This window comes from Herbaspirillum sp. Her3, from assembly GCF_057961275.1.
The window spans coordinates 4,774,232-4,887,311 of the sequence record NZ_CM176328.1 but is presented as its reverse complement, the minus strand read 5'-3'; the positions used below and the strand labels follow the sequence as shown (position 1 = coordinate 4,887,311).

At 63.1% G+C, this 113,080-nt stretch carries 104 protein-coding genes and 1 tRNA gene (2 of these 105 cut by a window edge); 47 read left to right on the top strand and 58 right to left on the bottom strand.

Annotation, left to right across the window (positions count from 1 at the left end; translation table 11 throughout):
* A protein-coding gene (moaC, locus tag ACVC5H_RS22250; RefSeq protein WP_489619892.1) for a cyclic pyranopterin monophosphate synthase MoaC crosses the window boundary here: on the bottom strand, positions 1–80 show its beginning. 427 nt of this gene lie to the left of the window's left edge; 80 of the gene's 507 nt are visible here — the first part of the coding sequence; it begins with the start codon at positions 78–80; its stop codon lies beyond the left edge, outside the window.
* 107 nt (positions 81–187) lie between these two features.
* Between moaC and ACVC5H_RS22245 the strand changes: the two genes are divergently transcribed.
* A complete protein-coding gene (locus tag ACVC5H_RS22245) occupies positions 188–1,735 on the top strand; it encodes a beta-barrel assembly-enhancing protease (protein ID WP_489619891.1) in 1,548 nt (515 codons plus the stop codon).
* Between the two features lie 16 nt (positions 1,736–1,751).
* Here ACVC5H_RS22245 and ACVC5H_RS22240 read toward each other — a convergent pair whose 3' ends face one another.
* The 5 genes from ACVC5H_RS22240 to ACVC5H_RS22220 all read right to left on the bottom strand — a co-directional run bounded on the left by ACVC5H_RS22240 (position 1,752) and on the right by ACVC5H_RS22220 (position 5,102).
* Entirely contained in the window at positions 1,752–2,360 is a 609-nt protein-coding gene (locus ACVC5H_RS22240) for a DUF2946 family protein (protein ID WP_489619890.1), read from the bottom strand.
* Positions 2,353–3,345, bottom strand: a complete 993-nt coding sequence (locus ACVC5H_RS22235) for a YheT family hydrolase (protein WP_489619889.1) — start codon at positions 3,343–3,345, stop codon at positions 2,353–2,355. Before ACVC5H_RS22235 ends, ACVC5H_RS22240 begins: the two co-directional genes overlap by 8 nt.
* Positions 3,346–3,402: 57 nt before the next feature.
* Entirely contained in the window at positions 3,403–3,837 is a 435-nt protein-coding gene (locus ACVC5H_RS22230; protein WP_489619888.1) for a YybH family protein, read from the bottom strand.
* 68 nt (positions 3,838–3,905) lie between these two features.
* Positions 3,906–4,106 (bottom strand): zinc-finger domain-containing protein, encoded by a 201-nt coding sequence (locus ACVC5H_RS22225; RefSeq protein WP_489619887.1) that lies wholly within the window; start codon positions 4,104–4,106, stop codon positions 3,906–3,908.
* A gap of 75 nt (positions 4,107–4,181) precedes the next feature.
* Positions 4,182–5,102 (bottom strand): branched-chain amino acid transaminase, encoded by a 921-nt coding sequence (locus ACVC5H_RS22220; RefSeq protein WP_489619886.1) that lies wholly within the window; start codon positions 5,100–5,102, stop codon positions 4,182–4,184.
* Positions 5,103–5,318: 216 nt separating this feature from the next.
* On the opposite strand from ACVC5H_RS22220, the gene ACVC5H_RS22215 reads away from it, so the two are divergent.
* From ACVC5H_RS22215 to ACVC5H_RS22170, 10 genes are all read left to right on the top strand, one after another.
* Positions 5,319–6,113 (top strand): AzlC family ABC transporter permease, encoded by a 795-nt coding sequence (locus ACVC5H_RS22215; RefSeq protein WP_489619885.1) that lies wholly within the window; start codon positions 5,319–5,321, stop codon positions 6,111–6,113.
* Positions 6,110–6,433 carry an AzlD domain-containing protein gene (locus ACVC5H_RS22210; protein WP_489619884.1) on the top strand — a complete coding sequence of 108 codons (324 nt, stop codon included), beginning with the start codon at positions 6,110–6,112 and terminating at the stop codon, positions 6,431–6,433. Before ACVC5H_RS22215 ends, ACVC5H_RS22210 begins: the two co-directional genes overlap by 4 nt.
* A gap of 122 nt (positions 6,434–6,555) precedes the next feature.
* A complete protein-coding gene (locus ACVC5H_RS22205; protein ID WP_489619883.1) occupies positions 6,556–7,746 on the top strand; it encodes a phosphoglycerate kinase in 1,191 nt (396 codons plus the stop codon).
* A 189-nt stretch (positions 7,747–7,935) separates the two neighbouring features.
* Positions 7,936–9,369, top strand: coding sequence for a pyruvate kinase (pyk, locus tag ACVC5H_RS22200; protein WP_489619882.1), 1,434 nt, complete (start codon positions 7,936–7,938; stop codon positions 9,367–9,369).
* A 26-nt stretch (positions 9,370–9,395) separates the two neighbouring features.
* Positions 9,396–10,460, top strand: a complete 1,065-nt coding sequence (gene fba / locus ACVC5H_RS22195) for a class II fructose-bisphosphate aldolase (RefSeq protein WP_489619881.1) — start codon at positions 9,396–9,398, stop codon at positions 10,458–10,460.
* Positions 10,461–10,562: 102 nt separating this feature from the next.
* The gene (locus ACVC5H_RS22190) at positions 10,563–11,459 is read left to right on the top strand and encodes a phosphoribosylaminoimidazolesuccinocarboxamide synthase (RefSeq protein WP_489619880.1); all 897 of its coding nucleotides are present in this window, start codon (positions 10,563–10,565) and stop codon (positions 11,457–11,459) included.
* A gap of 12 nt (positions 11,460–11,471) precedes the next feature.
* Positions 11,472–11,969: a 5-(carboxyamino)imidazole ribonucleotide mutase gene (purE, locus tag ACVC5H_RS22185; protein WP_489619879.1), complete on the top strand. Its 498-nt coding sequence runs from the start codon at positions 11,472–11,474 to the stop codon at positions 11,967–11,969.
* Complete coding sequence (locus ACVC5H_RS22180) at positions 11,966–13,171, top strand: 5-(carboxyamino)imidazole ribonucleotide synthase (RefSeq protein WP_489619878.1); 1,206 nt, start codon at positions 11,966–11,968, stop codon at positions 13,169–13,171. Before purE ends, ACVC5H_RS22180 begins: the two co-directional genes overlap by 4 nt.
* A gap of 11 nt (positions 13,172–13,182) precedes the next feature.
* Complete coding sequence (locus ACVC5H_RS22175; RefSeq protein ID WP_489619877.1) at positions 13,183–14,232, top strand: L-threonylcarbamoyladenylate synthase; 1,050 nt, start codon at positions 13,183–13,185, stop codon at positions 14,230–14,232.
* Between the two features lie 340 nt (positions 14,233–14,572).
* Positions 14,573–15,322 carry an OmpW/AlkL family protein gene (locus ACVC5H_RS22170; protein WP_489619876.1) on the top strand — a complete coding sequence of 250 codons (750 nt, stop codon included), beginning with the start codon at positions 14,573–14,575 and terminating at the stop codon, positions 15,320–15,322.
* Between the two features lie 90 nt (positions 15,323–15,412).
* Here ACVC5H_RS22170 and ACVC5H_RS22165 read toward each other — a convergent pair whose 3' ends face one another.
* Positions 15,413–15,922 (bottom strand): flavin reductase family protein, encoded by a 510-nt coding sequence (locus tag ACVC5H_RS22165; RefSeq protein WP_489619875.1) that lies wholly within the window; start codon positions 15,920–15,922, stop codon positions 15,413–15,415.
* 205 nt (positions 15,923–16,127) lie between these two features.
* Here ACVC5H_RS22165 and msrA point away from each other — a divergent pair, with 205 nt between their 5' ends.
* On the top strand, positions 16,128–16,661 hold the full coding sequence (gene msrA / locus ACVC5H_RS22160; protein WP_489619874.1) for a peptide-methionine (S)-S-oxide reductase MsrA: 534 nt from the start codon (positions 16,128–16,130) through the stop codon (positions 16,659–16,661).
* 82 nt (positions 16,662–16,743) lie between these two features.
* On the opposite strand, the gene ACVC5H_RS22155 is transcribed toward msrA, so the two are convergent.
* The 5 genes from ACVC5H_RS22155 to ACVC5H_RS22135 form a co-directional block, all read right to left on the bottom strand.
* A complete protein-coding gene (locus ACVC5H_RS22155) occupies positions 16,744–17,946 on the bottom strand; it encodes a class I SAM-dependent methyltransferase (protein ID WP_489619873.1) in 1,203 nt (400 codons plus the stop codon).
* Between the two features lie 55 nt (positions 17,947–18,001).
* Positions 18,002–18,637, bottom strand: coding sequence for a pyridoxamine 5'-phosphate oxidase (gene pdxH, locus ACVC5H_RS22150; RefSeq protein ID WP_489619872.1), 636 nt, complete (start codon positions 18,635–18,637; stop codon positions 18,002–18,004).
* A 221-nt stretch (positions 18,638–18,858) separates the two neighbouring features.
* Positions 18,859–19,431: a YceI family protein gene (locus ACVC5H_RS22145; RefSeq protein ID WP_489619871.1), complete on the bottom strand. Its 573-nt coding sequence runs from the start codon at positions 19,429–19,431 to the stop codon at positions 18,859–18,861.
* A gap of 98 nt (positions 19,432–19,529) precedes the next feature.
* Positions 19,530–20,093 (bottom strand): YceI family protein, encoded by a 564-nt coding sequence (locus ACVC5H_RS22140; protein ID WP_489619870.1) that lies wholly within the window; start codon positions 20,091–20,093, stop codon positions 19,530–19,532.
* A gap of 63 nt (positions 20,094–20,156) precedes the next feature.
* Positions 20,157–20,681, bottom strand: coding sequence for a cytochrome b (locus ACVC5H_RS22135; RefSeq protein WP_338718007.1), 525 nt, complete (start codon positions 20,679–20,681; stop codon positions 20,157–20,159).
* Between the two features lie 88 nt (positions 20,682–20,769).
* Here ACVC5H_RS22135 and ACVC5H_RS22130 point away from each other — a divergent pair, with 88 nt between their 5' ends.
* Entirely contained in the window at positions 20,770–20,940 is a 171-nt protein-coding gene (locus ACVC5H_RS22130; RefSeq protein WP_489619869.1) for a hypothetical protein, read from the top strand.
* Positions 20,941–20,998: 58 nt separating this feature from the next.
* Here ACVC5H_RS22130 and purB read toward each other — a convergent pair whose 3' ends face one another.
* Entirely contained in the window at positions 20,999–22,366 is a 1,368-nt protein-coding gene (purB, locus tag ACVC5H_RS22125; RefSeq protein WP_488927414.1) for an adenylosuccinate lyase, read from the bottom strand.
* 250 nt (positions 22,367–22,616) lie between these two features.
* Between purB and ACVC5H_RS22120 the strand changes: the two genes are divergently transcribed.
* Positions 22,617–23,231, top strand: coding sequence for a glutathione S-transferase family protein (locus tag ACVC5H_RS22120; protein WP_338718009.1), 615 nt, complete (start codon positions 22,617–22,619; stop codon positions 23,229–23,231).
* Positions 23,232–23,324: 93 nt separating this feature from the next.
* Here ACVC5H_RS22120 and bfr read toward each other — a convergent pair whose 3' ends face one another.
* The 9 genes from bfr to ACVC5H_RS22075 form a co-directional block, all read right to left on the bottom strand.
* Positions 23,325–23,804 carry a bacterioferritin gene (gene bfr / locus ACVC5H_RS22115; protein ID WP_489619868.1) on the bottom strand — a complete coding sequence of 160 codons (480 nt, stop codon included), beginning with the start codon at positions 23,802–23,804 and terminating at the stop codon, positions 23,325–23,327.
* Positions 23,805–24,095: 291 nt separating this feature from the next.
* Complete coding sequence (locus ACVC5H_RS22110) at positions 24,096–24,512, bottom strand: ExbD/TolR family protein (protein WP_489619867.1); 417 nt, start codon at positions 24,510–24,512, stop codon at positions 24,096–24,098.
* The gene (locus ACVC5H_RS22105) at positions 24,512–25,243 is read right to left on the bottom strand and encodes a MotA/TolQ/ExbB proton channel family protein (protein WP_489619866.1); all 732 of its coding nucleotides are present in this window, start codon (positions 25,241–25,243) and stop codon (positions 24,512–24,514) included. Before ACVC5H_RS22105 ends, ACVC5H_RS22110 begins: the two co-directional genes overlap by 1 nt.
* Before the next feature lie 104 nt (positions 25,244–25,347).
* Positions 25,348–26,046, bottom strand: a complete 699-nt coding sequence (locus tag ACVC5H_RS22100; protein ID WP_489619865.1) for an energy transducer TonB — start codon at positions 26,044–26,046, stop codon at positions 25,348–25,350.
* A 9-nt stretch (positions 26,047–26,055) separates the two neighbouring features.
* A complete protein-coding gene (locus ACVC5H_RS22095) occupies positions 26,056–26,283 on the bottom strand; it encodes a (2Fe-2S)-binding protein (protein WP_338718014.1) in 228 nt (75 codons plus the stop codon).
* 41 nt (positions 26,284–26,324) lie between these two features.
* Complete coding sequence (locus ACVC5H_RS22090; RefSeq protein ID WP_489619864.1) at positions 26,325–26,645, bottom strand: hypothetical protein; 321 nt, start codon at positions 26,643–26,645, stop codon at positions 26,325–26,327.
* A gap of 96 nt (positions 26,646–26,741) precedes the next feature.
* Positions 26,742–26,930 (bottom strand): hemin uptake protein HemP, encoded by a 189-nt coding sequence (gene hemP / locus ACVC5H_RS22085; protein WP_006461712.1) that lies wholly within the window; start codon positions 26,928–26,930, stop codon positions 26,742–26,744.
* A gap of 219 nt (positions 26,931–27,149) precedes the next feature.
* Complete coding sequence (mnmA, locus tag ACVC5H_RS22080) at positions 27,150–28,256, bottom strand: tRNA 2-thiouridine(34) synthase MnmA (protein WP_489619863.1); 1,107 nt, start codon at positions 28,254–28,256, stop codon at positions 27,150–27,152.
* A 58-nt stretch (positions 28,257–28,314) separates the two neighbouring features.
* A complete protein-coding gene (locus ACVC5H_RS22075) occupies positions 28,315–28,803 on the bottom strand; it encodes an NUDIX hydrolase (RefSeq protein WP_489619862.1) in 489 nt (162 codons plus the stop codon).
* Positions 28,804–28,970: 167 nt separating this feature from the next.
* Here ACVC5H_RS22075 and ACVC5H_RS22070 point away from each other — a divergent pair, with 167 nt between their 5' ends.
* The 4 genes from ACVC5H_RS22070 (at position 28,971) to ACVC5H_RS22055 (ending at position 32,346) form a co-directional block, all read left to right on the top strand.
* On the top strand, positions 28,971–30,086 hold the full coding sequence (locus ACVC5H_RS22070) for a Re/Si-specific NAD(P)(+) transhydrogenase subunit alpha (protein WP_489619861.1): 1,116 nt from the start codon (positions 28,971–28,973) through the stop codon (positions 30,084–30,086).
* An 86-nt stretch (positions 30,087–30,172) separates the two neighbouring features.
* Entirely contained in the window at positions 30,173–30,535 is a 363-nt protein-coding gene (panD, locus tag ACVC5H_RS22065) for an aspartate 1-decarboxylase (protein WP_489619860.1), read from the top strand.
* A gap of 60 nt (positions 30,536–30,595) precedes the next feature.
* A complete protein-coding gene (locus ACVC5H_RS22060; protein ID WP_006461707.1) occupies positions 30,596–30,910 on the top strand; it encodes an NAD(P) transhydrogenase subunit alpha part 2 in 315 nt (104 codons plus the stop codon).
* Complete coding sequence (locus ACVC5H_RS22055; RefSeq protein ID WP_489619859.1) at positions 30,907–32,346, top strand: NAD(P)(+) transhydrogenase (Re/Si-specific) subunit beta; 1,440 nt, start codon at positions 30,907–30,909, stop codon at positions 32,344–32,346. Before ACVC5H_RS22060 ends, ACVC5H_RS22055 begins: the two co-directional genes overlap by 4 nt.
* A gap of 88 nt (positions 32,347–32,434) precedes the next feature.
* Here ACVC5H_RS22055 and upp read toward each other — a convergent pair whose 3' ends face one another.
* The 5 genes from upp to ACVC5H_RS22030 form a co-directional block, all read right to left on the bottom strand.
* On the bottom strand, positions 32,435–33,082 hold the full coding sequence (gene upp, locus ACVC5H_RS22050; protein WP_175342651.1) for a uracil phosphoribosyltransferase: 648 nt from the start codon (positions 33,080–33,082) through the stop codon (positions 32,435–32,437).
* Positions 33,083–33,205: 123 nt separating this feature from the next.
* Positions 33,206–34,354, bottom strand: a complete 1,149-nt coding sequence (locus ACVC5H_RS22045) for an FAD-dependent monooxygenase (protein WP_489619858.1) — start codon at positions 34,352–34,354, stop codon at positions 33,206–33,208.
* Between the two features lie 107 nt (positions 34,355–34,461).
* A complete protein-coding gene (locus tag ACVC5H_RS22040) occupies positions 34,462–35,808 on the bottom strand; it encodes an aminopeptidase P N-terminal domain-containing protein (RefSeq protein ID WP_489619857.1) in 1,347 nt (448 codons plus the stop codon).
* Positions 35,805–36,521, bottom strand: a complete 717-nt coding sequence (murU, locus tag ACVC5H_RS22035; protein ID WP_034349671.1) for an N-acetylmuramate alpha-1-phosphate uridylyltransferase MurU — start codon at positions 36,519–36,521, stop codon at positions 35,805–35,807. Before murU ends, ACVC5H_RS22040 begins: the two co-directional genes overlap by 4 nt.
* A gap of 10 nt (positions 36,522–36,531) precedes the next feature.
* A complete protein-coding gene (locus tag ACVC5H_RS22030) occupies positions 36,532–37,563 on the bottom strand; it encodes an aminoglycoside phosphotransferase family protein (protein WP_489619856.1) in 1,032 nt (343 codons plus the stop codon).
* Positions 37,564–37,660: 97 nt separating this feature from the next.
* Between ACVC5H_RS22030 and ACVC5H_RS22025 the strand changes: the two genes are divergently transcribed.
* The 7 genes from ACVC5H_RS22025 to ACVC5H_RS21995 all read left to right on the top strand — a co-directional run bounded on the left by ACVC5H_RS22025 (position 37,661) and on the right by ACVC5H_RS21995 (position 47,146).
* Complete coding sequence (locus ACVC5H_RS22025) at positions 37,661–39,943, top strand: LPS-assembly protein LptD (RefSeq protein ID WP_489619855.1); 2,283 nt, start codon at positions 37,661–37,663, stop codon at positions 39,941–39,943.
* Between the two features lie 25 nt (positions 39,944–39,968).
* Complete coding sequence (locus ACVC5H_RS22020) at positions 39,969–41,468, top strand: peptidylprolyl isomerase (RefSeq protein ID WP_489619854.1); 1,500 nt, start codon at positions 39,969–39,971, stop codon at positions 41,466–41,468.
* 121 nt (positions 41,469–41,589) lie between these two features.
* Positions 41,590–42,612 (top strand): 4-hydroxythreonine-4-phosphate dehydrogenase PdxA, encoded by a 1,023-nt coding sequence (pdxA, locus tag ACVC5H_RS22015; protein ID WP_489619853.1) that lies wholly within the window; start codon positions 41,590–41,592, stop codon positions 42,610–42,612.
* A 26-nt stretch (positions 42,613–42,638) separates the two neighbouring features.
* On the top strand, positions 42,639–43,421 hold the full coding sequence (gene rsmA, locus ACVC5H_RS22010) for a 16S rRNA (adenine(1518)-N(6)/adenine(1519)-N(6))-dimethyltransferase RsmA (protein ID WP_489619852.1): 783 nt from the start codon (positions 42,639–42,641) through the stop codon (positions 43,419–43,421).
* A gap of 172 nt (positions 43,422–43,593) precedes the next feature.
* Positions 43,594–43,965, top strand: a complete 372-nt coding sequence (locus tag ACVC5H_RS22005) for a hypothetical protein (RefSeq protein WP_489619851.1) — start codon at positions 43,594–43,596, stop codon at positions 43,963–43,965.
* A 238-nt stretch (positions 43,966–44,203) separates the two neighbouring features.
* Positions 44,204–45,799, top strand: a complete 1,596-nt coding sequence (locus ACVC5H_RS22000; RefSeq protein ID WP_489619850.1) for an EAL domain-containing protein — start codon at positions 44,204–44,206, stop codon at positions 45,797–45,799.
* Between the two features lie 120 nt (positions 45,800–45,919).
* Positions 45,920–47,146, top strand: a complete 1,227-nt coding sequence (locus ACVC5H_RS21995) for an IS256 family transposase (protein WP_209585377.1) — start codon at positions 45,920–45,922, stop codon at positions 47,144–47,146.
* 335 nt (positions 47,147–47,481) lie between these two features.
* Here the strand turns inward: ACVC5H_RS21995 and gloA are convergent, their stop codons facing one another.
* Positions 47,482–47,886: a lactoylglutathione lyase gene (gene gloA / locus ACVC5H_RS21990; RefSeq protein ID WP_489619849.1), complete on the bottom strand. Its 405-nt coding sequence runs from the start codon at positions 47,884–47,886 to the stop codon at positions 47,482–47,484.
* Positions 47,887–48,366: 480 nt separating this feature from the next.
* On the opposite strand from gloA, the gene ACVC5H_RS21985 reads away from it, so the two are divergent.
* The gene (locus ACVC5H_RS21985) at positions 48,367–49,650 is read left to right on the top strand and encodes a chloride channel protein (protein WP_489619848.1); all 1,284 of its coding nucleotides are present in this window, start codon (positions 48,367–48,369) and stop codon (positions 49,648–49,650) included.
* Positions 49,651–49,854: 204 nt separating this feature from the next.
* Positions 49,855–51,978, top strand: a complete 2,124-nt coding sequence (locus ACVC5H_RS21980) for a TonB-dependent receptor (protein WP_489619847.1) — start codon at positions 49,855–49,857, stop codon at positions 51,976–51,978.
* A 34-nt stretch (positions 51,979–52,012) separates the two neighbouring features.
* On the opposite strand, the gene ACVC5H_RS21975 is transcribed toward ACVC5H_RS21980, so the two are convergent.
* From ACVC5H_RS21975 to ACVC5H_RS21920, 12 genes are all read right to left on the bottom strand, one after another.
* On the bottom strand, positions 52,013–53,005 hold the full coding sequence (locus ACVC5H_RS21975; RefSeq protein WP_489619846.1) for a M48 family metallopeptidase: 993 nt from the start codon (positions 53,003–53,005) through the stop codon (positions 52,013–52,015).
* Between the two features lie 67 nt (positions 53,006–53,072).
* The gene (locus ACVC5H_RS21970) at positions 53,073–53,855 is read right to left on the bottom strand and encodes a lysophospholipid acyltransferase family protein (protein WP_489619845.1); all 783 of its coding nucleotides are present in this window, start codon (positions 53,853–53,855) and stop codon (positions 53,073–53,075) included.
* 67 nt (positions 53,856–53,922) lie between these two features.
* The gene (gmhB, locus tag ACVC5H_RS21965) at positions 53,923–54,480 is read right to left on the bottom strand and encodes a D-glycero-beta-D-manno-heptose 1,7-bisphosphate 7-phosphatase (RefSeq protein ID WP_088754633.1); all 558 of its coding nucleotides are present in this window, start codon (positions 54,478–54,480) and stop codon (positions 53,923–53,925) included.
* 92 nt (positions 54,481–54,572) lie between these two features.
* On the bottom strand, positions 54,573–56,693 hold the full coding sequence (glyS, locus tag ACVC5H_RS21960; RefSeq protein WP_489619844.1) for a glycine--tRNA ligase subunit beta: 2,121 nt from the start codon (positions 56,691–56,693) through the stop codon (positions 54,573–54,575).
* An 81-nt stretch (positions 56,694–56,774) separates the two neighbouring features.
* Positions 56,775–57,692, bottom strand: coding sequence for a glycine--tRNA ligase subunit alpha (gene glyQ / locus ACVC5H_RS21955; protein WP_489619843.1), 918 nt, complete (start codon positions 57,690–57,692; stop codon positions 56,775–56,777).
* A 132-nt stretch (positions 57,693–57,824) separates the two neighbouring features.
* On the bottom strand, positions 57,825–59,450 hold the full coding sequence (lnt, locus tag ACVC5H_RS21950) for an apolipoprotein N-acyltransferase (RefSeq protein ID WP_489619842.1): 1,626 nt from the start codon (positions 59,448–59,450) through the stop codon (positions 57,825–57,827).
* Between the two features lie 27 nt (positions 59,451–59,477).
* Positions 59,478–60,356, bottom strand: coding sequence for a CorC family transporter (locus ACVC5H_RS21945; RefSeq protein WP_338718041.1), 879 nt, complete (start codon positions 60,354–60,356; stop codon positions 59,478–59,480).
* A 249-nt stretch (positions 60,357–60,605) separates the two neighbouring features.
* Positions 60,606–62,237, bottom strand: coding sequence for a methyl-accepting chemotaxis protein (locus ACVC5H_RS21940; RefSeq protein ID WP_489619841.1), 1,632 nt, complete (start codon positions 62,235–62,237; stop codon positions 60,606–60,608).
* 299 nt (positions 62,238–62,536) lie between these two features.
* Positions 62,537–62,992 (bottom strand): rRNA maturation RNase YbeY, encoded by a 456-nt coding sequence (ybeY, locus tag ACVC5H_RS21935; protein ID WP_489619840.1) that lies wholly within the window; start codon positions 62,990–62,992, stop codon positions 62,537–62,539.
* A complete protein-coding gene (locus ACVC5H_RS21930) occupies positions 62,979–64,097 on the bottom strand; it encodes a PhoH family protein (RefSeq protein ID WP_489619839.1) in 1,119 nt (372 codons plus the stop codon). Before ACVC5H_RS21930 ends, ybeY begins: the two co-directional genes overlap by 14 nt.
* Positions 64,098–64,126: 29 nt before the next feature.
* On the bottom strand, positions 64,127–65,467 hold the full coding sequence (gene miaB, locus ACVC5H_RS21925) for a tRNA (N6-isopentenyl adenosine(37)-C2)-methylthiotransferase MiaB (protein ID WP_489619838.1): 1,341 nt from the start codon (positions 65,465–65,467) through the stop codon (positions 64,127–64,129).
* 192 nt (positions 65,468–65,659) lie between these two features.
* Complete coding sequence (locus ACVC5H_RS21920; protein WP_489622744.1) at positions 65,660–66,511, bottom strand: LysR family transcriptional regulator; 852 nt, start codon at positions 66,509–66,511, stop codon at positions 65,660–65,662.
* A 196-nt stretch (positions 66,512–66,707) separates the two neighbouring features.
* Here ACVC5H_RS21920 and ACVC5H_RS21915 point away from each other — a divergent pair, with 196 nt between their 5' ends.
* The 7 genes from ACVC5H_RS21915 to ACVC5H_RS21885 all read left to right on the top strand — a co-directional run bounded on the left by ACVC5H_RS21915 (position 66,708) and on the right by ACVC5H_RS21885 (position 74,353).
* Positions 66,708–67,316: a cysteine hydrolase family protein gene (locus tag ACVC5H_RS21915; protein ID WP_489619837.1), complete on the top strand. Its 609-nt coding sequence runs from the start codon at positions 66,708–66,710 to the stop codon at positions 67,314–67,316.
* Positions 67,317–67,713: 397 nt separating this feature from the next.
* Positions 67,714–68,343, top strand: coding sequence for a nucleoside/nucleotide kinase family protein (locus tag ACVC5H_RS21910; RefSeq protein ID WP_489619836.1), 630 nt, complete (start codon positions 67,714–67,716; stop codon positions 68,341–68,343).
* Between the two features lie 70 nt (positions 68,344–68,413).
* On the top strand, positions 68,414–69,364 hold the full coding sequence (locus tag ACVC5H_RS21905) for an ABC transporter substrate-binding protein (protein WP_489619835.1): 951 nt from the start codon (positions 68,414–68,416) through the stop codon (positions 69,362–69,364).
* Positions 69,365–69,488: 124 nt separating this feature from the next.
* Entirely contained in the window at positions 69,489–71,081 is a 1,593-nt protein-coding gene (locus ACVC5H_RS21900) for a sugar ABC transporter ATP-binding protein (protein ID WP_489619834.1), read from the top strand.
* A 2-nt stretch (positions 71,082–71,083) separates the two neighbouring features.
* Positions 71,084–72,100 carry an ABC transporter permease subunit gene (locus tag ACVC5H_RS21895; RefSeq protein ID WP_489619833.1) on the top strand — a complete coding sequence of 339 codons (1,017 nt, stop codon included), beginning with the start codon at positions 71,084–71,086 and terminating at the stop codon, positions 72,098–72,100.
* 26 nt (positions 72,101–72,126) lie between these two features.
* On the top strand, positions 72,127–73,317 hold the full coding sequence (locus ACVC5H_RS21890; protein ID WP_489619832.1) for an AGE family epimerase/isomerase: 1,191 nt from the start codon (positions 72,127–72,129) through the stop codon (positions 73,315–73,317).
* 190 nt (positions 73,318–73,507) lie between these two features.
* Positions 73,508–74,353, top strand: coding sequence for a hypothetical protein (locus ACVC5H_RS21885; protein WP_489619831.1), 846 nt, complete (start codon positions 73,508–73,510; stop codon positions 74,351–74,353).
* Between the two features lie 152 nt (positions 74,354–74,505).
* Here the strand turns inward: ACVC5H_RS21885 and ACVC5H_RS21880 are convergent.
* From ACVC5H_RS21880 to ACVC5H_RS21860, 5 genes are all read right to left on the bottom strand, one after another.
* Positions 74,506–74,582: transfer RNA gene (locus tag ACVC5H_RS21880), tRNA-Met, on the bottom strand.
* A 91-nt stretch (positions 74,583–74,673) separates the two neighbouring features.
* Positions 74,674–75,630, bottom strand: coding sequence for a tRNA (adenosine(37)-N6)-dimethylallyltransferase MiaA (gene miaA / locus ACVC5H_RS21875; protein ID WP_489619830.1), 957 nt, complete (start codon positions 75,628–75,630; stop codon positions 74,674–74,676).
* A gap of 11 nt (positions 75,631–75,641) precedes the next feature.
* Entirely contained in the window at positions 75,642–77,594 is a 1,953-nt protein-coding gene (mutL, locus tag ACVC5H_RS21870; protein WP_489619829.1) for a DNA mismatch repair endonuclease MutL, read from the bottom strand.
* A gap of 130 nt (positions 77,595–77,724) precedes the next feature.
* Positions 77,725–79,698: a methyl-accepting chemotaxis protein gene (locus ACVC5H_RS21865; RefSeq protein ID WP_489619828.1), complete on the bottom strand. Its 1,974-nt coding sequence runs from the start codon at positions 79,696–79,698 to the stop codon at positions 77,725–77,727.
* A gap of 445 nt (positions 79,699–80,143) precedes the next feature.
* Positions 80,144–83,164: a sensor domain-containing protein gene (locus ACVC5H_RS21860; RefSeq protein ID WP_489619827.1), complete on the bottom strand. Its 3,021-nt coding sequence runs from the start codon at positions 83,162–83,164 to the stop codon at positions 80,144–80,146.
* 503 nt (positions 83,165–83,667) lie between these two features.
* Here ACVC5H_RS21860 and ACVC5H_RS21855 point away from each other — a divergent pair.
* Positions 83,668–84,330: a VTT domain-containing protein gene (locus ACVC5H_RS21855; RefSeq protein WP_489619826.1), complete on the top strand. Its 663-nt coding sequence runs from the start codon at positions 83,668–83,670 to the stop codon at positions 84,328–84,330.
* 91 nt (positions 84,331–84,421) lie between these two features.
* On the opposite strand, the gene ACVC5H_RS21850 is transcribed toward ACVC5H_RS21855, so the two are convergent.
* Together ACVC5H_RS21850 and tsaE are read right to left on the bottom strand one after the other, a co-directional pair.
* Positions 84,422–85,783 carry an N-acetylmuramoyl-L-alanine amidase gene (locus tag ACVC5H_RS21850; protein ID WP_489619825.1) on the bottom strand — a complete coding sequence of 454 codons (1,362 nt, stop codon included), beginning with the start codon at positions 85,781–85,783 and terminating at the stop codon, positions 84,422–84,424.
* On the bottom strand, positions 85,747–86,253 hold the full coding sequence (gene tsaE, locus ACVC5H_RS21845) for a tRNA (adenosine(37)-N6)-threonylcarbamoyltransferase complex ATPase subunit type 1 TsaE (protein ID WP_489619824.1): 507 nt from the start codon (positions 86,251–86,253) through the stop codon (positions 85,747–85,749). The genes ACVC5H_RS21850 and tsaE overlap by 37 nt, the downstream gene beginning before the upstream one ends.
* 46 nt (positions 86,254–86,299) lie before the next feature.
* Here tsaE and queG point away from each other — a divergent pair, with 46 nt between their 5' ends.
* On the top strand, positions 86,300–87,430 hold the full coding sequence (gene queG / locus ACVC5H_RS21840) for a tRNA epoxyqueuosine(34) reductase QueG (protein WP_489619823.1): 1,131 nt from the start codon (positions 86,300–86,302) through the stop codon (positions 87,428–87,430).
* A gap of 10 nt (positions 87,431–87,440) precedes the next feature.
* Here the strand turns inward: queG and ACVC5H_RS21835 are convergent, their stop codons facing one another.
* The 3 genes from ACVC5H_RS21835 to ACVC5H_RS21825 are packed head-to-tail and all read right to left on the bottom strand — an operon-like array spanning position 87,441 to position 90,991.
* Entirely contained in the window at positions 87,441–88,331 is an 891-nt protein-coding gene (locus ACVC5H_RS21835) for an AEC family transporter (RefSeq protein WP_489619822.1), read from the bottom strand.
* A complete protein-coding gene (locus tag ACVC5H_RS21830) occupies positions 88,332–88,922 on the bottom strand; it encodes a response regulator transcription factor (protein ID WP_489619821.1) in 591 nt (196 codons plus the stop codon).
* A 41-nt stretch (positions 88,923–88,963) separates the two neighbouring features.
* Positions 88,964–90,991: a PAS domain S-box protein gene (locus tag ACVC5H_RS21825; RefSeq protein ID WP_489619820.1), complete on the bottom strand. Its 2,028-nt coding sequence runs from the start codon at positions 90,989–90,991 to the stop codon at positions 88,964–88,966.
* A 211-nt stretch (positions 90,992–91,202) separates the two neighbouring features.
* Between ACVC5H_RS21825 and ACVC5H_RS21820 the strand changes: the two genes are divergently transcribed.
* The 3 genes from ACVC5H_RS21820 (at position 91,203) to ACVC5H_RS21810 (ending at position 94,187) form a co-directional block, all read left to right on the top strand.
* Positions 91,203–92,219 carry a TRAP transporter substrate-binding protein gene (locus ACVC5H_RS21820; protein WP_489619819.1) on the top strand — a complete coding sequence of 339 codons (1,017 nt, stop codon included), beginning with the start codon at positions 91,203–91,205 and terminating at the stop codon, positions 92,217–92,219.
* Between the two features lie 130 nt (positions 92,220–92,349).
* On the top strand, positions 92,350–92,910 hold the full coding sequence (locus ACVC5H_RS21815; RefSeq protein WP_489619818.1) for a TRAP transporter small permease: 561 nt from the start codon (positions 92,350–92,352) through the stop codon (positions 92,908–92,910).
* Positions 92,907–94,187: a TRAP transporter large permease gene (locus tag ACVC5H_RS21810; protein WP_489619817.1), complete on the top strand. Its 1,281-nt coding sequence runs from the start codon at positions 92,907–92,909 to the stop codon at positions 94,185–94,187. The genes ACVC5H_RS21815 and ACVC5H_RS21810 overlap by 4 nt, the downstream gene beginning before the upstream one ends.
* Before the next feature lie 511 nt (positions 94,188–94,698).
* On the opposite strand, the gene ACVC5H_RS21805 is transcribed toward ACVC5H_RS21810, so the two are convergent.
* The gene (locus ACVC5H_RS21805) at positions 94,699–95,349 is read right to left on the bottom strand and encodes a VOC family protein (protein ID WP_489619816.1); all 651 of its coding nucleotides are present in this window, start codon (positions 95,347–95,349) and stop codon (positions 94,699–94,701) included.
* 98 nt (positions 95,350–95,447) lie between these two features.
* Between ACVC5H_RS21805 and ACVC5H_RS21800 the strand changes: the two genes are divergently transcribed.
* The 4 genes from ACVC5H_RS21800 to plsY all read left to right on the top strand — a co-directional run bounded on the left by ACVC5H_RS21800 (position 95,448) and on the right by plsY (position 98,169).
* Positions 95,448–95,951 (top strand): methylated-DNA--[protein]-cysteine S-methyltransferase, encoded by a 504-nt coding sequence (locus ACVC5H_RS21800; protein ID WP_489619815.1) that lies wholly within the window; start codon positions 95,448–95,450, stop codon positions 95,949–95,951.
* 9 nt (positions 95,952–95,960) lie between these two features.
* On the top strand, positions 95,961–96,884 hold the full coding sequence (gene xerD / locus ACVC5H_RS21795; RefSeq protein WP_489619814.1) for a site-specific tyrosine recombinase XerD: 924 nt from the start codon (positions 95,961–95,963) through the stop codon (positions 96,882–96,884).
* 77 nt (positions 96,885–96,961) lie between these two features.
* Positions 96,962–97,462, top strand: coding sequence for an aminoacyl-tRNA deacylase (locus ACVC5H_RS21790; protein ID WP_489619813.1), 501 nt, complete (start codon positions 96,962–96,964; stop codon positions 97,460–97,462).
* 89 nt (positions 97,463–97,551) lie between these two features.
* Entirely contained in the window at positions 97,552–98,169 is a 618-nt protein-coding gene (gene plsY, locus ACVC5H_RS21785; protein WP_489619812.1) for a glycerol-3-phosphate 1-O-acyltransferase PlsY, read from the top strand.
* A 74-nt stretch (positions 98,170–98,243) separates the two neighbouring features.
* On the opposite strand, the gene tsaD is transcribed toward plsY, so the two are convergent.
* The gene (gene tsaD, locus ACVC5H_RS21780) at positions 98,244–99,299 is read right to left on the bottom strand and encodes a tRNA (adenosine(37)-N6)-threonylcarbamoyltransferase complex transferase subunit TsaD (RefSeq protein ID WP_489619811.1); all 1,056 of its coding nucleotides are present in this window, start codon (positions 99,297–99,299) and stop codon (positions 98,244–98,246) included.
* Positions 99,300–99,430: 131 nt separating this feature from the next.
* Here tsaD and ybiB point away from each other — a divergent pair, with 131 nt between their 5' ends.
* Entirely contained in the window at positions 99,431–100,429 is a 999-nt protein-coding gene (ybiB, locus tag ACVC5H_RS21775; protein ID WP_489619810.1) for a DNA-binding protein YbiB, read from the top strand.
* A 217-nt stretch (positions 100,430–100,646) separates the two neighbouring features.
* Here the strand turns inward: ybiB and ACVC5H_RS21770 are convergent, their stop codons facing one another.
* Complete coding sequence (locus tag ACVC5H_RS21770; RefSeq protein WP_489619809.1) at positions 100,647–101,105, bottom strand: XRE family transcriptional regulator; 459 nt, start codon at positions 101,103–101,105, stop codon at positions 100,647–100,649.
* A 981-nt stretch (positions 101,106–102,086) separates the two neighbouring features.
* Between ACVC5H_RS21770 and ACVC5H_RS21765 the strand changes: the two genes are divergently transcribed.
* Positions 102,087–104,189, top strand: coding sequence for a putative bifunctional diguanylate cyclase/phosphodiesterase (locus ACVC5H_RS21765; protein ID WP_489619808.1), 2,103 nt, complete (start codon positions 102,087–102,089; stop codon positions 104,187–104,189).
* Here ACVC5H_RS21765 and ACVC5H_RS21760 read toward each other — a convergent pair.
* From ACVC5H_RS21760 to trxA, 5 genes are all read right to left on the bottom strand, one after another.
* Complete coding sequence (locus ACVC5H_RS21760) at positions 104,179–105,570, bottom strand: MATE family efflux transporter (protein WP_489619807.1); 1,392 nt, start codon at positions 105,568–105,570, stop codon at positions 104,179–104,181. The genes ACVC5H_RS21765 and ACVC5H_RS21760 overlap by 11 nt on opposite strands.
* Before the next feature lie 18 nt (positions 105,571–105,588).
* A complete protein-coding gene (locus tag ACVC5H_RS21755) occupies positions 105,589–107,313 on the bottom strand; it encodes an ArnT family glycosyltransferase (RefSeq protein WP_489619806.1) in 1,725 nt (574 codons plus the stop codon).
* A 238-nt stretch (positions 107,314–107,551) separates the two neighbouring features.
* The gene (locus ACVC5H_RS21750; protein ID WP_008325780.1) at positions 107,552–107,821 is read right to left on the bottom strand and encodes a type B 50S ribosomal protein L31; all 270 of its coding nucleotides are present in this window, start codon (positions 107,819–107,821) and stop codon (positions 107,552–107,554) included.
* Between the two features lie 259 nt (positions 107,822–108,080).
* Positions 108,081–109,343, bottom strand: a complete 1,263-nt coding sequence (rho, locus tag ACVC5H_RS21745; protein WP_008325783.1) for a transcription termination factor Rho — start codon at positions 109,341–109,343, stop codon at positions 108,081–108,083.
* A 130-nt stretch (positions 109,344–109,473) separates the two neighbouring features.
* The gene (gene trxA, locus ACVC5H_RS21740) at positions 109,474–109,800 is read right to left on the bottom strand and encodes a thioredoxin TrxA (RefSeq protein ID WP_338718081.1); all 327 of its coding nucleotides are present in this window, start codon (positions 109,798–109,800) and stop codon (positions 109,474–109,476) included.
* Positions 109,801–110,287: 487 nt separating this feature from the next.
* Here trxA and ACVC5H_RS21735 point away from each other — a divergent pair, with 487 nt between their 5' ends.
* Together ACVC5H_RS21735 and ACVC5H_RS21730 are read left to right on the top strand one after the other, a co-directional pair.
* Complete coding sequence (locus ACVC5H_RS21735; protein WP_489619805.1) at positions 110,288–113,047, top strand: PD-(D/E)XK nuclease family protein; 2,760 nt, start codon at positions 110,288–110,290, stop codon at positions 113,045–113,047.
* A protein-coding gene (locus tag ACVC5H_RS21730) for a UvrD-helicase domain-containing protein (RefSeq protein ID WP_489619804.1) crosses the window boundary here: on the top strand, positions 113,044–113,080 show its start. Its footprint extends 3,431 nt past the window's final position; only the first 37 of its 3,468 coding nucleotides appear in the window; its start codon is at positions 113,044–113,046; its stop codon lies beyond the right edge, outside the window. Before ACVC5H_RS21735 ends, ACVC5H_RS21730 begins: the two co-directional genes overlap by 4 nt.

Below are 113,080 nucleotides of genomic sequence, written 5' to 3'. Positions count from 1 at the left end.
ACGTCGACCATGTGCGCCTGTCCGCCCTGGTCGAAATGGGTGAGGCCGCCGTTGGGCGCGTGATCGCCGGATGTGCTCATGATGATTCGCTGATGATGAAATGAAGGGAAGGGAGCGGGTATCATAGCAGGCAGCCTGCAGCGCACGCTGCCTCTCCTTCTTCCTGTCCGCCCTTGATGACTGGTCCATGCAACCAACCGTGACTGATTTTTCCCGCCGTCCCTTGTGCCGCCTGCTGATGCGTGCGGTGAGTGCCGCCTGTCTGTTGCTGCCCGCTGCCCCGCTGACGCTGCTGCCGCATCCCGGTGTGGCCCAGGGCCTGCCGACGCTGGGGGATACCGAACGGGAAGGGCTCTCGCCGCTGATGGAACGCAAGCTGGGCGAAGAGATCATGCGCGACATCCGCACCGACCGCGATTACGTCGACGATGGTCCGATCTCGGAATACCTCAACAATTTCGGCCAGAACCTGGTCTCGATCCACCCTGAAGTGCGAGGCGAGGCGGGGTTCGATTTCCAGTTCTTCATGGTGCGCGATCCCATGCTCAACGCCTTTGCGCTGCCGGGCGGTTTCATCGGGGTCAACAGCGGGCTGGTGCTGGCGGCGCAGTCGGAATCCGAACTGGCCGGCGTGATGTCGCACGAAATCGGCCACGTCGCCCAGCGCCACATCGCGCGCATGCTGGGTCAGCAGAAGCAGAACTCGATGATCCAGCTGGCCGCCATCGTGCTGGGTGCGCTGGCCGGGGTCTCCAAGGCCGGGGGCGACGCCGCCATGGCCACCATGATGGGCGGCACCGGGCTGGCGGTGCAGCGCCAGCTCAACTTCAGCCGCGACGCCGAGCGCGAAGCCGACCGCATCGGCCTGCAGATCATGCGCGATGGCGGCTTCGATCCGTCCGGCATGGTGACCTTCTTCGGTCGCCTGCAAACCGCATCACGCAATTACAGCGATGCCGTGCCGCCGTATCTGATGACGCACCCGCTGACCACCGAGCGTATTGCCGACATCCAGGCGCGCATTCGCGACCAGCGCTACAAGCAGCGCGTGGACAATCCCGAATTCCAGCTGGCGCGCGCCCGCACCCAGGTCTTGCAGAATGACAGCGTGCAGGGATTGCGCGACAACGTGGCCAGGTTTACCGACCAGGCCAGGCAGAATACCAAGCTCATGACGGCCGCCGCCAAGTACGGCCTGGCCTATGCCTACTATCGCCAGGACCGTTTCGAGCAAGCCGAGGCGGCCCTGAAGGAAGCCCGGGAAGCGGCGATCCCGATGAAGACCGGCATCTTCTTCGGCAGCCTCGACATCGACATCAAGATCGCCCGCAAGCAGACCCAGCAGGCGCTGCAGGTGGCCGAGGCCATGCGCCAGCAGTTCCCCATCTCGCGCAGCGTGGCGCGCCAGTATGCCGATGCCCTGATCGCCGCCAACCGCTATGACCAGGCCGTGGCCTACCTGCGCGACCAGGCGCAGCTGTACCGCTCCGACGCCCAGGTGCAGCAGTTGCTGGCCAAGGCCTATGCGGCCCAGGGCAAGCAGGCCCTGCAGCATCTGGCGCTGGCCGAATCCTATGCGCTCAACGGCAGCCTGCTGGCGGCCATCGATCAGTTGGGGATTGCGCGCAAGGCACCGGATGCGACCTTCTACGACCAGTCGCAGATCGATGCGCGCGAGCGCGAATGGAAGGCGCGCTGGAAAGATGAGCAGAAGGAGCTCAAAGACCGCAGCTGAGCCACCGGCCGGAAAGTCAGTCGGGACGGGGGTGAGCGGCGAATCTGAAGGATTGTTCCAGTTTGTTGCCTGAGATGCGCTGTAGCGGCAGGTCCTGTCCGTTCCAGGTGAAGTGCAGTGTCAAATTCCGGCTATTTTCCAGCCAGCGCAGCAGGGCCTCCTCGTCAGCCCGGCCTTCGTGATGCAGGCAGGGCAGCAACTGCGCCAGGTCGCGGTCATCGACCCCAGCGATGCACTGGCCGCTGCGCAGGTAGAGGCGCCCGGTCTCATCCATCCAGGCGGCATCGATGTGTTCCCACACGACGCCCGTATGCAGCACGAGCGTGAGTCCTGCCTGCGCCTGCGCTGCCGACTGGGTACGCAGGATATGCGGCATCCACTCCAGCTCCACATACACCCGCTGCGGCCCGTTCTGGAAATACCAGCGGCCCGCCTCGTCGCAGGCATAGTTGCGCTCGATGAAGGCCAGCAGGGCAGGGTGGCGGATGGGGTCTCCCGGCAAGTCCAGCTGCTGCGCGCGTTCATCGCGCATGCGCCATTGGCCGCGCGCATCCAGGCGCAGCCAGCCGAAGCAGTGCGGTACGTTGGGCCAGCGGGCCATGGCCTGGCGGACGATCTCATCCATGGGCCAGCTCCGTGCGGGCGGCGAAACTGCTTTCGGTCTTGCCTTCCAGGAAGTGCAGGAGCCGCTGCGGCAGCCAGTCGAGGCGGCCCGGTGGACCGCCGGCGGCAAAGCCGACGTGGCCACCTTGTTCGGGATACTCCAGCACCACTTCCGGCGCCGCCGAGCGCGGCAGGTGGCGCGCCGGCAGGAAGGGATCGTTCTGCGCATTGAGCACCAGCGTGGGCACGCTGATGTCATGCAGGATGTGCTTGGCGCTGGCGCGGTCCCAGTAATCGTCGGTATTGCGATAGCCGTGCAGGGGCGCGGTGACCACGTTGTCGAAGGCGTACAGGTCGCGCGCTGACAGCAGGCCTTCGCGGTCGAACAGGCCCGGAAACTGGTCCAGCTTGGCCAGGCATTTGGGCCGCATGGTGCGCAGGAAGACCCAGGTATAGAGCCGGTTGAAGCCGCTGGCCAGGGCCGCGCCGCCGCCGGCCAGGTCCAGCGGGGCCGACACCGCGCAGGCGGCATCGACGATCTCGGCCTCGTGCTGCGATTCGCCCAGCCAGCGCAGCAGCGCATTGGCGCCCAGCGAGACGCCGCAGGCGTACAGGTGCGTGGCCGCCAGGTCCTGCTGGCGCAGCTTCAGGCGGCGGATGATCCAGTCCAGCTCGGCAGTGTCGCCCGAGTGATAGAAGCGCGGCGCCAGGTTGATCTCGCCCGAACAGCCACGGAAATGCGGAATCGCCCCATGCCAGCCGCGCCGCTGCACCTCGGCCATCAGGGCGCGGCTGTAGTGGCTGTCGGAAGAGCCTTCCAGCCCGTGGAACAGCACCAGCAGCGGCCGTCCGGGCTGGCCGTCGACGAAATCGATGTCGATGAAGTCGCCATCGGGCGCTTCCCAGCGCTCGCGCCGGTAGGCCACCGGCGGCTTGGGCAGGAAGGTCGAGGGATAGATGGTCTGGAGATGGCCGCCGGGAAGCCAGCGGGGCGCAATGTAAAGCATGGTGCAGCCTTGCTCGGGTCGGATGGCGCAAGCGCCTGTGGATAAATCAGGCGGCGGTCAATGCAGCATGGCCCCGCTGACCACCGCTTCGGCCGGTGCCGGTCCCGGCGCCACCGAGGCGTGATGCAGCACCAGGCGCCAGCCCATGGCGGTCTTCTGGTAGACGTTGGTGGCGATGACGTGGACGTCGGACTGCAGCTCGCCACCCTGGTCGATGTCTTCGACCACGCTGTGCACGGAGGTCATCAGGTTCTGCGTCACGTGCAGCTGGCGCGGACGGATGTGCAGGCCGCCATTGGAGAGGATGTCTTCCCACACCGCACGGATTTCCGCATGGCCGACCAGGCGCGGAGCGCCGGGGTGGATGCAGACGATTTCCTCGTCATCGGCCCACAGGTCCATCAGCGCTTCCAGGTCGGCACGGGCCAGGGCGTCGTAGTAGGCGGCTTCGATTTCATCGGGTGAGCCATGGATCAGTTTGTTGCGAGGCATGACAATCTCCGGATCAGATGAAAAGAGGGCCTTGTGGGCCCTCTCGTGTCTGGTGCGAAACCTGGTTTTTAATGGCCCTTGACCACGGTGCCAGGTTTGAGCTGGTACTGGGTGCCGCAGTACGGACATTTGGCCGCGCCATGCGCGTCCAGTTCCAGGAACACGCGCGGGTGCGAGTTCCAGGCCGACATGCTGGGGTTGGGGCAGTGGGCCGGCAGGTCCTTGGCTTCGAGCAGGACCACGCCCTGCGATGCTTGAGCTTGGCTCATCTTGTTCTCCGTTGCTTGCAATTGACTAACGACTAAAAACTGACTAACTGAATGAGTGACTGCAGTGGCGACGCCTTACACCAGCGTGAGCCAGTGCTTGTACTGCGGCGCCCGGCCCGACACCACGTCGAAGAACAGGGTCTGCAGCTTCTCGGTGATGGGACCACGGCCGCCATTGCCGATGACGCGGCGATCCAGTTCGCGGATCGGTGTGACCTCGGCGGCGGTGCCGGTGAAGAAGGCTTCATCGGCGCAATACATTTCATCGCGGGTGATGCGTTTCTCGATGACCTCGATGCCCAGGTCGCGCGCCATGGTCAGCACGGCGTCGCGGGTGATGCCATCCAGGCAGGAGGCCAGGTCGGGAGTATAGAGCTTGCCGTTCTTGACGATGAAGACATTTTCGCCCGAGCCTTCCGAGACATAGCCGTCGGTGTCCAGCAGCAGGGCTTCGTCGTAGCCATCGGCCACCGCTTCCTGGTTGGCCAGGATGGAATTGATGTAGTAACCGCTGGCCTTGGCGCGCACCAGCGACACATTGACGTGGTGGCGGGTGAAGGAAGAGGTCTTCACGCGGATGCCCTTGTTGATGCCATCCTCGCCCAGGTAGGCGCCCCACGGCCAGGCCGCGATGGCCACGTGGATCTGGTTGCCCTTGGCGGACACGCCCAGTTTTTCCGAGCCGATCCAGATCAGCGGGCGGATGTAGCAGGATTCCAGCTTGTTTTCGCGCACCACCTGGCGCTGCGCCTCGGCCAGGGTGGCCTGGTCGTACGGCACTTCCATCTGGAAGATCTTGGCCGAGTTGAACAGGCGCTGGGTATGTTCCTTCAGGCGGAAGATGGCCGTGCCTTCCGGCGTCTTGTAGGCCCGCACGCCCTCGAAGACACCCATGCCGTAGTGCAGGGTGTGGGTCAGTACGTGGATGGTGGCGTCACGCCAGTCGATCAGCGCGCCGTCCTTCCAGATCTTGCCGTCGCGGTCAGCCATGGACATGGTGGTCTCCCTGTGTGCGTTGAGTGCAAAACTTCCCGAAAATGACTGCCCGGTTCTGCTGCATTGAACTGAAGAACAGGGCAAAGAGCTCCATTTTAGCGGATTCACGCGAGCAAAAACTTTCATCTGTAGAATGAAGGCCCTGAGCGAAAATGCTGTACAACACCCCGCGTGCCAGTCACCGCCGGCCGCGTCTTCAATCCCCACGGACGAACAATGCTGAAGGAGACAGGCGAGGACGGCTCACGGTCCGCAAGCGATGGCTTCCCGCATGACCCCGCCCGCGCCCGCCGCATCGAGAAGGACGCCTTCCAGGAAGGCTGGCGCGCCAGCGCCTCGACCATTCCCGCCGTGCTGGCCTGGGGCATGGTCTCGGGCATGGCCATGGTCAAGTCGGGCCTGTCGATCTACCAGTCGCTGGGCATGAGCTTCCTGGTCTATGCCGGTTCGGCCCAGTTCGCCGCGCTGCCGCTGCTGGCGGCCGGGGTGCCGCTGCTGGTGGTGTTTTTCACGGCCATGATCGTCAATCTGCGCTTCGTGATCTTTTCGGCCGCCGTGGCGCCGCACTTCGAGCATCTGCCCTGGTACCGGCGGATCTGGTACGGCTTCTTCAATGGCGATATCTCGATGGCGTTCTTTCCGCAACGCTATCCGCCCTCTACCTTCGGTCAACCTGCCGGCAAAGTCGGCTATTTTGCTGCGATCTGTTATCCCGGCTGGGTGGCCTGGCAGTTGGGCTCGACCCTTGGAATCCTGCTGGGCAGCCAGATCCCGGAAAGCTGGAACATCGGCTTTGCCGGCACCCTGGCCCTGATCGCCGTGATGATCCCCATGACCAGCAGCCTCCCGGCCTTGGCGGGGGTGGTGGTGTCGGGCACGGTGGCGGTGCTGGCGCTGGAGTTGCCCTACCGGCTCGGGCTGCTGCTGGCCATGGTGCTGGGCATGTGTGCCGCCATGCTGGCTGACAAGCTGTTGCCCGGCAATGACAGGGATGCGGAGGCAGCGGCATGAACGAATGGTACGTCTGGGGCGCCATCGCCCTGATGACGCTTTCCACGGTCATCACCCGCAGCGGCTTCTTTCTCTTCGGCCATGCGGTCAAGCTGCCGCCGCGCGTCAAGCATGCGCTCAGCTACGCCCCGGCAGCGGCCATGGCGGCCATCATCTTCCCGGATCTGGTGACGTCGCACGGGGTCATCGAGATGAGCCTGGGCAATCCAAAGTTGCTGTCGGGCATCGGTGCAGGCGTGTTCTTTGCGGCAACGCGGCATCTTTTGGGAACTATTGTGGCAGGAATGTCACTCTTTACACTGCTGCGCTGGTTGTTGTGAAGTTTCGCGCAGACCGGCCGGATGCGCTCCGGATGTTGTTCAAGCTGCCAAAAAGGCGTCAGGAGCAGGTCAGGCTGGAGTAAAATACGACGTTTTTCGCCCCCTTCTTCGAATTCCTACCTATGAAATTCAACCGACTGAGCGATCTGATTTCTGCCAAGCAATTGCAAGGCAAACGCGTCTTCATCCGTGCCGATCTGAACGTCCCGCAGGATGATGCCGGCAACATCACCGAAGATACCCGCATCCGCGCTTCGGTCCCGGCCATTCGCGATGCCCAGCAGGCAGGCGCTGCAGTGATGGTGACTTCCCACCTGGGCCGCCCCACCGAAGGCGAGTTCAAGCCCGAGGATTCGCTGGCGCCGGTGGCCAAGCGCCTCTCCGAGCTGCTGGGCAGCGAGGTCAAGCTGGTTGCCAACTGGGTGGACGGTGTGGAGGTGCAGCCCGGCCAGGTCGTGCTGCTGGAAAATTGCCGCCTGAACAAGGGCGAAAAGAAGAACAGTGACGAGCTGGCACAAAAGATCGCCAAGCTCTGCGATATCTACGTCAACGATGCCTTCGGTACCGCCCACCGCGCCGAAGCCACCACCTACGGCGTAGCCAAGTTTGCCCCCATCGCCTGTGCCGGACCGCTGCTGGCTGCCGAGCTGGATGCATTGGGCAAGGCCCTGAACCAGCCAGCCCGTCCGCTGGTGGCCATCGTGGCCGGTTCCAAGGTCTCCACCAAGCTGACCATCCTCAAAACGCTGGCCGAAAAGGTCGACAACCTCATCGTCGGTGGCGGCATTGCCAACACCTTCATGCTGGCCGCAGGGCTCAAGATCGGCAAGTCCCTGGCCGAGCCGGACCTGGTGGACGACGCCAAGGCCATCATCGACCTGATGGCCAAGCGCGGCGCCTCGGTGCCCATCCCCACCGACGTGGTGGTGGGCAAGGAATTCTCGCCGACCGCAGCGGCCACCGTGAAGGCCGCCGCTGACGTGACCGACGACGACATGATCTTCGACATCGGTCCCCAGACCGCTGCCGCCCTGGCTGAACAGCTGGGCCGTGCCGGCACCATCGTCTGGAATGGTCCGGTGGGCGTGTTCGAGTTCGACCAGTTCGGCCGTGGTACCGAGACGTTGGCCCGCGCCATCGCGGCTTCCTCGGGCTTCTCGATTGCCGGTGGTGGCGACACGCTGGCCGCCATCGCCAAGTACAACATTGCCGACAAGGTGGGTTACATCTCCACCGGCGGCGGCGCCTTCTTGGAATTCCTCGAAGGCAAGACCCTGCCGGCCGTCGAGATCCTGCTGCAGCGCGCGCAGTAAGCTTGAGCGGCACCGCGCCCTGTTGCCGGGCGCGGCGCCTTGCCGTTCCATCCGGATTCTGAGTCTGTAGCACCACCAATGATGAACGCGTCCGAGACGCGCGTTCGGGGCGGAAGCTCTCCGCCTGATCGGCCCTGCATCGGGCCGGGCAGCGGGCTTCTATCACCAAGTCGCAACCAGAAGGTATTCATGTCCAGAGCAACAAAAATCGTCGCCACCATCGGTCCCGCTTCCAGCGACCGTGAGACCCTGACCCGCATGATCCGCGCCGGCGTTGACGTCGTGCGCCTGAATTTCTCGCACGGCAAGCCCCAGGACCATATCGACCGCGCCACCCTGGTGCGCGAAGTGGCCGACGAATGCGGCAAGAAGGTCGCCATCATGGCCGACCTGCAAGGCCCCAAGATCCGCGTGGGCAAGTTCGAGAATGGCCGTGTCATGCTGGCCAACGGCGACAAGTTCATCCTCGACGCCGATTGCCAGATGGGCAACCAGGAGCGCGTGGGTCTGGACTACAAGGCCCTGCCGCGTGACCTCAAGGGCAACGACATCCTGCTGTTGAACGACGGCCTGATCGTGCTGAAGGTCGAGCGCGTGATGGGCAACGAAATTCACACCGTGGTCAAGATCGGTGGCGAGCTGTCCAACAACAAGGGCATCAATCGCCAGGGTGGTGGCCTGTCCGCGCCTGCGCTGACGGCCAAGGACATGGACGACATCAAGACCGCCATGAGCTTCCAGGCCGACTACGTGGCCGTGTCCTTCCCCAAGAATGCCACCGACATGGAAATGGCGCGCCAGCTCTCCAATGTGGCCGGTGAACCCTTCGGCCACAAGCCGATGATGATCGCCAAGATCGAGCGCGCCGAAGCGATCCCGCTGCTGCAGGAAATCCTGGATGCCTCCGACGGCATCATGGTGGCCCGTGGCGACCTGGCCGTGGAAGTGGGCAACGCTGCCGTGCCGGGCTTGCAAAAGCGCATGATCAAGATGGCGCGCGCCTCCAACAAGCTGACCATCACCGCGACCCAGATGATGGAGTCCATGATCGTCAACGCCGTGCCGACCCGCGCCGAAGTCTCCGACGTAGCCAACGCCGTGCTCGATGGCACCGATGCCGTCATGACTTCGGCCGAGACCGCCTCCGGCAAGTATCCGGTGGAAACCGTGGAAGCCATGTCGGCCATCTGCCTGGAAGCCGAGCGCTCCGAAAACGTGCAGCTGGACGCCGACTTCCTGAACCTGCGCTTTACCCGCGTGGACCAGTCCATCGCCTATGGCGCGCTGTTCACCGCGCACCACCTGCGCGTGAAGGCCATCGCGGCGCTCACCGAATCCGGTTCGACGGCGCTGTGGATGAGCCGTCACAACATCGATATCCCGATCTTTGCGATCACCCCCAATGTCGCCACGCGCCGCAAGGCTTCACTGTTCCGCAACGTGCATACGCTGGAACTGGCCCAGGCGCCCGACACCGAAGCCATGTTGAAGGGCGCCCAGGATCTGCTGCTGGCTCAAGGCGTGGTGCAGAAGGGTGACCTGATCGTCGTGACCTGGGGCGAGCCCATCGGCCAGGTCGGCGGCACCAATGCGCTGAAGATCCTGCGCGTTGGCGAGTACTGATTTTTCATCGTTCTGGAGTTTTCATCATGCCTCTCGTATCCATGCGTCAACTGCTGGACCATGCCGCCGAAAACGGTTACGGCCTGCCGGCCTTCAACGTCAACAACCTGGAGCAGGTCACGGCCATCATGGAAGCCGCCAATGAAGTCGGCGCGCCCGTGATCATGCAAGCCTCCGCAGGCGCCCGCAAATATGCCGGCGAAGCCTTCCTGCGCCACCTGATCTCGGCGGCCGTGGAAGCCTATCCGCACATCCCCGTGGTGATGCACCAGGATCACGGCCAGTCGCCGGCCGTCTGCATGGCTGCGATCAAGTCCGGTTTCTCCTCCGTGATGATGGATGGCTCGCTGGAAGCCGACGGCAAGACCGTGGCCAGCTACGAGTACAACGTCGAAGTCTCGCGCAAGGTGGTGGAGTTCTCGCACGCCATCGGCGTGACCGTGGAAGCCGAACTGGGCGTGCTGGGTTCGCTGGAAACCATGAAGGGCGACAAGGAAGACGGCCACGGCGCCGACGGCACCATGACTCGCGAACAGCTGCTGACCGACGTCAACCAGGCTGCCGACTTCGTGAAGGCCACCCAGTGCGACGCGCTGGCCATCGCCATCGGTACCTCGCACGGTGCCTACAAGTTCTCGCGCAAGCCGACCGGCGATATCCTGGCCATCGACCGCATCAAGGAAATCCACGCCCGCATCCCCAACACCCACCTGGTGATGCACGGTTCGTCCTCGGTGCCGCAGGAACTGCTGGCCGAGATCCGCGAATTCGGCGGTGACATGAAGGAAACCTACGGCGTGCCCGTCGAGGAAATCCAGGAAGGCATCAAGCACGGTGTGCGCAAGATCAACATCGACACCGACATCCGCCTGGCCATGACCGGTGCCGTGCGCCGCTACCTGTTCGAGAACCCGTCCAAGTTCGACCCGCGCGACTACCTCAAGCCGGCCCGCGAAGCCGCCAAGCTGGTCTGCAAGGCACGTTTCCTGTCCTTCGGTTGCGAAGGCCAGGCTGGCAAGATCAAGCCGATCTCGCTGGAAAAGATCGCCGAGAAGTACAAGAGCGGCGAACTGGCACAGATCGTCCAGTAAGCACGCAAGCCGCTGAACGGCTCACGCCGGACGCAAGGCCCCACCGACCGGAATCGCCCTGAAAATGGCGATTCCGGTTTTTGACTTTACGAGAAGACCACCATGAGCAGTCTCTACAAATCCTCGATCACTTCCCTGCCGCTGCTGGGCACAGGCAAGGTCCGCGAAAACTATGCCGTCGGCGACGACAAGCTGTTGATCGTGACCACCGATCGCCTGTCGGCCTTCGACGTCATCATGAACGAACCGATTCCCGGCAAGGGCAAGGTCCTGAACCAGATGAGCGATTTCTGGTTCGACAAACTCGGCCACATCGTGCCCAACCACCTGACCGGTATCGATCCCGAGTCCGTGGTGAGCCCGGCCGAAGTGGAGCAGGTGCGCGGACGCGCCGTGGTGGCCAAGCGCTTGAAGCCCATCCTGGTGGAAGCCGTGGTGCGCGGCTACATCATCGGTTCGGGCTGGAAGGATTACCAGGCCACCGGCGCGATCTGCGGCATCCAGCTGCCGGCCGGCCTGCAACAGGCCTCCAAGCTGGAACAGCCGATCTTCACCCCGGCCGCCAAGGCCGACCTGGGTGAGCACGACGAAAACATCAGCTTCGAAGAAACCGAAAAGCGCATCGGCACCGAACTGGCCCACAAGATCCGTGATGTGGCCATCCAGCTCTACAAGGAAGCCGCCGACTACGCCGCCACCCGCGGCATCATCATCGCCGACACCAAGTTCGAATTCGGCCTGGACGACAATGGCGTGCTGCACCTGATGGATGAAGTGCTGACTGCCGATTCCTCGCGCTTCTGGCCGGCTGACAGCTATCAGGTCGGTATCTCGCCGCCGTCCTTCGACAAGCAGTTCGTGCGCGATTACCTGGAAACCGTCGAGGGCTGGCAGAAGACCCCGCCTGCACCGGCGCTTCCGGCCGAAGTGATCGAAAAGACCGGCGCCAAGTACCGCGAGGCGCTGGAACGCCTGACTGGCGAGAAGCTCAAGGACTGACGAGGGCTGGATATGAACGATACTGTCAAACCGCTGGTAGGCGTGGTCATGGGTTCGTCCTCCGACTGGGAGGTGATGCAGAACGCGGTCGCCATCCTCAAGGACTTCGGCGTGCCCTTCGAAGCCCAGGTGATTTCTGCGCACCGCATGCCGGACCAGATGTTCGCCTACGCCGAGAGCGCCCGCACGCGCGGCCTGCGCGCCATCATCGCCGGTGCCGGCGGTGCCGCGCACCTGCCGGGCATGATCGCCGCCAAGACCATCGTGCCGGTGCTGGGCGTGCCGGTGCCCTCCAAGTACCTGCGCGGCGAGGATTCGCTGCTGTCCATCGTGCAGATGCCCAAGGGCATTCCGGTGGCCACCTATGCCATCGGTGAAGCCGGTGCCGCCAATGCGGCGCTCTCCGCCATCGCCATGCTGGCCACCACCGACGCGGCCCTGGCTGAAAAGCTGGAAGCCTTCCGCAAGACCCAGACGCAAGTCGCTCTCGACATGAAGTTGCCTGTATGACCCAGCAGTCCGCCTCCACCCTTCGTCCCGCCGTTCCCTCGACCACCCCGGCCACCTGGCTGGGTGTGATGGGCGGTGGCCAGCTTGGCCGCATGTTCGCCCACGCGGCGCAGAGCATGGGCTTCAAGGTCGCCGTGCTGGAAGCCGACGCCGATTGCCCGGCCGGGCAGGTGGCGGATCGCCTGATCAATGCAGCCTACGACGATGGTCCGGCACTGACGGAACTGGGTGCGTTGTGCGCCGCCATCACCACCGAGTTCGAAAACGTCTCGGCCAGGAGCCTGGCCACGCTGGCCGAGCAGACCTTCGTGGCGCCGGCTGCCTCCGGTGTGTCGATTGCCCAGGACCGCACGGCCGAGAAGGCTTTCTTCACCGAATGCGGTGCGCAGTCCGGCGTGCTGCCGGCACCGCACCTGGTGATCAACAGCGAGGCCGACATCGACGGACTCGATGCCAATCTGCTGCCAGGCATCCTCAAGACCGCCCGCATGGGCTACGACGGCAAGGGCCAGGTGCGCGTGCGTTCGGTGCAAGAAGTGCGTAGCGCCTTCGCCGCTATGAAGGGCGTGACCTGCGTGCTGGAAAAGATGCTGCCGCTGGCCTATGAGGTCTCGGTGCTGGTGGCGCGCGGTGATGATGGCCAGGCGGTGGTCTATCCGATTGCCGAGAATGTGCATCGTGACGGCATCCTCTTCACCACCACCGTGCCCGGTCCCAACATCAAGGCCGATGCCGCCGAACGCGCGCAGCAGGCGGCCTTGCAGATCATCGGCGCGATGCAGTACGTCGGGGTGCTCTGCATCGAATTCTTCGTACTGGAAGATGGCGCGCTGGTGGTCAACGAGATGGCCCCGCGTCCTCACAACAGCGGCCACTACACCATCGATGCCTGCGTCACCAGCCAGTTCGAACAACAGGCCCGCGCCATGGCACGCCTGCCGCTGGGTGATACGCGCCAGCATTCGCCCTCGGTGATGTTGAACATCCTCGGCGATGTCTGGTACGAGGGTGACACGGACACGCAGCGCGAACCGGCCTGGGACAAGGTGCTGGCGCTGCCCGGTGCGCACCTGCACCTGTACGGCAAGGCTGAAGCGCGCCGTGGCCGCAAGATGGGCCACGTCACCTTCACCGGTGCCACGCTGGCCGATGCCCAGCGCCAGCTGGCGGCCGCCTGCGCCATCCTCGGCATCGCGCTGTAAGAGGGCATGCCATGACCAACAAGCGCGCTTCTTCCGCTGTGCCCATCGATGCGGCGGCGATCATGCAGGCCGCCCGCAAGCTGGAGCAGGGCGGCCTGGTGGCGTTCCCGACCGAGACCGTCTATGGCCTTGGCGGCGACGCCGAGAATCCGGCCGCGATTGCTGCCATCTATGCGGCCAAGGGCCGGCCGGCCAATCATCCGGTGATCGTGCACGTTTCACCGGAAGCCGACATCGGCTACTGGGCCGCTTCGGTACCGGTGGAAGCGCGTCGCCTGATCGCCTCGTTCTGGCCGGGTCCGCTCACGCTGATCTTGAAGCGCGCCGCACACATCCCCGATGCCGTGGCCGGTGGCCAGGATTCGGTGGGCGTGCGCTGCCCTTCGCATCCGGTGGCGCAAGCGTTGCTGCGGGAATTCCGTGGCGGCAAGGGCGGTATCGCCGCGCCCTCGGCCAACAAGTTCGGGCACGTCAGCCCGACCACGGCCGAGCACGTGCGTGAAGAATTTGGTAGCGATGCCGATAGCCTGGTCGATGTCGTGCTCGATGGCGGCCAGAGCGAAGTGGGCATCGAATCGACCATCGTCGATCTGTCCCGCATCGAGACCCATGGGCCGGTCCTGCTGCGTCCCGGCCAGATCAGCGCCGACCGCATCGCCGCCGTGCTGGGCGTACCGGTGGCCACGCCCGACGCCTCCGCGCCGCGCGCCTCGGGCACGCTCGATGCGCATTACGCGCCGCATACGCCGGTGGTGCAGGTCGCTGCTGCCGAGCTGCCGGCCGTGCTGGGCAAGCTGGCCGGCATTGGCCAGAAGGTGGCCTTGATCCGGCGCGAATTCCGGGGCGACGGCGAGGTGGCCGTGACCCGTCCCATGTCGCTCACTGCCGACGCCTATGCTCATGACCTCTATGCGGCCCTGCGCGACATGGACCATGTAGGCGCTGACCTGATTGTCGTCGAATCCCTGCCGGTCACGGCTGAGTGGCAAGGCGTCAATGACCGCCTGCGCCGCGCCGCTTTCGATTCGCAGGGTTTGCTGGTGCGCCTCTTGGGCGGCTGAGGCTGCCGCTGCGGCTTTTTCCGCCTTCGCGCTTTTTTCCTCCCTCCGCTCAGCCGCGCCCGTACTGACTTCCGGGTCAGTACGTGGTTGCCAAAAGCAGACAAGCACGATCGTGCTCTTCACATCTTCTATACAAATTGTGACAAAGCTGGCATAGTATCTCCACGAAATAGCACGCGCGTTCTTTTTGTTTCATCGGCGTAGAAAATGCGTACTCATCAGTTACGTTGACTTACGCTGAATAATGAAAAACGGTGACCAGCCGTGGCATCAATCCCGTCAGACGCCAGACGTCGGGAATAAAAAATCCGGGCACTGCCCGCAACTCTTGGAGACAGCAATGCAAAAACAATTTTCCTTCCTGCCCCACATCGCCGCCTTGTCAGTGATGGCAGCTTGCGCTGCACCGGCCATGGCGCAAACGGCGGGCAGCAATATCGTCAACGTGGGCTGGTTCCATCTGGCGCCGCAGGATTCGAGCGAGACCCTGCGCAAGAACGATGGTCCTGGCGCTGGCCCGGTCACTGGTTCGGGCGCCACCATTGGCAACGCCGATACACTGGGTATCGCTTTCACCCACTTCTTCACCGACAACATCTCGCTGACTGCCGACCTGGGCATTCCGCCGACCTTCGAGCTCGACGGCACCGGCACACTGGCCGGCGTGGGCAAGATCGGCCAGGCCAAGCAGTGGAGCCCGGCGATTGTGGCGAAGTACCACTTCGGCGATGCCAACAGCGCCTTCCGTCCCTTCGTCGGTGCCGGCGTGACCTACGTCTGGTACGACAGCGTTGAACTGACCGATACCTTCCAGCGCACCATCTCCAGCAAGTACACCAATGGTGCCGTCACCAGCGCCAAGTCCAGCGCCAACCTGAGCTCCTCGTGGGCGCCGGTGCTGACCGTGGGTGCCAACTACAACTTCGACAAGAACTGGTCCGTGGGCCTGTCCGTGTCCTACATCCCGTTGAAGACCAATGCCGACATCACCACCGAGCTGCCCGCCGCGGCCGGTGGCACGACGCACTCCAGCACCAGCCTGACGATCAATCCGATCGTGACCTTCCTGTCGGTGGGCTACAAGTTCTAAGACTGGAAACCTGCTGCAAAAAATGGCGCCCGGAGCAATCCGGGCGCCATTTTCATTGGGGTGGTGGCGTGAGCGCGTCCGCCTTGGCGGTCAGAACGCTTCGGTCTTGATGAAGCGGCCGTTATGGAAGACCAGCGCGGACTGGGGATCGACTTCGCAATGTTCGACCTCGCCCACGAAGATGACGTGATCGCCTTCCGGGTACTGGCTGCGGTTGTGGCATTCGAACCAGGCCGAGGCGCCATCCAGCACCGGCTGGCCGGTGCGCGAGAGGGTGTAGGAGACGCCTTCGAAGCGGTTCTCCATCTTGCTGGCGAATTGCTGCGCCAGGTGTGCCTGGCCGGCGCTGAGGATGTTGATGACGTAATGCGAGTTACCGGAAAACACCGGCAGGCTGTTGGCGCGCGTGCCGAGGCTCCACAGCACCAGGGGCGGGTCCAGCGAGACCGAGTTGAAGGAGCTGGCGGTCAGCCCCAGCAGGGTGCCATCGGCCAGGCGGGTTGTGATGACGGTGACGCCTGTGGCGAACTGCGACAGGGCCTGACGGAAATGCGCCGCGTCGAACTGACGCGCTTGGGCGCGGGGGAAACGTGTGTGCATCGGGAGTCTGGTCGGAGGTCGAAGCGCCCCGGCCGTCGCGTGGCGGCCAGCCGGTCAAGGCGCAGAGATGCACATGATAGCGGATCGCGCGCAGTCTTGCCGCAGGGGTGGGGCGTCGCGATCTTGACATTGCCCCATGTTGGCCGCACCTGAAGGGCTGAATTGGGGTACAGTTTTACGACAAGCAACTTAACGGGAGAACATCATGGCCACGGAAATCGCAGTATTGGGCGGCGGTTGCTTCTGGTGCCTGGAAGCGGTCTACCAGCAGGTCAAGGGCGTGCAGTCGGTGGAATCCGGCTATACCGGCGGCAGCGTGGTCAATCCCAGTTATGAACAGGTCTGCAGCGGCCAGACCGGGCATGCGGAAGTGGTCAAGCTGGCCTTCGATCCGCAGCAGATCAGCTTCCGCGAGATTCTGGAAATTTTCTTCACCATCCATGACCCGACCACCCTGAACCGCCAGGGCAATGACGTCGGCACGCAATATCGTTCAGTGATCTACTATCAGGACGAAACCCAGCACGAGACGGCCAAGCACGTCATCGCCGAGATGGCGCTGGTGTGGGATGCGCCCATCGTGACCGAGCTGTCGCCACCCCAGCCCTATTACCGGGCCGAGGATTACCACCAGAACTATTTCGTGCAGCATCCCTTCCAGGGCTACTGCGCCTTCGTGGTGGCGCCCAAGGTGGCCAAGCTGCGGGAAGTATTCGCCGAGAAGAGCAAGCCCGAATAATCGTTTCGCAGACCATCTCAAATCACAACGGGCATGCCATGGCATGCCCGTTGTGCTGATGGGGCTGGCGAGTTTTTTTTCGTTATCGATAGATGTAGCGACGCGACCACGGCAACTGCTGCGCACTGCGGCCGGCCTTGGAGCAGATGACCTGGTACAGCGAAATCCAGTCACGTTCGAAACCGTAAGCACTGCCGGCCAGGTAGACGCGCCAGATACGGTAGTGCTTCTCGTCGGTGACGCCGTGGATGGCGTCGGCATTGGCTTCGAAATTGTCGGCCCAGATGCTGCAGGTGCGGGCGTAGTGGCGGCGCAGGTTTTCCACGTCGAAGGCTTCCAGGCCGCCTTCCTGCATGGTCCTGAGCACCGTGCTGATGTGCGGCAGTTCACCTGCAGGGAAAACGTACTTGTCGATGAATTCCCCCGCGCCATAGGGCGATTCGCCGTTCTCGATGTCGGTGCTGGTGATGCCGTGGTTCATGGCCAGGCCGCCATCGGCCAGCAGCTTCCTGATCTGGGCAAAATAGCTCGGCAGGTTCTTGATGCCCACGTGCTCAAACATGCCCACCGAGGTGATGCGGTCGAAGGTGCCGGTGACGTCGCGATAATCCTGCAGACGGATATCGATGCGGTCGGCCAGCCCGGCGGCCTGCACCCGCTCGCGCGCCAGTGCGTACTGGTTCTTGGAGAGCGTCACCCCCACGCAGCGCGCGCCGTACTTCTGCGCCGCCCGCAGCACCAGTGCACCCCAGCCGCAGCCGATGTCGAGCAGGGTCTGGCCGGGCTTCAACTGGATCTTTTCCAGGATATGGTCGATCTTCTTGAGCTGGGCCGTGGCCAGGTCCTCGTCGCCATTCTCGAAGTAGGCGCAGGAATAGACCATGTTCTCGTCCAGGAACAGCTTGTAGAAATCGTTGGAAACGTCGTAGTGGTACTGGATGGCTTCGGCGTCGCGCTTCTTGGTGTGCGTCACGCTGCGCACCATGCGGCCCAGCCGGCCTTCGGCCTTGAGGGTCTTGGAGGCCAGGCCGTTGGCGACCTGGATGATGCTCTTGACCTTGCCTTCGACCTCGATCTTGCCTTCGACGTAGGCCTCACCCAGATTGGCCAGGGAAGGGGTGAGCAGGGATGTGATGGCTGAGGCGTGCGGAACCTTGAGCGTGACTTCGGGTGTACCGCTGCTGAAGTCGTACTGCCGTCCGTTCCACAGCTCCAGCCGCAGGGGCAGGGCCGAACCGTTGCGAATGTTTTCTACCCAGGCGTCTAGCTTCTTTTCCCAAAACACGATGTCCTCCGCGTCAGTGATGAATGCTGTCGGCCCTGCCAGGCATGGGATGTCGTCAGGGCTGCAGGCGCTGCCGCTGCCACTGGCCGTCCACCGAGCGCGTGTAGAGCACGCGGTCGTGCAGGCGGGAGGGGCGGCCTTGCCAGAATTCGATGCGATCGGGAATGACACGGTAGCCGCCCCAATGTTCCGGACGGGTGGGGTGTTCCCCGAATTGCTGCTTGGTTGCTGCGTATTGCTGTTCCAGTGTCTCGCGGCTGGCCACGGTCCGGCTCTGCTGCGAGGCAATCGCGCCGAGCTGGCTGGCCAGGGGGCGACTGTAGAAGTACGCGTCGCTCTCTTCCTTGGTCACGCGTTCGATCTTTCCTTCGATGCGGACCTGGCGTTCAAGTTCGACCCAGTGGAACAGCAGTGCCACGTAGGGATTCTCCGCCACATCGGCGCCCTTGCGGCTGTCGTAGTTGGTAAACCAGGTAAAGCCCCGCTGATCGAACTGCTTGATCAGGATGATGCGCGAGGAAGGCCTTCCATCGGCCCCGACGGTGGCCACGCTCATGGCGTTGGGCTCGGGGATCTGGGCCTTGGTCGCCTCATCGAACCAGACCGCAAACTGGTCAATGGGATCGGCGGCCGTGTCGACTTCGGACAGGCTGGCGCGGCTGTAATCTTTACGTAGGTCAGCTAACGACATGCTTCTTGCTCCTTGGGGAGTAGCGCTAGATTAGCGCGTTTCAAAATGTTTTGCAGAGCAGCAAAACGGCGAATGCGAGCCATTGTGCGGCCTGGCGGCCGATCACTCCATGATCGCAAGCAAGGCGCACCAATAAAAAAGCCGATGCATTATCGCATCGGCTTTCCCGGTTTGCCGGTGGCAGACACGCGTTCTGCCCGGCTCAAACCAGATCGGCTGGATCAGTTGGTCTTGATCGCTTCGACCTGGATGGCCAGCTTGGTCTCCATCGAGAAACCATACTTGGCGCCGTAGTCGATACCGAAGTCGGCACGGTTGAAGGTGGCCGAGGCGTCGCCGCCGCAGACTTCGCGCTTGAGCATCGGATGCTGGATGCAGGTGAACTTGTTGATGGTCAGGGTGACCGGCTTGGTCACGCCGTGCAGGGTCAGGTTGCCTTCGACCGAAGCCGGCTTGTCGCCGTTGAACTTGATCGTGCCCTTGTACTCGGCGGTGGGATACTTGGCGACGTCGAACATGTCGGCGCTCTTGGCGTGGTCGTTCATCTTGCCCATACCGAAGTCGATGGAAGCGGTGTCGATGACGATATCGACGGTGCCGGTCTTGGCGGCGCGGTCCAGGGTCACGCTGCCGCTGGTCTTGTCGAACTTGCCGCGCCAGATGGACACGCCCATGTGGTCAGCTTCGAAGCTGGGATAGGTGTGGCTGGGATCAATGCTGTAGGTGTCGGCAGCGTTGGCGGAGAAAGCGGCGCCGGCCGCAACCAGGGCCAGCAGGAGGTGGTTCAGTTTCATGTGTTTCAATTCCTTGAGTGAGAAAAAACGCTGGGAAGCCCGCCCGAAGGCGGTGCGTCAATGGCGCGGAACGACTTCTTTGGTATTGTTGGTGCGGATTACTGGGCCACGATGTGGAACTTGATCGTCACGTCATCGGCCACCATGCTGGTGTCTTTCCATTCACCTTCACCGATGTTGTAGGTCAGGCGCTTGATGGGCAGCACGCCGTCGAAGACCTGGGCAGCGCCTTCCTTCTTGAGTGTGAGCGGGAAGGACACGTCGTTGCTCTTGCCCTTGATGGTCAGCTTGCCGGCCACGGTGAACTTGCCCGCGCCTGCGGCCTTGATGCTGCTGGCCACGAAGCTGGCCTTGGGGAATTGGGCGGCGTTGAACCACTCCTTCTTCTGCACTTCCTTGTTGTACTCGGCGTCACCCAGATCGAAGCTGGCCACGTCGATGTCGACCGTCGCCTTGCCTTGTTCCGGCTTGGCAGCGTCGAAGTCGATGGCGGCGCTGATCTTGTTGAACTTGGCATCAACCGGCACGTTCAGTTGCTTGAAGGTGGCCACGACGGTGCTCTTGGTGGCATCCACCTTGAGCGGCGCAGCCTGGGCGGAGAGTGCAAAGGAAGCGGCGGCGAGGGCCAGCAGGGAGGGTTGGAGGAAACGGGAGAAAGTCATGTCGGATTCCGTAAAAAAACGAGCAATATGAATGATCTTGCGTAGTGCCTGCCTTGCAGGGGTTCAGGGCAGCATGCGCTTGAAGATATTGTCACGATCGACGAACTGGTGCTTGAGCGCAGCCAGTACGTGCAGGGCGAATGCGGCCAGCAGGGTCATGTTGAGCCAGTAGTGCACTTCCTTCAGGAGCGGTTTGAGTTCGGGGTTGGGGGCCATCAGCACCGGCAGCGGCACCACGCCGAGATACACCACGGGCACGCCGGCTGAGAGGCTATAGAAATAGCCGGAGACGGGAATGGCGAACATCAGTGCGTACAAGCCAAGGTGCAAGCCATGCGCGGCCGATTGCTGCCAGCCCGGCATGTTGGCCGGATAGGCCGGTGCCTTGTGCGTGAGGCGCCACAGCAGGCGCACGCAGGCCAGGGCCAGCACCGTCACGCCCAGCCACTTGTGCCAGGAAAAATACTTCAGCTTGGTCGGGGTCAGGCCGGGAATGTCGACCATGGTCAGGCCAAGGCCGAAGGCGGAGATGATCAACAGGGCAATCAGCCAGTGCAGCAGCACGGCAGGTTTGGTATAGCGTTCCATAGGATGTTGTGGCGAGCGTAGGTGGCGTTTGGAGCGGCTGGCTCTGCAATGGTTCTGCAGGGCGGGCAGGCCGGGCTGGCGTCGCGGAATGCTGGAAAATTCCGGAGAATTCCGGGCGGCAACCGATGATGCCACTCTTTCTGACCCTGCTGAGTATAAAGAGCTTTCGCTGCTCGCATTACTCGCCGAAATGGTACTTCAGCCGTCCGTTTTTACGAGTAATCATCACGGTGCTTCACAATCTTGGCTACTCAAATGAAAAATGGCGCACATTGCTGTGCGCCATCGTTCATGTTGCTAGATTCAGAGATGAAGAATCAGATCTGCTTGGCCAGTTCCACGGCGGTGCCGATGTAGTTGGCCGGGGTCATGGCCAGCAGGTGGTCCTTGGCCTCTTGCGGGATGGCCAGGCCATTGATGAAGTCGCGCAGGGCGTCCTTGGAAATGCCCTTGCCGCGCGTCAGTTCCTTCAGTTGCTCATACGGATTCTCGATGCCATAGCGGCGCATGACGGTCTGCACCGGCTCGGCCAGCACTTCCCAGGTGGCGTCCAGGTCGTCGGCCAGGCGCTGCGGGTTCACTTCCAGCTTGTTCAGGCCGCGCAGGCAGCTGTCATAGGCCAGCAGGGTATAGCCGAAGCCCACGCCGATGTTGCGCAGCACGGTGGAGTCGGTCAGGTCACGCTGCCAGCGCGACACCGGCAGCTTCTCGGCCAGGTGCTTCAGGACGGCATTGGCCATGCCCAGGTTGCCTTCGGAGTTCTCGAAGTCGATCGGGTTGACCTTGTGCGGCATGGTCGAGGAACCGATTTCGCCGGCCTTGGTGCGCTGCTTGAAGTAGCCCAGGGAGATGTAGCCCCAGATGTCGCGGTTCAGGTCCAAGAGGATGGTGTTGGTGCGGGCCACGGCATCGAACAGTTCGGCCATGTAGTCGTGCGGCTCGATCTGGATGGTGTAGGGGTTGAAGGTCAGGCCCAGGCGCTTTTCCACGACATCTTTGGAGAAGGCCGCCCAGTCGGTCTGCGGGTAGGCCGACAGGTGGGCGTTGTAGTTGCCCACGGCGCCGTTCATCTTGCCCAGGATCTCGACGGCGGCGATGCGCTTGGCCGCACGTTGCAGGCGCGCCACGACGTTGGCCACTTCCTTGCCCAGGGTGGTCGGGCTGGCCGGCTGGCCGTGGGTGCGCGAGAGCATCGGCACGGCGGCGTGTTCGTGGGCCAGTGCGGTCAGCTTGGCGATGACGGCTTGCAGCGAGGGCAGCAGCACGGTGTCGCGTGCAGCCTTCAACATCATGCCGTGCGAGGTGTTGTTGATGTCTTCGGAGGTGCAGGCGAAGTGAATGAATTCGGAGGCGGCCACCAGTTCGGGCACATCCTTCACTTTTTCCTTGAGCCAGTATTCGACCGCCTTGACGTCGTGGTTGGTGACGGCTTCGATTTCCTTGATGCGGGCGGCGTCGGCTTCGGTGAAGTCGGCAGCCAGCTTGTCCAGCAGCGCGCGGGCGCTGGCCGAGAACGGCTTGATCTCGGCAAAACCGGCTTCGGACAGCGCTTGCAGCCAGGCAATCTCGACCTTCACGCGGTGGTGCATGAAGCCCGCTTCAGACAGCAGCGGACGCAGTTGATCGGTCTTGGAGGCGTAGCGGCCGTCCAGCGGGGACAGGGCCGAGAGAGCAGAGAGGGACATGATGGAAACGATGGAAACGGATGAGATGCGTTGACTGAAGATTGGCGAGTTTTGGCCGGCATTTGCTCCAAAACCCGAATCGCCCGAGCCCGCCATTTTACCATCGGCACGCCGGCCGGCCCAATTTTCCGGTCTGCGTGGTCCTGCGGGACCGTTGCTTTCCGTTCCTGATGCAATTGTTCGCGAAGCTTCACAAATTTGTCAGGAAATGCGAATGTTATAATCAATGTACATAAATACACCACACGCTATGCTAAAACTCATCGGCTCCAATGCCAGTCCGTTCGTGCGCAAGGTGCGCGTCGTGATGGCCGAAAAAAAGATCGATTACGAATTCATCCTGGAAGATGTCTGGAGCGCATCGACCACCATCCAAGAGAGCAATCCGCTGGGCAAGGTACCTTGCCTGTTGATGGATGATGGGGGTGCCATGTTCGATTCGCGGGTGATCGTCGAATACCTCGATACCTTGACACCGGTGGGCAAGCTGCTGCCGCCCAACGGCCGTGAGCGCGCCGAGATCAAGTGCTGGGAAGCGCTGGCCGATGGCGCTCTGGATGCGGCCGTGCTGGTGCGCTTGGAAAAGACCTTGCGTCCCACCAAGCAGCAGAGTCCGGAATGGATCAAGCGCCAGTGGAGCAAGGTCGAAGCGTCCTTGAAGGCGATGGCCGAGGGCCTGGGTGAGAAGCCTTTCTGCGTGGGCAACCATTACAGCCTGGCCGACGTGGCCGTGGGCTGTGCGCTGGGCTGGCTGGCGTTCCGTTTCCCGGACCTGGCCTGGCGCGAGGATTATCCGCAACTGGCGCGGCTGTTCGACAAGGTGTCGGAGCGGGCCAGCTTCAAGGAGACCGTGCCGCATCTGTGAGGCATGGTGCCATACTGAAGGCCGACAACAAAAAAGCGCGCTCCGGGGAGCGCGCTTTTTGTTTGCCCGTGCGGTGGCCGCCGGGCGTCGGGATTACTCCTCGGAGGGCGACATCTGGCTTTGCAGGTAATTCTGGATACCTACCTTGTCGATCAGGTCCAGCTGGGTTTCCAGCCAGTCGATGTGTTCTTCGGTGTCATCCAGGATCATCTGGAACAGTTCACGGGACACGTAGTCGCCCAGCTGTTCACAGGTGGCGATGCCTTCCTTGACGGTCTTCTGGGCGCCCTGTTCCAGCTTCAGGTCACATTGCAGCATTTCCTGGGTGTTTTCGCCGATCATCAGCTTGTGCAGCGCCTGCAGGTTGGGCAGGCCGTCGAGCATCAGGATGCGGTCGATCAGCTTGTCAGCGTGCTTCATCTCGCCGATGGATTCGGCGTATTCCTTGGCGCCGATCTTGTCCAGGCCCCAGTGCTTGTACATGCGTGCATGCAGGAAGTACTGGTTGATGGCGGTGAGCTCATTGGTCAGTTGAGCATTGAGCAACTTGATGACTGCGGGATCGCCTTTCATGGGGATTACCTTTAAAAAATGATGTAGGAGGAAAACCGCGTTAGTTATGGGTGACGTATAGCTGCCGGACCGCGGACGGTCGGATCATAGTCGAGTTGCCCGCATTGTTCATCAACAATTATCGCTAATCATTCTTACTTTGGTTGCTCCTCGAGCAGAAAATCAAAAAAAACCTCCGTCGCCAGGCGAGGGAGGTTTTCCAAGGAGAGGCCGGTTGGACGGGCCATGGTGGTGCGGGGCCTGTGTTGCCGTCGGCCCCTGGGCGATGCTCTGCCGGTGTTATTTCCGGTGTTATTTCTTTTCAGGATCGGTCACGAAACCGATCTTGGTCAATCCGCCTGACTGTGCCGCCGACATCACCTGGGCCACCTTTTCATACTGGGTGGTGCGCTCGGCGCGCAGGTGCAGTTCGGGCTGCGGCTGCTTCTGGGCGGCTGCCGCGATGCGGGCGTTCAGCTCGCTGCTGTCGATCTTGTCTTCATTCCAGAACACGTTGCCGGCCGCATCGATGGACAGGTTGATGCTTTCCGGCTTGACCTGATCCGGCTGGCTGCTGGCCTTGGGCAGGTCGATCTTGACCGCATGGTTCATCACCGGAATGGTGATGATGAAGATGATCAGCAAGACCAGCATCACGTCCACCAGCGGGGTGGTGTTGATCTCGGGATTGAAATCGTCGTCCGAATCGGACAGGGAACCCATCGCCATCATGCCCTCCCGACTGCAGTCAGCTTGGCCTTGCCGCCGTTGGGCTGGCCATCTTCACCGGCTGCACGGGCACCGGTGACGAACAGGGCATGCAGGTCGAAGCCGAACTTGTTGAGCTTGGCGATGGTGGTCTTGTTTCCACGCACCAGGGCGTTGTAGCCGAAAGTCGCGGGGATGGCCACGGCCAGCCCCAGAGCGGTCATGATCAGGGCTTCGCCGACCGGGCCGGCCACCTTGTCGATGCTGGCCTGGCCGGTGGTGCCGATGGACACCAGCGCGTGATAGATGCCCCAGACGGTGCCGAACAGGCCCACGAACGGTGCGGTGGAACCGACCGAAGCCAGCACGGCCATGCCGGTCTGCAGCTTGCCGGAAGCTTCGTCGATGGCCTGGCGCAGCGAGAGGGTCACCCAGTCGCTCACCGAGAGCTGGTCATGCAGGTGGCCCTTGTGGGCGGTGTGGTGGCTCATGGCGGTGACACCAGCCTTGGCCACTTCGGCGAAGGGGTTGTCCTGGCCCAGGGTGGCCACGCCTTCGGGCAGGCTGGTGGTATCCCAGAACTTGTGGCCGGCCGCAGCCGAAGCCTTGCGGAAACGCAGCAGCTGGAAGGCCTTGGTGAAGATCACGTACCACGACGCGATCGACATGGCCAGCAGCAGGACGGCGACGCCCTTGGTAACGAAATCGCCTTGGGCCCAAAGGCTTTCCAATCCGTAGGGACTAACTTCCATGATGTTTTCCTTCGATTTATGGTTCAGATGAGGGGAATGATGAAACGAAATGACTGCATGGCCGGGCTAGGCCCGGCCATTCAAGGTTCCAATCTCGGCTCAATTCAATTGAGGCGGAAAGCCAGGCTGCCGACCGTGCTCACGGTGATGGCCTTGCCGTTTTCGATGTAGGGCTTGAAGACGGCGCGCATCACGGCGCTGCGGGCAGCATCGTCCAGGCGCGAATAGCCGGACGACTTGATGATCTCGACCTTTTCCGCGCGGCCGCTGGTGTTGACGGTCACCCGGAATTCCACCACGCCTTCTTCACCCATGCGGCGCGAGACGCTGGGATAGGTCGGGTTGGGCTGCTGGATATATTCGATGCCGGAGGTGATCTGCTTGGGCAGGACCGGTCCGGGCGGTGCGGCCGGTGCCGGAGTCGGCTCGGCGGCTACCTGCGGTGCCGGCGTGGCCGGTTGCGGCGGCTGGGGCGGTGCAGTGATGGCGGTCGGTGCCGGGGTTTCGGTCACCGGAATGGGCTTGGGCGGTGCCACCACTTTCTTGACGATCTTCACCTGCTTGGGCGGGGCCGGCTCGGCCTTGGGCGGCGCGGGCTCGGGGGCCTTCTCGGGAACGATGAAGGTGGCGATCACTTCCTTGGGAACGGCGCTGGCGACCTGGTGGACCAGGCCGCTTTGAAGCGCCCAGAAAAAGGCAATGTGCAACAGGATGATCAGTCCCAGCGGACCGATCTTGCGTGCCTGGCGCATCAGGGCGCTGGGTGGGCTGACACTCATGAGAGACGGTGAAATGGCGTTCATTGATCTGATTCAGGCGGCGGCCAGCGAGGGATGGAACACCACCGGACGCACGCCTTGCTGTGTTTGACGGGAACTGCTGAGGCACTCGCGCAGGACGTTCTTGGCGCAGGAATGGCACTTGCCGCAGCAGGTACCCACGCCAAGCTGCTTGCGCAGCTCGGCCATGGACGTCATGCCTGCGTTGACCGCCTGATGTATCTTGCCTTCGGAGATGTTGTTACAAACACATACGATCATTGTACGCCTTGCTGCCTGCTCTACCAGGCTCTTAACGATGGCTAGGATCTCGCCCCTGCAACCATGCGCGAGAAGAAATTGAATTTTTCCTGCGGCGGCATCGTCCGTTCCACCACATGCGCCCACTGTTCCGAGAGCTGCTGGCAGGTGGCCCGCAGGACCGGCGCCAGGTTGGGCAAATCCGCCAGGGCCTTCAGGTGTCTTTCGATCACCGAGGCCAGCTTTACGCAACTTTGCGTTTCCTGGCTGTTGTTGGCGGTGTAGTGCGACATCAGATGCAGCACGGCGGACACCAGAAGTTCAGGCTGGGCCGGTGCGCTGCTCGGTTCCACGAATGTGGACGTCATGTTCTCGTTGACCATCAAACTCTCCTCGCGGGCTAGCTTGGCTGGCGGTGCGTCATGACGGACGACACTGGCTGGCCTGTTTAGGGATCCACCTTGACTGAGACTGCCGGCTCAGGCCGTCAGGATCAGCTTGTTCAACTGCGTCAGCCGCAGCTTGTAGATGCGACCACCGTGATCGATCTCCAGTTCGCGCATCTGACGGAACAGGTCCGTGCTCTTGATGCGGGTGATCGGCGTTCCGTTGGCGGTCGTGCCCGGCTTGTTGCGACGTTCCATGCTGTTGTCGTTCAGTTGGCTCATTACAATCACCTCCTATTAAATGCGAACAATTCTTATTTAGATTATTTTCCATTTGCGGCGGGATTGCAAGTCCTTTTATCGGTGTGATTGATAATTTTTATCATTTAGGGTCCTGACGGAAACACTTCAAGGCTAACAAGGCTGTCAAGCTTGCCCAAAAGAAAACGCCCCGCCGCGAAGTTCGCGCACGGGGCGTTCAAAAGTTGCCTCGATGAAATTTTAATCCGGCAGCGCACCGCTTTCGATGATGCCGCCGCCCAGGCAGACTTCGCCGTCATAGAGCACTGCCGACTGCCCCGGCGTGACCGCCCATTGCGGGGTGTCGAAGGCCAGCGAGAAGGTGCTGCCGGCATCGGCAAAGCCACAGGGCACGTCGGCCTGGCGATAGCGTGTCTTGGCCGACAGCGCGCTCAGTTGTGGCGCATGGCCGGCCACCCAGCTGACCTGGCCGGCCGAGAGGGTGGGCGAGAGCAGCCAGGGATGGTCATGCCCCTGGACGATATAGAGCGTGTTGTTTTCCACATCCTTGCGCGCCACGTACCAGGCATCGCCATGACCATCGGCATTCTGGTGCGCCTTCAGGCCACCGATGCCGATACCCTTGCGCTGGCCCAGCGTATAGAAGGACAGCCCCACATGCTCGCCCACGGTCTGGCCATCGGCGGTCTTGATCGGGCCAGGTTTGTAGGAAAGATAACGGTTCAGGAATTCACGGAAAGGCCGCTCGCCAATGAAGCAGATGCCGGTCGAGTCCTTCTTCTTGGCATTGGGCAGTTGCAGCTGCTCGGCAATCTTGCGCACTTCCGTCTTGTGGATCTCCCCCAGCGGGAAGACCGTGCGCGAGAGTTGTTCCTGATTCAGCCGATGCAGGAAATAGCTCTGGTCCTTGCTGGCGTCCAGCGCCTTGAGCAACTGGAAGTCGCCCTGCGGCCCCTGGCGCACGCGTGCGTAATGGCCGGTGGCGATCAGGTCGGCCCCCAGCTTCATGGCATGGTCGAGGAAGGCCTTGAACTTGATCTCGGCATTGCACAGCACGTCCGGGTTGGGGGTGCGGCCGGCCTGGTATTCGCGCAGGAACTCGGCGAAGACGCGATCCTTGTACTCGGAAGCAAAATTCACTGCCTCGATATCCACCCCGACCACATCGGCCACGCTGACCGCATCAATCCAGTCTTCCCGGGTGGAACAGTATTCGGAATCGTCGTCATCTTCCCAATTCTTCATAAAGAGTCCGATGACCTCATAGCCCTGTTCCTTCAACAGCCATGCCGACACCGACGAATCCACGCCGCCCGACATGCCGATGACTACTCTTTTCTTGCTCATGTTGTATCCGTTCGATGCGGTCATCCGTGCCGATGTCCCGCCAATATGACCACCGGCGTCAGCCGGGCAATGCACCCACAGCGCTGGGATCGGTATGCACCAGCTCCAGCGGCGCCCGCTGGCCGGCCAGGTAATCGTCCACGCAGCGCAGCACCAGGGGGCTGCGGTGGCGTTCGGCACAGGCCGCCAGTTCTGCGCGGCTCATCCAGAGGGTACGCACGATACCCTCGTCCAGCGGCCGGTCCAGCGTCTCGCCGACGGTGCCGGCAAAGGCGAAGCGCAGGTAGGTCACCGACAGCCCGCCGCGCGAGGACGAGACGTTGCGTGAAAGATAAGTGCCGACCAGGGCCGTTGGGGTGAAGACATGCGCCGATTCTTCTAGCGCCTCGCGTACGGCTGCCTCGATCAGGGACTCGCCCGGCTCCAGATGGCCGGCCGGCTGGTTGATGCGCAGCCCGCCTGCGCTGTGCTCTTCCACCATCAGGAAGCGTCCGTCGCGCTCGATGATGGCGGCCACGGTGACAGAGGGTTTCCAGACTTCAGACATTGATGACCTCGTGAATCCGCCATTTTACCCTGTCGAGGCCCATTCTTCAGCGCCAGGGCCGCCGTGGCGCGGGATCGCGCAGTTTTCTTGCAGGCTGGACAATTTCTCGCCCGGCAAGGCGAGTCGTGTAAGATTGGGCCGAGAATCCACAATAAAAGGAGTCAGGAATGAGGATAGCGATCCCCGCCGAAAGCCGGGACGGAGAAACCCGCGTCGCCGCCACCCCCGAAACCGTCAAGAAACTGGTGGCTGCCCGGCACGAAGTGATGGTCGAGTCCGGCGCCGGGGTCAAGTCCAGCATTCCCGACGAAGCCTACGTGGCCGTGGGTGCCAGCATCGGCAGTGCCGAAGCCGTCTACACCGCCGAGATCCTGCTCAAGGTGCGCGCCCCCAACGCGTCCGAGCGCGCCCGCATCCAGCCCGGCACTGTGGTCATCGGCATGTTGAATCCCTTCGACGCCGACAACACCGCCGCCATGGCTGCCGCCGGCCTCACCGCCTTCGCCCTCGAAGCCGCGCCTCGCACCACCCGCGCGCAATCGCTGGACGTGCTGTCCTCGCAGGCCAACATCGCCGGCTACAAGGCTGTGCTGATGGCCGCCAATACTTATCAACGCTTCATGCCCATGCTGATGACCGCAGCCGGTACTGTGAAGGCCGCGCGCATGTTGATCATGGGCGCTGGCGTGGCCGGCCTGCAGGCCATTGCCACGGCCAAGCGGCTGGGCGCGGTGATCGAGGCCTCTGACGTGCGTCCGGCCGTGAAGGAGCAGATCGAATCGCTGGGCGCCAAATTTCTGGACGTGCCCTTCCTGACCGAAGAAGAAAAAGAAATCGCCCAGGGCGTGGGCGGCTATGCCCGCCCCATGCCACCGGACTGGATGAAGCGCCAGGCCGAGCTGGTCCACGAACGCGCCAAACAGGCCGACATCATCATCACCACCGCCCTGATCCCCGGCCGCAAGGCACCGGTGCTGATCAGCGAAGACACGGTCAAGGCCATGAAGCCCGGTTCGGTGATCCTGGACATGGCGGTCGACCAGGGCGGCAACTGCCCCTTGTCGGAACCCGGCAAGACCGTCATCAAGCACGGCGTGCACATCATCGGCGAAGGCAACCTGGCGGCCCTGGTGGCGGCCGACGCCTCGGCGCTGTATGCGCGCAACGTGCTGGACTTCCTCAAGCTGATCATCGATGCCGAGGGCAAGCTGGTCATCAACAAGGAAGACGATATCGTCGCGGCCACGCTGCTCTGCCAGGGCGGCGAGATCCTGCGCAAATGAATCTGCCGGCCCGGGTCGGCAGAAAACCCGGGCGTTTTGAGTCCCCCTCAAGCCCATCAATTTCAGAATCAAGAAGGAAGAAGTCCATGCAACGCATCATGCTGTGCGCGAAGATCCATCGCGCCTCGGTCACCCAGTGCGACCTGAACTATGAAGGTTCCTGCGGAATCGACGAAGACCTGCTGGAAGCAGCCGACATCCGCGAGTTCGAGAAGATCGAACTCTACAACGTCAACAACGGTGAACGTTTCTCCACCTACGCCATTCGCGGCAAGCGCGGCAGCGGCGAGATCTCGTTGAACGGGGCGGCCGCCCGCCTGGCGCACCTGGGCGATTTGCTCATCATCTGTACCTATGCGCCGATGAGCGATGAAGAAGTGGCCAGCTACAAGCCCAAGGTGGTCTTCGTGGACGACAAGAACCACATCACCAGCCTCAAGGCAATCTGACCCTCGACAAGAACCATGCGGCCCGTTTCACCCGCGGGCTGCCTCACAAGGAGGAACACCATGGAAGTCAGCCACACCATCATCAACCTGATCATCTTCGTGCTGGCCATCTACGTTGGCTACCACGTGGTCTGGACCGTGACCCCTGCCTTGCACACGCCCCTGATGGCGGTGACCAATGCCATCTCGGCCATCATCATCATCGGCGCGATGCTGGCGGCGGGCCTCACCGAAGGCACGGTCGGCCGCATCGCCGGCACGCTGGCCGTGGCGCTGGCGGCGGTGAACGTGTTTGGCGGCTTCATGGTGACCCAGCGCATGCTGGAAATGTTCAAGAAGAAAGAGCCCAAGGCCAAGTCGGGAGAACAAGCATGAGCATGAACCTGGTGACCCTGCTGTACCTGATCGCATCGATCTGTTTCATCCAGGCCTTGAAGGGCCTCTCGCACCCGGCCACGGCCCGGCGCGGCAACAGCTTTGGCATCGCCGGCATGGTGATCGCGGTGCTGACCACGCTGGCGCTGATCGTCAAGCTCAAGGGCGAGGGAAGCAATCCTTCCGGCGACATCGGCTACCTGCTGGTGGCCGCTGGCGTGATCGTGGGTGGCGGCATCGGCGCCTATCTGGCGCGTAGCGTCGAGATGACCAAGATGCCCGAACTGGTGGCGGCGATGCACTCGCTCATTGGTCTGGCGGCGGTCTGTATCGCGGTGGCGGCGGTGGCCGAGCCGTGGGCACTGGGCATTTCGGCGCACGGGCAGCTGATCCCCGTGGGCAACCGGGTGGAACTGTTCATCGGCACCTTCGTGGGCGCCATCACCTTCTCCGGTTCGGTGATCGCCTTCGGCAAGCTCTCGGGCAAGTACAAGTTCCGCCTGTTCCAGGGCGCGCCGGTCAACTTCGCCGGCCAGCATTTCCTGAACCTGTTGCTGGCGGTGGCCATGATCGGCTTCGGCATCATCTTCGTGCTCACGCAAAACTGGCTGCCTTTCATCATCATGGCGGCGATTGCCTTTGCGCTGGGCGTGCTCATCATCATTCCCATCGGCGGTGCCGACATGCCCGTGGTGGTCTCGATGTTGAACAGCTATTCCGGCTGGGCGGCGGCGGGCATTGGTTTTTCGCTGAACAACTCCATGCTCATCATCGCGGGTTCGCTGGTCGGTTCTTCCGGCGCCATCCTCTCCTACATCATGTGCAAGGCGATGAACCGCTCCTTCTTCAACGTGATCCTGGGTGGTTTCGGTGGCGAGGCGGCGGCGGCCGGTGGCGGTGCGCAGCAGCAGCGCAGCGTCAAGTCGGGATCGGCCGATGATGCGGCGTTCCTGATGGGAAATGCAGAAACCGTCATCATCGTGCCGGGTTACGGCCTGGCCGTCGCACGTGCGCAGCACGCACTGAAGGAATTGACCGAAAAGCTGACCCACAACGGCGTGACCGTGAAGTACGCGATCCACCCGGTGGCCGGCCGCATGCCCGGCCACATGAACGTGTTGCTGGCCGAGGCCGAAGTGCCGTATGACCAGGTGTTCGAGATGGAAGACATCAACAGCGAATTCGCCCAGGCCGACGTGGTGCTGGTGCTGGGGGCCAACGATGTGGTCAACCCGGCGGCCAAGGACCCGAAGTCACCCATTGCAGGGATGCCGATCCTGGAAGCCTACAAGGCCAAGACCGTGATCGTGAACAAGCGCTCCATGGCGGCCGGTTACGCCGGCCTGGACAATGAACTGTTCTACATGGACAAGACCATGATGGTCTTTGGCGATGCCAAGAAGGTCATCGAGGATATGGTCAAGGCGGTGGACTGAGTTTGGTCTTCGCCGGCAGCAAAGAAAACGGGCTGCGCATCACTGCGCAGCCCGTTTTCTTTGGCGTCGCCCAAGCGGAGAGGGGCGCTTACTTGGTGCCGAAAATGCGATCCCCCGCATCGCCCAATCCTGGGACGATGTAGGCATCCTCATCCAGGTGGGAATCCAGGGAAGCGACGTAAAGCTTCACATCCGGATGCGCATCAGCGAACACCTGTACGCCTTCCGGGGCCGCCACCAGCGCCACGAAAACGATGTGCGAAGCCGGCACACCGCGCTTCTTGAGCGCATCCACGGCATAGACGGCCGAGTTGCCCGTGGCGACCATCGGATCGCACAGGATCATGATGCGGTCTTGCAGGTCCGGCAGGCGCACCAGGTATTCCACCGGCTTGTGGTTCTCGTCGCGGTAGACGCCGATATGGCCCACGCGCGCCGAGGGAATCAGTTCCAGCAGGCCATCGCTCATGCCCACGCCCGCGCGCAGCACCGGCACCACGGCCAGCTTCTTGCCGGCGATCACCGGGGCTTCATAGGTCACCAGCGGGGTTTCGATGGTCTCGGTGGTCAGGGGCAGGTCGCGCGTGATTTCATATCCCATCAGCAGCGTGATCTCGCGCAGCAGGTCGCGGAAGGTGCGCGTGGAGGTGCGCTTGTCGCGCATGTGCGTCAGCTTGTGCTGGATCAGCGGGTGGTCGAGGATGAAGAGATTCTTGAAGCGCGGGTCTTGTTTCATGGCAAATGCGTATCTGCGGGATGGAGTGCGGGGTGGAGCGGCGAGCGCCGCAAGCCCGCATTGTCGCATTTCCTGGCGGCCTGCGCGACGGTCCCAGCCTGCGAAATGACAGGATTGTTCACATCATCGGCGGCCAAACATCATCTGTCCGGCCAGCAAGCCGCGTGCAGCGGGCAGCAGGTCGATGGCGCCCAACGACAGCCCCAAGGCGGCTTGCAGCGGCGAGCCCTGGGGCGAGCCGGCAAAGATGCGTGCCATCAGGTCGGTCAGGCGGATGGTCAGGCCGCGATCCTGTCCGCGCTGGCGCTCGAAGGCCTGCAAAGCCTGGGGAGAAATCTCGCGCGCCAGCACGTCGGCCAGCACGCGGGCGTCGCGCAGGCCCAGGTTCAAGCCCTGGCCCGCTACCGGATGCAGGGTTTGCGCGGCATTGCCGATGGCCACCACGCGCCGGCTCTGGCCGGGACGGGCGTTCAAGCCAAGCGGGAAGGCATGGCGCGCGCTGATGCGGGTGAAGCGGCCGACCCGTTGGCCGAAGGTGAGCTGCAAGGCCGCCAGGAAGGCCGCATCGTCCAGCGCCATCAATTGCTCACCGGTGGCCGGGCGCACGCACCAGACCAGCGCATAACCATCGTCCTGCGGCAGCAGGGCCAGCGGACCTTCATCGGTGAAGCGTTCGAAGGCACGATGGGCGATGACGCCATCGGCCAGCACGTGGGCGATGATGCCGAGCTGCTGGTAATCGCGCTGCAGCGTCTTTTGCTGCTGCTCGCCGAAGACGCCACCTTCGGCCTGGATCAGCAATTGCGCGCGCAGCACGCGGCCATCCTTCAGGGTGACGGCGACGTGATCGTCATCTTCCACGATGTCCTGCGCTTCGGCCGGGCGCATCAGGTTCAGTCCCAGCGGCGCGATGGCTGAGGCCAGGGCGCGATTGACCTCGCCATAGCGCGCCACGTAGCCCAGCGCGGGCAACTGGTAATCCTTGCGGTCCAGCAGGGTGCGCCCGAAGTGGCCACGGCGCGAGACGTGGATTTGTTCGATGGCAGTGGCGCTGCGGCCGATGTCGTCCCAGGCGCCCAGTTCGTCGAGGATCTGGCGGCTGCCGTAGGAGAGGGCGATGGTGCGCGGGTCGGCGGCGGCTTGCTCGGGCGACTTCATGTCGACCAGGGCGATGCGCTCGGCGGGCAATTGGCGCCGGGCCAGCAGGCCGGCCACGCTCTGGCCGACCGGGCCGCCGCCGCAGATGATCAGGTCGAAATCGACGGATTCCATGATGCCGGGAGATGCCTTCTACAGAAGATTCAGAAAGACATCATTGTAGCGGAGCCGCGCCGGCCGGGATTGATCCGGCGCATGCGCGGCCCGTAGAGGTGGGCGCTTCAGCCCTGGCGCATCAGCGCTTCGATGTCCTCGACCTTGCTGGGTACACCCGTGGTCAAGAGTTCGCAGCCCGATGGCGTGACGTGGGCGTCATCCTCGATGCGGATGCCGATGTTCCAGAACTGCTCCGGCACGCCTTCTCCCGGACGCACGTAGATGCCCGGCTCGATGGTCAGCACCATGCCCGGCTGCAGCGTGCGCCAGGGCTTGGTACCGTCGGCCGTGGCCGGATCGCGGTAGTCGCCCACGTCATGCACGTCCATGCCCAGCCAGTGACCGGTGCGGTGCATGTAGAACTGGCGGTAGTCGCCTTTTTCGATCACATCGTCCAGCGAACCGACCTTGGATTTGTCCAGCAGGCCGGTGTCGAGCATGCCTTGCGCCAGCACCCGCACGGCGGCGTCATGGCCATCCATGAAGCGCTTGCCGGGCGCGGTCTCGGCGACGGCAGCGGCTTGCGCAGCCAGCACGATCTCGTAGAGCGCCTTCTGCGGCCCGCTGAACTTGCCATTGGCCGGGAAGGTGCGGGTGATGTCGGAGGCGTAGCTGTCCAGTTCGCAGCCGGCATCGATCAGGACCAGGTCGCCGTCCTTGATCTCGGCATCGCCCGCGCGATAGTGCAGCACGCAGCTGTTGGCGCCGGTGGCGACGATGGAACCATAGGCCGGATATTGCGAACCGTTGCGGCGAAATTCGTGCAGCAGTTCGGCTTCGAGATGGTATTCGCGCAGGCCGGGGCGGCAGATGCGCATGGCGCGGCAATGGGCTTCGGCTGAGATGATGCCGGCGCGCTTCATGAGGTCGATCTCGAAAGCGTCCTTGAACAGGCGCATATCGTCCAGCAGCACGCTCACGTCGACCACCGCGCCAGGTGCCGACACGCCGCTGCGCGCCAGGGCGCGCACGCCTTGCAGCCAGCGCTGCAGCTGTGCATCGCGCTTCTCATCCTGGCCCAGTGCGTAATAGACGGCACGGGCGTCGGAGAGCAGGGCGGGCATGTTCTTGTCCAGTTCCTCGATGGGATGGGCCGCATCCAGCGCAAACAATTGCTGCGCGGCTTGCGGACCGTGGCGATAGCCATCCCAGATCTCGCGTTCCAGGTTCTTGTCGCGGCAGAACAGGATGCTGCGGTTTTCCTTGCCGGCCACCAGCACCAGCACCGCTTCAGGCTCGGTGAAACCGGTCAGGTAGTAGAAATAGCTGTCATGGCGATACGGATAATCGGCATCGCGGTTGCGCATCACCTCGGGCGCGGTCGGGATGATGGCCACGCCACCCCCGGCTTGTTGCAGGCTGGCCAACAGGCGGGCGCGGCGGGCGGCGAAGGGGGAGGCGTCGAAGCTCATGGTCGGTTTCCTTGCGGTGGCAGGTTCAGTGCTTCCAGTTGTTCGATGGTGCCGACGTTGTGCCATTGGCCCCGGTAGACGTCGCCGCCGATGCGGCCCTGGTCGGCATACTGGCGCAGCAGCGGTCCCAGCTTGGCATGGGTGCCGGGGGCGATGCCATCGAACATCTGCGGGCGATACACGCCGATGTTGGCAAAGGTCAGCTTGGGCTGGCCTTCGTTGGCCAGCGCAAAGTTGTTCAGGGCGAAGTCGCCCTCGGGGTGGAAGGGCGGATTCTTGACCAGGTACAGCCAGGCCATGTCGCGCTGGTCTTGCGGCAGCGGGTTGCCCCACGGGTCTTCGTCTTCCAGCACGGTGAGCAGTTCGCTGTAGTCAAAATGCGGGCACCAGATGTCGCCTGAGACCGCTATGAAAGGTTCTTCACCCAGCAGGTGGCGCGCCTGGGCGATACCGCCTGCCGTTTCCAGGGCCGTGGTTTCCGGTGAATAAAAGAGTCTGGCGCCGAAGCGGCTGCCGTCGCCGAGGGTGTCTTCGATCATCTGGCCCAGGTGGGCGTGATTGATGACAATCTCGGTGATGCCGGCGCGTACCAGCGAGAGGATCTGCCAGACGATCAAGGGGCGGCCACGGACTTTGAGCAGCGGCTTGGGACAGGTATCGGTCAGCGGACGCATGCGCTCGCCGCGCCCGGCTGCGAAGATCATGGCTTTCATGGTCGGCGCCTCAGAAGGTGTAGCCGAACTTGGGCGCGTGTTCCTGCTCCAGCTTCTCGATCAGGCGCACCAGGGGCGTAAAGGCCACGTAGCGGCGCGCGGTCTTGAGGGTGTATTCCATCACCAGCGGGATGTCTTTCAGGTATCCATCCTTGCCGTCGCGGTGCCACAGGCGGGCGAAGATGCCCAGCACCTTCAGGTGGCGCTGCAGGCCCATCCATTCGAAGTCGCGGTAGAAGGTATCGATGTCGGGCGTGACCGGCAGGCCGGCGCGGCGGGCCTTTTCCCAGTAGCGGATGGCCCAGTCCAGCACCATTTCCTCATCCCACTGGATGTAGGCATCGCGCAGCAGCGAGACCAGGTCGTAGGTGATGGGGCCGTAGACCGCATCCTGGAAGTCGAGAATGCCGGGGTTGCCCTTGGGCAGCACCATCAGGTTGCGCGAATGGTAGTCGCGGTGCACGTAGACCTGGGGCTGAGCCAGGTTGTTGGCCAGGATGGCATCGAAGGTCTTGTCCAGCACCGCGTTCTGTTCGTCGGTGAGGGTCACGCCCAGGTGCTTGCCGATGTACCACTCGCGGAACAGCTCCAGTTCGCGCAGCAGCAGGGCGCGGTCGTATTCGGGCAGGGCCTCGGGCTTGCTTTGCGCTTGTAAAAGTACCAGGGCCTCGATCGCATCCATGTATAGTGCGTGCGCGCTGTCAGCTGACAGTTGCGACAGGTAGGTGGTCGAACCCAGGTCGGAGAGCAGCAGGAAGCCGCGCTCGGTATCCTGCGCCAGCACCTTCGGCACGGTCACCCCGGTCGCGCCGAAGAGGCCGGCCACCTTCACGAAGGGGCGCACGTCTTCCTGCGGCGGCGGGGCATCCATCACGATGGCGCTGCCGCCATCGGGTGTATCCACCCGGAAATAGCGGCGGAAGCTGGCGTCGGCCGAGGCCGGGCGCAGGGTGGCGGACAGCACCGGGGTATCGGCCAGGGTGGCCAGCCAGGCTTGCAGTTCGGACAGGCGGAGATCGGGGGTGGAACCAGGTGAAGACATGAACTATCTGAGGAAATCGTTGGATGTGGTTGAGTTCCCATATAATAAGGGATTAACCCCAAAAAATCCGCCTGCACGGTATCTAGCCTCCCTTTTCATGATCCGGTTTTCCAAGTCTTTAACTGAACGTACTGTCAACTGGCGGCTGGCGCGTCTGTTTTCTTCGGCCATGGTGGTGGCGTCGGCCTCGGCCTTGTTGCCGCTGTCGGTGCACGCCCAGATGAGCATGCCCGCCGCCACGCCGGCCACTCCTCCCGTACAGGACCAGGACGCCCCGGTCAACGTCAGTGCCGAGCAGATGACCGGCCGCCCCGATCGCCAGGTCAACCTGGACCGCGACGTGGAACTGGTCAAGGGCGCCACCACCGTCAAGGCCGACAAGGCCGAATACCGCATCATCCAGGATGAAGTCGAGGCCACCGGCCACGTCTGGATGCAGCGACTGCGCGACCAGTACACCGGTGACCACGCCGAGATGAACATGGGTACCGGCGCCGGTTTCGTGACCAGCCCGACTTATCTGCTGGGCAAGAACGGCGGCCGCGGCAAGGCCGAGCGCATCGATTTCCTCTCGGACGACCAGGCCAAGGTCACCCAGGGCACCTACAGCACCTGCGAGGCGCCCGATCCCGACTGGTACCTGCGTGCCAACACCATGGACCTCGATAGCGGCCGTGATACCGGCACGATGCATGACGGTCTGCTCTATTTCAAGGACGTGCCCATTCTGGGCTCGCCCTGGATGTCCTTCCCGCTGTCGGGAGACCGCAAGTCGGGTGTGCTGCCGCCCACCATCGGCATGACCAGTACCGGTGGCGCCGAGATCTCGGTACCGTATTATTTCAACCTGGCGCCCAACTATGACCTGACCCTGGTGCCCAAGTACATCGCGCGCCGGGGCCTGCAACTGGGTGCCGAAACCCGCTACCTGGGCGATGGCTACAGCGGGACCACCACCGTCGAAGGCATCCAGGACCAGGTGACCGGCACCGGCCGCTATTCGCTGTCCTCGATCCACAACCAGACCCTGGCTCCGGGCCTGCAGCTGGCGTGGAACCTGAACAAGGCATCCGACAACGACTATCCGTCGGACTTCGCGCATTCGATCACCGGCAGTACGCAGCGCCTGCTGCCGCGCAACGTCAGCCTCAGTTACAGCAGCACCTACTGGAACGTGAACGCACTGGTGTCCAAGTATCAGCTGCTGCAGGACGTCAATGCGCCCATTACCAAGCCCTATGACCGTGTGCCCGAGATCACCTTCAACGGCAACCGCTATGACGTAGGCGGCTTCGACTTCAGCACCACCGCCGACTTCACGCGCTTCTCCAGCGGCGACCTGATCGGCGGCGACCGCGCCTACATCACGCAGACGGTCTCCTATCCCATCATTCGCCCGGGCTATTTCTTCACGCCAAAGGTGATCCTGGATGCCACCAGCTACAACCTGAACAACGTCTCGGCCGGCCAGCCCACCAGCTTCAGCCGTACCTTGCCTACGCTATCGCTGGATTCCGGCCTGATCTTCGAGCGCGAATCCAGCCTGCTCGGCCGCAGCATGACCCAGACGCTGGAGCCGCGCCTGTTCTACGTGCGTACACCCTACCGCGACCAGTCGCAGTATCCGGTCTTCGATTCCGCCCTGGCCGACTTCAACTTTGCCCAGATCTTCACGGAAAACCGCTTCTCCGGCCATGACCGCATCAGCGATGCCAACCAGCTGACTGCTGCCGTGACCTCGCGCCTGATCGAGGAAAACGGCCTGGAACGCCTGCGCGCCGCCATCGGCCAGCGCTACTACTTCGCCGATCCCAAAGTCGGCATCACCGGCACTACCACCACCACGCTGGGCAGCAAGTCCGACCTGCTGCTGTCGCTGGGTGGCCAGTTCAGCCAGGAGTTCTCCACCGACAACACGGTGCAGTACAGCGAGACACTGCGCCAGATGGTGCGCTCCACCTTCGGCATCCGCTGGCAGCCCGCGCCCAAGCGCGTGCTGAACCTGACATACCGCCTGGACCGTACCTACATCAATCCCTACACCGGCGTGCTCGATCCGCTCAAGCAGGTTGACGTCTCCGGCCAGTGGCCGATTACCCAGCGCATCTATGCCGTGGGCCGCGTGAACTATTCGATCCCCGACCGCACCGTGGCCGAAGGCCTGGCCGGCTTCGAATACAAGGCCGACTGCTGGGTCTTCCGGGTGGTGGGACAACGCATTCCGACCTCCTCGACCAAGGCATCGACGGGCTTCTTCATCCAGCTCGAACTCAATGGGCTCTCCAAGATCGGTTCCAACCCGATGGATGCCATCAAGAGCAGCGTGCCCGGTTACCAGAACGTGAACCTGCCGGATACCATGCCCGGCAACAACTTCTAACTTTTTTCGAACCAACGACTAGTCCATGCGTAATATGCGTACCCCACTCCTCGCAACAACCAAAACAGTGACCGCGCTGCTGTGCATGCTGGGCGTGATCAGCAATGCGCATGCGCAGTTCGCCACCACCATCATCCCGGTGACGCCGCCGGAGACCGCTGGCAGCACCCAGCCGGCACCGGCCAAGGGCGCCTCCAAGGCTGCCGCCAAGCCGGCCGCCAGCAAGCCTGCCGCGCCAGTGGCCGCGCCCGCTGCGGCGGCGCCGGCCAAGGTCAGCGCCCGTACTGAGCCGCAGCCGGTGGATTCCATCCTGGTCGTGGTCAACAACGAAGTCATCACCCGCCAGGAAGTGGCCGAGCGTCTGGCCAGTGTGGAAAAACGCATGGCCGCGCAGAACGTGCAATTGCCTCCGCGCGCGCAACTGGTGCGCCAGCTGGTCGAGCGCATGATCGTCGAACGCGCCCAGGCGCAGATGGCCAAGGAAAACGGTATCGTCGTCGACGACGCCATGCTGGACCGCGCCATGCAGCGCATCGCCGAGCAGAACAAGCTGTCCATCGCCGAATTCCGCACCCGCCTGGAAGCTGAAGGCATGAACTACGCCAGCTTCCGCGAAGAGATCCGCCGCGAGATTCTCAGCCAGCGCCTGCGCGAGCGTGAGGTGGACAACAAGGTGGTGGTCACCGAATCCGAGATCGACAACTATCTCGCCGCCGAAGCCAACGCCGGTGGCCAGCGCCAGGAACTGGACATCGCCCAGATCCTGATCCGCGTGCCCGAGAACGCCAGTCCCGAACAGCTGGCTGCACGCCGTGAGCGTGCCGAGGACGTGCTGCGCCAGTTGAAGACCGGCGCCGACTTCGCCAAGACGGCCGCAGCCTACTCCGATTCTTCCGATGCACTGTCTGGCGGCGACCTCGGCTGGCGTCCTGCCGATCGCCTGCCGCAATTGTTCCTGGATGGCGTGGCCAAGCTGCAGGATGGCCAGGTCAGCGGCCTGCTCAAGAGCGGTAACGGCTTCCACATTCTCAAGCTGGTCGGACGTCGCGCCGTCGGCGGTGCCCAGGCGACTGCCCCGGCCGTGCAGCAGACCCACGTGCGCCATATCCTCATCAAGGTCAATCAGGTGGTCACCGCTGCCGAAGCCAAGCGCAAGCTGACCGAGCTGAAGGAGCGTCTGGACAATGGCTCGGCCACCTTCGAAGAACTGGCCAAGCTGTATTCCAATGACCTGTCGGCCTCCAAGGGCGGCGACCTCGGCTGGATCTATCCGGGCGATACCGTGCCCGAGTTCGAGCGTGCCATGGACCAGTTGAAGCCGGGTGAAGTCAGCCAGCCCATCGAAACCCCGTTCGGCTATCACCTGATCCAGGTGGTCGAGCGCAAGACCGACGATGCCTCCAAGGAGCGCACCCGCCAGGCTGCGCGCCAGGCCATCCGCGAACGCAAGATCGAGGAAGCCACCGAAGACTGGATGCGCCAGATCCGCGACCGCGCTTACGTCGAGTATCGTACCGACGATTGATCGCCGATCCGGCAGGGGAGGCCAGCGTGTCTCCCAGTTGCGCGCAAGAGGCCGGCCTTGTCGCCGGCCCTTGCATTTTTGAAGCCCGCACCGGCCCGCATGGGCCATGACTGAAGACGCCATGAACCGACCCATCCTCGCGCTGACCTGTGGCGAACCGGCAGGCATCGGCCCTGAAATCTCCCTGCGCGCCGCCTGGGAGCTGCGCCACGAAGCGCGCTGCATCCTGCTGGGCGACGCCGCCCTGCTGGCACAGACGGCTTACGAAATTGATCCGCAAATGCGGGTTGCGGCCCTGTCGATTCAGGCCTGGCGCAATAGCGGCCTGCCGCATTTTCCGGTCGACTGCCTCACCGTCATCGATTGCCCGGTGGCCGAACCGGTGCGTCCCGGCGTACTGGATGCCCGCAATGGCCGCGCCGTCTTGCAGACCCTGGACCTGGCCGTGCAGGGGGCCCTGAGCGGCGCCTTTGCCGCCATCGTCACAGCCCCCTTGCAGAAGAGCACCATCAATGATGCCGGCGTGGCCTTCACCGGCCATACCGAATACCTGGCCGAGGTCACCGGCACCCCGCAAGTGGTGATGATGCTGGCTGGCGGCGAGGCACCGCACCTGCGCGTGGCGCTGGCGACCACGCACCTGGCCTTGAAAGATGTCCCGGCTGCCATCACGGCCGAGAGCCTGGCGCGCACGCTCGATATCCTGCAAGCCGACCTGCGCGGCAAGTTCGGTATCGCCCGTCCGCGCATCCTGGTGACCGGCCTCAATCCCCATGCCGGTGAAAACGGCTATCTCGGCCGGGAAGAAATCGAGGTCATCACGCCTGCGCTGGAAGCCGCCCGTGCGCGCGGCATCGACGCACGTGGCCCGTATCCGGCCGACACCCTGTTCCAGCCCAAATATCTGGAAGAAGCCGACTGCGTACTGGCCATGTATCACGACCAGGGCTTGCCGGTCCTCAAATTCGCCAGCTTCGGCCACGGCATCAACATTACCCTGGGCCTGCCCCTGATCCGCACTTCGGTTGACCATGGCACGGCACTGGACCTGGCCGCCGCGGGCCTGGGCCAGGCCGACCATGGCAGCATGTGCGTGGCCATCCGCGCCGCTGCCGACATGGCGCGCCGCCAGGCCGCCGTCTGACATAGCAAGAACACACTGGAACCACCATGAAACACATCCCGCGCAAACGCTTCGGCCAGAACTTCCTCACCGACGACGTGGTGCTGCACGACATCATCCGCGCCATCGCGCCCGCCGCCGATGACGCCATGGTCGAGATCGGTCCCGGCCTGGCGGCCATGACCGCGCTGCTGCTGGAAGAACTGCGCCACCTGCATGTGGTGGAACTGGACCGCGATCTGGTCGAACGCCTCAAGAAGCGCTTCGACGCTGCCCGCCTGACCGTCCATTCGGCCGACGCCCTCAAGTTCGATTTCGCCAGCATCCCGGTGCCGACAGGGCGCAAGCTGCGCGTGGTCGGCAACCTGCCTTACAACATTTCCAGCCCCTTGCTGTTCCACCTGGCCGAGATCGCCCCGCATGTCCAGGACCAGCACTTCATGCTGCAAAAGGAAGTGGTCGAGCGCATGGTGGCCGAGCCGGGCGGCAAGGCCTATGGTCGCTTGTCGGTGATGCTGCAGTGGCGCTATCACATGGAGTTGCTCTTCGTGGTGCCGCCTACCGCCTTCGACCCGCCGCCCCAGGTCGATTCGGCCATCGTGCGAATGATTCCGCTGGCGCAACCCATGGCTTGCCAACAAGCCCTGCTGGAGCAGGTCGTCACCAAGGCCTTCTCCCAGCGCCGCAAGGTCATCCGCAATTGCGTCGCCGGCTTGTTTTCCGAGGAGGAATTGCGCCGGGCGGGCGTGGATCCCCAGGCGCGTCCGGAAGCGGTGCCGGTCGAGCAGTTCGTGGCCTTGGCCAATCTGCTGGCGGCACGCCAGGCTTGAGCCGGGCTGGCCCCGCCGGAGAGGCGCACGGCGGCTGTTGCACTTTATTACAGCCGCGCCGCGACCCGTAAGAACTGTAACGAAGTTTCATATTCGGTGGTTTAAAGCTGAACCTGTCTTATATTGGAATCGTGCCGCGACAGATCGCGGACTTCTTTGACAGGAGCCAATCATGGCCAGCAAAAAAATCGCATCGGTATTGATCGCCACCACTCTTCTGGCTTCGGCCGCCGTCGTCAGCACGCCTGCGATGGCGCATGACCGGGGCGGTGACGGAGTGGCCATCGCTGCCGGCATCATCGGCGCCGTCGCCATCGGATCGCTGATCGCCAACGCCACGCCTGCGCCGGTCTACCAGGCCCCGCCGCAGCAGGTCTATTACCAGGCCCCGCAGCCGGTGTATTACCAGCCGCCGCAGCAGGTGGTCTATGAGCAGCCGCGCTACTACGCCCCGCCGCCGCCGCGTCCGGTGCGCTACGTGGAGCGTACGGAAGTGCGTACCTATCGCTACGACGACCGTCCGGATTATTACTACAGCCGTTGAGCAGCACGGTGCTGCAAGCAGGACATCCACGGCGCAAGCCATCTTGAGGGAAACGGGCAACCAGCAGGTTGCCCGTTTTTTTTCGTCGGTATGTAAAAGGGGCGTGGGCAAGCAAAGCGTCAGTAAAACGCTACATAATCATGAGCGGCTTGGTATTTTGTCAGCATAATAAGCCTGATCGTTTCGCCAGGGAGGCGAAACAGCATGCATTGCCAACAAGCAAGGAAACCCGCCCCAGATGATGGCCTCCATCGCCGCCGATGACATCCGGATCGCCCTCGACGCCGGCCACATCTGGCCTGCGCTGCAGCCATTGGTGCATCTGCGCACCGGCCGCATTGCCGGTTTCGAGATGCTGGCACGCTGGACCTGTCCGCAGCGCGGCGTGGTCTCCCCCATCGATTTCATCGATGTGGCCGAACGCGGCGGTGTGCTCGACGCCCTGCTGCTCAAGCTGCTCGATACCGTGGCCGTCAGCCTGCGCCATTGGCCCCCCGAGCTGCGGCTGGCGATCAATCTGTCGCCCTGCCAGTTCCTCGATACCAGCCTGCTGGACCGCCTGGCCGCCGTCATGCACACGCACGGGCTGCCGCTGTCGCGCCTGCAGCTGGAAATCACCGAGACCTTGCTGGTGCAGGATCATGAGCGCACGCTGCAGACCATCCTGGCCGCGCGACAGGCCGGTGCCAGCCTGTCGCTGGATGATTTCGGCACCGGTTATTCCAGCCTGACCCGGCTGCAGTCCTATCCCTTCGACGAGATCAAGATCGACGCCAGTTTCGTGCGGACCATGGACCAGGACCCGGACAACTTCCGCATCGTGCTGGCGGTGGCCGGGTTGGGCCAGAGCCTGAAGATGCATGTGGTGGCCGAAGGTATCGAGACCGAACACCACGCCCATCTGTTGCGGCGCATGGGCTGCGAATTCGGACAGGGTTTTCATCTTGGCCGGCCGGCCCCGCTGGCCGACGCAGCGCGTCTGATCGGTGAGCGCGGCGTCTGGCAGCGCCACAGCGCCGGCATCGATACCTCGCCCTTCCAGCGTTGGCACCAGCTCGACGCGCTGTACCGCAGCGCGCCGGTGGGCCTGTGCTTCCTCGACCCGCTGCTGCGTGTGGTCAGTGCCAATGCCATGATGATCGACCTGCTCGGCGGCAATGCCGGCAGCGATCTGGAGGGTAGTCCCGTCACCGACCTGCTGGATCGCAGTGAACACCAGCCGCTGCTGCGGATGGTGGCCGAGGTTGTTGATGGCGCATCGCCCGCGCCCATGGAATTCTTCAACTCGCGCACCGGGCGTACCTCGCTGCTGGCCTTCCAGCTGGTGCGCAGCGACCTGGGTGAATTATTGGGCATTTCGGGCTCGGCCGTGGACATCACGGCGCGGGTCTGCGCCGAGCGCACCGTGCGCGACAGTGAAGAGCATTTCCATCGGGCCATCGACCTCAGCCCCAACATTCCCTGGGCCGCTGACGCGCAAGGTGTGATTGACTACATCGGGCCGACCTTCGAATGGCTGCCCGAGCTGACCACCGCAGAGCGACACCAGCAGTGGCTGGCGCACATGCCCGAGGAAGACCGCGTGCGAGTGCGCCAGGAATGGCTGGCCAACATACCCACAGGGCGGCCGTTTCGCACCGAGTTTCGGGTCCTCTGGCCCGATGGCCAGTGGCGCTGGATGCGCAGCCGCGCCTCGCCGCATGCCGATGCCGACGGACGCGTCGTGCGCTGGTACGGGGTGATCGTCGACATCAGCACCGAGCGCCGGCTGCAGTACCGCATCAGTGCCCTGGAAGAGCAGATTCACCGCTTGCGCGGGACCGACCAGGACTAGGGCCTGTTCACATTCAATCGCACTCGCAGATTGAATGTGAACAGGCCCTAAGGCGGGCCTGTACATAATTTTGTGTAAACGGACTATTGGCAGGAAACTGTCGCCTTGTCCGGAGCCACAATGAGTAAAAAGAAACACGACGTACCCGAAGAATTACTGGCTGGATTGCTAGCCAATTACAAGAATCCCGAAGATTTAATAGGTGAAGAAGGCCTGTTGAAGCATCTCACCAAGCTGGTGGTGGAACGAGCCCTGGAAGCCGAGCTGAGCGAGCACCTGGGCCATGAGAAGCACGGGAGCGTAGCCAATGAGTCGGGCAACACCCGAAACGGCAAGAGTCGCAAGACGCTAAAGGGCGAATTCGGCGAGTTGCCAATTGAAGTTCCTCGAGACCGTCATGGCAGCTTCGAACCGAAGCTGGTAACCAAGCATCAGACGCGCTGGGCCGGCTTCGACGACAAGATTATTTCGCTGTATGCCCGTGGCATGACAGTAAGAGAGATTCAGGCGCACCTGGAAGAGATGTATGGAACCGAGGTGTCACCCAGCCTGATTTCATCGGTCACTGACGCCGTTGTCGATGAAGTCAAAGCCTGGCAAGCTAGGCCATTGAATCCAATTTATCCCATCGTTTATCTCGACTGTATCCATGTCAAAGTGCGTGAAGGAACGGTGCGAGTAAAAGCCGTCTACCTAGCCATCGGCATCACCATGGACGGTGAGAAGGAGGTGTTGGGACTGTGGCTAGCGCAAACGGAAGGCGCCAAGTTCTGGCTGCAGGTTGTCACTGAGCTGCGTAATCGCGGCGTGCAAGATATCTTCATCGCTTGCGTTGACGGCTTGAAGGGCTTCCCGGATGCCATCGAAGCTGTGTTCCCGAAGACCACGGTGCAGCTGTGTATCGTCCACATGGTCCGGCACAGCTTGAATTACGTCTCATGGAAACGACGTCCGGAGGTGGCGGCTGACCTACGATTGATTTACCAGTCGGCAACCGCCGAAGAAGCCGAACTCCGACTCGGTGAATTCGAAGAGAAATGGGATGCAGAGTATCTGCCTATCGGCCAATCCTGGCGGCGCAACTGGCCCCGTCTGATTCCGTTCTTCGACTTCCCACCAGAGATTCGAAAGGTCATCTATACGACCAATGCCATCGAGTCGGTCAACATGAGTTTGCGCAAGCTGACTAAGAACCGGGGCTCGTTCCCCAGCGATGAGGCGCTGATTAAACTCTTCTTCCTGGCCCTGCGCAACATCAGTAAAAAGTGGACGCTGCCCATCCGAGATTGGAAAGCTGCACTGACTCGGTTTACTATCCAGTTCGGTGAACGTATCTCTATGAATTAAACGAAATCCCGTTTACACAAAAAATCGGACACGCCCGTCCTTCATCAAAAAAGACGACAAATGATTTGCTAGAAAATGAGAAGGAAAGATCTGAGCGATACCGCACGCTGTATGAGGAATCTGTAGCTAGAGAGCTGGCATTGGTATACGAGATTTACGAGCTAAAAAAGGAGATCGCTCTTCATAAAAGAAGCAATCTACATTGAGCGCCATTTGGTAAGCCTTTTCCACTGCATTTTGGCTAGGAAAAACTCGAGGGCGTCAGACCGATTTCTGGATAGTCGTAAGCAAGGGGGTGTTTTAAAAGAGAAGCCCGCTTTAAGCGGGCTTCTCTTTTAATCAGCAGAATCGCGCTGCTCTTTCTTCTGGATAAACTCGATTTTATAGCCATCGGGATCTGTTACGAAAGCAATTACAGTTTTTCCATGCTTCATTGGTCCTGCTTCTCGCGTGACATTACCGCCTTTAGATTTAACCGCCTCGCACGCCGCATATGCATCTTCAACTTCAATTGCGATATGGCCGTATCCAGCTCCCAGGTCATATGTGGTTGTATTCCAATTGTGGGTTAGCTCCAATACCGTGTGCTCGTTCTCGGGACCATAACCAACAAAAGCCAAAGTAAATTTTCCATCAGGGTAGTCATTCTTACGAAGCAGTTTCATGCCCAGTACATTGGTATAAAAGTCGATAGACTTATCCAAATCTCCAACTCTTAACATTGTGTGCAGCATTCTCATGGATGAGTCCTTCCTTTGGCAAAAGTTTCATGGCGGAGGAATTATCGTACATTTGGCAATATGTCGCTTGCTGCAAAATGCCAGCAGTTGGACTTAGCTTGACGGATCACATCTCCGTTATGAAATGAGATTTCGGAATGGTAATTTTGAGAGCTTTACCTCGACTAGCATGCTGTCCATCGAACTATAGAGTTGTGGACAGCTGCTTGTTTTTGAAAAATCTTTTAAAATCAATTAAATACGTGCGGCCATTACAGCTATACTTTGAGGTACGGATGGCTACAAGATCGAGTTCATCCAGAAGAAGGAACAGTACAACGCCGCCGACTGAGGCACGTTGTCGTCAGCCTGCCAGCCCGCTCGTGCGGGCTTTTTTCATGGTAACGGCGTGCCGCGGGATTTCTGCCGCGACCGCCGTGTCCATTGAAGACGCACCATTGCATCAACCTTGCATCAACAGAACAACAACAGGAACGCCAATTGAGCCTTTACCAACTCTCCAAAAGCCACCTGCGCCGCCTGTGGGTCGAATACGGCATCCTCTGGAGCGGTGCCATCATCGTCGGCCTGGTCGCGGTGCTCTATGCCCAGGCCATCGAAATCGGCTTTGGTGTCTTTCGCAACATCGAGCACAAGTCGCCCTGGCTGCCGCTGCTGCTGACCCCTGCCGTCTGCGCGGCCTGCGTGTGGATCACGCGCCGCTACTTCCCGGGTTCGGAAGGCAGCGGCATTCCGCAAGCCATTGCCACCCTGCATGGTGACACGGCCGAGCGTGGCAGCGTGCTGCTTTCCATGCGGGTGCTGGTCGGCAAGATCGTGCTGTCGGTGGTGGCCATCGCTGGCGGCATGACCATCGGCCGTGAAGGACCGACGGTGCAGATCGGCGCGGCCATCATGTACAACCTGCGCCGGTTGTATCCATCCGGATACGAGCACATGGAGCGCCGCCTGATCCTGGCCGGTGCCGCTGCCGGCCTGGCCGCAGCGTTCAACACGCCGCTGGCGGGCATCGTGTTCGCCATCGAAGAACTCTCGCGCAGCTTCGAGCAGCGGGCCAGCGGCGTGGTCATCACCACCATCATTTTTGCCGGCCTGGTGGCGCTGTCGATCAACGGCAACTACACCTATTTCGGCTCAATTACCTTCCCCGGCGAAACCAGTGGCCGGCTGATCCTGGCCGTGGTGGTCACCGCCGTGCTGATGGGCGTGGCAGGCGGACTCTTCTGCTGGCTCATCCTCAATCCCACCCGCTGGATTCCGGCCAGCATCGTGACCCTGCGTGCCGAGCGCCCGGTGGTCTTCGCAGCCCTGTGCGGCTTCATCGTCGCGGTCATCGGCGTGGCTGCCGGTGGCGCCACTTTCGGCAGCGGCTACGAGCAGGCGCATGGTTTGCTCAACGATGGCCAGGGATTGTCGGTGTTCTATCCCTTCCTCAAGTTCGCCTCCATGATCGGCTCCTATCTGCCGGGCCTGCCTGGTGGCATCTTCGCGCCCTCGCTGTCCATTGGCGCCGGCTTCGGCAACCTGCTGCACCTGCTCTTCGGCGGCACCTCGCTGCCCATGCTGGTGGCGCTGGCCATGGTGGGCTATCTGGCGGCCGTCACGCAGTCACCCATCACCGCCTTCGTGATCGTCATGGAAATGGTCGATGGCCATGCGCTGGTGATCTCGCTGATGGCCACGGCCCTGATCGCTTCGGCCGTGTCCAAGGTCTTCGCGCCGCCTCTGTACGAAACCCTGGCCGAGCGCTACCTCAAGCATTGATGCTGCAAAACGTCGGTGGTCTGCGTCAATTTGACGCAGCCGCCGACATCCGCTTCCCGGGCGCATGCGCGCCGTCTTCGACATATTGCCGTGCTGCGCGCGACAATATGTCGCACTCCCCTGACGTTCTGCTTGTCCATAATCGCTCGCACTGCCTGCATCCAATGACGGGCACCTCGATAACGACAATCTCAGGGGAATTCCATGCAACTCACTCCTTGTGCCTGCGCTCTCGCGCTGGCCTTCAGTACTTGCGGCCATGTCTTGGCCCAGACCACCGCCGAGACAGATACCACGGCATTGCCGACCGTCACCGTACGTGGCGACAAAGCTGCTCCCGCCAGCCCGCTCAACGCCGACAGTGCGGCGCTGCTCAATGACCAGCCCGGTTATGCCAGCGCCGCTGCCGGTGGCGTCTCGGCGCTGCCCGTCTTGAATGGCTTTGCCGCCGACCGCCTCAAGATCCGCCTGGATGGAATGGAGGTCACGGCGGCCTGTGGCAACCAGATGAATGCGCCCATGTCCTATATGCCGCCTGCCCAGGTCGGCGTGACACGCGTGATCGCCGGTCTCACTCCGGTCAGCGTGGGTGGCGACAGCATCGGCGGCAGCATCGACCTGAGCTCGCCCGCGCCCCGTTTTGCCGCGCAGCCGGGGGAACTGCTGACCGAGGGCGGGTTTTCGGTGTCGGCACGCAGCGTCAATTCGGAAGTGTCGGCCTCGGTCCAGGCGACCGTGGCCAGCGACAGCCTGTCGGTGCACTACGTGGGCAGCCAGTCGCGTGCCGAGAGCTACGTCAACGGCGCTGGCGACAAGGTGCTGGGCAGCCAGTTCGAGAGCAACAATCACGCGATCACGGTGGCCGCCCGTGGCGACGGACAGCAAGTAGTGTTCAAGGCCGGTCAGCAGTTCATCCCCTACCAGGGCTTCCCCAACCAGTACATGGATATGACCGGCAACCGCTCCACCTTCGCCAACCTGGGCTACGAGCGCCGCTTCGACTGGGGCCAGCTGCTGGGCCGCGTGTACTGGCAGCGCACTGAGCATGAGATGGGTTTCTTCAGCGCCGAACGCACCGGCACCATGCCCATGCAGACGCGCGGCCGCGACCTCGGCTACACGCTGCGCGCCGACATCGATCTGGCGCCCGAGGGCAGCAGTGTTCTGCGCGTGGGTAACGAATACCACAGCTTCCATCTCGATGACGAGTGGCCCGCCGTGCCAGGCTCGATGATGATGGGGCCGCGCACCTATGTGAACATCAATGACGGAAAACGCGATCGCTTCGCCCTCTTTGCCGAATGGGAGCGTCGATGGAATGAACGTTGGAGCACAATCGTGGGCGTGCGCGATGAACTGGTCAAGACCGATGCCGGCGATGTGCAATCCTATGGCACCAACATGATGAACATGGCCGACCTGGCCGCCGCCAACGCCTTCAATGCGCGCGGCCATGCGAAGACCGACAACAACATCGACCTCACCGCCCTGGCACGTTTCACGCCCGATGCCGGCCAGACCTGGGAATTCGGCTACGCCCGCAAGACCCGCTCGCCCAATCTTTACGAGCGTTATACCTGGGGACGCGGCACCATGGCCATGACCATGACCAACTGGTTCGGCGATGGCAACGGCTACGTCGGCAACATCGACCTCAAGCCCGAAGTGGCGCACACGCTTTCGGCCACGGCCGACTGGCATGGCCAGGAGAAGGAAGGAAACGAGCCCAACTGGTTCTTCAAGCTGACGCCCTACTTCAGCTACGTCGAGAACTACATCGATGCCGACGTCATCGGCAGTTTCCATCCCTACAGCGTCAGCACGGCCTCCGGTGCGCTGCTGCAGTTTGCCAATCACGATGCCCGTTTGTATGGCATCAACGCTTCGTGGAAATGGCCGCTATGGCGCGCTGCCGCGCTGGGAGATATCGCCTTCACCGGCAAGGCAGGCCTCACGCGCGGCAAGCGCGTCGATGGCGGCAACCTGTATCACATGATGCCCTTCAATGTGCTGGCGGCGCTGGAGCAGAAGCGGGGCGCCTGGACCAATCGCGCTGAAGTCAACTACGTCGCGCGCAAGACCCTGGTGGACAGCAACCGGCTGGAACCTGTCACCGCCAGCTATACCGTCTTCAACCTGCGCAGCAGCTACCGTTTCAATGCCGCCATCAGCGTGAGCGCAGGCATCAGCAACCTGTTCAATCGCAACTACGCCGATGCGCTGGGCGGTGTCTATCTGTCGGGATTGGCCCAGGCCAAGAGCGGTAGCCTGCAAGCCTTGCCGGGCTATGGACGTTCGCTGGATGTGGGGGTGAACGTGAGCTTCTGATCCAGGTTCACGCAGGATTGCGCGCCGGGACCGGTCAGAAGATCGGCAGGGTTTCCGGTGCGCTGTCGCGCAAGGCTTTCTTGGCGGTCTCGAATTCGGGGAAGATCGATTGCACCGTGGCCCAGAAGCGCGGGCTGTGGTTCATCTCGCGCAGGTGGGCCAGTTCGTGGGCGATCACGTAGTCGATCAGCGGCAGGGCGAAATGCATCAGCCGCCAGTTCAGCCGGATGCGCGCATCCGAGGTGCAGGAACCCCATTGCGTGGTAGCCGATGACAAGGCGTAGGAGCGATAGCGTACGCCCAGTTTCTCGGCGTAGATCATCAGTCGCTTGCCGAACAGTTCTTCCGCACGCGCCTGCAGCCATCCTTGCACGCGATCCTTCAGTTGCTGCTCGCCGGCATCGGCGGGCAGGCTGATGTTGAGTTCGCGCGTCACTTCGTCGAGGAACACTGCCTGGCGCTGGCCGGTGCGGATGCGCAGCGTGATATCGCTGCCCAGGTAGGGCAGGGTGGCGCCATCGCGCCATTGCATCTGCGGTTGCAGGCGCCGCGCCGAGCGCTCGCGGCGCTCATTGAGCTTGGTCAGGATCCAGCGCTGCTTCTCACGGATGGCATTGTCGATCTCGGCCAGTGTGACCCACTTTGGGGCGGTCACGCGCAAGCCCTCGTCGCTCACCAGGAAACCGATGGTGCGGCGCTTGGAACGCAACAGGGCAAAGTCGATGGTGTGCTCGCCCAGCTGGATGCGGCGCTTGCCGTCGGCCGGACGGGCCGTCGTCGGCGGTGCCAGCAAGGGGCTTGGGGGCGCGTGTGGGGCGGCTGGCTCGGGAATCAGCGGGGGTGGCAGCGGGGCAGCATGCACCACCGGATGGGGCGTTACGATCAGCGGCGGTTGCACCGTCGGCGAGGGTAGCGCCGGGCCCGGATCCACCGGCGGCGCTGCCGGTGCTGCGGCAGGCGTGCCAAACAAATCCAGTTGCAGCGAGAGCTGGTCGGGATTGGTCTTGGGTTTGCGGAGCAGTATCAAGGCGGTCGCGGCGTCCTGTGTTGCGTTCGTTAGTTCGTTGGCTACCAAGGAGTGCGGCCGCGCGGCATTACTGGGATGCCTGGGCGGCCGGCCGGGGCGCGCTGTTCTTGTAGACGTCCGGCGAAATCACGCGCATCTCGGATTCTATCCAATTTTCGACGCGCTCGTTCAACTCCTGGGTAGTCATGCCTTCCGGCGAAATCGGCTTGCCAATCGAGACCGTGATCACGCCCGGCTTCTTGACGAAGCTGCCCTTGGGCCAGCACTGGCCCGAGTTCATCGCAATGGGTACCACCAGCGTATTGGTCTCCACCGCCAGGCGCGAACCACCGGCCTTGTACTTGCCCTGCGAGCCCACTGCAGTGCGCGTGCCTTCCGGGAACATCACAATCCACTGGCCATCGCGCAGGCGGCGCGTACCATGTTCCAGTACCTGCGCGAAGGCGTCACGGCCTTTCTTGCGGTCGATCGGGATCATGCGCAGCAGGCCGATGCCCCAGCCAAAGAAGGGGATGTAGGTCAGTTCCTTCTTGAACACGTAGACCAGCGGACGCGGCATGCTGATGACGTAGAAGATGGTTTCCCACGCCGACTGGTGCTTGGAGAGCAGGATCACCGGCGCATCGGGCAGGTTTTCCATGCCGCGCACCTCATGGCGGATGCCGCAGATCACGCGCGCGGCCCAGAGCACGAAGACGTTCCAGCGCGACGTCCACCAGTAGCGCTGGGCGTAAGGGAAGGGCGCCGACAGCAGGCAGGCGAAGGACCAGATGATGGTGGCCACGGACATGAGGACCATGAAGACCACCGAACGCAGGATCAGGACAAGGCGCAAAATCGTTTCTCCCATGCCGAGGCATGTTGTTGTAATGAATGGGGCAGGCTGTGCAGTCGTAGTGACAGCCTTGGTGGCCGTACTATACCGATACCCCGACCGGCGACTTGAGAATGAAATCAACTACCGCCGACAAATCCGGGAAGACCAGCGTGCCCGGTGGCAAGCCACCCTTGGCCTGGGTCTTCTCGCCCTTGCCGGTCAGCACCAGGTAGGGCGCACAACCGGCCACGTAGCCGGCCTGCAGGTCGCGCAGCGAGTCGCCCACGGTGGCCACGCCGCCGCGCAGGCTGATGTTGAAGCGCTTGGCGATCTCGTGGAACATGCCCGGCTTGGGTTTGCGGCAATCGCAATTGTCATCGGCCGAGTGCGGGCAGAAGAACACCGCATCGATATCGGCACCAGCCTGCTGGGCTGCATTGTGCATCTTCTGGTGGATGGCGTTGAGCGTCTTGATGTCGAACAAGCCGCGCGCCACACCCGACTGGTTGGTGGCCACCACCACGCGATAGCCGGCCTGGTTCAGGCGCGCGATGGCTTCCAGCGACCCCTTGATGGGAATCCACTCGTCGGGCGACTTGATGAAGGCATCGGAATCATGATTGATGACGCCATCGCGATCGAGAATGATCAGTTTCATTCCTGCTTTCCTTCATGAATACCGCCGCGCCAGGACAAGCCCGTGCGCGGCGGATCGGTATTGCTTGCGTTACTGCTGGTAGCGGCGGTTACTTACGCTGCCAGCTTGGAGATGTCGGCCACCTGGTTGAGCATGCCATGCAGCGCCGCCAGCAATGCCTGGCGGTTCTTGCGCAGTTGCTCATCCTCGGCGTTGACCATCACGTCGTTGAAGAAGGCATCGACGTTCTGGCGCAGTTGCGCCAGGGCCTTGAGCGCGCCGGCGAAGTCACCCGCAGCATAGGCCGCCTGCACCTGCGGACGCGTGGTCTGCATGGCGGCAAACAGGCCCTGTTCGGCGGTTTCCTTGAGCAGGCTTTCCTGCACGGCACCGTGGGCGTCGATGGCCACGCCTTCGATCTTCTTCAGGATGTTGGTGATGCGCTTGTTGGCCGCAGCCAGGGCCTCGGCTTCAGGCAGGGCCGCGAAGGCCTGCACGGCCTGCAGGCGTTCCACCACGTTGTCCAGCACATCGGGCTGCTGTGCCACCACCGCTTCGACTTCGTTCTGCGCAAAGCCGCGCTCGCGCAGCAGGCCACGCAGGCGGTCATGGATGAAGGCCTGCACTTCGGCGCGCGGCTCCTTGAAGTTGGCGTTGCCGGCGAAGAGCGCCACAGCAGCCTCCAGCAAGGCCGACAGCGACAGCGGCAGGCGCTTTTCCACCAGCATGCGCAGCACGCCCAAGGCGTGGCGGCGCAGCGCGAACGGGTCCTTGTCGCCGGTGGGCTGCAGGCCGATGCCCCAGATGCCGACCAGGGTTTCCAGCTTGTCGGCCAGCGCCACGGCGGTGCCGGTGGCGGTGCCGGGCAGGGCGTCGCCGGCGAAGCGCGGCTGGTAGTGCTCGGAAGCGGCCAGTGCCACTTCATCGGACTCACCATCATGACGCGCGTAGTACGTGCCCATGATGCCTTGCAGCTCGGGGAATTCACCGACCATGTCGGTCAGCAGGTCGGCCTTGGCCAGCAGCGCGCCGCGCTCGGCCAGCTTGACGTCGCCGCCCAGCAGGCTGGCGATCTTGCCGGCCAGTGCCTGCACGCGCTCGGTGCGCTGCAACTGGTTGCCCAGCTTGTTGTGGTAGACCACGTTGGCCAGTTGCGGCACGCGATCGACCAGGGATTTTTTCTTGTCCTGCTCGAAGAAGAACTTGGCATCCGACAGGCGCGGACGCACCACGCGCTCGTTGCCGCCGATGATGTGTTCGGGACGATCGGTCTCCAGGTTGGAAACGATCAGGAAGCGCGAACGCAGACGGCCATTGGCGTCGGTCAGCGCAAAATATTTCTGGTTGGTCTGCATGGTCAGGATCAGGCATTCCTGCGGCACGGCCAGGAATTCATCCTCGAACTTGCATTCGTAGACCACCGGCCACTCGACCAGCGCGGTGACTTCATCGAGTAGCGATTCCGGCATCAGCACCTGGTCGGCACCGGCCTTGGCCAGCAGCGCGGTGCGGATCTTTTCGCGGCGCTCGGTGAAGCTGGCGATGACCTTGCCTTGCGCGGCCAATGCCTCGACATAGGCGTCGGGCGAGGCGATCTGCAGCGCGCCCGAGGACAGGAAGCGATGGCCCAGCGTGGTACGGCCGGCATCCAGGCCCAGCGTGTTGATCGGCACCACATCATTGCCCAGTAGCGCCACCAGGTAGTGGGCCGGACGCACGAAGTGCACCGTCTCGCCGGCGGCGCGGCCGAACTGGCGCTGGTAGCTCATCACCTTGGGGATGGGCAGCTTGGACAGGCTCTCGTCGAGCGCCGCCTGCAGGCCGATGGCCAGAGCCGAACCCTTGGCGGTATAGGTGTAGAAGAAACTCTCGGCCTTGCCATCCTGGGCGCGTTCCAGCTGGTCGGGGGTGATGATGGTGGCACCGGTGGAGGCGGCCAGTGCGGCCAGCTTCTTGACCAGCGGGGCGGAGGGGCGGCCTTCGGCGTCCAGCGCGACGGTCACCGGCAGCACCTTTTCGCGGATCGATTTGTCCGGCGAGGCGGCACGCACCTGGGTGATGGAAACGGCCAGGCGGCGCGGGGTCGCGTAAGCGGTGGCGGCGGCGCCGGCGTCGAGATAGCCGCGGCTTTGCAGGCCGTTGAAGATGCCGTTGGCGAAGGCATCGCCCAGCTTGGCCAGCGCCTTGGGCGGCAGTTCTTCGGTGACGAGTTCTACGAGGAGTGTCTGGTTCATGTTGTCTGTCTTGCTGTCTTGCTCGGGACGCCGGTCAAGGGGAAACCGGACCGGCGCCGCATCATGTCATGGCGTTGTGCTTCAGGCCGCAGCCTTGGCCGGGCCTGCGCCCAGCATCGGGAAGCCCAGGCGCTCGCGCGATTCGAAATAGGCCTGCGCCACCGCCCGCGAGAGATTGCGGATGCGGCCGATGTAGGCAGCGCGCTCGGTGACCGAGATGGCGCCACGGGCATCGAGCATGTTGAAGGTATGGGCGGCTTTGAGGACCTGCTCGTAGGCCGGCAGCGCCAGCGGCACTTCCATGAGGCGCTTGGCTTCGGCTTCGTAGTTGGTGAACAGCGAGAACAGGAACTCGGTGTTGGAATACTCGAAGTTGAAGGTGGATTGTTCCACTTCGTTCTGGTGGAAGACGTCGCCGTAGGTCAGGTGCTTCTTGACGCCGTTCTCGGTCCATTCGGTCCAGACCAGGTCATAGACGTTTTCCACGCCCTGCAGGTACATCGCCAGACGCTCGATGCCGTAGGTGATCTCACCCAGCACCGGCTTGCAGTCGAGACCGCCGACTTGCTGGAAATAGGTAAATTGCGTCACTTCCATGCCATTGAGCCAGACTTCCCAGCCCAGGCCCCAGGCGCCCAGGGTGGGGTTTTCCCAGTCATCCTCGACGAAACGCACGTCATTTTGCTTCAGATCCAGTCCCAGCGCCTCCAGCGAGCCCAGGTACAGGTCCAGGATGTTTTCCGGGGCCGGCTTCAGCACCACCTGGTACTGATAGTAGTGCTGCATGCGGTTGGGGTTTTCGCCATAGCGGCCATCCTTGGGACGGCGCGAGGGCTGGACGTAGGCGGCACGCCACGGTTCCGGGCCGATCGCGCGCAGGAAGGTCGCGGTATGCGAGGTCCCCGCGCCGACTTCCATGTCGTAGGGCTGCAGCAGTGCGCAGCCCTGGGCGTCCCAATATTCTTGCAACTTGAGGATGATTTGTTGAAATGTCAGCATCGTGTGTGGTTGCCTGGCGAACCGGCGGAGGAATTGCGAAAACCGTGAATTTTAGCGCCTTTTGGGGCGTTTGACCCGGTTTTGCCGGGGCGCGGCGCCGGCCGGCCCTCGCTGGCGCATCTCGCTGACGGATCAGTGACGGATGCGCGCGGCCTTGTTGCGGCCCCAGGCCAGCAGCAGCATCAGCAGGGCCAGCCCGACGACGAGCTTGTTGCCCAGCAGAATGTAGGGCGTCTGCCCGGCATAGCCCTGCACCTGGCCGGAGAGCACGCCGCGCGTGTAGGGCGGCAGTTCGCTCACGGCCCCGCCCGGCAGGATCACGGCCGTTGCTCCCGTGTTGGTAGCGCGCAGCATGGGACGGCCGGTTTCCAGCGTGCGCATCTGCGAGATCTGCAGGTGCTGGGGCAGGGCAATCGAGTTGCCGAACCAGGCGATGTTGGACAGGTTCAGCAACAGGCTGGCCTGCGGCTGGCCGGCGCGATAGGAATCGCGCAACTGCCCGGCGATCTCTTCGCCGAACAGGTCTTCGTAGCAGATGTTGGGCAGCACCCACTGGTCCTTCACGCCAAAGGGCGACTGCACCGGAGCCCCGCGCGTCATGTCGCCCAGCGGGATGTGCATCAGGTCGACGAACCAGCGGAAGCCCGGTGGAATGAATTCACCGAAGGGCACCAGGTGGTGCTTGTCATAGCGATAGGGCATCAGGGCCGAACCCAGCCCCGGGCCGAAGCCCAGCACCGAATTGGCATACAGCTGCGGGCCGTCGGACAGCGGGATGCCCAGCGCCAGGTGGCTGCCGCTGTTCTGTGCAAAGCGCGCGATGCGTTCGAGATAGTCCGGCGGCAACTGCTGCGGCAGCAGCGGGATGGCGGTCTCCGGGGTGGCGATCAGGTCGGCCGGCGCGGCGCTGATCATCTGCTCGTACATGCTGAGGGTAGAGACCAGGGCATCGTTGGAGAATTTCATTTCCTGCGGGATATTCCCCTGCAGCAGGCGCACCGTGATCGGCTGGCCTTGCGGTGTCGTCCACTGCACCAGCCGCAAGGCCACGCCGCCCGCGCACAGCAGGGCGGCGGCACACAGCGGCAGCACGATGCGCTGGCCGGTACCGGCCACGCCCTTGCGCGAGATGCCCATCCACAGCAGCGCCAGGCAGCCCGCGATCAGCGCCGATATTGCGCCGACGAAGTAGACCCCGCCAATCGGCGCGAAGCCGGCCAGCGGTCCGACGGTGTGGGCATACCCCGACACCAGCCACGGGAAACCGGTAAACACCCAGCCGCGCGCCCATTCCGACAAAGCCCACAGCGAGGGCAGCATGAACAGCGCCAGCACCAGCGGCGACGACGACCAGCGATGGCGCAGCCAGCCCGCCAGCGCGGTGGCCGCGCCCGCATAGAGGCCCAGGTAGAGGGCCAGCAAACCGACCGCCAGCGCCGCCATCCAGCCCGGCATGCCGCCATAGTCGTGCATGCTGATGTAGAGCCAGTGCACGCCAGCGGCGGCCCAGCCGAAGCCGTACAGCCAGCCGCGCAGGAAATGGCGGCCGGTGGAAGCCTGCGGTTGCGCCAGCACGCCATGGAACAGCCAGGCCAGGGCCAGGATCTGCAAGGGCCACAGCTTGAAAGGCGCGAAGGCGAAGACGTTGACGGCACCGGCGGCGACCGGCAGCAGCCAGCCGAGCGCCGTACCAAGGCTGCCGCGCTCAGCAGTTGCGCCGCGCGGCAGGGGCAAGTCTTGAGGGGAGGGGGAAGTCACGATGGCAACGGCAGAAAGATCAGGCGATCACTCGTCGTCCAGCGGTGCCGGCGGCAGCTTGGACACCAGCAGCACGTGCACCTGGCGTGCATCGGCACGCAGCACTTCGAAGTGCAGTCCATCGATGTCGAATTCGTCGCCCTTGCGCGGCACGCGGCCCACGTGGTTGGCGACCAGGCCGCCGATGGTGTCGGCGTCTTCGTCGGAGAAGCGGCTGCCGACTTCTTCATTGAACTGTTCGATCTCGGTCAACGCCTTGACGCGCCAGCGCGCACCGTGCGGACCATCCTTGAGGGCCAGCACATTGTCTTCGGCTTCGTCGAAATCGTATTCATCCTCGATGTCGCCGACGATCTGTTCCAGCACGTCCTCGATGGTGATGAGGCCGGCCACGCCACCGTATTCGTCCACCACCACGGCCATATGGTTGCGGTTGGCGCGGAAGTCGCGCAGCAGCACGTTCAGGCGCTTGGATTCGGGAATGAAGATGGCCGGGCGCAGCATGTCGCGCACGTCGAAGGATTCCTCGGCGTAATAGCGCAGCAGGTCCTTGGCCAGCAGGATGCCGATCACCTTGTCGCGCTCGCCATCCACGGCGGGAAAGCGCGAGTGCGAGGTCGCCAGTACTTCGGGCATCCAGGTTTCGATGGGCTTGGAAATATCGATGGTGTCCATCTGCGAGCGCGGCACCATGATGTCGCGTACCGCCAGGTCGGAGACCTGGAACACGCCTTCGATCATCGACAGCGCATCGGCATCGATGAGATTGCGCTCGTGGGCGTCGTGCAACACTTCGAGCAGTTCTGCCCGGTTCTCGGGCTCGGGGGAAATCAGTGCGGTGAGTCGTTCAAACAGGGAACGATGAGGTTTAGCGTCAGATTTGACGCTACTAGGGTGATCTTGCATGGCGTTAGGCGCGAGCCCGACGTAGTTTCGAAGAGCCATAGGATACAACAATTATGTGACAAGTCCACTAAAGGGCCCCGCCACACCGGCCTTTACAGCGCACCACCCGGTTACTCTGCAGTCGTCCTGGCAACCCCGTCTTGCCGGCCGGAAAGCCAGGCCGGGACTGCCTCTGCGCCGCATACAAAAAGAGCCGGCATGCGCGATGCCGGCAAGAACGCCCTCACGGAAAACTTGTCAGCCTGCGCATCAGGCGTAGCTCAGCGTCGGCACCATCGTGCCCGCAGCCGGCTGTGCCGACGGCGACTGCCATTGCTGCGCTGCCTGATCGGGCGTGAGCCTGAACACGCTCACCACGTCGGTCAGGGCCACGGTCTGCTGCTGCATCGACGCGGCCGCAGCGGCCGCCTGCTCGACCAGGGCAGCGTTTTGCTGGGTGGTCCGGTCGATCTGGGCCACGGCGTTGTTGATCTGTTCCAGGCCGGCGGTCTGCTCGGCACTGGCGGCGCTGATGTCCTGCACGATATGGGTCACGCTCTGGATGCTCCTGACCACTTCTTCCATGGTCGAGCCGGCTTCGCTGACCTGCTGCTCGCCGGTGGCGACCTTGGCGACGGATTCATTGATGAGCGCTTCGATTTCCTTGGCGGCAACGGCCGAGCGCTGGGCCAGCGAGCGCACCTCGGAAGCCACCACCGCGAAGCCGCGGCCTTGTTCGCCGGCACGGGCCGCTTCCACGGCGGCATTGAGGGCCAGGATATTGGTCTGGAAGGCAATGCCATCGATCACGCTGATGATGTCCACGATCTTGCGCGAAGAGGCGCTGATGGCGTGCATGGTATCGACCACGCGGCCCACGGCGGCACCGCTTTTGATGGCCACCTCCGAGGCATTGTCGGCCAGGTGCTGGGCCTGGCGGGCATTGTCGGTGGTCTGCTTGACGGTGGCGGTCAGCTCTTCCATCGCCGAGGCGGTTTCCTGCAGCGAACCGGCCTGCTGTTCGGTGCGGGTCGACAGATCCATGTTGCCGCGCTTGATTTCATCCGAGGCCACGGCGATGGTGTCGGTGCCATGACGCACTTCGCCGACGATGGCGACCAGGCTGTCATTCATGCCCTTGAGCGCGCGCATGAGCTGGCCCAGCTCATCCTTGCTGGTGACCTCGATGCGGCTGCCCAGGTCGCCCGCTTGCACGCTTTGCGCCACGCTCACCGCCTGCGCCAGCGGACGCGAGATCGAGCGGGTCAGCAGCCAGGCGATCAGGCCGCCCAGTACCAGTGCCGCGAGACTGGCTCCCATCATGGTCCACTTGGACAGGGAATATGCGGCTTCGGCTGCCTCCGCGTTGGTTTCGGAATTCTTGCGCAAGAGCTTGTTGAATTGTTCAGCTTGGGCGATGACGCGATTGAGAATGGGCATGCAATCCTTGACCAGCGAAGTGCGTGCCGCCTCGTTCTGTTGCGAGGTCGCTAGCCTGACGATGTTCACGGCCACTGGCAGATACTGTGCTTCCAGCTTGCGCAGTTGCTCCAGCATTTCGCGCTCCTGCACCGAGGTGACGGGGTCCTGCATCAGCCGAGTCAGTTCGGCCATGCCTGCATCGATCTCCTTTTGCGCTCTTCCGACCAACTCCACGTCGCCTTTCTGTTCGGCAGCATCCTGCACCAGCGTCAGGTTGCGTGCGGCAATGGCGCGCAGGCCAACGGCAAATTGCACCTTGGACAAGGCTTCCAGCTTGCCCTCATCGACCGAGGTCAGGAAGACGATGCGATCGTTCAGACGCGACACTTGCTGCAGGCCGAAGGCAGCGACCGCTACCAACAGGACCAGTACGGCGGCAAAGCCAAGGCCAAGACGATGGCCGATCTTCAAGTTCTTCATGACAACCTCCCCGATAAATTTGAATTGGTGTGGAAGGATTCTCGTTCAGCTGTACGACATATCCCATAGGGCTTTTCCTGAAAGCCAGAGTTAACGCTCAACAGAAAGTCGCGTACAGATTGTCACGCCAATATCAAACGAAAAAATCGATGATCGTATCGGGGAAATCGATCAATTTTTGAGTGGATAAACTGGCAATGGGTTGACGCAAAACAATAAAAAATAAAGCTGAAAAATAAAAGCCGAAAAAAACGGCCTGCATCAGCAGACCGTTTCGGAGCAACATGCGGCGTCACGTTTCAGCGTGACTTGTAGGGATTGTCGTAGCCCAGACTGGCCAGGATCTCGGTCTCCAGCGCTTCCATCTCGTTGGCTTCCTCATCATCTTCATGGTCATAACCCTGCGCATGCAACACGCCATGCACGACCAGGTGGGCAGTGTGTTCCTCCACGCTCTTCTTCTGCTCGGCCGCCTCCTTCTCCAGCACGTCGGTGCAGAAGATGATGTCGGCTTCGGTCACTTCGCTGTCCTCATCTTCGGTATAGGCGAAGGTCAGCACGTTGGTAGCGTAGTCCTTGCCGCGATAGTCACGGTTCAGGTCGCGGCCTTCTTCGGAACCGACGAAACGCAGCGTCAGTTCGGCCGGCGCAAAGAGCGCCGCCTGTACCCAGCGGCGCAGGAGAGGGCGGGTGATGCTGTCCTTGAGACGGTCGTCGGCATATTGCACCGACAGCGTGAGTTTATGTTTTGGCATGGCGCGGCTTGGCGGATTTGGTCAGGAGGTTGGTCGCAGTGCGGGCAGTGGCGCGCGCGGTATCGGGACGGACGTTGCCGGCAGCGTCGTAGGCATCGACGATGCGCGCCACCAGCGGATGGCGCACCACGTCGGCACTGGTGAAGCGCGAGAAGGCGATGCCGCGCACGTCGTGCAGCACCGACAGCGCATCGACCAGGCCGCTCTTCTGGCCATGGTGAAGGTCGACCTGCGTCACGTCGCCGGTGATGACGGCCTTGCTGCCGAAACCGATGCGGGTCAGGAACATCTTCATCTGTTCCGGCGTGGTGTTCTGTGCTTCGTCCAGGATGATGAAGGCGTGGTTCAGCGTACGGCCGCGCATGTAGGCCAGCGGTGCAATCTCGATGGCCTGCTTCTCGAAGAGCTTCTGCGTGCGGTCAAAGCCCAGCAGGTCATACAGCGCGTCATACAGCGGGCGCAGGTAGGGATCGACCTTCTGCGCCAGGTCACCCGGCAGGAAGCCCAGGCGCTCGCCGGCTTCCACGGCCGGACGCGTGAGCACGATGCGCTGCACGGCATCGCGTTCCAGCGCATCGACCGCGCAGGCCACCGCCAGGTAGGTCTTGCCGGTACCGGCCGGACCGACGCCGAAGGTGATGTCGTGTTCCAGGATGGCGTTCAGGTACTGGCTCTGGTGCGGCGTGCGTCCGCGCAGGTCGTGCTTGCGGGTCTTGAGGATGGGGCTCTCGGGCAGCGGGTCCTGGCTGTCCTGTTCTTCTTCGGCCACGGCAGCGGCACCCTTGCCACGCCGCGCGGGCAAGGGCGGCAGGCCGGCTTCTTCATCGGCAGCGGCGTTGGCACGTTGCTCCACCAGGGCCAGCTGGATATCGTCCACCGCCACCGGACGGTCGGCCTTTTCGTAGAAGTGCTCCAGCACTTCCACGGCGCGCTCGGCATTGGTGCCGGTGACCACGAAGCGGTCACCGCGGCGGAAGATGGTCACATCCAGCGCTGCTGAAATCTGGCGCAGGTTCTCATCGAGGGCGCCGCACAGGTTGGCCAGGCGCTTGTTGTCCAGCGGCTGGGGCGTGAAGTGATGCGGCTGATTGGGAATTTTTTTCAATGCACGATTCCGGTTAGGGGGATTGAAACTCAATGCTGGACCACGATCTCGCCACGCAGCGAGAAGGGGAAGGCTTCGGTGATGCTGACCTCGATGATCTGGCCGATCAGACGCTGGCCGTTCGGGCCACCGTCGAAGTTGACCACGCGATTGCTCTCGGTACGGCCTTGCAATTCATGCTCGCGGCGTTTGGAGACGCCTTCCACCAGCACGCGCTGCACCGTGCCGACCTGTGCTGCGCTGATCTTCGCCGCATTCTCGTTGAGCGCGGCCTGCAGGCGCTGCAGGCGGGCCAGCTTGACTTCCTGAGGCGTGTCGTCCTGCAGGTTGGCGGCCGGCGTGCCGGGGCGCGGGCTGAAGATGAAGGAAAAACTGTTGTCGAAGCCGACATCGGCCACCAGCTTCATGAGCGCTTCGAAATCTTCCTCGGTCTCGCCGGGGAAACCGACGATGAAGTCCGATTGCACCGTGATGTCCGGGCGCACCTTGCGCATGCGGCGGATCACCGACTTGTACTCCAGCGCCGTATAGCCACGCTTCATGGCCGCCAGCGTGCGGTCCGAGCCGTGCTGTGCGGGCAGGTAGAGGTGATTGCACAGCTTGGGCACCTTGGCATAGGTGTCGATCAGGCGCTGCGAGAATTCCTTGGGATGGCTGGTCACGAAGCGGATGCGCTCGATGCCCGGCAGTTCGGCGATGTATTCGATCAAGAGCGCGAAGTCGGCGATCTCGCCATCTTCCATCACGCCGCGATAGGCGTTCACGTTCTGGCCCAGCAGCATGATTTCCTTGACGCCCTGGTCGGCCAGCCCGGCCACTTCGGTCAGCACGTCCTCGAAGCGGCGCGAGACTTCCTCGCCGCGCGTATAAGGCACCACGCAGTAGCTGCAATACTTGCTGCAGCCTTCCATGATGGAGACATAGGCCGTCGCGCCTTCCACGCGCGCAGGTGGCAGGTGGTCGAACTTCTCGATTTCGGGAAAGCTGATGTCCACCTGTGGACGGCCGCTGTAGCGGCGCTCGGAAATCATCTGCGGCAGGCGATGCAGCGTTTGCGGGCCAAACACCATGTCCACGAAGGGCGCGCGCTTGATGATGGCATCGCCTTCCTGCGAGGCCACGCAGCCACCCACGCCGATGAGCAGGTCGGGATTGTCCTTCTTCAGCGCGCGCAGGCGGCCCAGGTCGGAAAACACCTTCTCCTGCGCCTTCTCGCGGATCGAGCAGGTGTTCAGCAGGATCACGTCGGCCTCTTCCGGACGGTCGGTCTTGACAAGGCCTTCGGCGGCATGGAGCACGTCGGCCATCTTGTCCGAGTCGTACTCGTTCATCTGGCAGCCGAAGGTTTTGATGAATACTTTTTTCTGCATAAATCTTTATCAGGCGAAGTGCGCAGGAAGGACGCATGGAACATGCGCGCGCCGGCGAGGAGGAGGGCGGCGGGCCGCTGGAGGTGCTGCAGCAGCGGGGGAGGAGCCCATCCCCGAAGGTTCGCGATTATAGCACCGCGAGGCCCGGCCAGCCGCGCCAGGAGCGCGCCGGTGCTGTCCGGGCGGCAAGTCTCACAGGTCCGCGCAGCAGTCCTGCAGCCACGCCAGCACCGCCCGCAGCCGGGGCAGTGCCTTGAGATCGCGGTGGAACACCGCCCATAGCTCCCGCTGCAGCTGTGGCGCGGACTCCACAGTCTGCAATTCCGGCGCCAGCAGGTAGCTCGGCAGCAAGGCCAGCCCTACCCCGGCGCGCGCGGCCATGCACTGCGCCACCAGGCTGGTGCTGCGAAAGCGCACCGGGTTGCCGGCAGCGTGGTCGGCGATCCAGCGCGTCTCCGGGATATCGGGCACGCCATCGTCATAGGCCACGAAGGGCGCCGATCTGGGCGCACACCGCCACCGCGCCACATTGTCCGCCGTCCCGCACAGGTAAAAACGCACCGCTCCCAGCGGCCGGGCGATCAGCTCCCCATCCTGGGGCTTGCCGAAGCGCAGCGCCAGATCGGCTTCACGCCGGGCCAGGCTCAAGGTCTGGTGGCCCATCGCAAATTCCACATCCAGCGCCGGCCATTGCTGCAACAGCTGCGGCAGGCGCGGCGCCAGGAACAGGGTGCCGATGGCATCCGTGCAGGCCAGGCGCAGCTTGCCTTCCAGCCGCAGATCGCCACCGGCCAGCGTGCGTGCCAACTGCCGGGTCTGGTCCTGCATGGCGCGCGCGGCACTGAGGACGCTCTCGCCCAGCCGGGTCAGTTCCACCTCCTCGGCGCGGCGCAGGAACAGCGGTGCCTGCAAGGAAGCTTCGAGCTGCTGCAGGCGGCGGCCGATAGTCGCATGCGTCACCCCGAGCGCACGCGCCGCGCCGGAGAGGCTGCCGGCGTCGATGAAGGCGGCGAAGCTGCGCAGGCTTTCCCAGTCGGCATCCAGGGCGGCGTGTACGGTCCGGGCCGAGGAGGGGCGCTGGTTGCCGGAAGGGGCTGTTAATTTTTTCACAGATGGATCGCGATTTTGGTGAATGGTGGTGCAAATTTTATCGGACTAAGATGGTCCGTCTCTGTGCGTTTTCGATCACCGCAGCCATTTTTCTGATTTTCCTCGATCTTTTTTTAACAAGGAGCCGCCCATGTCCTTTCCCCAGACCCTGATCCAGATTGCCGGTGGCAGCGCGCGTGCCGCCACCTGGCAAGAAGCCGTCCTGCTCATCATTGACCACCAGACTGAATACACCACCGGCCGTGCTCCCATGGCCGGCATCGATGCTGCGGTCGGCGAGATTGCCGGGCTGCTGCGCCAGGCCCGTGCCGCCGGTGCGCCGGTGATCCACGTGGTGCATCACGGCAAGCCGGGCGGTGCCATGTTCGATCCGCAAGGCCCGCACGTGGCCATCATCGAGGGTGTCCAGCCCGAGCCGGGTGAGCTGGTGCTGCCCAAGAGCCTGCCCAACTCCTTTGCCGGCACCCCGCTGGATGAGGCCTTGAAGAAGACCGGCCGCAAGTCGCTGATCGTGGCCGGCTTCGCTACCCACATGTGCGTGAGCGCGACCGTGCGCTCGGCACTGGACCATGGTTATGCCTCCACGGTGGTGGCCTCTGCCTGCGCTACCCGCGACCTGCCGGACCCCCTTGGTGGCGCGCCCGTCAAGGCCGCCGAGATCCAGCGCGTGGCGCTGGCCGAGCTGGCCGACCGCTATGCCACCGTGGTGGCTGATGCGGCGGCGTTGATGGCAGCCTGATATTGATCAGCAGCTCTTTACAGCGTGCAGCGCAAGGACGCTACCTGATCGGTAGCGTCCTTTTTTCATGGCGTTGACTTACCCATAAGCAGATCGGTTTCGAAAAAAATCCAAGAAAATTTCATCACGTTAACGACGCGGATCTAGCAATAATTAGAAATTACACATGAATATTCAGGAGCGCTGAAATTCAGGAGACAGAATCGCTTAGTTTGTCGGCTTTCCGAAATTCGCTCGTCCCGCCAGGCAGTCGGCGCAGCAGCCTTGCGCATCAGGCTCTGCAGACGAGGAGAACGCAGCAGGGCGCTTTGCTGTTGTGCTGCATTTCAATAAATAACACCCTGCACGCGTGTGGACGTCTGCAAGGACGATCCTTAGAAAAAGGAATGAGTCGACCATGATTCCCGCCGTCTTCAGCGACAGGCTCACCGCACTGCTGGCCAGCGGCCGGCGCACGATACTCGGCATAGCCGGCCCGCCCGGCAGCGGCAAGTCCACGCTGGCCCAGGCGTTGCTTGAGCATGTGCAGGCCCAGGGGCTAAGTCGGGCCGTCATCTTGCCCATGGACGGCTATCACCTCGCCAATGCCGAGCTGGCACGCCTGGGACGCACTGCACGCAAGGGCGCCGAGGATACCTTCGATAGCGCTGGCTATGTCCATCTGCTGTCACGCTTGCGCCAGCAGGGCGCTGATGAAGTCATCTACGCGCCGCAGTTCCTGCGCGAGATCGAAGAAGCCATTGCCGGCAGCATCGCCATCCCGCCCGGGACACAGCTCATCATCACCGAGGGCAACTACCTGCTGCTGGACCGGGGCCACTGGTCACGCGTGCTGCCCCTGCTCGATGAGGTCTGGTACGTCGATGTCGATCCGGCGCTGCGGCTGCAGCGGCTGATCGCACGCCACGTGCAGTTCGGCCGCAGCCCTGCCGAGGCCGAGGCCTGGGTGATGGACAGTGATGAAATCAACGCTGCCCTGATCGAGACCACGCGCGACCACGCCGACCAGATTTTTCGCTGGGGCTGAGGCCCGGCGTGAATGCATCAAAAAGCAGTCATCATCCCCCCTCAAACTTCCAACAAGAACGGAGACAAGCATGATCCAGAAAACCCTCGCCATCGCCTGCGCCACCCTGTCGCTGGCGGCCGTCACTGCCCCCTCGCACGCTGCCGACAAGCCGCTGAAATCGGTCGGCGTCACCCTCGGCGACCTCGCCAATCCCTTCTTCGTAGCCATCGCCAAGGGCGCCGAGAGCGGCGCGCACAAGATCAATCCGCAGGCCAAGGTCACCGTGGTCTCTTCCAAGTACGACCTCAACACCCAGGTTGGCCAGATCGAGAACTTCATCGCCAACAAGGTCGACATGATCGTGCTCAATGCAGCCGATTCCAAGGGCGTCGGCCCCGCCGTCAAGAAAGCGAAAAAGGCCGGCATCGTCGTGGTGGCCGTGGACGTGGCCGCTGAAGGCGCGGACGTGACCGTCATGTCGGACAACACCATGGCCGGTGCCGAGTCCTGCAAGTACATCGCCGACAAGCTGCAGGGCAAGGGCAACGTGGTCATCGTCAACGGGCCGCCCGTGTCGGCAGTGATGGATCGCGTCAGCGGCTGCAAGGCCGAGTTCAAGAAGTCGCCCGGCATCAAGATCCTCTCCGACAACCAGAACGCCGGTGGCAGCCGCGATGGCGGCATGACCACCATGTCCAACCTGCTGGCTGCGCAAGGCAAGATTGATGGCGTCTTCGCCATCAATGACCCCACCGCCATCGGTGCCGAGCTGGCCATCCGCCAGGCCAAGCGCAGCGACATCAAGGTCATCACCGGCGTGGATGGCGCCCCTGACGCCGAACGCGCGCTCAAGGACAGCAAGTCGCTCTTCGCCGCCTCGCCCGCGCAGGACCCGTATGGCATGGCCGCCGAGAGCGTGGCCATCGGCTATCAGGTGATGAATGGCCACACCCCCGAGAAGCCCGTCAAGCTGCTGCCCGTCAAGCTGATCACGCGCGACAACGTGGCTGACTACAAGGGCTGGGTGCCGGCCAACTGAGGCCGCCGCACGCACACCGGTTCGCCATGAACATCAGCGCGCCGGTGCAAGAGTCCCCGCAGCCCAGGGCATGGCCCTGCTGCGGGACGAGCTTGCCGCAAGGTGGCTGCTTTCTTCGATTGCCATGACTTCCATTCCTCTTCTCCAGATGACCGGCATCAGCAAGTCCTTCGGGGCCACGCGCGCGCTGTCGGACATGCATCTGACCATCCGCCCCGGCGAGATCCACGCCCTCATGGGCGAGAACGGTGCTGGCAAGAGCACGCTCATGAAAGTGCTCTCCGGCGTACACGCGCCCGACAGCGGGCAGATCCTGCTGGACGGCAAACCGGTCTCGCTGCGCGACCCCGGCGCCAGCCGCGCCGCCGGCATCAACCTGATCTACCAGGAACTGGCGGTGGCGCCCAACATCAGCGTGGCGGCCAACGTCTTCATGGGCAGCGAATTGCGTACACGCTGGGGCCTGATCGACCACGCCGCCATGCGCAAGCGCACCGATGCCGTACTGGCCCAGCTGGGGGCGGCCTTCCGTGCCTCGGACCGCGCCGGACGGCTCTCCATTGCCGAGCAGCAGCAGGTCGAGATCGCCCGCGCCCTGGTGCATCGCAGCCGCATCGTCATCATGGATGAACCGACGGCGGCGCTCTCCGAACGCGAGACCGAACATCTCTTCGGCGTGGTGCGGCGCCTGCGCGATGAAGGCCTGGCCATCATCTACATCAGCCATCGCATGGCCGAGGTGTATGCCCTGGCTGACCGCGTGACGGTGCTGCGCGACGGCAGTTTCGTGGGCGAGCTGGCGCGCGAGGAGATCGATTCCGAACGCATCGTGCAGATGATGGTAGGGCGCTCGCTGGGCGAGTTCTACCAGCACAGCCGCCTGGCCCCCGAACAGGCGGCCGCGCTGCCGACGGTCTTGCAGGTACAGGACCTGACCGGTGGCAAGGTCAAGCCCTCCAGCTTTACCGTGCGTGCGGGCGAGGTGCTGGGCTTTGCCGGACTGGTCGGCGCCGGACGTACCGAGCTGGCGCGGTTGCTCTTCGGTGCCGATCCGCGCAGCAGTGGCCATCTCCTGTTGGAGGGGCAGGCCATACAGATCGACGAGCCGCGCGCGGCCATGCGCGCAGGCATTGCCTACGTGCCGGAAGACCGCAAGGGCCAGGGACTGTTCCTGCAGATGGCCGTGGGCGCCAACGCCACCATGAACGTCGCGGGTCGCCATAGCCGCATGGGCCTGGTGCGCAGCCGCTCTCTGGATGGCGTGGCGCGTGGGGCTATCCAGCGCCTGAACGTCAAGGTCGCGCATCCTGACGTGGCCGTGGGCAAGCTCTCCGGTGGCAACCAGCAGAAGGTCCTGCTGGCGCGCTGGCTGGAGATTGCCCCCAAGGTGTTGATCCTGGACGAGCCCACGCGCGGTGTGGATATCTATGCCAAGAGCGAGATCTATCAACTTGTCCACAAGCTGGCCGGACAGGGCGTGGCCGTGGTGGTCATCTCCAGCGAGCTGCCGGAAGTGATCGGCATCTGCGACCGCGTGCTGGTCATGCGCGAGGGCGCCATCACCGGCGAACTCGCAGGCGCGGCCATCACCCAGGAAGCCATCATGCACCTGGCCACCGATACGGCCGGCATGCATGCCGCGCATGCAGGTGGCGCAACTGCGCCTGCCGTGGCGCGTGTGCCGATGCATTCTTCTCCTTCTTCCCATTCCTTTTAGTCATGGCTCACCCAACTTCTCTGCACAACAACGACGCCCCTGCGCGTTCCTCTTCGACGGCTTCGCAATGGCTGCTGCACCGGCTGGGCATGCTGCCGGTGCTGGTGGTGCTGTACCTGCTGTTCTATGCGCTGACGATCTATCTCAGCGGCGACGGCAGCTCCAACTTCGCCACCGCCGAAAACACCATGAACATCCTGCGCCAGGTCGCCATCAACCTGGTGCTGGCGGCCGGCATGACCTTCGTCATCCTCACTGCCGGCATCGACCTCTCGGTCGGCTCGGTACTGGCGGTGTCGGCGGTGCTGGGCATGCAGGTGTCGCTGAGCGCGGCACCGGGCTGGTCGATTCCGATGTTCATCGTCTCGGGCTTGCTGATGGGCATGGTCAATGGCGCCATGGTGGCCTTCCTCAACATCAACGCCTTCGTGGTCACGCTGGGCACCATGACCGCCTTCCGGGGCGCGGCCTATCTGCTGGCCGATGGCACCACGGTCTTGAACAATGACATCCCCAGCTTCGAGTGGATCGGCAACGGCGACTTCCTGCACGTGCCCTGGCTGATCTGGATGGCCGTGGCGGTGGTGCTGCTGTCCTGGGTGATCCTGCGCAAGACCGTGCTGGGCATGCACATCTATGCCATCGGCGGCAACCTGCAGGCGGCGCGGTTGACCGGCATTCGCGTGGGGCTGGTGCTGTTGTTCGTGTATTCGATCAGCGGCTTGTTCTCGGGCCTGGCCGGCGCCATGTCGGCCAGCCGTTTGTATGGCGCCAACGGCAACTGGGGCAGTGGCTACGAACTCGATGCGATTGCCGCCGTGGTGCTGGGTGGCACCAGCCTCATGGGTGGCGTAGGCACGATCTGGGGCACGGTGGTCGGTGCGCTCATCATCGGTGTGATGAACAACGGGCTGACCATTCTCGGTCTGTCCTCGTTCTGGCAATACGTGGCCAAGGGCGCGGTGATCGTGCTGGCCGTGATCCTCGACAAATGGCGCCAGAAGGATGCCTCCCAATGACTTCCTCTTCGCAGACCGGAATCACCATGACCCTTCCCGACGTCGAAAGCCGCCGCTTCCTGCAGGCGCACGTGGCCGATACGCTGGCCTTCTACGACCGCCATGCCATCGATCCGCAGGGTGGCTTCTTCCATTACCTGAAGGACGATGGCAGCGTCTATGAGCGCAGCCATCGCCACCTGGTCAGCGCCACGCGCCTGGTGTTCACGCAGTCCATGGCTTATCTGCATACCGGGCAGGCGCGCTATCTGGAGCAGGCGCGCCATGCACTGGCGCATCTGGAGCGCTTCCGCCATGCGCAGGGTCCGCTGGCCGGTCTCTATGGGTGGACGCTGCGTGATGGCCAGATCGAGGACGGCACCGTGATGGCTTATGGCCAGGCTTTCGTGCTGTTGGCCATGGCGCATGCGCATCGTGTTGGCCTGTGTGATGCGCCGCAGGTGGCGCAGGCCTATGAGCGCATGGAGACGGCTTTCTTCGAGCCCGCCCATCAGGCTTATGCCGACGAGATCACGCCGGACGGCGAACTGATCGCCTATCGCGGCCAGAACGCCAACATGCATATGTGCGAAGCCTGCCTGGCCGCCCATGCGGCGACGGGGCGCACGGTCTATCTGGAACGTGCGCAGTTGCTGATCGAGCGCTTCGTCTTTGGGCTGGCACGGCAATCGCAGGATCTGGTGTGGGAGCATTACCGCCAGGACTGGTCGCTGGACCACGACTACAACCGCGGCAACCGCGACAACATCTTCAAGCCCTGGGGCTTCCAGACCGGCCACCAGACCGAGTGGGCCAAGCTCTTGCTGATTGCCCATGCGCAGGAGCCGCGCCCGGCCTATGTGAGCCGCGCCGCCGAATTGCAGAACGCGGCCTGGCGATATGGATGGGATGCGCAGCATGGCGGGCTGATCTATGGTTTCGATCCGGACAGGCAGCCCTATGACACGGACAAATATTTCTGGGTCCAGGCCGAGTCATTCGCCAGTGCGTGGCGGTTGTGGCGGGTGACGGGGGATGAGATTTTCCGGCAGCAGTATCACGCCATCTGGGCGTGGAGCTGGGCGCACATGGTGGATCACCATCATGGGGCCTGGTTCCGCATTCTGGCTGCCGATGGGAGCAAGAGGGAAGATACCAAGTCGCCGGCCGGGAAGGTGGACTATCACACCATGGGGGCGTGCTGGGATGTATTGGAGGCTGGTGGGTTGCGGGATTGACCGGGTGAGCGCAGGAGGTACGGTGCATCAGGAATACCTTGTCTTAGATTTACGAATCTTTGCCTCTGACTCAGGGGTATGCCATTTCTCCACGATGGTGCGATACGATGGTTTGGCTCGCTTCTACTGTCGCGTCCATAGCTATCGGTTTGGGGTGGTTCTATAGATTTGATTTCTCAGAGGAGGTGGAATGCCTATTTCCGTACCGTTTGGAGTTGTTTGGCAGGGGTGTAAATGGTTGTGGGATCAAGCTACAAAGTGCTTGTTTCTCCCGACGTATCGGCATTCTCATGGGGTTTGGCGCAAGCGCCATTGTCTTGGTGCTTATTGGTCTGACTGCACGAACTATATGGAGTATTCGTTGTATCTACCGCATGCCGCGGATCCTGAGCCTCGAATTCCCATTATTGCGTTGCGCGCTAAAGACGGCGTAATAGATAGCGCCTCGTTCGTTTTCCAGGCAGAGTCTGATGCGGTTTGTTTTCAAGAGCCCATTTCCGTCAGAAACCTGACGCAGAAGCCTGTGCTGTGGAAACTGCAGAATATTCCTTATCAAGAGTTGCTGCACGCAGATGACCGCGGAATTCGATTTTCTTGGGATGAGTACAGGATCATCAATTTACGTCTAAGTTTTAAAGATGGGAGTGCGATTGAACAAGATACATCGCTGAGATCAAACTTGACACATACCTGGCTTTTAAATTCTGAATGGGACAAGCGCTGGGGAATAATGTGGAATCTCGACGTCGTTAAGTTTGCCAAAAGCGAGTTGGCCATCTATTGGCGATTTGGGTTCTGGCGTTCAGGTACGTATTTATACGCCACTGAGTCCTTTGTGCAGCGGACTCTTGTTAGCACGATTCGGCAACCGATAGAGTGGTTAATGACGAGGAATATATCGCTCTCGATTCAATTCTGGCTGGCCTTGTGGTCTGGAATGTGGTGTCTTGACGATGATTGGCGATTGGCTTGGCGATGGCGGCGCACTGTCGGTCGAGATGAAGATGAGATTTCCGACGAAACGAAGCGGAAATGACATAAGAAAATGCGCATAATGCGCGCACTGCAATTTTGATCGCCCTGATTTTTTCAGGGCAGTGCAAAACAAAAAACCCGCCCTTCTTTCGAAGAGGCGGGTTTTTCGGACGGCGCCGCATACGCATGATTGCACATGCAGCGACGGGTATCTGGTGGTGATAGGTGGACTTGAACCACCGACCCCAGCATTATGAGTGCTGTGCTCTAACCAGCTGAGCTATATCACCAGGAGGCAAGCCCGAGACTATAGAGGTCTGCGAGGCGTCTGTCAATACTTTTTCCGTATTTCACCTTATTTTTATCCACAGGCGCGCCAGCTCATCCGCTGCGCCGCTCCTGCAGCGCCTGCTGTACCCGCGCCAGTACCTCTGCCGTCGCCTCCGGGCGGTTGCAGTCGATGCTGATGCGCTCGGGCATCGAACGCAGCCAGGTAAGCTGGCGCTTGGCCAACTGGCGGGTGGCGGCGATGCCCTTTTCGCGCAGGGCGGTGGCGTCGATGCTGCCGTCCAGGTATTCCCACATCTGGCGATAGCCCACACAACGCATCGAAGGCAAGCCCAGGTGCAGGTCACCCCTGGCGCGCAAGGCGGTGACTTCGCGCTCCAGGGCGCCACCGCGCAGCATCAGGTCAAAGCGCAACGCGATGCGCTCATGCAGGACCGCACGATCAGCAGGTTCCAGCGCCAAGGGCAGCATCTCGAAGGGCAGCGCCTCCGGCGCCTTCTGCGACAGTAGCGAAGACATGGGCTGGCCGGTCAGCAGCGTGATCTCCAGCGCACGCTGGATGCGCTGGCTGTCGGTCGGCTTCAGGCGCGCCGCCGTCACCGGGTCCAGCGTGGCCAGGCGCGCATGCAGGGCCGGCACGCCCAGGCGGGCGGCTTCTTCGTCCAGCTGCGCGCGCAGGGCCGGGTCGGCTTGCGGCAGCTCGTCCAGGCCATCGCGCAATACCTTGAAGTAGAGCATGGTGCCGCCCACCAACAAGGGCAGCTTGCCGCGCCCGGCAATCTCCAGTGTGAGACGCAGCGCATCCTGGCGGAATTGCATGGCCGAATACGCCTCGGTGGGGTCGATGATGTCGATCAGGTGGTGCGGCACGGCGGCCAGCTCTTCCGGGCTGGGCTTGGCGGTGCCGATGTCCATCTCGCGATAGACCAGGGCCGAATCGACGGAAATGATTTCGCAGGGCAGGTGGCGGGCAATCTCCAGCGCGGCGGCCGTCTTGCCGGACGCGGTGGGGCCCATGATGGCCACGGCCAGAGGCAGGCGCTGGGTCATCGGACTTATCCTTACTGGCCACGCAGGAAGAGCTTGTCCAGATCCGACAGGCCCATCTGGGTCCAGGTCGGGCGGCCATGGTTGCACTGGTCGGACCGCTCGGTGGCTTCCATCTGGCGCAGCAGCGCATTCATCTCGGGCAGCGTCAGGCTGCGGTTGGCGCGCACGGCGGTGTGGCAGGCCAGGGTGCCGAGCAGTTCGTTGCGGCGCTCCAGCAGCACGCGCGAGCCGCCGTATTCGCGCACGTCGCGCAGCACGTCGCGGGCCAGGGTCTGGGCGTCGGCGTTCTTCAACAACGCAGGAACGGCGCGCACGGCCAGCGTGGTGGGCGACATCACGGCAATGTCGAAGCCCAGCGCCGACAGCGTTTCCTGATGCTCTTCCACCGTGCCCACCTCGACCGGATCGGCATAGAAGGTGACTGGAATCAACAGCGGCTGCACGAACATCTCGTTGCCATCCAGCGCATTCTTGAGCTGCTCGTAGAGGATGCGTTCATGCGCGGCATGCATGTCCACCACCACCAGGCCCGCCTGGTTCTGTGCCAGCACATAGATGCCATGCAGTTGCGCCAGCGCGAAGCCGAGCGGGAAGTCGCCCTCGGGCAAAGGTGCTGCCGATGCCTCGATGCTGATGCTGCCCGGCATGCTGTTGCCGCTGGCACCCGTAGCGCCATCCATCTGCGCGGCCGGTTCGCTGCGGAACATGTTGCCGTAGGCCGCACGGTCCTGGCGGATGCCGAAGCCGCCGCTGCCCTGGCCACTATGCCCGGCAAAGGAGAAGGGACGCGGTTGTTCGGCGAACTGGGCAGAGAAGCTCTGCTGTTTCTGTTCGCGCATCCATGGCAGCGGTGCATTCGGTCCGCTTGCTGGCGCGGGTGTGCCCTCGGCAGTCTCGGCCTGCTGCTGCGGCAGATTGCCGAAGGAGACGGCGGAGGTCTGCGCCAGCGTGCGCGAGACCGCATGGAAGACGAACTGGTGGACCGCGCGGCTATCCCGGAAACGCACTTCGATCTTGGACGGATGCACGTTCACATCCACCAGCGCCGGGTCCAGCGTGAGCGAGAGCGCATAGGCCGGATAGCGGTCGCCATGCAGCACGTCCTGATAGGCCGCGCGCACGGCGTGGGTGAGCAGCTTGTCGCGCACGAAGCGGCCGTTGACGTAGAAGTACTGGCCATCGGCGCGCGCCTTCGATGCCGTGGGCAGACCGACGAAGCCATGCAGGCGCAGGGGGCCGGCGGTCTCGTCCAGCGGCAGGCGGGCATTGGCGAATTCGTCGCCCAGGATGTGGGCGCTGCGCTTGGCAAATTCGCCGACGTTCCAGTGATCGACCGTCTTGCCGTTGTGCGAGAGTGAAAAGCTCACGTCCGGGCGCGCCAGCGCAATGCGGCGCACGACCTCGGCGCAGTGGCCGTATTCGGTCTGTTCGGACTTGAGGAATTTGCGCCGCGCGGGCGTGTTGAAATACAGGTCCTGCACGTCGATGGTGGTGCCTTGCGCACCCGAAGCCGGGGCCACGGTACCAAATTGGGAGCCGGTGATTTCCCATGCATGGGGCGCATCGGCGGTGCGACTGGTAACCGTCAGCTGGGCCACCGAAGCGATCGATGCCAGCGCTTCGCCGCGAAAGCCCAGCGTGGAGACATTCTCCAGGTCGGTCAGCGAGGCGATCTTGGACGTGGCATGGCGGGCCAGCGCCAGCGGCAATTGCTCAGGTGGAATGCCGCGGCCGTTGTCGGTGATGGCGATGCGCTTGACGCCGCCTTGCTCCAGGCGCACGGTGATCTGGGTGGAGCCGGCATCGAGTGCGTTCTCCAGCAATTCCTTGACGACCGCAGAGGGACGTTCAATCACCTCGCCCGCGGCGATCTGCGAGATCAGCTGATCGGGCAGGGCCTGGATGGGGCGATGGGTCGGTGTCACGGTCGGGTCGGAAGCGGGGGAAGAGTGCGGTGCGTTCATGGCGGGATTATACCGCCGCCGCTTTATGGCGGATGTGACGAAGCCGCCCGGAGGCGGCTTCTGGGGATATTGCTGCATCGGGTTTCAGAAGGGCAATGCGCAGATGCCTTCCTGAAAACGATATAAACGATTACACGCGGAAGGTGCTGACCGCCGCCGCCAGGCGCTCGGCCTGCTGCTGCAGCGACTGTGCTGCGGCTGCCGCCTGTTCCACCAGGGCCGCGTTCTGCTGGGTGCTTTCATCCATCTGGGCGATGGCGCGGTTGATCTGGTCGATGCCTTCGCTCTGTTCTCGGCTGGCAGTGGTGATTTCGCTGATGACGGTGGAGACGCGTTGCACGCTGGCCACCACGTCGTTCATGGTGCTGCCGGCCTGGGCCACCAGCTGCCCGCCACCGGCCACGGTCTGCACAGAGGCGTCGATCAGTTCCTTGATTTCCTTGGCGGCCGAGGCGCTGCGCTGGGCCAGCGTGCGCACTTCGGTGGCCACCACGGCAAAGCCGCGTCCCTGCTCGCCGGCACGGGCCGCTTCCACGGCTGCGTTCAGGGCCAGGATGTTGGTCTGGAAGGCGATGCCGTCGATCACGCTGATGATATCGACGATGCGTTGCGAGGAGCTGTTGATGGCGTCCATGGTCTGTACCACCTGGCCGACCACTTCGCCGCCATGGCTGGCCACGTCCGAGGCGGAGCCGGCCAGCTCATCGGCCTGGATGGCGTTGGCGGCATTCTGCTTCACGGTCGAGGTCAGCTCTTCCATGGCCGAGGCGGTTTCTTCCAGCGCGCCAGCTTGCTGCTCGGTGCGCGAGGAGAGATTGAGGTTGCCGGCCGCGATCTCGCTGGCGGCGGTGTTGATCTCCTCGGTGCCGGCACGCACGCTGGAGACCACTTCCGACAGGCCCATGCTGATGCCGTTGAAGGCGCCCATCAGGCGGCCGATCTCGTCGCTGCTGTGCACGTGCAGGCGGGTGGTGAGGTCGCCGCCGGCAATGCGGTCGGCCGCCTCGCACACCGCATCCAGCGGACGCGTGACCATGCGGTTGATCATCACCGTCAGGATCGCACCCAGCACCGCCAGGAACACCAGGCCCAGGCCGATGTAGAGATTGCGCATGGAACTGACTTCGTGCGTGATCTCCTCCACTGCAGCCTCACCGACGATGACCCAGTTCCACGGCGCGTAGTGGGTGAAGACGGCGATCTTCTGGCGGCCGTCGCTGCCGGTGTAGCGCAGCTGGCCTTCCTTCTGCTGCACCAGGGTTTTGACGTAGGTAGCGCCGCTGCCGTCCTTGGCCTCGATCAGGTTGCCGCCTTCTTCCTTGCCCTCGCGCGGGGCGCCGGCGATCATCACACCCTGGTCCTTGCCTTCGCGGCCGTTGAGCGCATAGAAGTTGCCGGTCTCGCCGATCTTGAGCGACTTGATCTGGTCTTTCAATGCCTTCACGTCGGCCGAGATGTCGATGCCCACGTAGAGCGCGGCGATGACCTGGCCGGCGTCGTTCTTGATGGGTACGTACTTGGTGATGTACTGCTTGCCGAACAGGGTAGCCAGCCCGCTGTAGGGCTTGTCGGACTTCAGCGCCGCGTAGCCGGGATGGGCTCGGTCGAGCAGGGTGCCGATGGCGCGTTCGCCGTTTTCTTTCTTGACCGAAGTGGACACGCGCACGAAGTCGTCACCCGTCTTGGCGAAGATGGTGGCGGTCACGCCGGTGTGGGCGGTGAAGCGATCGGGAATGGTGAAATCCAGGTTCAGCTCGCGGCCGTCGTTGGACAGCACCGGCGTGGCACGCTCGCCAATCTGCACGGTGCGGCCTTCATCCAGCGCCAGCTTGCCGAATTCCTTGTCGAACATGGTGGAGAAGCGGTCCACCTGGCTGTTCACGGAGCGGTCGAAGATGCCGACCATGTTGGCCACGCCGCGCGCATCATTGCCCATCTGTTCGATGGAGCGGGTTTCCACCATGCGCGAGGCGGAGTAGGTGATCAGCATCAGGGCGATCACGAAGACGACACCCACCAGGGCGACCGTCATGGCAGTCAGTTTTGCACCGACCGAACGATGAAAAAGGGATGCGCCGCGCGCACCGGACAATTCATTAGCCATGGCTATTCTTGTTTTTGAAGATTAAGGGGGTGGAAATGCAAATGCCGAACCAGAAACCATCCGGGGAGCGACGGTGCTTGCTGCCTGCACATTCAATTCGCCATCGTTTTCCCTCTGTGTTTCCAGCGTCCGGAAAGTCCTGCAGCACGGTACCTTCGAACCGATGACAGGCAGGCCAGAGGGTGGCGTGCTGCACCGGCTTGCCCAAAAGGCAATGCAACGTGGTCACCGACGTCAGGGGCCGCCTTCGGGGAGGTCCAACGTCGGTGCTGACATCACGGTACTTGCGGAGAAGGTGGTCAGTATATCGTCAGGAATTTGCGACAGATCAAAATACTTCGAATGTTTGCGCCCACATCTAACTGTGCTGTTGTTTTTCCAGCGAGAAAGTGCTCTTTCGGCATGACATCCCTTGTCGTGCCGCCATCACGGCTTTTCCGGCGTTTCAACTTTCCTTTGCGGCCTGTGTTCCTGCAGGCGCAGGCGCATCGGCGCGGTAATTGCGCACCCACTTTTCCAGTTGATCGGCCGACATCGGCCGCGAAAAATAATAGCCCTGCGCCACATCGCAGCCCTGGCTCTTGAGCAGCTCGTACTGGTCGGCATCCTCGACGCCTTCGGCCACCACGACCAGCTTGAGGCTTTCGCCGATGCGGATGACGGCGTTGGTCAAGGCGCTGACCGCCTCGTCCTTGGCCATGTCGCGCACGAAGCTCTGGTCCAGCTTGAGTTCGGAGACCGGCAGCTTGCGCAGGTAGCCGAGGCTGGAATAGCCGGTGCCGAAGTCATCCATGGCCAGCGGGATCCCCAGCGCATGCACGGCGGAGATGGTCTGGCTGGTGCTGGGGTTGGTGTCCATGAGCACGGTCTCGGTGATTTCCAGGGTGAGGTCGGTTGGTGCCAGGCTGTAGCGGCGCAGCAGTCCGGTAACGAACTGCGGCAGGTCGAGATCGTGGAAATTGGTGGCCGACAGGTTCACCGACATCGATGGCACCTGAATGCCGCGCCGGCGCCAGTCCGACAGCTGGAAGCAAGCTTCTTCCAGCGCCCACTTGCCCAGTTCGCCGATCAGGCCGCATTCCTCGGCAATCGGGATGAAGCGGCCCGGCGAGATCTGGCCCAGCTGTGGGTCATGCCAGCGTGCCAGCGCTTCCACCCCATGCAGGCTGTGATCGTGCAGCCTGATCTGCGGCTGGAAGTGCAGCTCGAAAAGGCCGCCCCGCAAGGCGTCGCGCAGGGCACTTTCCAGGGCCAGGCGTTCCTGGGCGAGGCTGTTCATCTCTTCGCTGAAGAAGCTGAAACGGCCACGGTTGACGGCCTTGGCCTGGTACATGGCGATGTCGGCGCGATGCAGCAGGGTCTCGATATCGTGGCCGTTGTCGGGGAAGATCGCCACGCCGATGCTGGCCGAGGGGTTCAGGGGCGTGCCGTTGATGTGGCAGGGCATGGCCAGACGCTCCTGGATACGCTTGACCACCTCGGTCAGGTGTTCAGTGTTGTATTGGGTCAGCACCACCACGAATTCATCACCCGAGAGCCGCCCCACGATGTCCGAGCGCCGCGCCTGCGACTGCAGGCGCGTGGCCACCGTGCGCAGCAGTTCGTCGCCGGCCTGGTGACCCAGCGAATCGTTGACCTGCTTGAAGCGGTCCAGGTCGATGAACATCACCGCCACCGTGCTGCCATTGCGGTCGGCCGAGGCGATGGCCTGGCCGGCCTGTACCAGCAGGAGGCTGCGATTGGGCAGGCCGGTGAGCGAATCATAAAAGGCCAGTTGATGGATGCGCGCGCGCGAGGCTTCGCGTTCGATGGCCAGGGCACACAGGTGCAGGCCGGCGTCCACCAGCAGGTGGTGGAAGGCGCTGGGCTGGCGCGGGCGCCGATAGTAGAAGCCGAAGGTGCCGATGACCTTGCCGTCGGCCGACTTGATCGGAGTTGACCAGCAGGCCTGCAAACCGTGGCCCAGGGCCAGCTCCTTGAATTCGGCCCAGCGCGGATCGGTGGCGATCTCTTCGGCGATCACGCTCTGGCCGGTATAGGCGGCGCTGCCGCAGGAGCCTACCAGCGGGCCGATCTGCAGGCCCTCGATGGCGCGCGTGTAGGCCTCCGGCAGGCTGGGCGCGGCCAGGGTATGCAGGCGTCCTTGCTCGTCCACGCTGAGCACCGAGGCGATCACCTCGGGGGCGACCCGTTCGATTTCCTCGCACAGCAGGTTCATCTGCTCGGGCAGGGAAGAATCGCGTGCCATGGCATTGAGTACGCGGTACTGCAAGACTTCGTGGACCTTGGTATTGGTGATGTCGGTCATCACGCAGACGGCATTGATGAGCTTGCGTTCCATGTCGAGGATGGGATTGACCACCGCCGAGATCCATACCGGCTGCTCATGCAGATCGTGGATCAGTTCTTCGGTATGGAAGCTGTGCCCTTGCAGCAGCTCTCCGTGGCAGCGCTCGATGGACTTGACGAAGCTCGGGTGGCTGGCAAACAGCTCGCGCGGTTGCTTGCCGATGACCTGCTGGCTCTGGAAGCCCAGCATGCGGGTAAAACCGGTGTTGTGGAAGACGATGCGGTTCTGCTCGTCGGTGATGAGCACCGCATTGTCGGTCTCGTTGATGCCCAGCGAGAGCAGATGCAGATGTTCTCGGTCGCTCTTTTCGCGGGTAACCCGGTAGGTCACGTCGTTGCCGATGCAGATCACCCGCTCGGCCTTGCCATGGGGATTGAGCAGGGGCGAGTAGGTAGCTTCCCACCAGATCGTGCGGCCGCTGCGGGTGCGGCGCGGGAAGCGGCCGGAGAAGAAACGGCCGTTGCAGACGTCGCGCCAGAAGGCCGCGTACTCCTCGCTGGCGGCGTAGTCGGCAGAGCACAATACGCTGTGGGGCTGGCCGATCAGGTCTTCGGCCAGGTATTCCATGGTCTTGAGGTAGTTGCGGTTGGCGGCCAGGATCAGGCCTTGTGGCGAGAGCTCGACCACGCCCAGCGAGCGGTTCAGGGCGGTCAGCACATTGTTGCTGTGGTGCGATTCGTCAATGTGGGCACTGATGTCGGCCGCCACCGAGATCACCTTGAGCAACTGGCCGCTGGCGTCCAGGACCGGACTGCACAGCGCTTCCAGCCAGACGGTGGTGCCATCGATGCGGCGCCGCTGCAGGGTGCCGGAGATCACCTCGCCCTGGTAAAGGTGCTGCCAGAAGCGCTGGTAATCCTCGGTCTCGGCATAGAAGGGATCGCACAGCATGCGGTGATGCTGGCCCACCACTTCATGGCGCTGGTAACCCAGCATGGCGAGGAAATTGTCGTTGGCGTCGAGGATCGTGCCATCGGCGGCGAATTCGAGAATGGCCATGGAACGCCACAAGGCGCCCATCAGCGCTTCGCGCTCTGCCTCGTGCTGCCGCTGCTGATCACCTTGCGGCTGCGACGGATGATCGAACTGGCCCACGAATGACTCCTGGCTCCCCATACAGCGCCCCCTCTGGCCGGTAATGACGCCTGACGCGTCTTGCCTCATGCAGTGCGGAGTGGCAATTGCCCCGGTTCCCCTGCGGCTCCTTACCCTGTCCCGTCAGCCCCGTATCGCCTGCCCCGGCGCGGTGGCACCCTATGCCGGAAGACGCAAAACATGCGCCGCCATGCATATTTGTGCCGTGAAAACTGAAGGAACTGGCTTTGATCATATGCCAAATCTTTCCAGTTGTGCTTATCGTGCAGGGCGGTTTGCGGCGCGATGCAACAGGCTTGCGAGTTTGCGTGAGGATCGTCTTTTTGCGCCTCCCCCGGGCTTTTTATCGGCCGGCGGCCGGGCTTCTTGAGTCGGGCCGGGGGGAGTGTTGTATGATGCCTGCGCAGGTGCGGGAGCTCGCCCGGCCTGCACGATGTTTCTCCGGCTGCATTGCAGAAGGAAAATATCCGGCCACGTGGCAATGGGGAGCCCGGGCCTTCATGAATCACCAACGATTGGGCTTTATGGATTATCTGCAGTTGCTGGACGTGCTGGTGCACGTGGACAAATATCTGGGGGTTCTCATCGAGCAGTACGGCTCGCTGATTTATGCAGTGCTGTTCCTGATCGTGTTCTGTGAGACGGGGCTGGTGGTGCTGCCCTTCCTGCCGGGCGACTCGCTGCTCTTCATCGCCGGCACCTTCTGTGCCACGGGGGCCATGGACATCTGGCTGCTGACGGGTCTGCTGGTGGCGGCGGCGGTGGGCGGCAATACGCTCAACTACTGGATCGGCGGCTGGGTCGGGCAGCGTGTCTATACCCACCATTACCGCTGGCTCAATCCGGACGCCCTGCGCAAGACCCACGCCTTCTACGAAAAACACGGCGGCAAGACCATCGTGATTGCCCGCTTCACGCCCATCGTGCGCACCTTCGCACCCTTCATCGCCGGGGTCTCGGCCATGAGCTTTGCGCGCTTCCAGCTGTTCAACGTGCTGGGTGCCTTGCTGTGGGTGGTGGGACTGGTGGTACTGGGCTACCTGTTCGGCAATATCCCGGTGGTCCAGAAGAACCTCAATACGCTGGTCCTCTGCGGCATGGTCGGCGCCGTCGTCCCTATCCTGCTGGGCGTGCTGTGGCAGCTCTGGCGCAAGCTGCGCGGCAAGCGCAAGGTCAGCAACGCCTGATGCCCTGGGCGTCCCAAAAGAAAAACCCGGGCTGGGAACAGCGCCGGGTTTTTTCTTGCCTGCAGGCCGGAGTGCGCCGATACCCGGGGGCTCAGGTCATCCTGTTCTTGGCCAGTGGCGGATTCTTGGCGAAGTAGTTGCGGATGCCGGTCAGGATGGCATCGGCCATCTGCTCCTGGTAGCGCTCGTCGGTGAGCTTGGCTTCTTCTTCCGGGTTGGAGATGAAGGCGGTCTCGATCAGGATGCTGGGGATGTCGGGGGCCTTCAGCACGGCAAAGCCGGCCTGTTCCACCGCACCCTTGTGCAGCTTGTTGATGCCGCCGATCTCCTTCAGGACCGCATTGCCCACGCGCAGGCTGTCGTTGATCTGCGCCGTGGTGGAGAGGTCCAGCAGGACGCTGGCCAGCTGGCGGTCATGGGTCTTGATGTTGACCCCGCCGATCAGGTCGGCCGAGTTTTCCTTGTTGGCCAGCCAGCGCGCCGCCGTGGAGCTGGCGCCCTTCTCCGACAGGGCGAACACCGAGGAGCCGCGTGCGGTCGGCTGCACGAAGGCATCCGCGTGGATGGAGACGAACAGGTCGGCCTGCACCTTGCGCGCCTTGACCACGCGCTGGCCCAGCGGCACGAAGAAGTCGGCGTCGCGGGTAAGCATGACGCGCATGTTGGGGTGCTGCTCGATCTTGCGTTTCAAGCGCCGGGCGATGGAGAGCACCACGTCCTTCTCGTGGTTGCCGCGCGCGCCGGTGGCGCCGGGGTCTTCACCCCCGTGGCCGGGGTCCAGCGCGATGGTAATCATGCGCGTCATCTGCATGCGCGGATCATCCGGCACCGCCTTGGGATTGCGCTCGGTCTTGTCTTCCGGCTGCGGCTTGATCTCGGCCAGCGGCGCCGGATCGGGTTTGGACGGGGACGCCGGGGCCTGCGCCAGCGGCGGGCTGGCGGGAGTTTCCTTGTTCCAGTCGCCCTTCTGGATCAGGGCGGCGATGGGGTCTTGCGGATTGGTCGGATAGAGGTCGATGACGAAGCGGTACTTGTACTCGCCCACCGGCGCCAGGGTGAAGACCTGCGGCTTGATCTCGTCCTTCAGGTCGAACACCAGGCGCACCACGCCGGGCCGGTTCTGGCCCACGCGCACCTGCTTGATGTACGGGTCGTTGGGCTGGATCTTGGCCACCAGGTCCTTCAGGGTGCTGTTCAGGTCGATGCCCTCGATGTCCACCACCAGGCGATCCGGGTTCTTGACCACGAAGTGCGTGACCTTGAGGTCGCTGTCGTTTTCCAGCGTGACGCGGGTGTAGTCGTCGGACGGCCAGACGCGCACGGCCAGGATCTGCGAGGCCATGGCGGGCAGGGGCGTGACGACGGAGACGAACAGCGCGCCGCCGGCTTTCAAGATGGTGCGGCGGGTTTTGGACTTCACAGATTGGGAGCGAATTTCAGTCGAGCGAGGCATTGATGACCCTTGTCGGACAACGCACGCAATTCTACATCACGACCGTCCCCTGCAAGCGACAGGTTGACGTGTATGTCCGGTGGCGGCAACACCGGATGACCCTTTTCGGGCCATTCGACGATACAGACGGAGTTTTCGTTGAAATGTTCACGAAAACCGGCGTCAAGAAATTCCTCCGGGCTGGCCATGCGGTACAGATCGAAGTGGATGACTGTTACCATGCGGCCTGCGAAGGAAACTTCATAGGGCTCCGCCAGCGTGTAGGTCGGGCTCTTGACCCGCCCCTGGTAGCCCGCCGCATGCAGCAGGGCGCGGGTGAGCGCGGTCTTGCCCGCTCCCAGGTCGCCGTGCAGGTAGATCGCCAGGCCCGGCGCCAGCACCTGCGCCAGGTCGGCGCCCAGGCGCGCGGTGGCGGCTTCGTCGGGCAGGTGGAGGTGGAGTCGCTGCAGGTTCATGCTGTTCTGGGTCATCCGGGATGGCTCGTTACAAAGTACAAGTTTCAAGGTTCAATGCCGCATGTCCGATCTCGCCACGTCTGCCGATCTCGCCGACCCCGCCTACCTGGCGGCACTGGCCGCGACCATCAAGACCTGGGGCCGCGAGCTGGGGTTCGCCGAGGTGCGTATCGCCGACGTCGACCTGGCGCACCGTGAGGCGGGCTTCCAGGCCTGGCTGGACAAGGGTTATCACGGCGAGATGGATTATATGGCAAGCCATGGCATGAAACGCGCGCGCCCGGCCGAACTGGTGCCGGGTACGGTACGCGTGGTCAGCGTACGCATGCCTTACCTGCCGGCCGCCGACGATCCGGACCAGGCCGACTGGCGCGCCCGCGAAGAAGCGCGCAGCGCCGATCCGGCCGCGGCCCAGGTCTCGATCTATGCGCGCGGACGGGATTACCACAAGGTCTTGCGCGCCCGCCTGCAGCAACTGGCCACCCGCATCGAGGGCCAGACCGGCCCTTTCGGTTACCGCGTCTTCACCGATTCGGCCCCGGTCATGGAAGTGGCACTGGCCGAGAAGGCCGGGCTGGGCTGGCGCGGCAAGCATACGCTGCTGCTGCACCGGGAGGCCGGGTCGATGTTCTTCCTGGGCGAGATGCTGACCGACCTGCCGCTGCCGGTGGATGAACCGGTCACACCGCACTGCGGCCAGTGCAGCGCCTGCATCACGGCCTGCCCGACCGGCGCCATCGTCGCGCCTTACGAACTGGATGCGCGGCGCTGCATTTCCTACCTCACCATCGAACTCAAGGGCAGTATCCCCGAAGACCTGCGCCCGCTGATCGGCAACCGCATCTACGGCTGCGACGACTGCCAGTTGTACTGCCCCTGGAACAAGTTCGCCCAGCGTGCCAGCCTGCCCGACTTCGACCCGCGCCACGGGCTCGATAGCGCCAGCCTGGTCGACCTGTTCGGCTGGAGCGAAGAAGCATTCCTGAAAAACACCGAAGGCAGCGCCATCCGCCGCATCGGCCACGAACGCTGGCTGCGCAACCTGGCCGTGGGGCTGGGCAATGCGGCCGATTCGGCGTCGCACCGGGGCGATGCCGCCATCGTGGCCGCCCTGCGGGCGCGCCTGGCGCATCCCTCGCCGCTGGTGGCCGAGCATGTGCGATGGGCACTGGCGCGGCACGGTGTCGCCTAACGCGGAAGGCTCAATGCACCAGCGCCAGCCAGACCGGAATGGTCAGCGCCGAGAGCAGCGTGCCGATGGAAATGAGGAAGGCCGTGAAGGGACCATTGCCGCCCATGCGCGCGGCCAGGATGTAGGCGCTGGAGGCCGTGGGCAGGCTGCAGAACAGCACCACGATGCGCCATTGCAGCGGCGGCAGTTGCAGCCGCATGCCGATCAGGTAAGCCGCCAGCGGCACCGCGCAGAGCTTGATGAAGAGGAACCAGCCCACCACCGGCTTGCTCTCCTTGAGGCCTGACAGGCGCAATCCGGCCCCGACCATCAGCAGGCCCAGCGCAATGGAGGCCGCACCCAGGCGCGAGAGCACCACGCTGGCCGCTTCGGGCAGATGCAGCCCCAGTGCAGAAAACGTCAGGCCGCCAGCGGTCGCCACCAGCAAGGGATTGCGGGCCAGCTCGCGCAGCAGGTTGCCGTTTTTCGCGGCCAGCGCGTGGACTGCCGCGATATTGCACAGGGGCACGCCAAAGCCCAGCAGGATGGCCATCAAGCCCGCGCCTTCTTCGCCGGCCATGCGGGTAGCCAGCGCCAGGGCGATATAAGAATTGAATCGATAGGCACATTGCATGCCCGATTCATAGGTCATGGGCGTGGCACGCAGCAGGGGCTTGCCCAGCCAGGTCAGTGCGATGCCCGTCACCAGGGCGGCCACGCCCGTGCCGACCATGCCGCCCGTGACGGACAGGTCGACCTTCAACCGTGCGGTGGAATAGAACAGCAGGGCAGGGAAGAGGATGAAGTAGACCAGCTTTTCCATGCCGGCCCAGAATTCGTCACCCCACCCGGAGAGGCGATAGACCAGCACGCCCAGCGCAATGAGGCTGAAGTCCGGCAGCAGGAGGTTGAGGATTTCCACTTATTTGAGCAGCCGCGCCAGCTCGACGGCGGTCTTGACGTTCATCTTGTCGAAGATATGGGCGCGATGGACTTCCACGGTGCGCATGCTGATGCCCAGCTCATCGGCAATGACCTTGTTCATCTTGCCGGCCAGGATCAGGTCCAGCACCTCGCGTTCACGTGCCGAGAGCGCCGTCAGGCGGCTTTGCACGGCATCTTCGGCACCGCCTGCGCGCGAATTTTCCAGCGCTTCCAGCACGCGGTCCATCAGCTGGTTGTCGTTGAAGGGTTTCTCGAAGAAATCGAAGGCGCCGTTTTTCAGCATATCCACGGCCATGGGCACGTCGCCATGTCCGGTGAGGAAGATCACCGGACGCCGGTGCAGCAGGCCCCGCGTCTTCAGTTCATTGAACAGCGCCACGCCGCTGGTGCCGGGCATGCGCACGTCCAGCAGCAGGCATTCGCCCTCGGCATCGATGCCGTTGGCATGGGCCAGCGCGCCCAGCACGGCCGCGCCGCTTTCATAGCCGGTGGCGGCGATGTTGCGCGAGCGCGCCAGCCAGGTCAGCGAATCGCGGATGATTTCTTCGTCGTCGACTATGTGCAGCATCGGTGTGCAGGGCGGGATTCCAGAATGGGAGGGGCGTCTCGTTATTGTGGCTGCCCGGGTTGGGCGGGCAGCGAAAACCGGAAGATTGTACCGCCTGCCGGGTTATCGGTGTAAGTGAGCGTGCCGCCGTGGAATTCGATGGTGGTGCGGCAGATGTTCAGACCCATGCCCATGCCCTCGGCCTTGGTCGAGAAGAACGGCGAAAACAGGCGCGCGGCGACTTCTTCGGCAATCCCGTGGCCCTGGTCGATCACCGAGACCGTGACCGATTCTGCACCATCGTCGTTGCGGGTCAGCTCGGCAGTCACGCGCAGGATGCGCCGCTCCGACGGCACGGCGGCCATGGCCTGGATACCGTTGCGGGTCAGGTTCAGGATCACCTGTTCCAGCAGCACCTGGTCACCCAGCACCGGCGGCAGTGATCTGGGCACCTGCCATTGCAGCACCACGAAGAACTGCTGGGCCTGCAATTCGATGAGCGGCGCCACGTTGTCCACCAGTTGCCGTATCTGTAGCCGCTGGCGTGCCGGTTCGCGCTTCTTGACGAACTGGTGCACGCTGCGGATGACGTGGCCGGCGCGCTGGGCCTGGGCGTGAATCTTTTCCAACGCGGGCTGCAGCGCCTTGGGCTCGGCCTGGCCCTGCTGCATCATGTTCAGCGCGCCGGTGGTATAGCTGGAGATGGCCGCCAGCGGCTGGTTCAGCTCGTGTGCCAGGGTCGAGGCGATCTCGCCCATGCTGGCCAGGCGGGCGCTGGCCTGCAGCTTTTCTTCCTGGGTCCGGTTGAGGTCTTCGGCCCGCTTGCGCTCGGAGATGTCGAGGATGGATCCCATCCAGCCACTCTGCCTGCCATCCTGGTCCACCAGCGGCGATTCGAAGATCAGCACCGGGAAGCGTTCGCCATCGCGACGCTGGAAGATGGTTTCGAACTGCGGCGTGACACGCCCGGCCAGCACGTTGGAAAAGCGCTCCTGGTATTCGTCCATGGCTTCCGGCGCCCAATAGGGCATGGGCGGAATCTTGCCCACCAGCTCTTCGGCGGCAAAGCCGACCATCTTGCAGAAGGCCGGATTGACGTAGGTGATGCGCCCCTCCAGGTCGCGTGCGCGCATGCCGGTGACCAGGGAATTTTCCATCGCCGCGCGAAACACGGCTTCGTTGAGCAGGGCTTTTTCAGCCTTGGTGCGGCGGTTGATGTCGCGCCACAGCGCCCACAGGCTCCACAGCAGGCCCAGCGAGAGCACGATCACCGAGCCCACCAGCAGGTTGGGCAGCAGCTTGGGCGCGCTCTTGGTACTGTTGGTGTGCAGCACCAGGATCAGCCCCGGCAGCTCCAGTTCCCGTCGGTGCGTATAGACGTTCAGGCCCGGTCCGCCCGAGGTGCGGCGCGCGACCACGTTGTCGTCGGTATCGGTCAGGGAGATTTCATTGTCCTGGGCGAACCACCACGGCACCATTTCGTTGAGAATGCGCGCCACGGCATAGCTGGCCACCAGGCTGCCGATGTAGTGATTGTCGTGGAACAGCGGCACGTGGTAGTCCATCAGCATCGGCTCGGCGATGCCGGGCGGAATGGCTGGCGGGCTGTAGAGCGGCCGGCGCATCTGGCGTGCACGCTCGGCCGTCATCAGCGAGGTCTGCGAGAGGTCCTTGCGGCTGATCGGAAAATCATCGGTGGAGGCCACCGCGTGGCCCTCGGCATTGAACCAGGTGACGCGATAGAACTCGCGGTTGTTGCGCAGCAGGGCATTGAGGCGGCTGCGGAAATGCTCCTGGTGCAGGCGGCCATTGATGATCTCGCGCCCGATGATGCGCATGCTTTCATCGTCGCGGCTCAACTGGAAGCGGATCGCCTGTTCCACCCAGAGCGAATCGGCGATCAACTGTTCCAGCCGCTCGCTGGCTTCCATCTGCTGGGCCTGGCGCGGCAGCCAGATCAGCGTGGCCAGGAACAGGCACACCAGCAGGAAGGGGATCAGCCAGCGCATGGTGGTCTTGCGGCCCGAAGCCTGCAGCTGCGAGGCGGCATCGGGCTGGGGAGCGATCGGAGGCGGCGGGACGGTTTTCATGACGCCGCCAGTGTAGCCGCGCCCCCGCCCTCGCGCCAGCCTTGCGCCGGGCTGGTAGGCGGGCTGCCGGGACATTGTGGTTTTCCACACTTGCCCCGCTTTGGTGAGGCCGAGCAAAATTCGCGGGCACAAACTGGTCCACGCCAAGACCAGCCATATCCAAGACCAATAAAAAAATCCAAACGATTTACACCTCACTGGGGAGACAAGCATGAAACTGAAGTCCATCGTCTTTGCGCTGGCCGCGGCTACCGTCGTCAATGCCGGCCTGGTTGCCAGCACCTTCGCGCAGCAACCCATCATCATCAAGTTCAGCCACGTGGTGGCCAACGACACGCCCAAGGGCAAGGCCGCCGAACGCTTCAAGGAACTGGCCGAGAAGGCGACCAAGGGCCGCGTCAAGGTCGAGGTCTATCCCAACAGCACGCTGTACAAGGACAAGGAAGAACTGGAAGCCCTGCAACTGGGCGCGGTGCAGATGCTGGCCCCTTCGCTGGCCAAGTTCGGTCCGCTGGGCGTGAAGGAGTTCGAGGTCTTCGACCTGCCCTACATCTTCCCCAGCAAGGAGGTGCTGTACCGCGTGACCGAGGGCCCGATTGGCAAGGATCTGTTCAAGAAGCTGGAGCCCAAGGGCATCACCGGCCTGGCGTACTGGGATAACGGTTTCAAGGTGATGTCGGCCAACAAGCCGCTGCATCACCCGGCTGATTTCCGTGGCCTGAAGATGCGCATCCAGTCCTCCAAGGTGCTCGATGCCCAGATGCGCGCGCTGGGCGCCAACCCGCAGGTGCTGGCCTTCTCCGAGGTCTACCAGGCCCTGCAGACCGGCGTGGTCGATGGCACCGAGAACCCGCCGTCGAACCTTTATACCCAGAAGATGCATGAAGTGCAGAAGCACGTCACCGTCTCCAACCACGGTTATCTGGGCTATGCGGTGATCGTCAACAAGAAATTCTGGGATGGCCTGCCGTCGGATATCCGTACCGAGCTTGAAGGCGCCATGAAGGACGCCACCAAGTACGCCAACGCCATTGCCCAGCAAGAAAATGACGCCGCCCTGGCCGCCGTCGAGAAGACCGGCAAGACCACTGTCTATCGCCTGACCGACGCCGAGAAGGCCGAATGGCGCAAGGCGCTGTTGCCGGTGCAGCAGCAGATGGCCAGCCGCATCGGCAAGGACCTGATCGATGCCGTCAACAAGGAAGCGGCGGCGCTGGGCCAGAAGTAATCCCGGCCGGCGTTGCCGCTGACCCGCTGCATGACGCCGCGGGCATCGATTCACCCCAACAATCATCCTGACAAAAAGTGCCTTGGGCTGATACCGCTACGGTATCGGCCTGCCGGCGCAAGGAGACATCATGAAGTTACTCGACCATCTGGAAGAGTGGCTGATCGCGTTCCTCATGGCCGCGGCCACCTTCATCATTTTCGTGGCGGTGGTACACCGCTACGCCTCGGGCCTGGACATCCCCTGGTTACAGGACCGGCTCATCCAGATCAACATGAGCTGGGCCCAGGAGCTGTGCATCTTCATGTTCGTGTGGATGGCCAAGTTCGGTGCCGCCTATGGCGTGCGCACCGGCATCCACGTGGGCGTCGACGTGCTCATCAACCGCATGAACACCCCGTGGCGCAACAAGTTCGTGCTCTTCGGCCTTTTTGCCGGCGCGCTCTTTACCGGCATCGTCGGGACCTTCGGTGCCGAGTTCGTCTACGACATCGCCCAGCATGACAGCACTTCCGAAGTGCTGGAACTGCCGATGTGGATCGTCTACCTGGCCGTGCCGCTGGGCTCGTACCTGATGTGTTTCCGCTTCCTCCAGGTGGCGTGGAATTTCCACCGCACCGGCGAGTTGCCCAAGCATGACCATGCCCACGTGGAAGGTCTGGACGAAGAAACCAGCGGAGGCAAAGCATGAATGCACTGATCATTTTCGTACTGCTGTTCGGGCTGATGCTGACCGGGATGCCGATCTCGATTTCGCTCGGTCTCACGGTGCTGACCTTCCTCTTCACCATGACCGAGGTGCCGATCCAGTCGGTGGCCCTGAAGCTCTTCACGGGCATCGAGAAGTTCGAGATCATGGCGATCCCCTTCTTCATCCTGGCCGGCAATTTCCTGACCCACGGCGGCGTGGCGCGGCGCATGATCAACTTCGCCACCTCCATGGTCGGTCACTGGCATGGCGGCCTCGCCCTGGCGGGCGTGCTGGCCTGTGCGCTGTTTGCGGCGGTGTCGGGCTCCTCGCCGGCTACCGTGGTGGCAATCGGTTCCATCATCCTGCCGGCGATGGTCAGGCAGGGCTTCCCCAATCGCTTCGGCGCGGGTGTGATCACCACCTCCGGTGCACTGGGCATCCTGATCCCGCCTTCCATCGTGATGGTGATGTATTCGGTCTCCACCAATACCTCGGTGGGCAAACTCTTCATGGCGGGGGTGGTACCGGGCCTGCTGCTGGCTTTCCTGCTGGGGCTGACGACCTGGTTCCTGGCGCGCAAGAACAACTATCCGCGCCTGAAGAAGGCCACCTGGGCCGAGCGCGTTGCCGCTTTCCGCAAGAGTGGCTGGGGCCTGTTCCTGATCGTCATCGTCATGGGCGGCATCTACAGCGGCGTGTTCACGCCCACCGAAGCGGCAGCCATGGCGGCGGTGTATGCCTTCTTCATCGCCGTCTTCGTCTACAAGGACCTGAGCCTGAAGCAAGTGCCCAAGGTGCTGCTGGACTCGGCCTCGATGTCGGCCATGCTGCTCTACATCATCACCAATGCGGTGCTGTTCTCCTTCCTGGTGACCAGCGAAAACATCCCGCAGACGATGGCGGCCTGGATCACCGATTCCGGCCTGGGTCCGATCACCTTCCTGCTGGTGGTCAACATCCTGCTGCTGTTGGCCGGCAACGTCATGGAGCCGTCGTCCATCGTGCTGATCCTGGCGCCTATCCTGTTCCCGGTGGCGATGAAGCTGGGCATCGATCCGGTGCACTTCGGCATTCTCATCGTGGTCAACATGGAGGTAGGCATGTGCCATCCGCCGGTGGGCCTGAACCTGTACGTGGCCTCGGGCATTACCAAGATGGGCATCACCGAGCTGACCATCGCGGTCATGCCGTGGCTGCTGACCATGCTCGGTTTCCTGGCGCTGGTGACCTACTGGCCTGCGCTGTCGCTGTGGCTGCCCAACCTGATTTACAACTGATCAGGGATCAGGCGATGGGATGACAAAATCGGTACCGGAAGGGAGGTTTGCACCAGGCCGGTGCCGATTTTGTCAGATGTCTGTCAAGTTGCTAAAAAGTATGTTGGTTTTGCCCTGAAAAAGTGCTTTGAAACCGCGCCGAGTGCTGCTAAAGTGCGGGCTTTGCTGAATCGGCACCGTGCATTTGCCGCCCTGGCAATCGAGTTTTGCTTGAAGTTTTTCTAAGTGAGTTGTTGATGTACTTGCCTCATCGGCGACCCCTCCGACACATCGGACAGGCGTGGCGAGGCAGCACCGAATACGAAGCGGGTGGTGCATAACAAACGGTATCCATACCGGGAAACTGAGGAGACGTGCATTCGATTGAAACCGCTGAAGCGGTCGGGAATGCATCAGGAGTATTTTGAAGGCGCATCTGCGGATGCGCCTTTTTTCTTTGGATCACGCCGTGGCTGCGAACCGTGTAAATCGTTTATACGGTTTATATTTTTTTACGGCATGCGGACGTGCATCATCCCAGCACACGTTCTCCCTGTGGCGTGGATACCACAGCGCGCAGACCCGCTTCCTTTCCTTCCAGCAAGACGATGCGTGCATCGGCCAGTCCGATGGCTTGCCATGCCGCCTGCAGTGCCCGCGTGTCAGGATGCGTCAGGATCAGTTGCTGCAGCCGGCAGCCACGCTCGGGCAAGGCACTGGCCGGATGCGGCTGGCTGAGCCACTGGATCAGCGAAGGCATGACACCATCGCAGGCCAGGGCGCCATCGGCTGCGATGGTGATGAGCCAGTCCAGCGCACCCCGGCTCATGGGCTCGATCCGCCCTGGCGCGATGGGGCTGGCCGCCACGGCGGCTTCGATATCGCTGGTGCGCGCGACCCAATGGGCCAGACGCGGCACGGCACCGGCGGCCAGCTGGTCCATGCCGAACCAGCGCGGGCGAGCCGGAATGGCGGCCTCGGGATCGATGGCGATCACTTCCAGATAAAAGCCTTCGCCCAGCGACAGCAACGCATTGTGCGTGCCCAGGCGCGCATGCTGACCACCGATGCGCGGCGCCATCGGGACCCCAAGGGCTTGTTCCACCCAGGCCATGCCGGCCTCCAGCGTGGCGGCGGTGACGACCAGGTGGTCGGGCGCGGTGTGCAGGGGAATGGTGGTCATGCGGTCTCCAGGAAGTTTTGCCTGATGGTATCAAGCCGCGCCATGAATTGCTTACAATAGGCGCCCCAGGCCCATGCCGCGATTTTCCCCGGCTCCCCATGACCCCAGCTGACTCTCCGTTGACCGCCTTGTTCTCCGCCGTGGTGCCTGCGCCCTTCGGTGCCATGGGCATCCGCACCCAGGCGGGGGCGCTGGTGGAGATGGTCTATCTGCCGCCGCATTATGCCGAGAAGGACGCTACCGATGCGGTAGCTGCCAAGGCGGCGCAGCAGATCATCCACTATCTGGCCGATCCCGCTTATCGCTTCGAACTGCCGCTCGTGGCTGTCGGCAGTGCTTTCCAGCAGCGCGTCTGGCAAGCCATTGCCAGCATTCCCTGCGGCCAGGTGCAGACTTATGGCCAGGTCGCCAAACGCATCCAGTCCGCGCCGCGTGCGGTGGGGCAGGCTTGCGGCGCCAACTGGTATCCGCTGGTGATCCCCTGCCATCGCGTGACGGCGGCGGGCGGGCTGGGTGGCTTCTCGCATCACGACGACGAGGATGGCTTCCACCTGGAGGTCAAGCGCTGGTTGCTGCGCCACGAAGGCGTAGCCGGATACTGACGCCTGCCCATGGGACGCACCACGCCAAAAATCGAAGCCCCGGCCATCAGCCGCGAGGCCATCGATGAATTCTGCGACAGCCTGTGGCTGGAAGATGGCCTGTCGAAGAATACGCTGGACGCCTACCGCCGCGACATGACCCTGTACGCCCACTGGCTGCATCAGGAGCGCGCCAAGGCGCTCTACGAGACGCAGGCGGAAGACCTGAATGCCTACTTCGCCGCGCGCCATGATGAGACCAAGCCCAGCTCCTCCAATCGCCGCCTGGCCGTCTTGAAGCGCTTCTTCCAGCTGGCGCTGCGCCAGAACCGCGTGGCGGCCGACCCCTGCCTGAAGATGCGCTCGGCGCGCCAGCCGCAGCGCTTGCCCAAAACCATGTCGGAGGGGCAGGTCGAGGCCTTGCTGGCCGCGCCCGACGTGTCCACCCCGCTGGGGTTGCGTGACCGCGCCATGATCGAGCTGATGTATGCCAGCGGCTTGCGGGTGTCCGAACTGGTGTTGTTGAAGAGCATCGAGGTCGGCATGAACGAGGGCGTGCTGCGCGTGACCGGCAAGGGCAGCAAGACGCGGCTGGTGCCGTTTGGCGAGCAAGCCGGGCACTGGATGGCGCGCTACCTGGCCGAGGCGCGCGGCCAGATCCTGCAGGGGCAGGTCGATGATGCCCTGTTCGTGACCGCGCGCGGCGGGCCGATGACGCGCCAGATGTTCTGGACCCTCATCAAGAAATACGCCCTGCAGGCCGGGATCACCGTGCGCCTGTCGCCGCATACGCTGCGTCATGCCTTCGCCACGCACCTGCTCAACCATGGCGCCGACCTGCGCGTGGTGCAGCTGCTGCTGGGCCATGCCGACATCTCCACCACCCAGATCTATACCCACGTGGCACGCGAACGCCTGAAGCAACTGCACGCCGTACATCACCCCCGTGGCTGATCTTGCGGCATAATGTGCGCCCATGACGGCCCGGCCGACCTGCATGGCCGGTCAGCCTGCAGTCAGGAAGATCATCGATGAGCGCCAAGAAAGAACACATCTCCGAAACCCCCGCCACGCAATTCCTGCGCAAGCAGGGCGTGAGCTTCACCGAGCATCCCTACGACTACGAGGAGCACGGCGGCACCTCGGTGTCCTCGCGCGAGCTGGGCGTGGATGAGCATGTGGTCATCAAGACCCTGGTGATGCAGGACGAAGCCGCCAAGCCGCTTTTGGTGCTCATGCATGGCGACTGCAAGGTCTCCACCAAGAACCTGGCGCGCCAGATCGGCTGCAAGTCGGTCGAGCCGTGCAAGCCGGAGGTGGCCAACCGCCACTCGGGTTTCCTGATCGGCGGCACCTCGCCCTTCGGTACGCGCAAGGCCATGCCGGTCTATGTCGAATCCAGCATCCTCGAACTGGACAAGATCTACATCAATGGCGGACGGCGCGGCTTCCTGGTCGGCGTCGATCCGGCCGTGATCCTGAAGGTCTTGCCGGCCAAGGCGGTGCAGTGCGCGCTGGCCGATGCCGCTTGAGCCGGCCGGATCCGGGCTGACCAAACCTGACCAAACCTGATCGCACCTGAGCTCCTTCAGATAACAGAGACAACAGAAAGCCCCTCTTCATGTACAACCTCCTCTTTGCCATCGCGGCCTACCTGATCGGTTCGCTCTCCTTCGCGGTGCTGGTTTCCAAGCTCTTTGGCCTGTCCGATCCGCGCACCTATGGTTCGAAGAATCCTGGCGCCACCAATGTTCTGCGCAGCGGCAACAAGAAGGCCGCTGCGCTGACCCTGCTGGGCGATGGCTTCAAGGGCTGGCTGGCGGTGTGGCTGGCGCAGAAGTTCGGCCCGCAGTTTGGCGTGGACGATACCGGTATCGCGCTGGTGACGCTGGCCGTTTTCCTGGGCCACCTGTGGCCGGTGTTCTTCCGCTTCGTCGGCGGCAAGGGCGTGGCCACCGCGCTGGGTATCCTGCTGGCACTGGACCCCTGGCTGGGCCTGGCCACGCTGGCCACCTGGCTGGTGGTGGCCTTCGCCTTCCGCTATTCCTCGCTGGCCGCGCTGGTGGCAGCGCTCTTTGCGCCGTTCTACTATGCCCTGCTGTTCGGCACCACCGACGGTATCCTGCTGGCCGTGGTGGCCATGGCGGCCCTGCTGATCTATCGTCACCGCAAGAACATTGGGAACCTGCTGGCGGGCAAGGAAAGCCGGATCGGTGACAAGAAGAAGGCGGCCAAATAAACTTGGTGTTTTGAGCCAAAAAGAAGGGCCGCAATCTGCATTGCGGCCCTTTTTGTTAGTGTCGTCTAAATGATTTACGCGATTGAGGCTTCAGCCTGTCGCTGCGGCGGCCGCAACTCATCCAGCGGCCAGCGCGGACGCACACCGAAGCCGTATTCCTTGCGCGCCGCACCCGGCTCTTCGCGCAGGCGCATGGCACCGGCGAAGGCGATCATGGCACCATTGTCGGTGCAGAATTGCAATTCCGGATAGAACACTTCATAACGCCGCTTGGCCGCCGCCGCGTTCAGGGCCGCACGCAGCTGTGCATTGGCACCCACGCCGCCGGCGATGACCAGACGCTTCAGGTTGGTCTGTTTCAGGGCCGTCATGCACTTGGCCACCAGCACTTCCACGATGGCATCGACGAAACCGCGTGCGATGTTGGCCTTGTCCTGTTCGCAGAGGTTGGCGCTGTGCTGCCTGACCACGGTGAGCACCGCCGTCTTCAATCCCGAGAAACTGAAATCGAGATTCTTGGAATGCAGCATCGGGCGCGGCAATTGATAAGCATTCGGATCGCCGAACTCGGCCAGGCGCGAGATCGCCGGGCCGCCAGGGTAGCCCAGACCCAGCAGCTTGGCCGACTTGTCAAAGGCTTCGCCGGCCGCGTCATCCAGGGTTTCGCCCAGCAGTTCGTAACGGCCTACACCATCCACGCGCATCAACTGCGTATGCCCGCCCGAGACCAGCAGGGCGATGAAGGGAAAGCGCGGTGGCTTGCTCGCCAGCAGGGGCGAGAGCAGGTGCCCCTCCAGGTGATGGATGCCCAGCACCGGCTTGTCCAGCGCCAGGCCCAGGCCGCAGGCCACCGAGGCGCCCACCAGCAGTGCGCCGGCCAGGCCCGGTCCCTGCGTATAGGCGATGGCATCGATGTCGCCGGCTTGCACCCGGGCATCGGCCAGGGTTTGCGTGAGCAGGGGAATGGCGCGGCGGATGTGGTCGCGCGAGGCCAGTTCGGGGACCACGCCGCCGTATTCCTGATGCATGGCAATCTGCGAATGCAGGGCATGGGCCAGGAGGCCGCGCTCGGTGTCGTACAGAGCGAGACCGGTTTCGTCACAGGAAGATTCGACGCCGAGAACTAACATGGGGATGGACTCAATGAAGCCGCCGCACCCGCGCCCGTATGGGCCGCGCGGCAAAGGCGCTATTGTAATGGAAAGCCGCCGCGCAAGCGCCCCGGCTGCGGCAGGCGGCGGTTTTGGTGTACCCTTCGGCCATGCAAAACGATGCCCCCACTCCTGTTTCCGCTCCGGCTGCGGCCGTCGAGCCCGCCCCCTTCGCTGCCGCCCGTTTCATCAAGGAAATCGGACGCGGCAAGGATGGCGCACGCAGCCTCTCGCGCGAGGATGCGCAATTGATGTACGCGGCCATGCTCGATGGCCGCGTGAGTGATCTTGAACTGGGTGCCATCCTCCTGGCCATGCGCATCAAGGGCGAGTCGGTCGAGGAGATCGCCGGCTTCCTCGCCGCCGCCGAGGCATCCTTCACGCCGCTGCGCGCACCGGCGGGCAGCTATGCCCCGGTGGTGCTGCCCAGCTACAACGGCTCGCGCAAGATGGCCAACCTGACCCCGCTGTTGTGCATGCTGCTGGTGCGCCGGGGCGTGCCGGTACTGATGCATGGCGTGACGCACGACCCGCAGCGCGTGACCAGCGCCGAGATATTCAGTGCACTGGGCGTAGCCCATGCGCAATCGGCCGCCCAGGCCGAAGCGCTGATGGCTGCCGGCCAACCGGCCTTCATTCCCATCACCGCCCTGGCACCGGCCATCGCCCGCCTGCTGGGCATGCGCGCGATATTGGGCGTGCGCAACTCGACCCATACCCTGGTCAAGATCATGCAGCCGTTCGCGCAGCCGGCGCTGCGTCTGACCTCATACACCCATCCCGAATACCTGGAGATGCTGAGCGACTACTTCAGCCATGCCGCCCCGCATGATCGCGGCGATGCCTTCCTGATGCGCGGCACCGAAGGCGAGACCGTCGCCAATGCCAGGCGCGCCCAGCGCATCGACTGGTTCAGCCATGGCACGCGCACCGTGCTGGTGGAGAAGCAGAGCGTGGCCGAAGACGTGCCGGATCTGCCCGAGGGACGCGATGCCGCCACCACGGCCGCCTGGATCAGCGAAGTGCTGGATGGCCGCCGTCCGGTACCCGAAGCCATCGCCGAGCAGGTGGAGCACTGCGTGGACGTGGCCGCGCGCATAGGTCGGTGAGTGCGGGGTTTTGCTACACGCTCTCCTGTACGGCGAGAAGCTGACAAACTGACAGGCTGCAGCGCTGGATCGTGGTGCGGCTTGCGGCCTTGGCACGCGCAGTGCGGGGCCGTAGCAAGCGAGAAAAAAAGATGATGGAAGCAAGATCCCAGGGGCAGCGGGATCGTGATTCGTCAGAGGCGCAGAACGCGGGGAAACGACAGGGGCAAGAGCGTCTTCAGGTGCGCGGACGGCGGCGGGTGGTGCTGGTGGTCTTGGGCGGCGTACTGGTTTTTTCGACGGCCAGGGCGGCGACCTGGGCGAAGGCGAAGATGACTTCCTTGACGACCTTGCGCTGCGGTGCGGGCAGGTTGATGAAGGCTTCGAAGGCTTCGCGTTCGCGGTAGCCGATAGCTTCTTCCCAGCGCGCGCGGCGCTTGTCGATGCGCTTGCCGATCTCTTCGCCGAAGCGCAGATGCTGGGGCGTGACGATCAACCATTCGGCCAGCGTTTCCAGCTTGTCCTGCTTGGGCATGGACTCGCCCAGCAGCCAGCGACGCACGCCATGCAAGGTCATCGGCTTGCCCCAGTAACGCAGATTGAATTCCCGTTCCAGAACGGCGGGCTTGGGTTCGTATCCAGCTTTTTCCATCGCTGCGCGCAGGCGCTTGGCGAATTTTTGATTGGCGGTTTCCATGATTTCGAAGGTACTTTGACGTAGCACTTTCCGGGGTACGTTTGCCTTTGAGGTGAGTTACGCAGCAAGCGTGATTTATACTCACAGGTCGGAAATGGCTCGCCATCGGTGCAGCAACAGCCTGTGTACCAGTCCGTTGAGGCAATGCCGGCAAGCATTTCCGGCCTGTGGGAAAGTGTTCATGCACAAGTCTCCAACCTGCTCCCTGGTCCATGGCGCTGCCGCATTTTGCAGGTTGGCGTACGCAGACATCAGGTCATCAGGCCAGTTCAAGTACGTCATCCGGTGTGACTGCGATGGGCCCTGACATTGCGTGTGCGCAGCGAACCAGGCGATGTCGATTTGTGATGCCTGCATTGTCGGTCCAGATGCCTTCCGTGTGCGATGGTGCCGGGCAATTATTTAAGGCTTGTGTCCGCAGCGAGACAATGCGGCCGGCACTTCCGGCAGTGACGCAGCGCGGTATTTCTGGCCCGAAGCGCGCTAGAATAGCGGTACATCGAAAGGGGCACCGATCATCCGGTGGATGAATAGCCGATATCTTTCCCGTCCTGTGAGGATGTGTTTTGTTAGATAATTGGCGCCATCCCCTTCAGGGGCATCAACGCGCCGGAACTTGCCGGGCAGTCACACAAGCATCACGCTGGTTGAATCAAATCGAATAAATCAAAGAAGTCAGCAGCATCCCAGTAGTAAGTTTTTGTTACGTAACTTTTTGAGGTTCCCGGAACGACTCCGGCGCGCGTCGCGGTAGCGGCATATCTTTTGCCACTGGCGAAGCGGGCGGGATCGTTCCTGGATGGAACGCGGCGACCCGTTGGTGTGCAACGGCGATCGACTGACGTCCTGCGGCCCGCTGCGCCACGTTGCCAGCATCAGCACCGCCAGGACGGACCGGCCGCGATACCGAGCAGGCGTTCTTTCCTGCGGGCTCCCAGCGATCGCCCGCGTGGAAGGTGCGCACCCGAGCCAGGTTCTACAATGTCAGCTTCCTTTCATTTCCTGCTGTTGGCCTTTGCCTTGCTGGTCGCCAGCCTTTCGGCCTACGCGGCGCTGGAGGTCTCCGAGCGCATCGTGCTGCAGGAAGCCCAGCATCGGCGGGTCTGGCTCTCGGTGGGGGCGGCCGTCTTCGGGGTGGGCGTGTGGGGGGCGATGCTGCTGACGGTGGCCTCGCTGGATGCACCGATGACCATCGGCTTCGATGCGCGCATGGTGGTGCTGGCGCTGCTGCTATGCCTGGCCAGCGCCTTCTACCTGATGCACCTGACCGGCATGCGGCGTCCGCATGCGGCCCGGCTGGTGATCGGCGGGTTGAGCATCGGTGCGGCCTTCAGTGCGGCCTTCTACATTGCCCTCAAGTCGATGGCGCTGGTGCCGCCCCTGCTGTATCACACGCCCTTGCTGGCCGTGGCGCTGGTGGTGTCGGAAGTGGTGGCGGTGTTCATCGTCACGCTGTTTTCTGCCAGCAACGGGCGCAAGCCCATGGCCGGCTCGCTCAACTCGCAGCAGGCGCGGCGCGTGCTGGCAGCCATGCTGGTAGGCGCCGGGCTGGTCTCGGCAACGGTGGCCGGGCTGCGTGCAGTGCTGATCGACCCGCAGGCACTAAGCCTGACCGCCGGGAGCATCACCCGCGAGCACATGGTCAATGGCCTGGTGTTTCTGGCCTTCCTGGCCATGGCGCTGGCGCTGGTGGTCAGCGGCGTGCAGCGCAATGAAGTCCTCAAGAAGATCGTCGGGCGTACCAACGACAAGCTGCTGCACTTTGCCACCCATGATGTGCTGACCGGCCTGCCCAACCGCGCCTTGCTGTCGGACCGCATCCAGCATGCGGTGGAGGTGGCGCGCCGCAATGGCAAGCCGTTTGCGGTTCTGTTCATGGATCTCGATGGTTTCAAGGCCATCAACGACTCGCTCGGCCATGCCGTGGGTGACGGCCTGCTGGTGGCAGTGGCGCAGCGCATCCGTGCCTGTATCCGTGGCGAGGACATGGTGGCGCGCATCGGTGGCGACGAGTTCGTGGTGGTAATGAGCAATCTGTCTTCGCCCGAGGTGGTGGAACAGCTGGCGGAAAATATCCTGGCCGCGCTGCGCCAGGATTTCCAGGTCGAGGATTCCCCCTTGCGCGTGACCTCCAGCATCGGCATCGCGGTCTATCCCAACAGCGGCGAGTCGGTCGATACCCTGATGAAAAACGCCGATGCCGCCATGTACGAAGCCAAGCAGAGCGGGCGCAATACCTATCGCTTCTTCGAGCCGGCCATGCATGCCAGCGCGATGCGCCATCTGCAGGTGCGCCAGGCACTGCAGCAAGCCATCGACCAGCAGCAGTTCCGCCTGCACTTCCAGCCCAAGTATCGCGGCGCCGGCAAGGAGCTGACCGGGCTGGAGGCGCTGCTGCGCTGGCATCATCCGGAGCTGGGCGAGATGGCACCCGCGGAATTCATCCCCATTGCCGAGCGCTCGGGGCAGATCCTCTGCATCGGTGACTGGGTATTGCAGGCCGTCTGCGCACAGATCGGACGCTGGGATGCAGCGGGCATGAAGCCGGTCAAGGTGGCGTTGAACCTGTCGCCGCTGCAGATGCGCACCGACCTGGTGGAGCGCATCCTGAAGGTGGTCAGTGCGGCCGGCATCGCGCCGCAGCGGCTGATGTTCGAGATCACCGAAACGGCGGCCATGAAGGATGTGGAACGCACCACGCGGGTGGTGCGGGAACTCCAGTCGCTGGGTTTCGACATCGCCATCGACGACTTCGGTACCGGCTATTCCAGCCTGGCCTATCTGGCGCAATTCCACTGCCGGCAGGTCAAGATCGACCGCTTCTTCACCTCGCGCCTGGACCTGGACGATCACTCGGGACGCGCCATCGTGGCCGCCATCATTGCACTGGCGCACGCGCTGCAGATGGAAGTGGTGGCCGAAGGCGTGGAGACCGAAGGACAACTGCGCGAACTGCAGCAGTTGCATTGTGATCAGGTGCAGGGATTCCTGCTGGGACGGCCGGACGAAGCGCTGAGCGTACCCGGCCTGGTCGACGCCAGCAATGACGATCTGTTTGCCGCCGGCAGCGTGATCAAACGCTGAGTTCGCCGCGTTGCGCGCGGCCCTGGATCACGCGCAGGTAGGCCAGCAAGCCGATACCCACCAGTCCCAGGCTGAGGCTGTTGGCCAGCCAGAAGCCGGACGGGCCGCGCAAGGCGGGCGGGGTCATGCCCAGCGGGTCCAGCCCCAGCAGATATCCTCCGCCCAGCCCCACGCCCCACAAGGTCACTGCATAGATCACGGTGGGAACCACCGCCACCTTGTAGGCGCGCAGCACGAAGGCCGTGGTGACCTGCAGGGAATCGAAGAGCTGGTAGAAGGCGATGTAGAGGAACAGCGGCAGCGCCGCGCCGACGATCACCGGGTCTGGCGTATAGGCACGAATGATGTGTTCGCGCAGGAACCAGACGATCACGCCGATCATCACCGACAGCGACACCGCCAGGCGAATCCCGGCACGGCCGATCTTCTTGGCCTCCGGCATGTTGCCGCCGCCGATGGCTTGCGCCACCAGCGTGCTGGTGGCGCTGGCAATGGACAGCGGCAGCATGTACAGCACCGTGCCGACGTTGGCCGTGATCTGGTGGCCCGCCACCGGCACCGCGCCCAGGCGCGCGATGAAGACCGCCATCAGGGTAAAGGCGGTGACTTCGATGAAGTAGGACATGCCAATCGGAATGCCCAGCCGCAGCAGCGTGCGCTGGCTCTGCCAGGAGGGCGCGACGAAGCCGCTGCCAAAGAGCTTCAGCGGCCGATACAGCGGCAGGCGCGCCACCAGCAGCCAGGCGACGATCATCATCATCCACGCGATCAGGGTGGTGGCAATGGCGCAGCCGGGGCCGCCGAAGGCCGGCAGTCCCAGGCCGCCGAAGATGAGCAGGGCGTTCAGGGGGAGCTTCAGCAACAGGCCGCCCAGCTGCAGGGCCATCACCATCTTGGGCCGGGCCAGCGCGGTATTGAGTGAAGAGTAGACACGGAAGAACAGCGTGGCCGGCAGCGCCAGCGCTTCGATGCGCAGGTACAGGGTGGCTTTCTCCACCAGTTCCGGGGAGGCCTTGGCCAGGGCCAGGAACAGCGGCGAAAACATCAGCACCAGCGAACCGACCGCCGAGAGCAACACGGCCAGCCACATGCCCTGCTTGACCTCATGGCCGATCTCGCCCACGCGGCCGGCACCGAAGAGTTGGCCGATGGTCGGCTGCAGGGCCTGCAGCACGCCCGACAAGCCGACGAACACGCTCACGTAGATCGACACGCCCAGCGCCAGCGCGGCCAGGTCCAGCGCCGAAAAGCGCGAGACCATGGCGGTATCGATCACGCCGTTGGCGATGATGGCCAACTGGCCGATCAACAGCGGCCAGGCCAGCCGCGCGATGCGGCCGGCGTGATGGCGGGAGCTATGGACGGACAGTTCTGTGGTCACGCGTGCACGGGCCTACAATCAGCGGCCGGCGCGGCGATAGAGACGGAAGCGTTCGTCGCGGTCCGAGGGGCGGCGGCCTTCCCAGAGCATGCGCCAGTTGCCGGGGTATTGACGCAGCATGAGCGAGGCATCCTGGTTGCTGATGTCATCCTGCAGCAGCAGGTAATCGCAGCTCTGGTCGCGCTCGTCGGCAAAGCGCACGTCGCCGAAGTAGGCGAAGGAAGCCCGTTGGGCCGGACCGACGTTGGTCTGCACGCATTGCTTGACCGAGCCCAGCTTCGATTCGATCTGCTCGGCCACGCCCGCATAGCTCTTGCCGTAGTTGACCCAGGGCAGCCATAGCGTCATCAGCAGGACCCAGCACAGGATCACGCCGCCCGAGGACAGCACCACGGCGCGCCACAGCACCGAGGGACGACGCGAGATGCGCCAGTGCACCACCACGATCCAGGCGATGGTGGCGGCCACGGCGATGGCCAGCGAGATCCAGGCGAAGCCGGGTTTGAAGCCGGGTGCGAGCTTGTAGGCATTGCGTGCGATCTGGGCCGGCCAGCCGGTTTCCTTGGCGATCCAGCCGATCCAGATGAAGGCTGCCGAGGTGGTCAGGGTCATCACCGAGAACCAGTCCACTGCATTGATGGCACCGCGCTTCATGGTCGGCAGGCCGAAGGCGGCCAGGATGGCCAGCGCCGGCAGCAGCGGCAGCAGCATGCCTTCTTCACGATGCACGTTGATCAGCAGCAGCAGCGTGATGGGAATCAGGAAGGCCAGCGGCAGCGCGATATGCAGCGAGCCCAGCTGGCGCCGCCAGGCGTACAGTGCCCAGCCCGCAAACGGCCAGGCCGGCCAGGCGAACCAGACGCCGTACTTGCCGAGGAAGGCCAGCGTGGCAAAGGTGGGGCGGTTCAACTGGTAGATGTTCCAGCTCATCCACAGCTCGAACTGGCCGGCGGCTTCAGCCGGAATCAGCTGGTGCAATGCGACCACCCAGGCGGCGCTGATGAGCAGGGCCAGCGGCAGGGTCAGCAAGAGCAACAGGCGCAGTGCACGGCCATCCTTGCGCAGCGTGGCCAGCAGCAGCAATGCAATCAGCACGCCCACCGGCAGCAGCCAGCCATAGGTCAGCACCAGCATGCCCAGCGCCAGGCCCAGCCAGATGCCGTGGCGCCGCTTGCCGCCATCGAAGACGCGCGCCGCACCGAACATGGCGTAGGCCACCAGGGCGATCTGCAGGGTCTTGGGGCTGGTCTCGTGGCTATGCAGCAGCAGGCCGAGGAAACCGAGATAGATCAGGAAGGCGCCATCGGCCAGGGTGCGGCCGAAGTCCTTGGGTTCGGGCTGGCCGCCGAAGGCCAGCTTCAAGGGTTGTGCCTCGCTACGGCGGCCCAGCAGATAGGTGGTGTACCAGATCGACATGGAGCCCACCAGGAAGCAGCCCACGACCGAGATGCGCGCGGCCAGCGGGTCGCCCAGCAGCCAGCCGAACAGCTTGATGCAGATCGCCCCGAACCAGTAGGCCAGCGGGCTCTCGGCCGGCAGCGGCAGGCCGGCCACGTTGGGGGTGAGCCAGTCGGCCAGATGGCCGTGCGCCATGGTCCACATGATGCCGAAGCTGGTGGCGTCCTCGTTCTTCCACGGATCGCGGCCGATCAGGCCGGGCAGGATGTAGAGGAGGGCGAGCGCAAAGAGGACCATGCGCGGAAGCACATTGGTCGCTGCGGCGGGAAGACGGACTGGCTTCATCAAGATCTTGTTGCTCTTGTTCTGTGCTGCGTGGTGAGTGGTGCGCCAGCCGGAGTGGTCTGCGCGGCGCTTGCCGTTGTGTTCGGCTTTGGACTTTTTTTGCAGGCCCTATTGTGCAGGAAAACCCGGTAAAAAGTTGTTTCAGTCTGCTACATCGTGGTGCAGGCGCGGCCTGGGCACCACGCAAGAGCCAAACAAAAAAGGCAGCCGGAGCTGCCTTTTTTGAGGGAAGTACAGATTACGCCTTCGAGACAGCAGTCTTCGAACCGACGGAACCGAACTTCTGGCGGAACTTCTCGACGCGGCCAGCGGTGTCGACGATCTTGTGCTTGCCGGTGTAGAACGGGTGCGATTCGGAGGACACTTCGATCTTCACCAGGGGATATTGCTTGCCTTCGAACTCGGCGGTTTCGCGGGTGCCGATGGTCGAGCGGGTGATGAACTTGAAGTCGTTCGACATGTCGTGGAACAGGACTTCGCGGTAATCCGGGTGGATGCCTTCTTTCATGATTGCCTCAAGAGTAGTTTGGTAGCCAATCGCCACTTCGTCGGTCGCCTTGCTTCTTGACCCGATTGATGATCACTTGCCGGTTTGGAAAAGTCCGAAATTATACAGTGAAATCAGGGGCTTGGGTCAAGGCGAGCCAGTGGGCGCCCGCTGGCGGCGTGGTTTTTCAGTTGAAAATACGCGTTTATTGTTGCTGCCGGGTCAATAAAAAACGGCATGCCCGGTGAGGGGCATGCCGTCTTGTGGTCCACGCAATGATTTAGTTGCCGCGACGCATCATGTCGAAGAACTCGGCGTTGTTCTTGGTGGACTTCATCTTGTCGAGGATGAATTCCATCGCCTCGATTTCATCCATGTCGTACATGAGCTTGCGCAGCACCCAGATCTTTTGCAGCTGGTCCGGCTTGATCAGCAGCTCTTCGCGGCGGGTGCCGGACTTGGAGAGGTTGATGGCGGGGTAGACGCGCTTCTCGGCCAGGCGGCGTTCCAGGTGCACTTCCATGTTGCCGGTGCCCTTGAATTCTTCGTAGATCACGTCATCCATGCGCGAACCGGTTTCGATCAGGGCGGTGGCGATGATGGTCAGCGAGCCACCTTCTTCCACGTTACGGGCCGCACCGAAGAAGCGCTTCGGGCGTTGCAGCGCGTTGGCGTCCACACCACCGGTGAGCACCTTGCCGGAGGCCGGGATCACGGTGTTGTAGGCGCGTGCCAGACGGGTGATCGAGTCCAGCAGGATGACCACGTCCTTCTTCATTTCGACCAGGCGCTTGGCCTTTTCCAGCACCATTTCGGCGACCTGCACGTGACGCGTGGCCGGTTCGTCGAAGGTGGAGGCGACCACTTCGCCGCGCACCGAGCGCTGCATTTCGGTCACTTCTTCCGGACGTTCGTCGATCAGCAGCACGATCATCACGGTGTCCGGATGATTGGTGGTGATGGCGTGGGCGATGTGTTGCAGCATCACCGACTTGCCCGACTTGGGCGAGGCCACCAGCAGGCCGCGCTGGCCGCGGCCGACCGGGGCGATCAGGTCGATGATGCGGCCGGTGATGTTTTCCTCGCCGCGCATGTCGCGCTCCAGCTGCAGCAGCTTGTTGGGGTGCAGCGGCGTGAGGTTTTCAAACAGGATGCGGTGCTTGGAGGCTTCCGGCGGTTCGCCGTTGACCTTGTCGACCTTGACCAGGGCGAAATAGCGCTCGCCATCCTTGGGCGTGCGCACTTCACCTTCGATGGAGTCGCCGGTGTGCAGGTTGAAACGGCGGATCTGCGAAGGCGAGATGTAAATGTCGTCGGTGGACGCCATGTAGCTGGCGTCGGGCGAGCGCAGGAAGCCGAAGCCGTCAGGCAACACTTCGAGGGCGCCATCGCCAAAAATCTGTTCTCCTGATTTTGCGCGCTTCTTCAGGATGGCAAACATCAGCTCCTGTTTGCGCAGGCGCGCAGCATTCTCGATGTCCAGGCTGATTGCCATTTCCAGCAAGGCAGAGACGTGCATCGCTTTTAGTTCTGATAAGTGCATATGAGTGTCCCGGGACGGGATAAGTAAAGGTGGGGGAGGGAATTGCGTGGTGTGGATCTAGGATAAACCCGGCATCGTGTACCGGGCGGACGGCAGCGCGAGCGCGCCGCCGTCGGATGTTACATCAGAATCAGATGTTGCTGTCGATGAACGAGACCAACTGACCCTTGGCCAGTGCGCCGACCTTCTGGGCAGCAGCAGCGCCGTTCTTGAACAGGATCAGGGTCGGGATGCCGCGGATGCCGAACTTGGCCGGGATGGCCTGGTTGGAGTCCACGTCCAGCTTGGCGATCTGCAGCTTGCCGTCGTATTCCTTGGCGACTTCTTCCAGGATCGGGGCGATGGCCTTGCAGGGACCGCACCATTCGGCCCAGAAATCAACCAGCACGGGCTTGTCAGACTTCAGCACATCGGCGTCGAAGGAGGCGTCGGTAATATGTTTGATATGTTCGCTCATGGCATTTCCTCGGTATGAGGCAGTGGTGTAATTAGTCAATCAGCGCCGGTGACACATACCATCAGGCCTGGCGTGAGCCATCAACGCTTCCGGAGTTGCTAGGTCTACGTGGAGTCGTTGCGCGCCGATTCAAGTTGTTTTGAAGCGCGGCAGAGGTAAGCGGCGGGGTACAGGGGCAATCATAACCCATTTTGAAGGAAAGTGTAGACGCGCGGACCGGGGCTTGTTGTCGGCTGTCCTCATCGCTTCCGGTCCGGCTGTGGCCAAGCGCCGGCGCGGCTTTGCCCGCTGCGGCAGAGGTCCGGACCGGGGCGCGGCAGGGGCCGGCTGGCATACAATGCGCAGCAGTTGCGGCGGGTGCGTGATTGAAAAAATCTCTTGGAGCAAGAGAAAAATACAATCACTGCCCGCGCCGGCCGGCCGCTTTGCTGACCTGTCAGCGCCATCCGCGCTATCCTCAACCGCCATCATTGAACCCTGAGAACGCATGCTGCTTGCTACCGTCCCCATCCCGCCCAGTCCCGATTTCTGGCAACAGGCCGTGCGCGCGCTGCTGCGCGAGGGCCAGCCGCTGGGCCAGGCCCTGCAGGCACAATCGGACGGCGCGCTGGATTTCTCGGGGGTGCAATGGATGGTGCCGGCGTTTTCGCACGCGCAGAACTTCAAGGCGGCACTGTCGCGCGAACTACGCCGTCCCTACATCGCGCCGCGCATCAATACGCTCTCGGGCCTGTTGGCCATGCAGCCACCGGGCGAGAGCGCGCCGCCCTCCGAGAGTGAGCGGCTCATGCAGCTCTATGCGCAATTGCGCGAGCATGGCTGGCTCAAGAAAATGTTTTCCGCCCGCCGCAACGCCGACCTGCTGCCGCTGGCACAGACGCTGTTGGCGTTGTCCGATGAACTGACGCTGGCGCTGCTGCCCGAGATCCGCGCCCATGCCGATGGCGAAGAGGCCGCCGTGGGCCGCTGGACCCAGGCCCTGGCACAACTGCTGGAACCGCTGGCCCCCTCGGCGCACGGCATGCTCTCCGATGAAGCGGCGCTGGTATGGCAGGTCTGGAAGACCCAGCTCGATGCCCATGACCGCATCGTGCAACGCTTTGATGCCATGCTGACCCTGGCTGACCAGGCCAGCCTGCCGCTGGTGTGGGTCAGCCCGACCGAACCGGAACCGCTGGATGCAGCTTTTCTCGCAGCCTATGCACAGCGCCAGCCGGTGCGCATCGTTACCCTGGACTGGAGCCGTGCCGCCATTGCGCCGCTGCATCCGCTGTATCTGTCGGCCTGGGAAGAACTGGTACGCGAGGATGACGGTATCCAGCCGGATACTGGCGAGCCCGCCGCATCGTCGGTGGCTGCCACCGCCATGCCGCTGCTGTGCCCGGCCGGCGACCTGGAAAACGCTGCCGTGCAAAGCGCGCAGATCGTGCTGCGCTGGCTGCAGCAGGGCAAGACCGACATCGCCATCGTGGCGCAGGATCGCGTCACCGCGCGCCGCCTGCGCGCCCTGCTGGAGCGAGCCGAAGTAGCCGTGGCCGACGAGACCGGCTGGAAGCTCTCCACCACCCGCGCCGCCGCTGCGCTGGCGGCCTGGAACGATCTGGTCTCGGCCCGTGGCGAGACCAATGCACTGCTGGATCTGCTGAAGTCGCCCTTTGTCTTCCCGGATGATGCGCACCGCAGCGATCGCGTCATGCGCATTGAAGCCCGCCTGCGCCGCACCAACATCGCCGGCGACTGGCAGGCGCTGCAATCGGCCTTCGCCGAAGCCGGGCAGGCCGATGACCTGGCCTGCATCATCACCCTGGCCAAGCAGGCGGCCCGCTTCGGCGGACGCAAGACCCTGGCGCAATGGTGCGAGACCCAGCGCGGCCTGTGCCAGGCCCTGGGCATGGAAGCCGCGCTGCGCGCCGATGGCGCGGGCACACAGTGTCTGCTGATGCTTGATGAGATCGCGGCCGAACAGGATGGACTGGCCGATACGTTTTCCTTTGCCGAATGGCGCGCGCTGCTCAATCTGCGTCTGGACGCCACTTCCTTCATGCCGCCCATCAAGGACCGGCGCGTCGTGATGTTGCCTCTGAACGGCGCGCGCCTGCGGCGTTTCGAGGCGGTGCTGGTGATCGGCGCCGATGCGGCGCATTTGCCTTCACCTCCGCAGGAAACCCTGTTCTTCTCCAATGCCGTACGTCGCGAACTGAACCTGGCCACGCGTGCCACGCGGCAGCGCCAGCAGTTGCGCGACCTCACCGAATTGCTGTGCGTGAATCCCGAAGTGGTCCTGTGCTGGCAGACCCATCAGGACGGTGAACCCAATCCGGTCAGTCCCTGGATCGAGCGCCTGGAACTGAAACTGGCGCAGCAGGGCGCAGCGCCCCTGCGCCGGATAGAACTGCCGCCGCCGATGAAGCAGTTGCATGCGCTGCCCTCGTTCATGCCCGCGCCCAGCGCGCCGGAGCTGTTGCCGCCCTCGCTGTCGGCCAGCGGCTTCGGCAGCTTCCTCGCCTGCCCGTATCAGTTCTTTGCCCAGCGCATGCTGCGCGTGGCCGTCATGGACGAGCTCTCGGACATGCCCGAGAAGCGCGACTACGGCAGCTGGTTGCACGAAATTCTTTACAAATATCACGCCCACCTGCGCGACAACGACACTCCGCTGTCCGCCCGCGCACCGCTGCTGGCGCGGTTTTCCGACGAGGTATTCCAGCGCGAGATGCAGCGCCATCCCGCCGCGCTGGCCTTCCATGCGCGCTGGCAGAAGGTGATGCCGGCCTACCTGCTGTGGGCCAATGAGCGTGAAGCCGAGGGCTGGCAATTTGCCTTCGGTGAACAATCGCAGTCCCACGCATTGCGCTGGGAAGATGGCGGCATCGAGCTCTATGGACGGCTCGATCGTGTGGACCGCAATGACCAGGGCGAGCGCGCCGTGCTCGACTACAAGACCCGCACTGCCGCCAGCCTCAAGCAGAAGGTCAGGGAAGAGGATGACCATCAGCTGGCCTTCTACGGCCTGCTGGCCGGTGGCACCGTGGACCACGCCCACTACGTCGCCCTTGAACTGGGCCCCGACAAGAAAACCGGCGACGTCGCCGCTCCCGATTTCGCACGCAGACAGAAGATGCTCCAGCAACAGATCACCACCACCATGCACGCCGTGGCGCACGGCGCAGCCCTGCCGGCCAACGGCATCGAATCGGTCTGCCAGTATTGCGAGATGCGCGGCCTGTGCCGCAAGGGAGCCTGGCTGTGAGCGCCGCCGACAAGCAAGCTGCCGCCTACGAGG

What these genes read in the sequence shown, in the direction of transcription:
- ACVC5H_RS22245 (WP_489619891.1), top strand. Translation starts at nt 188, where the DNA reads ATGCAACCAACCGTGACTGATTTTTCCCGCCGTCCCTTGTGCCGCCTG.
- ACVC5H_RS22240 (WP_489619890.1), bottom strand. Translation starts at nt 2,360, where the DNA reads ATGGATGAGATCGTCCGCCAGGCCATGGCCCGCTGGCCCAACGTACCG.
- ACVC5H_RS22235 (WP_489619889.1), bottom strand. Translation starts at nt 3,345, where the DNA reads ATGCTTTACATTGCGCCCCGCTGGCTTCCCGGCGGCCATCTCCAGACC.
- ACVC5H_RS22230 (WP_489619888.1), bottom strand. Translation starts at nt 3,837, where the DNA reads ATGCCTCGCAACAAACTGATCCATGGCTCACCCGATGAAATCGAAGCC.
- ACVC5H_RS22225 (WP_489619887.1), bottom strand. Translation starts at nt 4,106, where the DNA reads ATGAGCCAAGCTCAAGCATCGCAGGGCGTGGTCCTGCTCGAAGCCAAG.
- ACVC5H_RS22220 (WP_489619886.1), bottom strand. Translation starts at nt 5,102, where the DNA reads ATGTCCATGGCTGACCGCGACGGCAAGATCTGGAAGGACGGCGCGCTG.
- ACVC5H_RS22215 (WP_489619885.1), top strand. Translation starts at nt 5,319, where the DNA reads ATGCTGAAGGAGACAGGCGAGGACGGCTCACGGTCCGCAAGCGATGGC.
- ACVC5H_RS22210 (WP_489619884.1), top strand. Translation starts at nt 6,110, where the DNA reads ATGAACGAATGGTACGTCTGGGGCGCCATCGCCCTGATGACGCTTTCC.
- ACVC5H_RS22205 (WP_489619883.1), top strand. Translation starts at nt 6,556, where the DNA reads ATGAAATTCAACCGACTGAGCGATCTGATTTCTGCCAAGCAATTGCAA.
- pyk (WP_489619882.1), top strand. Translation starts at nt 7,936, where the DNA reads ATGTCCAGAGCAACAAAAATCGTCGCCACCATCGGTCCCGCTTCCAGC.
- fba (WP_489619881.1), top strand. Translation starts at nt 9,396, where the DNA reads ATGCCTCTCGTATCCATGCGTCAACTGCTGGACCATGCCGCCGAAAAC.
- ACVC5H_RS22190 (WP_489619880.1), top strand. Translation starts at nt 10,563, where the DNA reads ATGAGCAGTCTCTACAAATCCTCGATCACTTCCCTGCCGCTGCTGGGC.
- purE (WP_489619879.1), top strand. Translation starts at nt 11,472, where the DNA reads ATGAACGATACTGTCAAACCGCTGGTAGGCGTGGTCATGGGTTCGTCC.
- ACVC5H_RS22180 (WP_489619878.1), top strand. Translation starts at nt 11,966, where the DNA reads ATGACCCAGCAGTCCGCCTCCACCCTTCGTCCCGCCGTTCCCTCGACC.
- ACVC5H_RS22175 (WP_489619877.1), top strand. Translation starts at nt 13,183, where the DNA reads ATGACCAACAAGCGCGCTTCTTCCGCTGTGCCCATCGATGCGGCGGCG.
- ACVC5H_RS22170 (WP_489619876.1), top strand. Translation starts at nt 14,573, where the DNA reads ATGCAAAAACAATTTTCCTTCCTGCCCCACATCGCCGCCTTGTCAGTG.
- ACVC5H_RS22165 (WP_489619875.1), bottom strand. Translation starts at nt 15,922, where the DNA reads ATGCACACACGTTTCCCCCGCGCCCAAGCGCGTCAGTTCGACGCGGCG.
- msrA (WP_489619874.1), top strand. Translation starts at nt 16,128, where the DNA reads ATGGCCACGGAAATCGCAGTATTGGGCGGCGGTTGCTTCTGGTGCCTG.
- pdxH (WP_489619872.1), bottom strand. Translation starts at nt 18,637, where the DNA reads ATGTCGTTAGCTGACCTACGTAAAGATTACAGCCGCGCCAGCCTGTCC.
- ACVC5H_RS22145 (WP_489619871.1), bottom strand. Translation starts at nt 19,431, where the DNA reads ATGAAACTGAACCACCTCCTGCTGGCCCTGGTTGCGGCCGGCGCCGCT.
- ACVC5H_RS22140 (WP_489619870.1), bottom strand. Translation starts at nt 20,093, where the DNA reads ATGACTTTCTCCCGTTTCCTCCAACCCTCCCTGCTGGCCCTCGCCGCC.
- ACVC5H_RS22135 (WP_338718007.1), bottom strand. Translation starts at nt 20,681, where the DNA reads ATGGAACGCTATACCAAACCTGCCGTGCTGCTGCACTGGCTGATTGCC.
- ACVC5H_RS22130 (WP_489619869.1), top strand. Translation starts at nt 20,770, where the DNA reads ATGCTGGAAAATTCCGGAGAATTCCGGGCGGCAACCGATGATGCCACT.
- purB (WP_488927414.1), bottom strand. Translation starts at nt 22,366, where the DNA reads ATGTCCCTCTCTGCTCTCTCGGCCCTGTCCCCGCTGGACGGCCGCTAC.
- ACVC5H_RS22120 (WP_338718009.1), top strand. Translation starts at nt 22,617, where the DNA reads ATGCTAAAACTCATCGGCTCCAATGCCAGTCCGTTCGTGCGCAAGGTG.
- bfr (WP_489619868.1), bottom strand. Translation starts at nt 23,804, where the DNA reads ATGAAAGGCGATCCCGCAGTCATCAAGTTGCTCAATGCTCAACTGACC.
- ACVC5H_RS22110 (WP_489619867.1), bottom strand. Translation starts at nt 24,512, where the DNA reads ATGGCGATGGGTTCCCTGTCCGATTCGGACGACGATTTCAATCCCGAG.
- ACVC5H_RS22105 (WP_489619866.1), bottom strand. Translation starts at nt 25,243, where the DNA reads ATGGAAGTTAGTCCCTACGGATTGGAAAGCCTTTGGGCCCAAGGCGAT.
- ACVC5H_RS22100 (WP_489619865.1), bottom strand. Translation starts at nt 26,046, where the DNA reads ATGAACGCCATTTCACCGTCTCTCATGAGTGTCAGCCCACCCAGCGCC.
- ACVC5H_RS22095 (WP_338718014.1), bottom strand. Translation starts at nt 26,283, where the DNA reads ATGATCGTATGTGTTTGTAACAACATCTCCGAAGGCAAGATACATCAG.
- ACVC5H_RS22090 (WP_489619864.1), bottom strand. Translation starts at nt 26,645, where the DNA reads ATGGTCAACGAGAACATGACGTCCACATTCGTGGAACCGAGCAGCGCA.
- hemP (WP_006461712.1), bottom strand. Translation starts at nt 26,930, where the DNA reads ATGAGCCAACTGAACGACAACAGCATGGAACGTCGCAACAAGCCGGGC.
- mnmA (WP_489619863.1), bottom strand. Translation starts at nt 28,256, where the DNA reads ATGAGCAAGAAAAGAGTAGTCATCGGCATGTCGGGCGGCGTGGATTCG.
- ACVC5H_RS22075 (WP_489619862.1), bottom strand. Translation starts at nt 28,803, where the DNA reads ATGTCTGAAGTCTGGAAACCCTCTGTCACCGTGGCCGCCATCATCGAG.
- ACVC5H_RS22070 (WP_489619861.1), top strand. Translation starts at nt 28,971, where the DNA reads ATGAGGATAGCGATCCCCGCCGAAAGCCGGGACGGAGAAACCCGCGTC.
- panD (WP_489619860.1), top strand. Translation starts at nt 30,173, where the DNA reads ATGCAACGCATCATGCTGTGCGCGAAGATCCATCGCGCCTCGGTCACC.
- ACVC5H_RS22060 (WP_006461707.1), top strand. Translation starts at nt 30,596, where the DNA reads ATGGAAGTCAGCCACACCATCATCAACCTGATCATCTTCGTGCTGGCC.
- ACVC5H_RS22055 (WP_489619859.1), top strand. Translation starts at nt 30,907, where the DNA reads ATGAGCATGAACCTGGTGACCCTGCTGTACCTGATCGCATCGATCTGT.
- upp (WP_175342651.1), bottom strand. Translation starts at nt 33,082, where the DNA reads ATGAAACAAGACCCGCGCTTCAAGAATCTCTTCATCCTCGACCACCCG.
- ACVC5H_RS22045 (WP_489619858.1), bottom strand. Translation starts at nt 34,354, where the DNA reads ATGGAATCCGTCGATTTCGACCTGATCATCTGCGGCGGCGGCCCGGTC.
- ACVC5H_RS22040 (WP_489619857.1), bottom strand. Translation starts at nt 35,808, where the DNA reads ATGAGCTTCGACGCCTCCCCCTTCGCCGCCCGCCGCGCCCGCCTGTTG.
- murU (WP_034349671.1), bottom strand. Translation starts at nt 36,521, where the DNA reads ATGAAAGCCATGATCTTCGCAGCCGGGCGCGGCGAGCGCATGCGTCCG.
- ACVC5H_RS22030 (WP_489619856.1), bottom strand. Translation starts at nt 37,563, where the DNA reads ATGTCTTCACCTGGTTCCACCCCCGATCTCCGCCTGTCCGAACTGCAA.
- ACVC5H_RS22025 (WP_489619855.1), top strand. Translation starts at nt 37,661, where the DNA reads ATGATCCGGTTTTCCAAGTCTTTAACTGAACGTACTGTCAACTGGCGG.
- ACVC5H_RS22020 (WP_489619854.1), top strand. Translation starts at nt 39,969, where the DNA reads ATGCGTAATATGCGTACCCCACTCCTCGCAACAACCAAAACAGTGACC.
- pdxA (WP_489619853.1), top strand. Translation starts at nt 41,590, where the DNA reads ATGAACCGACCCATCCTCGCGCTGACCTGTGGCGAACCGGCAGGCATC.
- rsmA (WP_489619852.1), top strand. Translation starts at nt 42,639, where the DNA reads ATGAAACACATCCCGCGCAAACGCTTCGGCCAGAACTTCCTCACCGAC.
- ACVC5H_RS22005 (WP_489619851.1), top strand. Translation starts at nt 43,594, where the DNA reads ATGGCCAGCAAAAAAATCGCATCGGTATTGATCGCCACCACTCTTCTG.
- ACVC5H_RS22000 (WP_489619850.1), top strand. Translation starts at nt 44,204, where the DNA reads ATGATGGCCTCCATCGCCGCCGATGACATCCGGATCGCCCTCGACGCC.
- ACVC5H_RS21995 (WP_209585377.1), top strand. Translation starts at nt 45,920, where the DNA reads ATGAGTAAAAAGAAACACGACGTACCCGAAGAATTACTGGCTGGATTG.
- gloA (WP_489619849.1), bottom strand. Translation starts at nt 47,886, where the DNA reads ATGAGAATGCTGCACACAATGTTAAGAGTTGGAGATTTGGATAAGTCT.
- ACVC5H_RS21980 (WP_489619847.1), top strand. Translation starts at nt 49,855, where the DNA reads ATGCAACTCACTCCTTGTGCCTGCGCTCTCGCGCTGGCCTTCAGTACT.
- ACVC5H_RS21970 (WP_489619845.1), bottom strand. Translation starts at nt 53,855, where the DNA reads ATGGGAGAAACGATTTTGCGCCTTGTCCTGATCCTGCGTTCGGTGGTC.
- gmhB (WP_088754633.1), bottom strand. Translation starts at nt 54,480, where the DNA reads ATGAAACTGATCATTCTCGATCGCGATGGCGTCATCAATCATGATTCC.
- glyS (WP_489619844.1), bottom strand. Translation starts at nt 56,693, where the DNA reads ATGAACCAGACACTCCTCGTAGAACTCGTCACCGAAGAACTGCCGCCC.
- glyQ (WP_489619843.1), bottom strand. Translation starts at nt 57,692, where the DNA reads ATGCTGACATTTCAACAAATCATCCTCAAGTTGCAAGAATATTGGGAC.
- ACVC5H_RS21945 (WP_338718041.1), bottom strand. Translation starts at nt 60,356, where the DNA reads ATGCAAGATCACCCTAGTAGCGTCAAATCTGACGCTAAACCTCATCGT.
- ACVC5H_RS21940 (WP_489619841.1), bottom strand. Translation starts at nt 62,237, where the DNA reads ATGAAGAACTTGAAGATCGGCCATCGTCTTGGCCTTGGCTTTGCCGCC.
- ybeY (WP_489619840.1), bottom strand. Translation starts at nt 62,992, where the DNA reads ATGCCAAAACATAAACTCACGCTGTCGGTGCAATATGCCGACGACCGT.
- miaB (WP_489619838.1), bottom strand. Translation starts at nt 65,467, where the DNA reads ATGCAGAAAAAAGTATTCATCAAAACCTTCGGCTGCCAGATGAACGAG.
- ACVC5H_RS21915 (WP_489619837.1), top strand. Translation starts at nt 66,708, where the DNA reads ATGTCCTTTCCCCAGACCCTGATCCAGATTGCCGGTGGCAGCGCGCGT.
- ACVC5H_RS21910 (WP_489619836.1), top strand. Translation starts at nt 67,714, where the DNA reads ATGATTCCCGCCGTCTTCAGCGACAGGCTCACCGCACTGCTGGCCAGC.
- ACVC5H_RS21905 (WP_489619835.1), top strand. Translation starts at nt 68,414, where the DNA reads ATGATCCAGAAAACCCTCGCCATCGCCTGCGCCACCCTGTCGCTGGCG.
- ACVC5H_RS21900 (WP_489619834.1), top strand. Translation starts at nt 69,489, where the DNA reads ATGACTTCCATTCCTCTTCTCCAGATGACCGGCATCAGCAAGTCCTTC.
- ACVC5H_RS21895 (WP_489619833.1), top strand. Translation starts at nt 71,084, where the DNA reads ATGGCTCACCCAACTTCTCTGCACAACAACGACGCCCCTGCGCGTTCC.
- ACVC5H_RS21890 (WP_489619832.1), top strand. Translation starts at nt 72,127, where the DNA reads ATGACCCTTCCCGACGTCGAAAGCCGCCGCTTCCTGCAGGCGCACGTG.
- ACVC5H_RS21885 (WP_489619831.1), top strand. Translation starts at nt 73,508, where the DNA reads ATGCCTATTTCCGTACCGTTTGGAGTTGTTTGGCAGGGGTGTAAATGG.
- miaA (WP_489619830.1), bottom strand. Translation starts at nt 75,630, where the DNA reads ATGACCCAGCGCCTGCCTCTGGCCGTGGCCATCATGGGCCCCACCGCG.
- mutL (WP_489619829.1), bottom strand. Translation starts at nt 77,594, where the DNA reads ATGAACGCACCGCACTCTTCCCCCGCTTCCGACCCGACCGTGACACCG.
- ACVC5H_RS21865 (WP_489619828.1), bottom strand. Translation starts at nt 79,698, where the DNA reads ATGGCTAATGAATTGTCCGGTGCGCGCGGCGCATCCCTTTTTCATCGT.
- ACVC5H_RS21860 (WP_489619827.1), bottom strand. Translation starts at nt 83,164, where the DNA reads ATGGGGAGCCAGGAGTCATTCGTGGGCCAGTTCGATCATCCGTCGCAG.
- ACVC5H_RS21855 (WP_489619826.1), top strand. Translation starts at nt 83,668, where the DNA reads ATGGATTATCTGCAGTTGCTGGACGTGCTGGTGCACGTGGACAAATAT.
- ACVC5H_RS21850 (WP_489619825.1), bottom strand. Translation starts at nt 85,783, where the DNA reads ATGCCTCGCTCGACTGAAATTCGCTCCCAATCTGTGAAGTCCAAAACC.
- tsaE (WP_489619824.1), bottom strand. Translation starts at nt 86,253, where the DNA reads ATGACCCAGAACAGCATGAACCTGCAGCGACTCCACCTCCACCTGCCC.
- queG (WP_489619823.1), top strand. Translation starts at nt 86,300, where the DNA reads ATGTCCGATCTCGCCACGTCTGCCGATCTCGCCGACCCCGCCTACCTG.
- ACVC5H_RS21830 (WP_489619821.1), bottom strand. Translation starts at nt 88,922, where the DNA reads ATGCTGCACATAGTCGACGACGAAGAAATCATCCGCGATTCGCTGACC.
- ACVC5H_RS21825 (WP_489619820.1), bottom strand. Translation starts at nt 90,991, where the DNA reads ATGAAAACCGTCCCGCCGCCTCCGATCGCTCCCCAGCCCGATGCCGCC.
- ACVC5H_RS21820 (WP_489619819.1), top strand. Translation starts at nt 91,203, where the DNA reads ATGAAACTGAAGTCCATCGTCTTTGCGCTGGCCGCGGCTACCGTCGTC.
- ACVC5H_RS21815 (WP_489619818.1), top strand. Translation starts at nt 92,350, where the DNA reads ATGAAGTTACTCGACCATCTGGAAGAGTGGCTGATCGCGTTCCTCATG.
- ACVC5H_RS21810 (WP_489619817.1), top strand. Translation starts at nt 92,907, where the DNA reads ATGAATGCACTGATCATTTTCGTACTGCTGTTCGGGCTGATGCTGACC.
- ACVC5H_RS21805 (WP_489619816.1), bottom strand. Translation starts at nt 95,349, where the DNA reads ATGACCACCATTCCCCTGCACACCGCGCCCGACCACCTGGTCGTCACC.
- ACVC5H_RS21800 (WP_489619815.1), top strand. Translation starts at nt 95,448, where the DNA reads ATGACCCCAGCTGACTCTCCGTTGACCGCCTTGTTCTCCGCCGTGGTG.
- xerD (WP_489619814.1), top strand. Translation starts at nt 95,961, where the DNA reads ATGGGACGCACCACGCCAAAAATCGAAGCCCCGGCCATCAGCCGCGAG.
- ACVC5H_RS21790 (WP_489619813.1), top strand. Translation starts at nt 96,962, where the DNA reads ATGAGCGCCAAGAAAGAACACATCTCCGAAACCCCCGCCACGCAATTC.
- plsY (WP_489619812.1), top strand. Translation starts at nt 97,552, where the DNA reads ATGTACAACCTCCTCTTTGCCATCGCGGCCTACCTGATCGGTTCGCTC.
- tsaD (WP_489619811.1), bottom strand. Translation starts at nt 99,299, where the DNA reads ATGTTAGTTCTCGGCGTCGAATCTTCCTGTGACGAAACCGGTCTCGCT.
- ybiB (WP_489619810.1), top strand. Translation starts at nt 99,431, where the DNA reads ATGCAAAACGATGCCCCCACTCCTGTTTCCGCTCCGGCTGCGGCCGTC.
- ACVC5H_RS21770 (WP_489619809.1), bottom strand. Translation starts at nt 101,105, where the DNA reads ATGGAAACCGCCAATCAAAAATTCGCCAAGCGCCTGCGCGCAGCGATG.
- ACVC5H_RS21765 (WP_489619808.1), top strand. Translation starts at nt 102,087, where the DNA reads ATGTCAGCTTCCTTTCATTTCCTGCTGTTGGCCTTTGCCTTGCTGGTC.
- ACVC5H_RS21755 (WP_489619806.1), bottom strand. Translation starts at nt 107,313, where the DNA reads ATGAAGCCAGTCCGTCTTCCCGCCGCAGCGACCAATGTGCTTCCGCGC.
- ACVC5H_RS21750 (WP_008325780.1), bottom strand. Translation starts at nt 107,821, where the DNA reads ATGAAAGAAGGCATCCACCCGGATTACCGCGAAGTCCTGTTCCACGAC.
- rho (WP_008325783.1), bottom strand. Translation starts at nt 109,343, where the DNA reads ATGCACTTATCAGAACTAAAAGCGATGCACGTCTCTGCCTTGCTGGAA.
- trxA (WP_338718081.1), bottom strand. Translation starts at nt 109,800, where the DNA reads ATGAGCGAACATATCAAACATATTACCGACGCCTCCTTCGACGCCGAT.
- ACVC5H_RS21735 (WP_489619805.1), top strand. Translation starts at nt 110,288, where the DNA reads ATGCTGCTTGCTACCGTCCCCATCCCGCCCAGTCCCGATTTCTGGCAA.